Below are 115,343 nucleotides of genomic sequence, written 5' to 3' on the forward strand. Positions count from 1 at the left end.
GAATACAAAAAGTATTCAAGGCTTTTACTTTAGTTATCAGTTAGTTTTTCCTGGATATGCCTTCAGTGCTTCACCAAGGATATAAATTGCCTTTTTCAAATCATCACAATTGAGAACATAGGCCAGCCTAGCCTCATTAACCCCCAACTCAGGGTCGCTGTAGAAACCGTTGCCGGGAGCGAACATAACAGTTTCGTTATCAATAGCAAAATTTTCCAAAGTCCAGATAGCAAACTTTTCAGCATCGTCTACGGGCAGCTGCACCATAATATAAAAGGCTCCCTTCGGATCGGAAGCAACTACGCCAGGCAGCTCTTTAAGAGCGGCAACGATCGTATCGCGGCGTTTTTTGTACTCTTGATTCACTTCCTCCAGATAGCTGACGGGAGTAGTATATAAAGCGGCTGCGCCGACCTGTTCCAGAATCGGGCTGCACAGACGGCCCTGGCAGCATTTGATAATCTGCTTGGCAAGCTCTTTGTTTTTGCTGATTATGCAGCCGATACGGGCGCCGCAGGCACTGTAGCGTTTAGAAACCGAATCAATGATGATCAGGTTGTCGGCAAGCTCGGGCATTGTGCCAAAGCTTCGGTAAGCGCCGTCATAAACAAATTCACGGTATACCTCGTCAGCGATCAAAGCCAGGTCATATTTGCGGACGATTGCTGAAATCATATCCATTTCTTCCTGTGTATAAACAACACCGGTCGGATTACCGGGATTAGTCAGTAAAACAGCTTTTGTTCTGGGCGTGATCTGCGCTTCGATAGCAGCAGCGTCAGGCAGATGGTAACCGTCAGTCACATTTGTCTGTACAGCGTTGATTTTAGCGCCAAACTCTCTGGCAAAAGTAGTATAGTTAGCATAAAACGGCTCGAATACCATGATCTCGTCTCCTGGATCACATAAGGCCATGACAGCAAAAATCAAAGCTTCGCTGCCGCCGTTGGTAATAAAAATATCATCGGCAGCAAAATCCATACCTTTTTCGGCATAGTATTTGCGTATCGCTTCGATCAGAAAACCTTCGCCTTTGGAATTGCCATAAGCAATTACCTGCTCGTCATAAGTGCGGATGCTTTCCATAAACTGGTCAGGAGTTTTGATATCGGGCTGTCCGATATTCAGATGGTAGATTTTTTTACCCTTCGCTTTAGCTGCATCTGCATACGGCGACAGCTTTCTGATAGGTGAAGAAGTCAAACTTTGGATACGTGCTGAAAGTTTCATGTAAAATCCCCTCACTGCTGATAAATTTTGTCCGGGCGCCAGGACCCGGGGTTATTATGGCACTTGGCAGCATTTCTGCTGTCTTGCCAAGTGTTCATATTATATCATAATTAAATCGTTATTTTTAGCATCAGGATAAAAAAATGTAAAAATATTTTACAAAACGGCCTGAAATACAGCAAAAGTGTTTCAAAAAATACTTTTTGCTTCTCAAGCATAACGGCAGCATTTGATTAAAAAAGTGCGTTGAGTCATATAATTGTATGAAACCTTCATCTATGGTAAAATATACTGATAGAATATTGCAGATTGGGTGATTTTGTGCATTTAAAGTCATTTTCGACTTATGGATTCAAATCCTTTGCAGATAAAATTGAATTAAGCTTCGGTTCGGGCATTACGGCAATCGTTGGACCAAACGGCAGCGGCAAGAGCAACATTTCTGATGCGATCCGCTGGGTACTGGGCGAGCAAAGCGCCAAATATCTGCGCGGCAGCAAAATGGAAGATGTTATTTTTTCCGGCAGCGGCAAGCGCAGGCCTTTGGGTGTTGCCGAAGTGACGCTGGTTTTTGACAACAGCGACCATCGCCTCAGCCTTGATTTTGATGAAGTAAGCATTACCCGCCGCGTTTTTCGCAGCGGTGACAGCGAATACTCCATCAATAAAAAGAACTGCCGTTTAAAAGACATTCTTGACCTTTTGGCAGATACTGGTCTGGGACGTGGTTCTATGTCCATTATCGGTCAGAATAAGATCGATGAAATACTGAACAGCCGTCCTGAAGAACGCCGCGCTTTGTTTGAAGAAGCCGCTGGTATTGCCAAGTTCAGGATGCGTAAAAAAGAAGCTATGCGGCGTCTGGACGATACCGCTGCCAACCTGACCCGCATCAACGACATCAAAGCCGAAGTCGAAGGTCAGGTCGAGCCTCTGCGCCTTGCTGCAGAACAAACACGCAAATTCAATCTGCTGGATAAAGAACTGCGTGCCTGCAAACTGACCCAATTTGTGCACAAGATAGAAAATATTGAAAATATTCGGCAGAAGCTGAACACACAGGATGCCGAACTTGAAAATAAAGTACTGGAACGCGCTACTGCCGTCAGCACACAGGAAGCTGAATGCAGTGCCTTACAAATGGAGCTGGATAAGCTCAGTGAAGCCTATAACCGTATTCAGGACGATATCAAAGAAAAAGAAACAGCTCTGGAAAAACTGCGTGGTCAGGAAGCTGTGTTGGCAGAGCGTGTTCGGCAAAGCGAAAAATCAGGACTGCGTTTGGAAGAGCAGGGCAAAAAGCTGCAGGAACAGATCGCAGCTTTGGATACTCAGCTCAAAACGATGGTCGTGGATTATGACCGTTTAGAAGCGCAGCAGGCTGCCGCACAGCTTTTGGTAAGCAGGCTGACCAGAGAACAGGCAGAAAAAGAAACACGTATCAGCGAAGCTGAAGCGGCAATGGAAGATATGAAAACAGCTGCTTTCGATAATATGCGTACAATGGTCAATCTGCGGAATGAGATCCGTGGACTGGAGCAGGAGCAGGAACAGCGGATGCGTAAGCGTGACGCCCTTAAAAAGAGCATCGCCGAAGCAGAAACCGCAGGCGAAGAACTGCAGAGCCGTTACCGTAATATGAACGATGAGCAGAGCAATGTAGAAAACTCTTTGGAGCTTATTAAACGCGATGGCAGGGAAGTGAGTGCTAAAGCTGCCGAAGAGACCGAAGCGCTGAATAAAGTTCTGTCGCAGCATAAAGACTGTCAAAACAGGATCACAGCGCTGGAAAGCCGTTTGAACCTGCTGCAGAATATGCAGAAAAGCTATGAAGGCTTTGGCTATGGGATCAAAACAGTGCTGCAGTCGCAGGAACCCTGGCGCAGTGACGTTATCGGTGTTGCCGCCGAACTGATCGAAGTGCAGCCTGAATATGTAGTTGCAATAGAAACTGCATTAGGAGGAGCGGCGCAGAACCTTGTTATGGGCAGTTCGGAAGCCGCCAAAAAGGCCATCGCCTATCTTAAACAGCGTCAGGCCGGCCGGGCGACCTTCCTGCCGCTTGATACTATCAAATATCATGAACGCCGCAGTGAAGAAGAGGCACTGGCAAAACTGCCGGGTATTCGGGGATTTGCTGCCGATCTGATCGGCTATGATATAAAACTGGCGCCGATCTTTAAATTTTTGCTGGGTCGGGTGCTGGTAGCGGACAATATGGATGCCGCTTTGGCAGCTGCCAAAAAAAGCAGCTTTCGTACCCGAGTCGTTACTTTGGCGGGAGATGTCGTCAATGCCGGCGGTTCGCTGACCGGCGGCAGCAGGCAGCAGAAGGAAGCCGGCTTTCTGTCGCGCGGCAAAGAGATCGACGAACAGGAACAAAAGGCAGGTGTCTTGCGCCGTGAGCTGTTGGGATATCAGGAGCTGCTTGAAGAACACGAAGGTACCTTAAAAGTTTATAACAACAAACTGGTGGAATTGCGCCAGGACCTGCAGCAGAAGGAAATCCGCAAAGCTGAGCTGGGCGTAGCTCTGGAGCGTTTAAGCGCAGAGCAGCGTCAGGCTGCGGAACGGCTGGAGCTTCTGCTGGATGACCGTAATCAGGTTTCTCAGGAATATATGGCAGCTCGCCAGCAGCTTACCGACCTGCGCCCGCAGCTAACGGCTCTGGAAGCCGAAGACGCACAGGGCAAACAGCTGCTGGATGATCTGCAGAAACAAACGGCCGCAGACCACAGCGCGCTGGCATCTATCCGCAATCGTCTGCAGGATGCCAGGGTCGAACTGGAATCGAATGCCGCACGGACTACGATGATGGCCGAGCGGATGCAGCAGCTTGATGCCGATATGGGGCGTATGCAGCAGGAACTCGCTGCTAATGAAGACGAGCAAAAGCATTTGCTTGACGTGATAACGGCCAGCAAAACCAGCACTGAACAGCTGGCTGCCAGCAGTACCGCATTACTGGCCGAATTACAGACCGTTGTCGGCGGTAAAGATGAATTCGGGGCCAAACGTATTGCCATTACTGAAAAGCAGGCAGTGGCAGGCGAGAGGCTGGATTCTTTGAAAAAAGAACTGACTGTTGCTGAAACCAGGCGCAATCAGGCAGCGATGGAAATGGTACGTCAAAACAGCGACTATGACCATGCTCTGGAACAGCTGGCGACTGAATACCGTATTACTCTGGACGAAGCACGTGCCAGCGGTGATCTGCTGGATGAAAGCGATGCGGCTTTACGTCGGCGTGAACTGCGTCTGGAGCGTGAAATTGAAACCTTAGGCCCGGTAAATCCTGCGGCAATCGAACAATATGAAGCTGTCAGCGAGCGCTATGAATTTTTACAGCGTCAATACAGCGATCTTTCAGAGGCCAAAGCCAATCTGGAAGCAGTTATCAGCGAAATCAATTCCGGTATGGCCAAACGCTTCAAAGAGGCCTTCGGAAAAATAAACGAATATTTTTCCGACTGTTATGTGCGTTTATTCGGCGGCGGTACTGCTGCTTTAAAACTTACTGACCCTAATGATGTTTTAGGCAGCGGCATCGATATCGAAGTGCAGCCTCCCGGTAAAAAACTGCAGAGCCTCTTCCTGCTATCAGGCGGCGAGCGGGCCCTGACGGTTATCGCCCTGCTGTTCGCTCTGCTCAGCTATCAGCCTTCGCCCTTCTGTATCCTTGACGAAATAGATGCGGCGCTTGACGAAGCTAACGTTGACCGCTTTGCGAAATTCCTGGCAGCCTATGCCGAAAGCACGCAGTTTATTGTTATCACACACCGCAAAGGCACTATGGAAGCCGCGCATGTTCTGCACGGCGTTACCATGGAAGAATCCGGTGTTTCTAAATTACTATCTGTCAAATTGAGCGAAAAGGAGTGAGAACATGGGATTTTTAGAACGACTGAAAGACGGCCTCAGCAAGACCCGCCGCAACTTTACTGACCGCATCGAAGAACTTGTAGGTATGTCGGCTAAAGTCGATGAAGACTTTCTAGAAGAACTGGAAATGATCCTTCTAAGCGGTGATGTTGGTGTCAAAACCACAGAAAAGCTTATCGATGCTGTTCGTCAGGCTGCTAAAAAGAAAGAAATCGAGGGGACGGAGCAGGTTATGCCGTTCCTCAAAAAATATATTGCCGAAATGCTGCAGGACGAAGGACAGCGTACCCGTATCGGTGCCAAACCTACGGTTATTCTTGTCGTGGGCGTCAATGGTGTTGGTAAAACCACTACTATCGGCAAGCTGGCCAACTATTTTCATCTGTTCAAATACAAAGTCATGCTGGCTGCCGGCGATACCTTCCGTGCCGCCGCTGCCGAACAGCTGCAGATTTGGGGGGAGCGTGCCGGCTGCGAAGTTATCCGTCACGAAGAAGGCGCTGATCCGGCTGCCGTGGTTTTTGACGCTGTCAAAGCTGCTATTGCCCGCAATGTCGACGTACTTTTTATTGACACTGCCGGACGGCTGCATAATAAAACCAATCTGATGAACGAACTGGAGAAAGTACACCGCATCATCAAACGCGAGATACCAGAAGCTCCGCATGAAACCTTTCTCGTGCTGGATGCAACGACAGGGCAGAACGCTATCAATCAGGCCAAAGTCTTTATGGAAACCGCCAACGTCACCGGTGTTGTGCTGACCAAGCTCGACGGTACGGCTAAAGGCGGTGTCGTTATTGCTATCAAAGAAGAACTTGGCTTGCCTGTTAAGTGGATCGGTGTCGGCGAAGGCATTATGGATTTCCGGCCCTTTGAAGCCGATAAATTTGTCGACGCCTTGTTTGATGGTGACAAGTAAAAATGCTTGACAGCCTCTGCGATTTTCGATATAATACCAAAGTCGGATAAAATATGTAAAGATTTTGGTGATTGAAATGCAGGAAAACAGTTTGGAGCAAAGAGTACGGTTAGGACGTTTGTTCGATGCCTACGGCTGCCTGCTCACCGAAAAACAGCAAAAATGTCTGGAGCTGTATTTCTGCGACGACCTTTCGCTGGCTGAGATAGCCGATGAACTTGAAGTATCAAGACAAGCGATACATGACCTTATCAAACGGGTAGAGCATACTCTGGAACGCTATGAAAGCAAACTGGCGCTGCTGGCCCGCGATGATCACGATAAAAAGCTGCTGGAAGAAATGAGCCGGCTGCTGGCTGACCACCTTGCCCAAAGCGGTGGCTCGGCAGAACTTCAACAAGTACGCCGCATTTTAGACGAATTGAGCGGCGAAAGTAGGTAAAAATGGCTTTTGAAAATTTATCTGAAAGACTGCAAAATGCGATAAAAATGTTCCGCGGCAGCGGCAAAATAACAGAAGACGATCTTAAAGCACCTCTGCGCGAAGTGCGGATGGCTCTGCTTGAAGCCGACGTCAACTTTAAAGTCGTTAAAGATTTTGTCGCCAATATCAAAGAACGCGCGCTGGGCGAAACAGTTCAGCAAAGCCTGACTCCCGGTCAGCAGATCATCAAGATCGTCAACGACGAACTGACCCAGCTTTTGGGCGGCACCCAAAGCAAGCTCACCGTAGCGGACAAACCGCCTACAGTCATTATGCTGGTAGGTCTGCAGGGCGCTGGTAAAACTACTACCGCCGGTAAGCTTGGCAGCCTGCTGCGGAAAAAAGGCAAAAAGCCGTTGCTTGTAGCGGGCGACGTTTACCGTCCTGCGGCTATCAAACAATTACAGGTTCTGGGCGAACAGCTCTCACTGCCTGTCTTTGCTCTTGGCGATCAGGTATCTCCGGTCGAGATAGCGCGCAAGGCAATGGATAAAGCATTCTCACTGGCTTGCGACACGGTAATCATCGATACCGCGGGCCGCTTACATATCAACGAAGAACTGATGGACGAACTGCGTAATATCAAAGCTGCCGTCAATCCGCATGAAATATTGCTGGTTGTCGATGCGATGACAGGCCAGGACGCAGTCACTGTAGCCGAAAGCTTCAACGGCGAGCTGGGCATAGACGGACTTATCGTTACCAAGCTCGACGGCGACGCCAGAGGCGGTGCTGTATTGTCAGTAAAAGCAGTTACCGGACGCCCGGTCAAATTTGTCGGTATGGGTGAAAAGCTTGACGCTTTGGAACCTTTCCATCCCGACCGTATGGCATCCCGTATTCTGGGCATGGGTGATATGCTGTCTCTGATCGAAAAGATCCAGTCCACGACCGACCTTGCCAAAGCCCTGGAAATGGAAAAGAAACTGCGTAAAGACGAGTTCACGCTCGAGCAGTTCCTTGAACAGATGCAGCAGGTCAAAAAAATGGGCTCGTTGGAAACTATTTTGGGGCTTATCCCCGGTATGAGCGGCATCAGCCAAAAGCTGAAAGAAGCCAACGTTGACGAAAAAGAATTCGACCGCGTTGAAGCCATCATCCGTTCCATGACCCCGAAAGAACGCCGTCATCCCGATATCATCAACGGCAGCCGCCGTAAACGTATCGCAGCAGGCTGCGGTATGCGCGTGCAGGATGTCAACAAGCTTCTCAAAAACTTTGAAGAAAGCAAAAAGATGATGAAAAAGATGCAGGGTATGGCTAAGTTTGCTTCAAAAGGCGGTTTCAAAATGCCTTTTATGAACAAATAAATTTAAATCAACATCTGGTTTAAGGAGGTGAAATAGACATGGCAGTTAAAATCCGTTTAAAACGTATGGGCTCTAAAAAAGCTCCTTTTTACCGTATCGTTGTTGCTGACTCCCGCTCTCCGCGTGACGGCCGCATCATCGAAAGCATCGGTTTCTATGATTCCACTGTACAACCCGCTACCGTAAAGATCGACGAAGAGAAAGCTCTTTCCTGGATGGCTAAAGGTGCACAACCTACTGATACCGTTAAAAACCTTTTCAGCAAAGACGGCATCATGAAAAAATATGCTGAATCTAAAGCAAAATAAGAAATGAGGCGTGATTTGCATGAAAGAATTGGTAGAAGTCATGGCCAAGTCTCTAGTGAGTAATCCGTCTGCAGTAGTCGTGGAGGAGGAAACCACCGGAACATCAACGGTGCTTCGCCTCCATGTTGCTCCTGAAGATATGGGTAAAGTTATTGGAAAACAGGGCCGCATTGCTAAAGCAATCAGAACTGTCATGAAAGCTGTTGCAACCCGTGAGAATGTAAAAGTTGTCGTAGAGATTGTCTAAGACGTATAAGGATGGTAAACGATATGGATAAAATGTTTGTACGTGTTCCGGTTGCAATAAAAGCAAAAGTAACAGAAGATCTCAAGTTGAAAATTATTGGAGATGTCCAAAACACCATAAAAACGATTAATCTGGATATCGAGCACTTCGAATTCCAAGCCAAAAAAGCTCTTTCTCAGGCCGCCAGCGACCTGAGCGTACTTCCTTCACTGCGTGAGCAGATTGAAATGGAAAGAAACAAGATCAATGCCGCTAAAGCAGAAGCCGAAGATAAACTTAAACGCGCTGAAGCCTTGGAGATCGGTGCGGAGATCGGTCACGGTACACTTGAACGTACTGTCGAGATCACCATAGGCACTGATATCGACGCTCTGATGGGCGCCGAGATCCTCACTGAGGATGGCAAGATCATTGCTTTCCGCGAATGATATGGAAAAACAAGTAGTTATTGGCACTATTATCGCTCCGCACGGTGTGCGGGGCGATATTCGTATTCTGCCGCAGACAGATCATCCTGAACAATTTTTAGAGCTTTCCTCTTTGCTGCTCGAAGACGGCCGTTCGCTTCAGATCACCTCTGCCCGGTTCCATAAACGTATGGTACTGATGAAATGCAGGGGTGTGGAAACAATGAACGATGCCGAACTGCTGCGCGGCAAAAAGGTTTTAATCAACAGTGAAGATCTGCCTCAGCTTGGAGAAGGCGAATATTATGTAGCCGACCTGCTCGGACTGCCCGTATTCGATACGGCAGGAACACAGCTCGGCACATTGAAAGACGTGCTCAGCACCGGCAGCAACGACGTTTACGTTATTGCTGTACCGGAAGGCAAGGATATCCTCGTCCCGGCCCTCAAAAAGCACGTTAAGGAAATCAATATTACAGACCGTAAGATCGTGGTCGAATTACCTGAATGGACAGATGCACCGTGAGATTTCTCTTTATTACCTTATTTCCTGAACAAATTGAACAAGCGGCCGGTCACAGCATTATCAAACGCGCCGTCGATGCGGGACTTGTAGAAGTCAGCTGCATCAATCCGCGCGATTTTGCAACTGACAGGCACCGTACAGTGGACGATACGCCCTTTGGCGGCGGTGCCGGCATGGTTTTGAAGCCAGAGCCGATGGTAGCGGCTATCCGCATGGCCAAACAGCAGCTGCCTGCAGCGCGGGTTATTGCCATGTGCCCGGGCGGGCGCACATTAAAGCAGGATATCGTTGAAGAATATGTCCGCAGCGGCCAGGATCTAATTCTGGTCTGCGGTCATTATGAAGGCTTCGATGAACGGATCTTCAACTGGGTCGATGAAAAACTTTCCATTGGCGACTATGTACTTACCGGCGGCGAACTGCCGGCACTGATAGTTATGGACGCTGTAGCGCGCTTTATACCGGGCGTGCTTGGAAAAATGGCCAGTGCCGTTGAAGACTCTTTCAGTACGGGACTGCTGGAATATCCTCAGTACACCCGGCCGGTAGAATTTGAAGGACTGGAAGTACCGAAAGTGCTGCGTAACGGCAATCACGCTCTGATCAATCGCTGGCGCCGCAAAGAAGCCCTTAAAGCGACTTATCTGCACAGGCCTGATCTGCTTGCAGAGCTTGGCAAAGAGGATGTGTTGCTGCTTAACGAAATCAAACAGGAACTCGCAGGTGATAATAATGGCTAACCTTTATCTGGGGCTGGTGCATTATCCTATTTACAATAAAAATATGCAGGTCATTGCTACTGCCGTCACTAACTTCGATATCCACGATATTTCGCGTACCGCTCGCACCTATGATGTCAAAAAATATTTTTTGATCCATCCGCTGGAGGTACAGGCTGAAATCATCAAAAGGATAACTGACTATTGGCAGCATGGTTACGGCAAAACCTATAATCCTGACCGCAGCAACGCGCTGGAACGTGTAACCTATACGTCCAGCATTGAGTCGGCTATTGCCGCGGTTACTGAAATAGAGGGGCAGGCGCCGGTTACGATTACTACCGATGCCCGCACCTATCCTAATACAGTGACCTATGGCTTTGTACGAAAGTTGCTGTACAGCGGTGATAAACCTCTGCTGCTGCTTTTTGGCACCGGCTTTGGTATGGAACAGGAAACAATGAACAGTTTTGATTATGTACTTGAACCTGTTTATGGTCCCTGCGACTATAATCACCTGTGTGTGCGCTCTGCGGCTGCGATTATTTTAGACCGGCTGGCCGGTGAGGCCTGGTGGGAAAAATAACTGTCAAAATGCTCAAAAAATAATTGCAACTAATTGAACAGTATGATATAATGTCATTTGTGTAAAACGGACGGTCCGCTGTGGTGTGTTCGCACATGAACGTCTATGATTCGAGGAGGAAATTATGAATATTATTGAAGTATTGGAACAAGAACAGCTTCGTTCCGACATCCCTGACTTCCGTGCAGGCGACACCGTAAAAGTTTATGTAAAAGTAGTCGAAGGTACTCGTGAACGCGTACAGATGTACGAAGGTGTAGTAATTGCACGCAGCGGCGCCGGCGTTCGTGAAATGTTCACCGTTCGTCGTATTTCTTACGGCGTAGGCGTTGAAAGAACATTCCCGATCCACAGCCCACGTTTGGAGAAAATCGAAGTTTCCCGTCGTGGTATCGTTCGCAGAGCAAAACTCTACTATCTGCGCAGCCTTACCGGTAAAGCTGCTCGTATTCGCGAACGCAGATAATCGGTATCCAATTACAGATTGTAAATCAAAAGACCCTTTCAGTTCAGCTGAAAGGGTCTTTTTGTATTTTAATCAAGATAAATTCTACCATAATGGATAAAAACAGCATTACCATATAGGTAAGTAAAAATGCGCATCTTACTTAGTCGATATTGAAAAGGAGTGTTATTTATGCAGGTGATCGAAAAGAAATATTGCGGAGCATATAAAATAGGAGAATTTTATGAAGGCGCTGTCAAAACAAATAAAAAACCAATTCCTCTTACTGCGGCGATCTGTATCGTCAATGACAGAAAGAACAACGAACTTGTTTTAGGTAATTATCTGGTCTGCGAAGGCGGGGAAACAGAAAGCAGTTTATTTGATACAGAACAGTTCAGTGACAAATGCTTCTATATGGTTTCTGCCAGCCGCATCAAAAGCGGGGCTGCTGATGAACCCTTAAATGTAGGCTTGAAAGTCAAGCTGCATTTTAAAAGTGAAAATTATGCCGAGTTTCTGATCACTGAATTGAACGGCAAAAAATTGGAGTGTTAAGAAAGGGTGAGAGCAAATGAGTAAAGTTAATTTGGTTTTTACAGCTAATGGACAAGATCATGAGCATGCAGGTACTGTATATGAAAAGCAGCAGGCTGTGAAAGCAGTTGTCGATTTTGAGATAGAGCGTAAAGCAGCAGGATTTTACACAATCAGTGGCCGTATGTCTCACAGTATATACCATAATGACAGGCCTCATTATCGGCCAGCTCCGAACTGGTTGTCAGTAGGTTATTATGCCACGAATATGCTGCTGGAATTTAGTATTGATAGTGCTAAAGGCGACTGGCATGCTGTCGGGCCGACAACGACAGTTGGCACACATAGTGAGACAGCAGGAGTTCTGGTTGCAGGTACAGGCAGCGCCAGCAGCAGCGGTATGGTAAACTTTAACGCCAGCACAGCTTTTTCGGCAGCAGATGTACAGGTGATCAGTAAAAATGCCTGTTATGATGTCAAAAATAAAGCCGTGTGGGAAGTGCAGCTGCCGCATGTCGGATTTCTAAGTCCTGCTAGGCCTGTCAACCCCAGACCGGCATCTTACGGTGGCTTTGAGTTTGAATTTGAGGTAGGATTAAGGACAAGAAGCGATGCCGGAGCAGTAAATATTTTATGCAAACCGAGCGTTATCTGGCTTTATGATTATACCAGGGGCATAACCCACCATACTATCGAAGCCAATAATTGGGTAAAAGATGGTACAGGTGACGGACGTAGTGAGTTTGAAATAGATTTACCTCAAGAATCAAACATAGTTGCACAACAATGAATAGAAAATGATTCGTTGTATCAATAAAAAAACAGACATTCACGTTTCGTGAATGTCTGTTTTTTATTTGCCTGATCCTTAATGCGCCAAAAGCTGCCGCATTTTATCAAGTGCTTTTAGCCGGTGCTTAGTGACGTTGCGTACAGTGCAGCCCAGACGTCCTGCCACCTCGGCCGGCTTCAGGTCATCTAAAAACAGCAGCGTCAGTATTTTCCTCTGTTCTGCACTTAACTGCCGCAGCGCTTCCTGCAGTTCCAGTGAAAGTAAAAAACGTGCCAGCTCGTCCAGACGCTCATCTGCTGCACAGCCTGTCTCCAGCAGGGCGATTCCGGCTTCGCTGTCCGTATCTGTCTGGGCTTCGTTTTCCCAAATTCTGCCCTGCTTCTGCATCGCGTCAAAAACAGCAAAATGCACCTTACAGCGTGCCAGTCCGGGCCAGTTTTCAAAATCAGCGCCCTTATACTGCAAAACCAGCTCGATAAAGGCCAGAACGGCGATAGCTTCTGCGTCTTTTCCCAGCGACCTGTAAAACATCTCACGGCGGGCCTCGCTTTTTAAAAGCGGCTTAAAATCCGTGCATAACTGCAGCAGTGCTGCTTTATCACCAGCCTGGGCGGCGGTTATCAATGCTTTCAATCTCTCTGCCTGTTCAGGTAAATTTTTTATAACGATCAGTTCTCTCTATAATTTTATGATACCCGGCTATACTGTAAAACGTCGCGCGCAACAACAAACAGTCTAAACTTTTTCGACGAAAATTAACACCCTGTACAATCAGGTGTTAATTTTATGCCTTTACTGCTTAAAATAATGGCGGGAGGGATAGCATGCAAAAATATATAGGCCGGCAGCTGAAAACAGCGCGGCTAAATAAAAAGCTGACCCAGGAACAGATCGCTGAAGCAGTAGGTTTATCGGCCAAGCACTATGGCTGTATCGAACGCGGCGAGGTCAGCACCACTGTAGCCGTACTGACACGTTTGCAGCAGGTGCTGGAATTTGAAGTGTCCATAATGATCAAAAAATAGTCTGCTTTGGCAGGCTATTTTTTTTCGATGTTTTCGCCTGGCTGCGGGTGAAGTACGCACACGCACTTGCGCCGCAGCGCAAGTGCCGCGGAGCGTAATAACGCGGCGCAGAAAAAAATTTAAAAATAACCTTCTCGTGTCTTGTCGGGGGGGAGATCTGTGATAAAATAACTAAAGAATTATATAAAATAGTTAAAAAATACAATCTAAAACAAGTTAAATACGGTTTTTGTTTTAAAATATTTATTTTAAAACAGCCTCTTGAAGTCAGGTAAAAGCTTTGGTTCCTGCGGCGTCAGCCGAAGAAATATATTGTTCAACAAATTTTGAGGAGTTGATTTTAGTGTATTTAAAAACAAGTAATAAAAAACAGCTGGCAGCAGCAGTAACGCTGGCTGTAATGGGGACGGCGTGGGTGGCTGTGCCAGGACAGGTGTGGGCAGCCGATGGCGGCAGCCAGGATCATCCGAGACAATATTCCAGCTATACAGCTGATAGTGATCGTGCTATTGCGATTGCGAGAGAGCAAAAAACCGGTGAAGATATGTACGCCGCCCAATACCATGAGAATTTTGCTGATCTGGCCTTTCGTGCCAAGGACGATATGGGCGGTAAAACTATAACTCTTAAAAGTATGACTGTAGAAGGTATTATCGGTGCTGACGGCAAAGGCGCTGCGGCTGGATTGCCAGTTGAAGAAAGTACCGCAGGCAAAAATGGCGGTATCGGTTCTGCTGTAGGTATTTATTCTACTAATATCTTAAACGCCAATATTACCTTTGGTGATATTGCAATTAAAGCCATTGGCGGCAATACTTATTCCCAGGAAATCACTTCCGGCAAATATACCCATGAAGGTAAAGTGGGTGTCGATGGGGCAAGTGATAAAAACTTAAATGGCGGCGCCGGTGCTAATGGCGGCAACGGCGGACTTGCCATAGCTACCGGTGTTGACATTACAGGCAGCAATAATACTGTTACCGGCGGCGTTTTGACTGTGACTGCTACAGGCAGTGACGGCGGCCACGGCGGTTACGGCGGCGTAGGTGGTACTGCGGCAGCAATAACAACTGTTCCCGCTAAAGCAGGTGACGGCGCACAGGGCGTTAATGGAGCTGACAGTACTACTTCGGGCACAACTCCTAGTACTGCCGGAGCTAATGGCACTATAGGCGGTGCTGGCGGTGCTGGCCTGGCTGGTGCTGACGGTACTGCTGGCACTGTGGGAGCTGTTGGCCTTACAGGCGGCATTGGTGGTAACGGTAGTAATGGCGGCAGCGGTAGTAACGCTGAAGCGACAGGACTGAAAATTGCGGGCAGCGGCACGGCGACTACGATCAGCTTAGGCGGGCTTGTTGTTGAAGCTGCGGCTGGTAATGGCGGAGCTGGTGGTGCAGGTGGCGCCGGTGGTATCGGCGGCGTAGGCGGAACCGGTGGTATCGGCGGGAACGGTGGCGATGGCGGTGATGGCGGCGACGGTGCTCAGGGCGGTCAAGGTGCTCAGGGTGCTGGTGGCAGTAATGCCCATCATAGTACAGGTGTTGGCGATAATGATGTAGAAGGTACTGTCGGTGGTAACGGCGGTAACGGCGGCCAGGGTGGTGCGGCCGGAGCAGGCGGCAGTGGCGGTATCGGCGGTGTTGGTGGTATCGGCGGCGTTGGTGGAACTGGCGGAACTGGTGGCCACGGTGGTAATGGCGGTGTTGGCGGTAATGCAACTGCGCTGGGGTTTGCCGGGACTGGCAGTATTATCAATCTTGCTGTAGCAGGCAATGGCATTGCAGTTACTGCAACCGGTGGCGACGGCGCTAAAGCAGGTATCGGTGGCGCAGGTGGCATTGGCGGTGTTGGTGGCAACGGAGGCGTTGGCGGTGACGGCGGCGACTATGGCGACGCTGGTAAAGGTGGACATGGCGGCGCTGGTGGTGCTGGCGGCCAGGGCGGTATTTTATTAAATGGAACCATTGCTGTTCAGGGTTCGCAAGGTGTTCAGGGCGGTGAAGGTGCCGCTGCTGCTAACGGTACTGTAGGCACAGGCGGCAATGCAGGCCAGGGCGGCACCGGTGGTACTGGTGGCAACGCAGGTAATGCTGGTATAAGTCAAGTTGGCGGCAGTGCAACTTCCACAGCTTTGACCTTTACGCAATCGCAGGTCAATCTGCAAACGACTGCTATTAAAGCTACTGCTATAGCCGGTAAAGGCGTAGGCAGTTTCGAGAGCAGTAAAGCTTATGAGGCAGCAGGCGGCACAGCTAATGTAAATAACACCGGTACAGAGGGTAACGCAGGAACAACTGCTGTTGGACAAAATGGCGCTGTCAATGCAACTACTAACGGCGGTGAAGGCGGCAAAGGCATCACTCCTATCGGTACAGTGGCTCAAAGTAATAACGGTGCTAAAGCTGAAGCCTGGGGACTTGTTACCAGCGGCGGTTCTTTGAACGTGCTTTCTGATAGTGGACTGACTATCAGCGCAGATGCGCAAGAAGGTTCTGCTTATGTTACTGCCAAAGCAGTTGTGTCTGCAAATTCAGTTAATGTGTACCAAGTTCAAAATGATTTAAAAATCACTGCAACAGCAGTTGGCGATCGAGACAGAACAGAAACAGTTAGTGAAGTTGAATATACGTATTCGGGCTCCAGTACATCCACTCAAGCTACGGCTGTTGGGCTGGAACTGACAGGCGGCAGTATGGTGGCTGAAGTTGGAGGCACCGTGACTATAGAGGCAAGTACCGACTGGGCAGGTTCTAATACTGCTACAGGCATCAAAGCTGCTGAAGGTGCGGTTATTGCTGTTCATAGTGCCGGGGCTATGGATATCAGTGCCGAGGTAGTTGGTACTACTACTGAAGGAACTAAGCTCCTCAAAGGCGCCAATGGTATTTTGGCAAACGGCAGCACAATGTATTATGCTGCAGATAATGCTGATATCACTGTCAGCGGTGGTAAGCATGCAGATGACCATGCGGCAGACATTGAAGGTGGGGTAACTACTTTTGATGCCGGTACGGGAACCGTTACCTTTAACGGCACTGCTGACTTCACAAACGGCACTTTGAATCTGAAATCTGATACAGACGTACAGACGAAGGAGAATAGTCTTGGTTCTCTCGATATCAGCGGTACTGCCATGAACCTGACAGATAATCTGGCAGCCTTGACTGTAGAGGATAAGACTACTCTTGCTGGCAGTACGGTCTACTTCTATGACGAAAATAATCAGGCAGAGAAATACAATACTGCTGATTACCGTACTATCACTACTAATGATCTGGATGCTTCCGATACTAACGAGCTCTTTATGCGTACCAATGCCAACGGCGTTTACGGTCAGTCGGCAGGCAACGACAAAATTACTTCCAGTAATGCTGTAACCGGCAGCGGTACCTATAATATCACTGTTTTTGACCAGGGGATGCGCAACGGCTATAACAATGCTGCCGGCGCTGATACTAAGGGACATTTGGACCAAGATGTCGTACTGATCGAAAATGCAGATAAAGGCGGCACCTACAACATCAAAGAAATGAAATATGATAACGGCGTCTGGTCTTATGAATATGAGGGGAAAGCAGACATTGTCGATGATGGTCTGAACCTGACACAGGTCACTACCAGGGCTGCAACTCAATCCTCTGCCCAAATGGCGGCTCAGGATGCCAACAAGATCGCAGCCGGAGCGGCAGTGACTCTGTTCGGCGCTGATGAAACTTTGATGGAACGTCTGGGCGACGTCCGTAATTCTGCAGACGATAACGACAGCGTTTGGGCTAAATATGTCGGCGGCAAAATCAAAGTAGATGGACTGCAGGGAGATAACGATTATCAATATAACGGCTTTGCGGCAGGTTATGACCGTGAGATCGGCAGTAACTGGCGTATCGGCCTGGCAGGACAATATGCTAAAGGCGATACCAGCCTGACTAATGGCGACGGTGAAATCAAAACCGCGGCAGGCGCTTTATATGGCACATGGACTGGCGATAAAGGTCATCATGTAGACATCATTGCCAAAGTTGGTAAAGTTGACAGTGAAACCAGCGCTTACGGCGGCACTATTGCCCAAAAACTGGACGGTGATTTTGGCAGTACAGCTATAAGCTTTGCTGTTGAATACGGCTATCGTCAGGATTTGAATGACGGCTGGTTCGTTGAACCTATGGTGCGTGCAAGCTACGTACATCTGGGCGGCGATGATTATACCGTAACCACTCGCGACAATACTATGAGCGTTACTAACGACAGCATGAACAGCATTGTTCTGCGCGGCGGCTTCCTGCTGGGCAAAACCTTTGCGGCAGACAGCAGCGTTTATCTGAAAGCGGCAGTACTGCACGATTTCGACGGCGACATCAATACACATGTCAGCGCTGACGGCAGAAGCGCCAGCTACAGTGACAGCATCGGCGGTACCGCCATCGAATATGGTATCGGCGTCAACCACAAATTTAATAAGGATTCCAGTATGTATCTGGATGTAGAACGTATCAGCGGCGGCGACGTAACTAAAAACTGGGGCGTCAATGTCGGCTTCCGTTACAGCTTCTAAAATCAGGATGGCAGCTTGAAAAATCTATAAAGAATATCCCTCATCATCCAAGTGGGGGATTTCTTTATAGTATTTCGTGAAAAAGAGGAGATAGATGTATGCAGAAATGCCGGAAGAAAGTAAAAAGCTGTTTGAAGCAGGTCAACAGCAATAAAGCATTAGCTGGGAAAGTACTGCAATCGTTGTTTACAGCAGGAGTAGTGTACGTTTGCATATTCGGGGGGGACAACGCAGCCTGGGCATCTGATTATACCGGTACTGATACTTTAAGTACAGGAACTTGGGGCGCAACTTACGATAAAATCACGATTACCATGGATGATCCGGGAAAAAACTGCGCCGGCATTTATACTTATGGCAGAAATAATACGACAACGGCTACTGAACGGGTGACGGTTATGCTGTCGGATGCTGGGGACACTTATGGTTATAACGGTATTTTTGTGGACGGCGTATCAAAATTGGACGCTAAAAAGGGTATCGAGCTGACTATTAACGGACTTGGCACGAATAATCAGTCCGGCGAAGCGCAGGCCTGGCGCCATGGCCTGCGTGTCGAGACGCAGGGGAAAGTAGATTTAGGAACAGATATCGGCTCTGTGATTACGATAAACAGTAATGCTGCTGAAAGTTATGCCAATGGTGTTTTTGTTGATGGATCCAGCGCTGGTACTGGCAGTGAAGCCAGTATTAAAGGCGGAGATTTAACAGTCAATATCAATAAAGATAATGTAATGCAGCAGATGGATTATGCTGCCGGTGTTACTTTGTACAATGGTTCTAAAATGGAGCTGGCGGGTGACCTGGACATACATTTGGAAGCTGCCGGTGTCGATGGCATCAGAGCCAATAACTTAAATTATTCTGGTGATATCAATACTTTGCAGGTCAAAAACCTGGCTATCTATGGCAAAGCAGTGAATGGTTCCGGTTCAGGGATATACCTGATGGGTGAGCACGATTCAGCTAATGTCAGTGACAGTACTAAGATAGAAATATTGGGCGAATATAATGTTTATGGCATTAACATAGACAGCACCGGTGTTACGGGTAGTTTTGGCGATACTGAACTTACCCTTACCTCTAACACGGCAAACAACACTGACGTTCGTGGTGTGAGACAATGGGAATCTGCAACAGAGTATGGGGATTTAACGATTACAGCCAGGTCCGTAGGGGCTGACATTACCAGTATTGAATTAAATGGTAAGGGTACGATAAACATCCAGGGCGATTTAAAAATTGATGCTCAGGGCAACGGAAGGTATGTTGAAGGAATAGAAGCCAATTCTTTGGGCGAAGTGAAGGTTGCGGGCAAGGCGGACATCGCTGTAGGCGGTGAGAATGACGGCTCCGTTATGTACGGCGTTTATGCCCAGGAACACAGTAAAGTAGCTTTTGCCGATGATGCGAGGATTACAACGACCACCCATGCCGGGAACAGCAATACCAAGATGTATGGCATTTACAGCCGTACCGATGCGGAAGTTGCTTTTGCCAAAGGCTTGACTGTTAAAAACGGTAATCTTGGCGCGGCCATGATTGCTGAAGGCGGCAAGGTGGAAGTCAACATGGCCGGTGGTAATGACGTCAAGCTGGAAGGCACTGTTGGTTCCAGTGCGGTGTATAACAGTGCCCATGAGTTAACATACGGAACGGTAAAAATAAATTTTGATACGGCGCAGTCCTATTTTTCTGGCAGAAGCTATAAGACAGAGGGCAGTATCAATGATTTGCAATTTACCAATGGCTCTTATTGGGATATGAAGGGCAATTCTTCGCTCACCGACCTTACGGTAGGCAAAGGCTCAGTAGTCAATATGACTGCCGACAGCGGGCGTTACTGTAGCCTGCAGGTTGATAATCTGACTGCTGCAGACGGAACCTTTGTAATGAACGCAGGTGCTGTTGACGGTGGCGGCAGTTACAGCGACAAGCTGACTATTGATAAAAATTCTGCGGCCGGCACTAATGCTATTAAAATCGTTTCGACTGGCGGGTTGGAGGCTGCGGCAAGAAACCATGCGGTTTTGGTAAAGGGAGCAGCGGCTGATACCAAGTTTGCCGTTTCAGATTCTGTTTATGCTAATGGCTTGTACGAATTTGATATTACCCTGGCAGATAAGGAAAATGATGGCAAATATGATTGGGTAATCGGTTCGCTTGGTAAAACTAACGTCAACAGCGTGGATGTTATGTCCGGCAGTCATCGGGTTGCTTACGGCGCCTGGGTCGAAGGTAACGGTACGCTGCGCCAGCGTTTAGGCGAGCTGCAGAGCGGCGCCGATAACGGTGTTTGGGCAAGAATGTTCGGCGGTAAGCTGGGCGGCGATGAATTTACTAATAAATATAAAACTTATCAGTTTGGTTATGACGCTCAGGCTGGTGACTGGCTTGTGGGCGCTGCCTACGAATACAGCGACGGCAGCCTGAATTATACCAGCGGCAGCGGCAAGAACAAAATTGGAGCTGTAAGTTTGTATGGAACGTTGCAGGGCAAAGATAACAGCGCTTTAGACATTGTAGTTAAACGCGGCCGTATTTATGGTGATATGGATATCTATGGTAAATACAGCGATCAGGGCGATTATTCGACCGATGCGACTTCGATAGGTGTTGAGTATAGCAAACGTTTTGACGGCGGTAATAATGTTTATTTTGAGCCGCAGGCTCAGCTGACTTTTGGTCGTATCGACGGCTATGATTACATTAGTAATAAAGGTGTAAAAGTGGCTTATGACGATCTTAACAGCTTTATCGGTCGTTTAGGTATTGTGGCCGGTAAAGCCTTCAGCAGAGGTGATGTTTATGTCAAGGCTTCGGTTCTGCACGAGTTCAGCGGCAACAGCAGTGTCACCATGCTGGCTGCTAATGGTGAAAGTTACAGCGCAGACAAAGATTACGGCGATACCTGGCTCGAAGTAGGCATCGGAGGCAATATTACTTTAGGTAAAAACTTTGAGCTGTACGGTGATGTGGAACGCAGTTTTGGCGGTAACGTAACTAAAAACTGGGGAGCCAACGTAGGCTTCCGTTACAGCTTCTAAGGCAGTAAGTTGAGTAGTTGGCAGGCAGTATGGCAGCAGAAAAATAATTTGATGCTGACAATACTTCTTACAGCTGCTGAGAGCGGAGGAAGAATATGGAAAAAATAGATTACAGAAAAATGGGGATGGAAATCAAGATTCGCAGGCTGCGTGCTGATATCAGCCAGTCTGATTTGGCAAAACAGATAGGTGTATCGCAGTCGCATTTATGTAATGTGGAAAATGGCCGCCTGTCGCCAAGTTTACGTTTGCTTTTGAGTTTGCGTAAGCTGCTTGGCTGTACGATTGATGAACTGCTGATAGGAACAGACACTGAGTCTAAGGGGAATGGATAAAGGTTGGTTGATTTGAAGTACAGCTTTTAAAAGGAAGGCGTTTATTTCAGAAGCCTGTGCAGGATAAAACAAAACCCCGGCGCATTGCGCCGGGGTTTTTATGTTTGTCCAAATTGTCAAAGGGCAGTAATTATTTTTTGTCTACAAGTTTGAGCGGTACGCCTATTTTAGCTTCAACTTTTTCGCCTTTGGCTACTTTTACAGCAGCGTCCAGACCCTGCTGGCCCATCAGTTCGGGCTGTTGAGCGATAGTTGCGGCCATAGTGCCTGCTTCTACTGCTTTCAGGCCGTCTTGGGTGCCGTCAAAGCCAACGATAAAGATTTTTTTGTTAGCACTTTTGGCTGCTTCGATAGCGCCCAGTGCCATTTCGTCATTTTGAGCGAAAATAGCCTGGATATCAGGGTTGGCCTGCAGCATATTTTCAGCGACAGTCAGGCCTTTGCTGCGGTCAAAATCAGCAGATTGTTTGGCAACAACTGTAAGTTTTTGGTCGGCTACTTTATGGAAGCCTTCGCCGCGTTCGCGGGTCGCAGATGCGCCGGGGATGCCTTCGAGCTCGGCTACTTTTACTTTTTCACCAAGTTTTTGGATGATGTATTCGGCTGCCATTTCGCCGCCTTTGACGTTGTCAGAAGCGATGAAGGAGGCTACTGTGCCTTTATCGGCGCTGCGGTCGAGCGCCAGAACGGGGATGCTGGCTTTGTTGGCAGCTGCCACAGAAGTTGATACTGCTGCGGAGTCGACCGGGTTGATGAGCAGTACGTCTACTTTTTGCTGGATCAGGTCAGAAATATCATTGGCCTGTTTTGCGGGATCGTTTTGCGCATCGACGATTTTAACATTGACTCCGAGTTTTTTTGCTTCTTCTTCAACGCCTTTACGTACGGATACGAAGAAGGGGTTGTTGAGTGTGGAGATGGAGAAGCCGATGGTAGTTGTTTTTTTGCCGTCAGCGGGTTTTGCAGCTTTGTCACTGCTGCCGCAGCCGGAAGTGAGCACTGCCAGTACTGTGATGGCAGCTACTAAAAGAGTCCAGATTTTTTTCATTGGTGAGTGCCTCCTAAGCTTTTTTGCGGTCCATAAGTACCGCCAGTAAAATTACAATACCTTTGACAACTTGTTGATAGAAGCTGGATACGTCGAGAATATTGAGGCCGTTGTTGAGTGTGCCGATGATAAGCACGCCGACCAGTGTACCTGTGATATAACCTTTGCCGCCGGAAAGACTGGTTCCGCCTAAAACTACGGCGGCGATGGCGTCAAGTTCATAACCGGTGCCGGCAGTCGGCTGGGCCGAATTGAGACGTGAGGTGAGGACTGCGCCTGCCAGAGCGCAGAAGAAACCGGTGATTGCATAAACAAAGATTTTGACACGTTCTATTTTGATGCCGGCGATGAAGGAAACTTTTTCGTTGCCGCCGACTGCGTAGATTTTACGGCCCAAAGGAGTTTTCCTAAGGATGAACCAGGAAACGGCAAATGCCAGCAGCATGATGATTGCAGGTACTGGCAATCCCATGAAAAATCCCTGACCGAAGTCGTGGAACATAGTGTCGTCACTGAGACCGCTGATAGGGTTACCATTGGTATATACCAGTGTCAGACCGCGATAAATGGTCATGGTGGCGAGCGTAGCGATAAAGGGTGCTACTTTGCCGTAAGCAATGACTAAGCCGTTGACAGCGCCAAGGCCCATGCCTATGAAGCAGGCAGCAAGGATCGCCAGCATCGGATTCATGCCGCTGACGATCAGACTGCCCATCAGGGCGCTTGAAAGTGCCAGCAGGCTGCCGACAGACAGGTCGATGCCGCCTGTCAGGATGACAAAGGTCATACCGAAAGAAATAAGGGCGTTGATGGAAACCTGACGCAGCAGGTTTTTCAGGTTATTGGGATCGACAAAACTGTCGTTTAAGGCGGCTATGACGATAAAGGTTACGACAAGGGCAATAAAGGGGCCCATTTTACGGATACGTTCTTTAATATTCATTATTTACTGTCCTCCTGTGGCAAGGGTGATTATTTTTTCTTGTGTCGCTTCTTCGTGGTCCAGCTCTCCGGCGATCTTACCTTCGTGGATAACGAGGATGCGGTCGCTCATGCCGATAACTTCCGGCAGTTCGGAGGAGACCATGATGATGGCGACGCCCTGAGAGGTCAGTTCGTTCATTAGATCGTAGATGTCGCGCTTGGCGCCGACATCGATACCGCGTGTCGGTTCATCCATAATAATGATTGATGGATTCATACCGATCCATTTGGCAATGACAACCTTTTGCTGGTTGCCGCCTGATAGTGCGCCTGCTTCCAGGTCGATCGATGCGGTTTTGACACCCAGTTTTTTAGAAAGCGCTTCGGAGAAGGCTGTTTCGTTTTTGGCGTTGATCACGCTGCGTTTAGCAAAGGTATCGACACTGGGCAGCGCAATATTTCTGGAGATGGAGAAGTCGAGGATCAGGCCCTCACTTTTACGGTTTTCGGTGATGAAGCCGATGCCTGCTTTGATGGCGTCTTCCGGTTTTTTGATACAGACTTTTTTCCCATGCAGGTAAACTTCACCGTGCTTGCAGGAATCAACGCCGAACAGGGCCCGCATGATCTCGGTCCTGCCTGCTCCCATCAGCCCTGCTACGCCGAGGATCTCGCCTTTACGCAGTTTGAAGGAGATATTGTTGAACAGTCCTTCTTGACAGAAGTTTTTGACTTCCAGGACTATTTCGCCGGGTTCGTTTGTGCGTCCGGGGTAATATTCGGTAATAGAACGGCCGACCATGTCGCGGACTACCTGTTCCTTATTGGTTTCGCGGGTGGGTTTGCTGCTGATAGCGTAGCCGTCGCGCATTACGGTGATGGTATCGCAGTGGGCGAATACTTCTTCCATTCGATGCGAGATGTAGACGATGGCAACGCCTTTGTCTTTAAGCGCGTGCATTACGGCAAACAGTTTTTCTGTTTCACGTTCTGTCAGGGCGGCCGTAGGTTCATCCATGATGACGACTTTGGCATCAAGCATCAGGTTACGCATGATTTCTGTCATTTGCTGCTGACCAACGCTGCATTCGCCTGCTTCTGCGTCAAAAGGCAGTGTAATACCCATTTGACTGCATTTTTCTTCGGCCAGCCTGCGCATTTTTTTGAAGTCAAGCATTCCGAAACTGTTGGTTACGTTCTGCATCAAAAACAGATTTTCGAGAATAGAGAGATTGGGCCAGATATTAAGTTCCTGATGGATGAAAGCGATGCCGCATTTTTCGGCTTCGAGTGCGTTTTTGAAGCTTACTTCCTGTCCGTTAACGCAGATCGTGCCGCTGTCGGCTTTATGGATACCCGTAAGGATGTTCATAAGGGTGGATTTACCGGCGCCGTTTTCACCCATCAGAGCGTGGATCTCTCCTGATTTTAAGGTCAGGTCGACGCCTTTGAGTACTTCGTTGGAGCCGAAGGCTTTTGAAATACCCTTCATGGTGATTTCCATTAGTCGCAAAACTCCTTTGCTGTAAAATCGATTTTAGAAAATAACGCCTGCGTGCAGGATAATGTTGGCGTAGGGGGTGATCTCGCCGGTGCGAATCACTGCTTTAGCAGTTTTGGTAGCGGCTTTGAAGGCTTCGTGGTCGCTAAGGATCTGTTCCTTACCTTCAAAAAGCTCCTGCATTTTCTGCCATGTAGCAGGATTTTTACTTTCCATTTCGGAAGCGATATGTATTTTTTCGACTTCCATATATTTCAGCACTTCTGTAAGGACATCTAAAAAGGAAGGAGTACCTGGTTTCAGAGCCAGATCGATTTTGGGGACACCGGCCGGAACCGGAAGGCCGCAGTCGCCGATAACGATAGTGTCAGTATGGCCTAAGTCAGCCAGGACTTTGGCGATGTCGCTGTTGAGGATTCCTATTTTTTGCATTCTCCAAGCATCCTTTCTACATCTTTAAGATAGGGCATACCGCCTTGTGCGCCCAGCTTCTGAACGGAGAGGGCCGCTGCGGCGTTGGCAAACCGTATACTGTCGTCTAGGCTGCGTCCTTCGCATCTTGCGACGGCAAAAGCACTGTTGAAGGTATCTCCTGCGCCTGTGGTATCCTGGGCATTAACGACGAATGCGGGAACAGTGTGTACTTTGCCGTTTTTAGCATAAGCAACGCCTGCTTTGCCAAGTGTCATAAAGAAGCGTTCTTCCTGCATCAGCAGGATTTCTTCGCTGGTCTTACCGGGATAAAGGGCTTCGGCTTCGTGTTCATTGGGGGTCACATAGGTGGCTTTATCCAGCCATTCAGAAGGAACGGGCTGCACGGGAGCCGGATTTAAAAGTACGCTGATTCCTGCTGCTGCACATTTGCCGATGATGTAATCTATAGTGGGCAGCGGTATTTCGTGCTGGAGCATGACCAGGTCTGCGGCGGCAATGACGTTCCAGGCAGTATCGATATGTTTGGGCATGACCAGATCATTGGCGCCTTTGATGACGATAATACTGTTGTCGCCTTCGGCAAGGGTGATATGGGCAGTACCGCTGTTCTGTCCGGGCAGGACGCTGACATAACCGGTATCGACGTTGTTGGTTTTCAGGTTGTTGATGATCATGGTGCCGTAAGCATCGTCGCCTACGCAGCCTATCATGTGTACCTGGGCTCCTAAACGTGCGGCGGCAACGGCCTGATTAGCGCCTTTGCCTCCTGGTGAAACTATGAGCCTGCTGCCGATTATTGTTTCGCCGGCTGCAGGCCGTTTGCCTGCTTCTACTGTGAGGTCGATGGAACAGCTGCCGATAACAGCGATTTTGACCATGGTGATCTCTCCTTACATCTTGGAAACTTGTAATTTTGTTATAATAGTAACATTATAATATTCTACACAGGCGGGTTATATCCTGCCTATTTAATGATGATTTTGGAAAAGCTAATACTTATGTATTTTACCGCAAGCGACTGTTTTGGGCAAGAAAAAACACTATATTAATGTAAAATTTTTTCGACAATTTGCCTTTGGCGATTGACAAATCCACTAATGTTTGTTAACGTAGAAACGGTGTTGCGAACGTTGTGAGTACGTTTGCAAAAATAAAAGAGACCGCACCGATTCAGTTGATGCGTTGGAATAAGAGGGAGTATATATGAGTACTAAAAAATCAGGAACATCTTGGCAGGATACTATCAGCGACTGGCTGGTTTCGATCATTGTAGCCGTAGCGCTGGCTTTTTGTATCCGTACGTTTGTGGTAGAGCCTTATATGGTCGAGGGTACGTCGATGTATCCGACGCTGGAAAGCCACGAGCGCCTGATCGTCAGCAAGTATAAATATTTCTTTACCGAGCCGAAAAAGGGTGAGATCGTTGTTTTCCGTTATCCGAAGGATGAAAGCCGCGATTTTATCAAACGCGTTATCGCGACCGGCGGTGATACTATTGAGATGCGTGACGGTAAGGTTCTGGTCAACGGCAGTGTGATCGAAGAAAATTATATTTACAAGGATGATCCGAAGGGCCCGAATAAGTCTAATTACAGAAAATCTGTTGTGCCTCAGGGGCATATCTTCGTTTTAGGAGATAACCGTAATAATTCTGAAGACAGCCGTTTTGCCGATGTTGATTTTGTGCCGCTGAAGCTTGTAAAAGGCGAAGCAGTTGTTGCTTTCTGGCCTGTTGAAAGATGGCGTATGCTGCCTTGATAGGCGGTCGAGGAGATAATTATGGATTTTAAGATACAATGGTTTCCCGGTCATATGACGAAGGCGAAACGGATGATGGAACAGCAGTTAAAGCTGGTTGATGTTGTGGTTGAAATGCTGGATGCGCGGATCCCACGTTCCAGCAGCAATCCGATGCTGATCCAGATGCTGGGGGATAAACCCAAGGTCGTTGCTTTGAATAAGATCGATATGGCTGATCCGGAAAAGACTGAAAAATGGCTGCAGACTTTTAAAAACAGCGGTTTGCCTGTCTGTAAGGTAGATTGCAGCACCGGTAAGGGCGTAAAACAGATGGTGGCTGCGATCCAGCAGGTGGCCAAGCCTGTCACGGATAAGTGGCTGAGAAAAGGTGTACGCAATCGTTCGATCCGTGTTATGATCGTGGGTGTGCCGAATGTAGGTAAGTCTACTTTGATCAATCGTTTGGTCGGTAAAAATAAAGTTGTGGCAGCGGACAGACCTGGTGTGACTCGAGGTCAGCAATGGGTGACTATCGCCAAAGGTCTGGAGCTTTTGGATACCCCAGGTGTTTTGTGGCCGAAATTTGAAGATCCGGAAGTAGGCTTTTGTCTGGCAGTAACGGGAGCGATCAAAGAGGATGTTTATGACAGGGAAACAGCAGTAGAGCTGTTGCTTGAACGTTTGATGCATATCTATCCGGAGGATCTGCGTGTAAAGTACGCTATTGATTTTTCAGAAGCTGAGCCTGTGCGTGAGGTAATGGCTAAAATAGCCGTCGCGCGCGGCTGCCTGAAGGCCGGCGGTGTGCTTGACATTGATAAGGTTATCCAGCTGGTATTGCGTGATTTTCGTACAGGACGCTTAGGGCGTTTTACTTTAGATGAACCGAGTGAAAATAATTAAGGCCGCTGCAACGCGGCCTTTTTAATTAGGGGTGGGAATAATGAAGATCAGCGAGGTAAAGGAGATTTTGGCGGGAGAACCTGACCCGGATCAGGTGGCAGAACTTGCTGCCGATGAGCGCAGCGGTGTGCAGAAACTGGTTGCCGCTTATCATAAAAGGCAGGAAAAGCTGCGTTTAGAGCAGCAGCGTTTTACGGAGATGCTGGCCTATGAACGTAAATATTACGCTCAGGGGGCACAGTATATTGCCGGGATCGACGAAGCAGGACGGGGACCTTTGGCAGGGCCGTTGGTGATAGCGGCTGTTATTTTACCGCAGGAGGTATTTATCAGCGGACTTAATGATTCCAAGCAGCTTTCGGCAGTAAAGCGCGAGCAGCTTTATGACGAAGTACTTGCCAAAGCACTGTCTGTTTCTGTAAATGTAGTCAGTATCAGCAATATCGACGAGCTGAATATTTATCAGGCTACGAAGCAGGGAATGACTGAGGTTCTGGAACATCTTGCGATTAAGCCGCAGGTGGCGCTGGTAGATGCAATGCCGATCGTATCGGCCGGTATTGAAACAGTTTCCTTGATTCACGGTGACGCGCTGAGTGCTTCGATAGCTGCTGCTTCTATTATTGCCAAGGTCACTCGTGACCGGATGATGATAGAACTGGCTGAACAATATCCTCAGTATGGTTTTGCCGGTAACAAGGGTTATGGCAGCAGGGAGCATATGCAGGCAATTGCTGAGTTTGGAGCGACTAAGTGGCATCGCCGCAGTTATGAGCCCATTAAAAGTATGCATCTGCCTCCTGCTGAACATGAAGGTAACAGGCTGTTTTCGCCGGTGTCAGAGAAGTGACGGAAGCGCGGCAAAGGCTGGGGAAAAAAGGTGAGGACGCTGCCTGCACTTATTTAGAACGTAAAGGTTACGTTATCTGCCGTCGTAATTACCGCTGCCGTTATGGCGAGATCGATATTATTGCCGCTAAAGGCGGCGAGCTTAGTTTTGTAGAAGTAAAAACACGCCGCAACCTGAATTTTGGGCTGCCCCGTCTGGCGGTTACATACGCCAAGCAGCAGAAAATCAGGAGTGCGGCGCTTTTTTATTTGCAGCAGGAAAACAGGCATCAGCAAATGCTCAGTTTTGATGTGATCGAAATTTTAGTTGAGGGCAATGTGGCAAGATTACACCATTTACCGCACTGTTTTTAAAATAAGAGGAGGCGTTTTTATGTACGCTAAAGTTTATGGAGAAACAACCTGCGGTATCAATGGTGAACAGATCATTGTCGAAGTGGATATTTCTAACGGGCTGCCGAGCTTTGATATTGTGGGTTTGCCTGATACGTCAGTCAAAGAATCTCGGGAACGGGTACGGGCTGCACTGAAAAATTCGGGCCTGATCTTTCCGATGACCAGGATTACTGTAAATCTGGCTCCGGCTGATTTGAAAAAGGATGGTTCCGGTCTTGATCTTCCTATTGCTGTTGGTATTTTAGTCAGCAGCGGTGTTTTACAGCAGGAGCAGGTTGATGATACTATTTTTGTGGGCGAACTGGCACTGGATGGGACAATCAGGCAGATTGCAGGCGTATTGCCAATGATTCTGCATGCACGTGACATTGGCAGGAAAAACATTGTGATCCCTGCAGGCAACTGCGCTGAAGGACGGCTTGTTGACGGTATTGATGTGCTGATACCTGCATCGCTGCTTGAATTGGTAGAGCATCTGCGGGGTGAAAAGGTTCTGGATGTACTGGATAAGGAAGCTATCTGCGCGGCAGCAACCAGTGTCTATGATGTGGATTTTGCGGAAGTGCGCGGGCAGCAGGTAGTAAAAAGAGCACTGGAAATTGCAGCGGCAGGTGGACATAATATTTTGATGGTAGGATCTCCCGGCAGCGGTAAAACTATGCTGGCACGTCGGCTGCCAACTATTTTACCGCCGCTGACAGAGGCTGAGGCGCTGGAGGTAACAAAAATCTACAGTATTGCAGGTTTGCTGCAGCGGCAGGAACGGGTGATGCTGGAACGTCCATTTCGCAGTCCGCATCATACGATTTCTTCAAGCGCGCTTATAGGTGGCGGCAGTGTGCCGCGGCCTGGAGAAGTGACATTGAGCCATCATGGTGTTTTATTTTTAGATGAGTTTCCTGAATTTTCGCGTACTGCTTTGGAGGTGCTGCGTCAGCCGCTGGAAGATGGTTATGTGACGATCAGCCGCGTACAGGCATCGCTTACTTTTCCTGCTAATTTTATTATGTGCACAGCGCAGAACCCGTGTCCCTGTGGCTATCTGGGTGATAAAAAGCGGGAATGTTCGTGTAAGCAGTTTGAGATCGAGCGTTATCACCGTAAACTGTCGGGGCCTTTATTAGACCGTATTGATTTACAGGTGTATGTGCCGCGGCTGGAATACTCTGATCTGCAAAGCAGGGAAGCCGGTGAAAGATCGGCCGTGATTCGTGAAAGGGTGATCAAAGCGCGTCAGCTGCAGTTGCTGCGTTTACAGGGTACTAATTTGTACTGCAATGCGCAGATGGGGCGGCGTGAACTGAACAAGCACTGCCAGATGGAAGCTGCTGCAGAAAAGCTGCTGGCGAAGTTTTTTACGGCGTTGGGGCTCAGCGCCCGCAGCCACGATCGGATCATTAAAGTAGCGCGTACGATAGCCGATCTGGACGGCAGTGATATCATAACGGCCGCCCATCTGGCAGAGGCGGTACAGCTGCGGACAAGTTTAAATTCATAAAAAAACAAAAGATGTTTTTAGAAATAATGAGAAGCAGGCATGAGATAACTTTTATCTCATGCCTGCTTCTTTGAGCGTTTTTTATACTGCGGTACCGTTATACTGGAAGATGCTGAAGCTCCAGTCGTTATTATATGTTCCGGAGAAACTTTCAGTCTTTTGATTTTCTTTGTTTCTGGCAATAATGTTGTATTTTTTGTCGTTGGATAAATGGGGGAAGTTAGTTTGCGTAGCAGAAAGACATAAGATTTTACTGGAATCATCATACCGGCCAAGAGCGATTGGGGTGCAATTCATTCCGTCGAATTTACTTTGGGGATTAGCTGACATGTCTTCTACTACAGATAAAATTTGATAATCAATATACATTTTTATTCCTCTTTTCTTTTTTGATATCAAGTATATGTGCACACTTACTTTAACCATATGATACTTGATATTATTACTACTATGGTGGATTTTACAGAGAAGAGAAAAATTTAGCCTAACGGCTGATTATCGTAGATAAATTCAATGAGTTTTTGTTCGTCGCCGTAGATTTGCCGGCCGCGTTTGGTGACGATGCCGGAATTTATAAAAAGCGGCTTTTTAAGTGAAAGTGGAATGATATTGTCAGAGGCCGTAATGGCTTGACGCATTAGAAAAGAGGAGGCTATTTGGCTGGAAATGAGGTTTTTGACCGTATGAAGCTGCGATGAATGCAGAATTACCTTAGGCGCTGTTAAAGCCTGCTGAAAATTTTGATAGATGAGGCGATTGACGAAAAAACCACCGTTAAGCAGTACCAGAGGTTCGTTGGCAATATCTTTGGTATCGACATATTTTTTCTGCGCCAGCGGATGGTCAGGATAGGTGCAGAAGCAGGCTTCGCTTTTAAAAAGCTTACGGTAATGCAGATTGGGTGAAAAGCTGTCGTCATAATTGGTGACGGCTAAATCAAGTTCTTCATTTTCTATCATATGCAGTGAATCTATGCCGCCTGCTTCTACTACTTCCAGCTCTATTTCAGGGTACAGATTTTTGAAATCGCGGAAAAGAGTTGGCAGCAGCTGTACGCCGATTTGTAAAGGTACTGCCAGGCGGATGAGGTTTTTATTCTGTGCCATATCTTTGATATCGCGGTCAAGCTGCTGTAGGTTAGCCAAAATAGGAGTGATTTTACTTAACAGCAGGCTGCCGTCTTCTGTAAGCGAAAGTTTTTTGCCTTCGCGCCGAAAAAGGTTCAGCCCGCTTTCTTTTTCCAGATCGGCCATGGCGATGGAAACAGTTGGCTGAGAGATATGCAGACTGGCGGCAGCTTTAGTGATACTGCGCCATTTACAGACTTCATAAAAATAACGCATCTGTGTCAGTGTCATAGTTAGTACTCCTTATTGTAGCTTATAATTCGTTTTATTATAGCATTGTTTAATAGTTAAAAACTATATTTATATTTAAAATTTGTATTTTACTTTATTGTTATCGTAGCGGATAATGAAAGCAGAGAAATAGAATGCTAAATGTGGTGTGAAAATTTACGGAGGTGGGGCAGATGAATATTGACCAAAAGTATTTTCCGGAATTCAAACAGCAACTTATCGATGTAGGTGACGGTATTAAGATCAACACTTTAGTTGGCGGCAAGGGCAGTGAAGCTATTTTACTGCTGCACGGGCATCCAGAGACACATTTGATCTGGCGGTTTTTGACGCCGGGTCTAACCGGGCGTTATACGGTAGTTATTACAGATCTGCGTGGATATGGCGACAGCAGCAAGCCTGAAGGACTTCCGGATCATGCTAATTATTCCAAGCGGGCTATGGGAGACGATCAGTTTACAGTTATGAGCAAGCTGGGTTTTGAAAAATTCCATGGTGTCGGTCATGATCGCGGGGCAAGAGTACTGCACAGGATGGTGATGGATCATCCGGAACGGCTGCTGTCTTGTACGATGATGGATATTTTGCCGACTTATGATATGTACCGTGATACCAGTCAGGAGTTTGCGACTAAATATTGGCACTGGTTCTTTTATATTCAGGGCAAAGGGTTCCCTGAAAGAGTGCTGGCGGCAGATCCTGAGTATTTTGTTAATTATAATTTGAATTTGAAGATCGGGCCGGCCGCTAAAAGCAGGTTCCCTAAGGAGATTTTAGACGAATATGTACGCTGTCTGCGCGATCCGATGACTTTCCATGGTATTTGCGAAGATTACCGTGCCAGTGCTACTATAGATATGGAGATGGATAAAGCAGATCGTGAACAGATCATTCAGGTTCCTGTTTTGGCTTTGTGGGGTAAGGACGGTGTTGTCGGTAAGCTGTGGGATGTTATGAGCGGCTGGCAGGAAAGGGCGGCTAATGTAGAAGGGTTTGCTGTAAATGAGTGCGGGCATTTTGTACCGGAAGAACAGCCGGAGGTAGTTTTAGAGGCGATGCTGCAATTTTTAGCCAAATATCCGGCTTGAATTTGTTGCGGTGCTAATAAAAGAAAAGAAAGAAGTGTAGCTTATGCATGCTATTGAAAAATTATTGGCAGAAAAAGCTGGTAAACATCAGGTCGCAACAGGCGAGATAGTTAATTGCGACGTGGATATTGCAGGAATCAACGATTTATATTTGCAGACTGTACGTTCCTTTTATGAAATGGGCGGTGAAAAGGTTTTTGACGCTGATAAGATCGTGATGTTTTTTGATCATTATGCTCCCTGTGCTACGATAACACAGGCTGAAAATCATAAACAGTTCAGAAAGTTCTGTTTTGAACAGGGTATCGAAAAATTGATGGATATAGATCAGGGTGTCTGCCATCAGGTTTTGGCCGATAAAGGTTGGGTACATCCTGGAGAGATAGTAGTTGTCACTGATTCGCATACTACGACTCACGGAGCTTTTGGCGCTTTTGGGACCGGTGTTGGCGCTACTGATCTGGCGACGATTATGATTACTGGCAAGCTGTGGTTCATGGTACCGGAGATTTTCAGGATCAATCTGGTTGGTAAGCTGCAGCCGGGTGTTTTTGCCAAGGATATCATTCTGCATATCATAGGTGATCTGGGTGCAGATTACGGTGTTTATAAAGCGGTAGAATTTGCAGGACCTGTTGTAAATGGGTTGAGTATTTCCGAAAGAATGTGTATGTGTAATATGTCAACGGAGATGGGTTGTAAAACCAGCTATATTCAGCCTGATGCTGTCACTATGGAATATTTGCACAACTGTGTGGCAAGACCTTATAAAATTTATGAAACAGATACTGATTTTCAATATGCTGCGGAGCTTACGTATGACGTAAGTAAAATCAGGGCTCAGGTAGCGGCACCATCAAGTGTTGATAATGTTTTTGAATTGGACAAATATGCCGGCACTCCTGTTGACGAAGCTTATTTGGGTTCGTGTACTGGCGGTCGTCTGCAGGATCTGGCTGTAGCAGCACAGATCTTACAAGGCAGGCATATTCCTAAAACAACGAGGATGATAGTCGTGCCTGCTTCTAAAAAGGTAATGGAAGATGCAATGGAGCTTGGGTATATCCAAACTTTGATGCGGGCAGGAGCCACGATAACGGCTCCGGGCTGTGCCGCCTGTTTGGGAGTACACCAGGGGATGCTTGCAGGAGGAGAGGTTTGCATAAGTTCTACTAACCGTAATTTCCCCGGTAGAATGGGACATGTAGATGGCAGGATATTTCTGGCCTCTCCTGCTGCTGTGGCAGCTTCGGCATTAGAGGGGAAAATTACTGATCCGGCTGTATATTTGAAAACCGGCGACTGCGGGAATGGACGGTGATGGTAATGAAAACGAAAGTCAGGGGCAAAGCATTTGTTTTTGGGAAAAATATTGATACAGATCAGATTTATCCGGGTCGTTTTGTAGAATATACGGATGTAGAAGATATAAAAAAATATGCGATGTACGGCGCTGATGAGAGCTTTGTAAAAAACTTCGATCCGGGAGATATCATTGTGGCCGGGACTAATTTTGGCTGCGGTTCATCGCGTGAGCATGCGGCAATAACATTGAAAGCAGTTGGTGCTGGAGCTGTACTGGCAGAATCTTTTGGCAGGATATTTTTCCGTAATGCTATTAATTTAGGCGTACCTGTTATTACCTGCAGCGAGATCACGAAAATTATTGCAGAGGGTGATGAAGTAGAGGTTGATATTGAGGCTGGAATAATCAAAAACCTGACTACGGGAGCAACAGCTGCAGCTGTTCCGATGTCGCCTTATATTATGAACATTCTGCAGAGCGGCGGGATCAAACCTATGATCAAAGCGATGCAGGAGACTAAAAAAAGTAAGAACCGGTGACGGCGCTGTAAAATTACAATGTAAGGATTTTTTTGAATTATAATTTGCAATGTATACACACAACTTTGCTGAAAATATGGTACAATAATAACTACCGTGTTAGACATGGTAGTTATTATTTGTTTTATGGGAAAGGATGACAACAGTATGCGTATCGTATTAACTATCGTTGGCAAAGACAAGGTCGGCATTATTGCTAAAGTAAGTAATATTCTCGCTGAGCATGGCGTAAATATCCTCAATATCAATCAAAATATTATGGAGGGTTTCTTCAATATGGTTTTGATTGCTGATATGACGGGTGCTGCTGTAAAATTACAGGATCTTAAGGATATCTTTACTGCTTTAGGCAGAGATATCGGCGTTGAGATCAGAGTACAAAGCGAAGAAATATTTACGGCGATGCACCGTATCTAGGAGGCTGTCTATGTTCACGATTAAAGATATCTTGGAAACTAACCAGATGATCACGCAGAACAACCTGGATGTGCGTACGATCACTATGGGAATCAGTTTGCGCGACTGCGGTCATCCTGATATAAAAGTAACGGCACAGAAGGTATATGATAAGATCACCAGGAAAGCTGAAAAGCTTGTTCAGGTCGGCGAGGAACTGGAAATGGAGCTCGGTGTTCCAATCATTAATAAACGTATTTCTGTAACTCCTGTTTCGATGGTTGGTGAAAGCTGCGACAGCAATGATTATGTTCAGCTGGCTAAAGCGCTTGATGAGGCAGGCAAAGCAGTAGGCGTTAATTTTATCGGCGGTTTTTCTGCCTTGGTTGATAAAGGTTATACCAAAGGTGATAGAAATCTTATTTGTTCTATTCCCGAAGCTTTGGCAGTAACTGATATTGTCTGTTCCTCTGTCAGTGTCGGTTCTACTAAATGCGGGATTAATATGGATGCAGTTGCGGAAATGGGCCGTGTAATCAAAATGGCAGCAGAACGTACTGCAGACCGTGATGCTATTGGCTGTGCAAAATTGGTTGTTTTCTGTAATGCAGTGCCTGATAATCCTTTTATGGCCGGCGCTTTCCATGGTGTTACAGAGCCTGAAACTGTCATAAATGTAGGTGTCAGCGGACCCGGTGTGGTAAAACATGCGTTGGAGGCAGTGCGCGGACAGGACATTGGCGCTGTCGCAGAAACGATCAAGAAAACTGCGTTCAAAATTACTCGTGTCGGCCAGTTGGTTGCACAGGAAGCCGCCCGTCGTCTGGATACGCAGTTTGGTATTATTGATTTGTCGCTGGCTCCGACACCGGCAATCGGCGACAGCGTTGCTCATATTCTGGAAGAAATAGGCTTGGAGAGCTGTGGCTGTCCTGGTACTACTGCTACTTTAGCTATGCTTAATGACGCCGTTAAAAAGGGTGGATTGATGGCTTCAAGTTATGTCGGCGGTTTGAGCGGTGCCTTTATTCCTGTCAGTGAAGACGCGGGAATGATCGCGGCTGTTGAACGCGGCAGCCTGACTTTGGAGAAATTAGAGGCCATGACCTGTGTTTGTTCCGTAGGGCTTGATATGATAGCTATTCCAGGTGATGTGACTGCTGAAACTATTTCAGCAATCATTGCTGATGAAGCGGCAATTGGAATGATCAACAATAAAACTACTGCTGTACGTCTGATACCGGTTCCGGGTAAAACTGTCGGAGAACAGGTAGAATTTGGCGGTTTGCTGGGATATGCTCCCATCATTGCCGTGAGCAAATTTAAGGCCGATGCCTTTATTGCCCGCGGTGGTCGTATTCCTGCACCGGTAAGGAGTCTGACCAACTAATGCGTAAACAACAACGTGAGGCAATTTTAGCGCTGCTGGAAGAAACTTATATGGGTACGGAAACAGCGCTGAACTATTCGACGCCTTTTGAATTGTTAGTAGCGGTAATTATGTCAGCGCAATGTACGGACGAACGTGTCAATAAGATTACAGCACGTATTTTCCCGAAATATAATACTCCTGAAAAAATGGGCGCACTTTCTCAGGAACAGCTGGAAGAAGAGATTCGTGACTGTGGACTGTTCCGATCGAAGGCTAAAAATCTGCTGGCAACCTGTAAAATGCTGACGGAAGAATATAACAGCGTTATTCCTGACACTGTCGAGGAGCTGATGAAGCTGCCGGGTGTGGGTAAAAAAACGGCTAATGTTGTCGCCAGTATTGTTTATAAGGTTCCGGCGATTGCGGTTGATACCCATGTTTTCAGAGTTTCGCACCGGTTGGGTTTAGCTAAGGGCGATGATCCGCTGGCAGTGGAGAAAGAGCTGCAGAAAGCCATTCCGAAGAATAAGTGGAGCGATGCTCATCATTGGTTGATCTGGCATGGCCGTAAGATTTGCAAGGCAAGGAAACCTTTATGCAGTGAATGCGTATTGGTAGAATTGTGTCCATACAAGGAAAAGAATTTATAAAATAAAATTGCAGACAAGCCTGTAGTGCGACTGGCACACAGGCTTGTTGTGTTTAAGGAGCAGCCGTGCAGACAAAAGAAATGATTTTGCAAAAATATTTTGGTTACAGTGAGTTCAGAAGCGGGCAGTCAGAGCTGATAGAGCAAATTTTGAACGGACGTCCTGTTGTAGCTGTTATGCCGACCGGAGCTGGAAAAAGCTTATGTTATCAGTTACCGGCGTTGATGCTGGAGGGATTGACACTGGTTGTTTCACCGTTGATTTCCTTGATGAAGGATCAGGTACGCAGTTTAGCGGAACATGGTGTAGAAGCGGCTTATTTGAGCAGCGGGATGAGTAAGCAGGAGTACGGTGCCGCCGTTTATGCTGCCCGTAATAATAAATGTAAATTGCTGTACGTTTCACCTGAACGCCTGCAGAATGAGCAGTTTAAGGCTTTTGCAAGTGAGCTGCAAATAGCGTTGGTCGTTGTTGATGAAGCACACTGCGTAGTACGATGGGGTGAATCCTTCCGACCGGCTTATCTGGCAATAAAGCCGTTTTTAGACGGCCTGCCGAAGGCTCCTGTTGTTGCGGCTTTTACAGCTACTGCCACGCCGGTTGTAAGACGTGAGATAAGTAAATGTCTGGGATTAGAGCAGCCGTTAGAACTGGTGACCGGTTTTGACAGAAGCAATCTTACATTTATTGTGGAAAAACCAATGGTGAAAAGACGTTTTTTGCGTAGCTGGCTGCCGGAGCAAAACGGCTGCGGTATTATTTATTGTGCAACGCAGAAGCAGACGGAAGAAGTATGTAATGACCTCAATGCCTGGGGCTATCCCGCAGGACGTTATCATGCTGGTTTAACAATGGAAGAACGGCAGCGGAACCAGAACGCTTTCATTAAAAATGAATTGCAGGTGATGGTGGCGACTAATGCGTTTGGGATGGGTATAGATAAACCTGATGTAAGGTTTGTCTTGCATTATACTTTGCCGCTTGATGTAGAAGGCTATTATCAGGAAGCAGGAAGGGCTGGACGTGACGGCTTGCCGGCAAAATGCGTACTGCTTTTTGAACGGCGTGACATAATGCAGCAGCGGCAGCTGCTGGAATATAGCTGTGAGCAGAGAGAAAGCAGTGCGGAAGACAAAAAGCTGTGGCTGACAAATGCTTACCAAAGGCTGCGTGATATAGAAAGCTATTGTTTTACCAGAGGTTGCCTGCGTAAATATCTGCTGACATATTTTGGACAGGAAACAAATGACAGATGTGGGAATTGCAGTAATTGCAGCGGCAGTAATTGAAGGTGCTTTGTGACAAGGCAGTGAACTTATTCGTTAATGGGCAGGGAATATTTTTTGAATGCAGAATATATTAATTAAGAATTTAAGCAGGGAGGGACCGTTATGAAAATCACCTTTTTAGGTGCCACAAGAATGGTTACAGGCTCTTGTTATTTACTTGAAATAGGCAGTAAAAAAATGCTGTTGGACTGCGGTATGTTTCAAGGTTCTAAAATGATTACTGCTTTTAATGAAAAGGATTTTGTTTTTGCGCCTAATGCTATTGACACAGTTGTGCTGACCCATGCTCATATCGACCACAGCGGGTTGATACCAAAGCTGATAAAACAAGGATATAAGGGTCCTGTACATTGTACGAAAACTACTTTAGAGCTGTGCACGATTCTGTTGCCTGACAGTGCTCATATTCAGGAATCTGATGCAGAGTTTGCCAACCGGAAAGGTTTGCGTGCAGGTAAATCTGTAGTAGAACCTTTGTATACTGTTGATGATGCGTATAAAGCTTTGCAGCATTTTCATACGCACGAGTTTGGTGAAATGCTTGAGGTTCTTCCGGGGGTGCAGGTTAAATTTAAGGTTGCCGGGCATATTTTAGGTTCGGCGATTGTTGAAGTTTTTGTTAATGAAGATGGCAAAACAACTAAGCTCGTTTTTACCGGAGATATTGGACAGCCTAATCAGCCGATTATCGAGGATCCGGAAGAAATTTCCGGAGCAGACTTTATAATCACCGAATCTACTTATGGCAATCGTGTGCATAAAGCCTATGACAAAGAAGCGGAGCTGTCTGAGATCATTAATGACACTGTGGCTAAAGGTGGTAATGTAGTTATTCCTGCCTTTGCTGTAGGACGTACACAGGTACTTCTTTATTATTTCCAGAAGCTTCTGCAGGAAGGTCGTATCCCTCAGGTACCAATCATTATCGACAGTCCGATGGCGAGCAAAGCTACTGCTATCACGCTTACTAATCCTCAGGAATATGACGAAGAAGCGCGGGCTTTGTATGAAATGCACGGTAACAGGCTTTTAGCGATTCCAAATCTGCGTTTCACGGCAACTGCGCAGGAATCACGGATGATTAATGAGATGCCAGGGCCTAAAATTATCGTTTCTGCCAGTGGTATGGCAGACGCAGGACGTATACTGCATCATTTGAAGCATAATCTCTGGCAGGAAAACTGCTCTGTCATTATTGCCGGCTATCAGGCTGAGGGAACAATGGGACGTCGGTTGATAGAAGGTTCCAAGCAGGTTAAGATTATGGGTGAAGATATTAAGGTAAATGCCAAAATCTACAATATGAAAGGGTTTTCGGCACATGCGGACAAGGAACAGCTGCTTGAATGGTACGGTAAGATGAAACAGCCGCCGAAAGCATTTTTCGTTACACATGGTGAGTTTGATGCTGCCAGCAATTTCGCTGATGAGCTGCAGCGCCGTTTGGGTACAGCTGCTTATATCCCGCAATATGGGGATAGTGTCACGATAAATGGTACTGAATGGAATGTTACGACGTCGAATATCGTGACGACAGTTCCGGAAGTGGCGGCACTTAGAGAGTATTTGCGGCAGTTTGAGAGTTCTTATTTGCAGTATCGTACTAAAATTGAGCAGATCGTTGCTCGTGACGGTGATAAAGCAGCTGGTATACGCAAAAAGATGGAAAAAATCAGAAAATATGTGGATGACATGCTGTCATCGCTGTAGGGTTTTCAGTAAAGGAGTTTTTGAAAAATATGAATTATGTTAGTTTGTGTAGAAGATTGGCTGTTTGTACTGCTTTAGGTATAGCGTTATCCTTGCCGGTTGGAGCAGTTTGGAATACAATGCAGCCTCAGTTGGCTTATGCTGAAGAATACAGCAGCCTGCGTGGAAATATTATTGAAAATGCGTATCTTTTAGTTGGAACCCCTTTTAAAATGGGCGGCAGTTTTCCGTCAGAAGGATTTGATGGTTCCGGTTATGTGCAGTATGTTTTTGGTGAAAGTGGTATCGCGTTGCCGCGAACTGTTGATGAGCAATATGACGTAGGCAGGAGAATCGGAAAAGATGATCTGCTTCCGGGAGATCTGGTATTTTATAGCACTGATGGCCCAGGAGCGACCTTCTGCGGTATTTACAGCGGAGATGGTAAATTCATTTATGCCGGTACTAAAAATGGCGTAATTGAAGGTGAAGCGTTTGGTCCTTATTGGGATGAACGTTTTTATGGGGCCAGAAGGATCATTGATTGAGATGGTAGTTTTTATTTAGAATGATCAATAAAAAATACAGCCGCTTTTTGAAAGCGGCTGTATTTTTTTGTATTATGCCAAAGTAGTATAAAAACAATACATTTGTACAAGAAAAAACAGAAAGATAAAATAATTTTAAAAATATATTGACATAGTGTTAAGGTGTTGTTATACTTATTTCAATGTTTCGACAAATCATCAGGTTACAGGTTATGACTGGGAATGGACAGTGGAAGGCTTTCAGAAAGCCGGCGGTAGATGCGAGCCGGTAAGCGTGGAAATAAGTCCTCTCACCCAGGAACTCTTTTTCTGAGGGCGAATGTAGGGAAAAGCGCAGGGCTGCGTTAAAGGCCTCAGAGTATAATTTAGGGTGGTACCGCGTACTTAACGCCCCTATCGGCTATGCCGGTAGGGGCTTTTTTGTTGAATTTGTTGGGCAGCAAGGGAGGGGAATTTATGAACAAGCAGCGTAAAATGTTGCGTGAACGTCTGCTGAGGTCAGAGATTTTGGTTTTGCCGGGTGTTTATGATGCTTTGACGGCAAAAATTGCGGCAGAAGTAGGGTTTGATGCACTGGTTATGGGAGGTTATAGTATCGCTGCCTCCAGATTAGGGCAGCCGGATGTAGGTTACCTTTCGATGACTGAAATGGTGCAGGCTGTGAAATGTATTGTGGATGCCACAGAATTACCGGTATTTGCCGATGGTGATACTGGTTACGGAAATGCGTTAAGCGTACGGAGGACGATGCAGGAATATGAAAAAGCCGGAGCAGCTGCAGTGCTTTTTGAAGATCAGGTATGGCCTAAACGTTGTGGACATATGGTCGGTAAGCAGGTCATAGATGCATCTGAGCATGCGAAAAAACTGCGGGCGGCTGCTGATGCCAGAACTGACGAGGATTTTTTACTGATTGCCAGAACTGATGCGAGGGCTGTGAATGGACTGGAGGATGCTGTTGAACGCGGCAAATTGTATTTAGATAACGGAGCTGAAGCTTTGTTTATAGAAGCGCCGCAGGATATAAGAGAATTAGAAGCTGTTACGAAAGCTTTTCCAGATACCATACTGATAGCTAATATGATCGAAGGCGGCAGGACACCGAACCTGACTGCAAAAGATTTGGAAAATATAGGATTTAAAATAGTGTTCTGGCCCTGCAGTGCCTTATACGTCATTATGCAGGCTTTTAAAGAAGCAATGACAGTGCTGCATCAAACGGGGACGACTAAGGCCTATGAAGATAAAATGATGCATTTTACTGATTTTAACAGGTTCATCGGTCTTGATGATTATATGAAGCTGGAGAAACTCTATAAATAAAAAATTATGAGGTGAGAGTAATGAAAATGTCCCAAATGTTTAAAACTACTTTGGCTGCCGCTATGATTATGGCATTGGCAGTAACGGCCGGCTGCGGTGGGGGCGGAGATAAAAAATCTGCCGGCAGCGAAAAGGTGACTTTGAAACTGGCTCACAATTTGCCAACGGCACATCCGCTGGCCCAGGGAATGGAGGCTTTTAATAAAAAGCTTACTGAAAAATCCAACGGCACTATTACACTGAACATCTATCCTTCCGGACAGCTGTTCAACGATAAAAGTATGAATGACGCAATTATGTCTGGTGGCATTGATATGGGGCTTAATTCCACAGCAATGTGGTCAACTGTTATTCCGGCAATGGAAGTTTTTGACGTACCGTTTCTGTTCCCAAGTTATGAAAAAGTCGATCATGCCATCGATGGAGGCTTGGGTGATAAATTAGCAGGTGAATTGAAGAAGAAGGGTGTGCGTCCTGTGATCTGGGCTGATTATGGCTTTGTGCAGTTCGCTAACAGCAAAAAGGAAATTACTAAACCTGAGGATTTTGCAGGACTGAAGCTGCGTGGTTATGGTGAGCTGCCTTCAGAAACGATTAAAGCACTTGGTGCTTCTCCTGTAACTATGGGATCAGGTGAAGTTTATATGGCCATTCAGCGCGGTGTTGTTGATGGACAAACTTCTGGAACTACAGCTATGTATGACCGTAAAATGTTTGAAGTTACCAAATATCTGACTATTACTAATCATGCTTATCCTGAGTTTATTCTGGCGATGAATGAAAAATCTTTTCAAAAACTGACTCCGGAACAGCAAAAAATAGTAACCGACGCTGCAAATGAAGTGCGTGACGAACTGCGTAAAAATGCTAAAGCAGAGGATATGGCTGCTTTAGAGAAATTAAAAGAAAAAGGTATGCAGGTTTACGTTGTTCCTGAGGCTGAGCTGCCGGCATGGCAGTCTGCTACTAAACCAGTTTGGGATATTTTTGTTAAACATACTGGGGATCTTGGTAAGGAATTGATCGAAATATGCAGTAAACAATAGATAAATTCTTAATTGACCGCTGCCATAAGCGGCAGCGGTTTTTATTTTGGAAAAGAATGAGAGGAAAAAGACTTGAAAAGCGCGCTCGAGGTCTATGAAAAATTTTTGAACGCTATTACTAAAGCAGTTGGCGTCATTGCCGGCATTCTATTGCTGCTGCCGGCGTTGATGGTCTTTTATGAAGTTGTGATGCGAGGTTTGTTCAATGCGCCGACAGAATGGTCAATAGAACTTTCTGTATATTGTGTTTTAGTAGCAGGTTTTTTAGGGATGTCCGTTACTTATGCTGCTGGCAAGCACATCCATGTCGATATTGTTTTAAGCCATTTATCAGCACGTACCCGTTGTTATATCGAACTTTTTACAACTATTGTTGGTATTTTTTTCTGTGCCGTATTTGTAATGCAGTCTTTGGATATGGCATTGCTTTCATATGAGATGGATAATACTTCACCAAGTACTCTGCGAACTCCTATGTGGATTCCTCAGATGTCGCTGCCGATCGGTATGGGGCTGTTGCTACTACAGTTTGTACGTACCCTGCTTATAGATATTCAAAAAATCAGCAGCGGTGAATTCAGTAAGGAGGCGGAATAAGATGCTTGTTATTTTTACCGTTATCTTACTGGGACTTTTGGTTTTGGGACTGCCGGTAGCCTTCTCACTGGGAACGGCGGGACTTTTCGGTATGTTTGCTTTTATGGGCGGAGGATCTTCTTTGGCCCAGATACCGATTTTGGCTTACAAATCTTTGGATGATTTCGTGTTAACGGCTGTCCCGTTATATATTTTAATGAGCCAGATTCTTTTAACAGGCAAAGTAGGCAACGATTTATTTGAGCTGGGCAATAAATGGCTGCGTCATTTGCCTGGGGGGTTAGGTGTAGCTACAGTTTTTGCCTGTGCAATTTTTGCTGCGATTACAGGCTCGTCTGTTGCCTGCGCCGTTACTATTGGTGCTATTGCCATTCCTGAGATGCTGTCTCGTGGTTATGAAAGAACGTTAGTTCTAGGAGCTGTTGCAGCAGGTGGTACCTTAGGCATTCTGATCCCGCCATCGATACCAATGATTTTGTATGGCGCTATTACTGGTGAATCGGTAGGTCAGTTGTTTATGTCCGGCGTTGTACCGGGGGTTATTTTGACACTGCTGTTTATTGCTGTGGTTGTTTACAGCTCAAGAAAGCTGCCTTTGCAGGAAGCGGCCAGCTGGGAGGAACGTTTTCAGGCGCTAAGAAGTTCTTTTTGGGGACTGCTGCTGCCGGTGCTTGTCGTTGGCGGTATTTATACGGGAGCGTTTACTCCTACTGAAGCTGCTGCTATAGGTACGGTTTACAGTTTGTTTATTACTTTTGTTATTTACCGTACGCTTGGTCTGAAGGATATGACGGAAATTTTGCTGGATACAGTCAAAACGACTTCGATGATTTTCGCGATTATGATCGGCGCAACTTTATTTGGTTTCGTTTTAACTATTCTGCAGGTTCCGCAGGCTTTGACGAGCCTGGTTGCCGAAATGGAAACCAGCCGGTGGATAGTCTTTATCGCAATTAATATTCTGCTGTTGGTTTTGGGATGTATTTTGGAATCTATCTCCATTATTTTTATCACTTTGCCGATTTTGTATCCTATTATCATGAAATTGGGCTTCGATCCGATCTGGTTCAATGTTGTGATGTTGATCAATCTGGAGCTGGCTCTTATCACGCCGCCGGTTGGAATGAATCTGTTTGTTTTGCAGGGCATCAGCCCAGATAGTAAAATGACACAGATCATCAAAGGTGTTATTCCTTTTGGCATTATTATGGCGCTGGAAATTTTGCTGCTGTGTTTCTTCCCGGAGATAGCTACATGGCTCCCCGGTATAGTAAAATAGCGGTTTTTGTTGACATAGTAAGTTAAAAAGAATATAATTAATTAGTCATAGTGAAGGATGCTTATTGACAAGCATCCTTCATTAATTTTAGAGTAGTTTTATTTGACCGCAGGCTTTTGTTGTATATGGCATAGCTCGGTTTGGATTTACAGGCGGTATGCCGTCTGCTCAAAAGAGAGGAAGATAGGATTTATGTTAAGAAATGATTTACGCAATATTGCCATTATTGCCCACGTTGACCATGGCAAGACTACCCTCGTAGACGCAATGCTCAAACAAAGCGGTATTTTCCGTGCTAACGAGCATGTCGAAGAACGTGTAATGGATTCCAACGCTTTGGAACGTGAACGCGGTATTACTATTTTAGCTAAAAATACAGCTGTTATGCACAAAGATACTAAAATCAATATTCTTGATACCCCCGGCCATGCTGATTTCGGCGGTGAAGTTGAACGCGTGCTTACTATGGTCGATGGCGTATTATTGCTGGTTGATGCTTATGAAGGGCCTATGCCGCAGACTAAGTATGTTTTGCGCAAAGCGCTTGAACAGCATCTGAAACCAATTGTAGTTATCAATAAAATTGACCGTCCTGACCAACGTGTTGAAGAGGTTATTGATGAAGTTTTAGACCTTTTCATTGAGCTTGGTGCTGATGATGATCAACTGGAATTCCCGGTAGTATTGACTTCTGCCCGTAATGGTATTGCTAAATTAACTATGGAAGAAGAAAGCGACAATTTAGAAGCTTTGTTCAAAGTGATTTTGGAAAATATTCCCGCTCCGGATGTTGAAGTAGACGCACCTTTGCAAATGCTGGTCAATACCTTGGATTATGATGATTATGTAGGACGTATCGTTGTCGGTCGTGTGATCCGCGGTACTATCCATAACGGTGAAACTATTACTTTGATGGATGAAGAGGGCGAGCGTAAAGCGAAGATCGGCCGTCTGTATACCTATGAAGGCTTGAAACGTGCTGAGACGCAGGAAGTTGGAGCAGGCGACATCGTTGCTTTGATCGGTTTGGCAGATGCCAATATCGGCGATACTATCGCTGATGCAGAAAGTCCTGAAAAATTAAAAGGCATCAGTATTGATGAGCCTACGCTGTCGATGGTATTCTCTGTTAATAACAGTCCTTTTGCAGGTCGTGAAGGTGAATATGTTACCAGTCGTCATCTTCGTGACCGTTTGTTTAAAGAAATCAAAACTAATGTTTCGATGCGTTTAGAAGAAACCGAAAGTCCAGATGCATTTATTGTTTCCGGACGTGGTGAGCTGCATTTGTCTGTATTGATCGAAACTATGCGCCGTGAAGGTTATGAGCTGCAGGTCGGCAAACCTAAAGTAATCATGCATCATGATGAAACCGGTACTTTACAGGAGCCTATGGAAGCTTTAACAATTGACGTTCCGCAGGAATTTATGGGAGCTGTTATGGAAGGGCTGGGACTGCGTAAGGCTGAACTGACTAACATGACAGAGATGGCCGGCTACCTGCGTATGGAATTTGTGATCCCCGCCCGCGGACTTATTGGTTTCCGTAACCAGTTCCTGACAGATACTAAAGGTAACGGTGTTATGAATCATGTGTTCGCAGGTTATGCTGATTATAAAGGTGAGATCCCCGGACGTACAAGAGGCAGCCTGGTTGCTTTTGAAAACGGCGAAACTACATCCTACGGTATAGGCAACGCGCAGGAACGCGGGAATATGTTCATCATTCCTGGCGAACAGGTCTATGAAGGGCAGATCATTGGTGAAAACAGCCGTGATGATGATATGGATGTCAATCCCTGTAAAAAGAAACATGTCAGCAATATGCGTGCCAGCGGCAGCGATGATACTATTCGTCTGATTCCGCCTAAGACTTTCTCTTTAGAGCAGGCTTTGGAGCATATCAACGATGATGAACTGGTTGAAGTTACTCCGAAGAATATTCGGATGCGTAAAAAGATTCTTGATCGTGTTGAGCGTGGTCGTCAGCGTTCCCGTAACAAAGCATAATAATACAAAAATAAAAATTTTTCTAAAAAAAGAAGGATTTTGAGAATTTATGTAGAAGTAGGCAGTTAGCATATCTGACAACAAGGACGTTTGGAGGCGTAAAAGATGGATTTAAAAAATGCTGCACGTAAGCTTTGGCATAGCGATGTAGAAGAAGATCAAGTTTATAGCGGTCCGTACTTAGTTAAAGGCGGTCATATGGATATTTTGGTGCGCTCTCCGCGTCAATTCAGCGACGTACGCGAGTATGCTGATTCTTTAATGAGCGGTGCGACACTGATGGTATCTTTCGATGCTGTTGATTCTGCAATGAAAAACCGTATTTTTGACTATTTGAACGGTGTAAGTTACATTATTGGCGCAACTGTTTCTAAGGTCAGCGAAAATTTGCTGATGTACGCTCCAAATCATGTGGAAGTTGATAAGGAAGCTGTTAAAAAAAGTACTCGTTCTTGGTTAGGCAGATAGCACGCACTCATCTATAAAATATTAAAAGCTCATTCCTTTTTGGAATGAGCTTTTTTTACGTTAAGGCAGCTGCTGTTTATAATTTTCGCCAAGCTTTTTGATAAAACCGGCAAAGAGAATTGCTTCACCCTGCTCGTTATATTGCATCTGTCCGCGGCAGCGCACCCAAATCCATTTACCTTCTTTGTTTTGAGCACGATATTCAACATAGTGAATGTTGGCGCGTCCGTCTAAAATTTCCTGGTTGGATGCTAAAAAAGCGCTTTGATCATCTGGATGAACCTTGGCACCCCAGATGGCGGCAGCATTTTTGATGTATTCGCCAGGCAGAGCAAATTCTTCAACCATGGTTTTGGGATAATGGAAAACATCACTTTGGACGTCACAGACGTAGAGATAATCGTCGGTGCTGTTAACTAAAGCATCGTAGAGATATTCTGCCTGATAAGAAAAACTGTTTTTTTCAGACGGGTCAGACTGCTTTTGCAGGCCAGCGTCCTGCTGGCGTTTAAGTATATGGTAAGAACGTTTCTGCTCATACATTTTTTCATCGACACGGTTTAAAATATCAGTAAGAGAGTAATTGCTTGTAGACTGAACTTCTAAAAGCCCATAGGTGAAAGATGGTTCATAGGGCAGAGCATTTTTTTGTGCTGAATTTTTTAGTTCAATTAGGACTTTTTGCAGTATTTCCTTAACATTTTGCAGCGAATGTTCTGTAAAAACGACAATAAATTCATCGCCGCTGAGCCGGAAAAATATATCGCCGCTGCCCAGGTGTTTTTTTAAAGTCTGGCATATAGTGATAATAAGCTTATCGCCTTCACTGTGTCCATAATTGTCATTGACCTGTTTGAGTGAGTTTATATCAAACATACAGGTTATAAAACCATGGCAATTCTGATGAGCTGCTTTAATCAATTTTTCCAGAAGCTCTTTGCCTGCACGTCTGGTCAGTGTATTGGTCAGTTCATCAAAACAGGCATCATGGAAAGCTTTTTTGGAATCTGTTATATCTATAGATTGCTGCAGATGTACGATTGAGCCGTCAAACCAATTAATAAGGCTGTCATGGTTTTCGTAAATACGTCCGGTTTTAGAATTGACTTCTTCCCAGTGAATAGTCTTATTAGAAGACGGATCACGCAGTAATTTGGAAACAGGGCAGAAGTTACAGCGTTGGGACATATTCTGCTGCAATACCTGCCAGCATATTTTACCTTCAGGTGCTTTTAAGGCAAAACGGTCTTTCATCGTTTGGTTCATGAAGAGAATTTTATTAGTGTGGATATCAGTTACGTAGATGAGGTTATTCATGCCATTGATAATTGAAGTATAGACTTTCTGCTGTAATGCAGTTTGTTCAAAGGCATGCTTTTTTACAAAATATGCGCATAATATATTTACAACAGCAGTTAAACTGTCAGTGCTGAATTGCTGAAAATTGATTGCTTTTTCGTTTAATTCTAAAGCTGCAAAACCATAGAGATAATCGTCAAATCGCAGCGGATAAACTGTGGTTGGTCTTATATTATCGTTGTAACCGCATTCTGTTAATATGTGACTGAAATCTTTGCAGTTGATTTCACTCTTGAGCTTTAACTTTTTTGCGATAAGGTGAGCTTTATGGCTTAACAAAGACTGCTGTTGGGAAAGGGCTTCATTTGGATAGTGGAAAGCAGCCTGAAAATGTTTTTCGTTGCGCAGTTGAATCACAGAAATATGAGATAAATATTCTGTGAGGCCAAGTGTTTTTTCTAAACTGGCAAGAAGATCATAAAAAGTATTTTTAAAAGAATATAACTTATCATATGCCTGTAAGAATTGTTGAGATTGTTTTAAATTATCAGTGCTATAGTCAGCCATATGTATCATTCCTGTCTGTTAGGGTGTATTTATAATATTATAGCACTTTTAAGATATGAATGAAATATATAAACTAAAGCAAAAATAAAATAACAAAAGCTTTAATTAAGATGAGATAAAGCGTGTTTTGGAGAAAATAAAAAGCCTGCTCAAAAGAGCAGGCTTTAATCGCTGTAGAGATTAGTCCATAGCATTGACTTTTTTAGCAAGTCTTGATTTTTTGCGGTTTGCAGCATTCTTATGGATAATACCTTTACGAGAAGCTTTATCAATCAAACCGGTTGCAGTTGCAAAAGTTGCTTTTGCTTCTTCTGGAGAGCCGGTCTCGGTTACAGCAACTACTTTACGAGCTGCATTGCGGATAGCAGCCTTGATCGGAGCATTTTTTGCACGACGTTCTGCGTCGGTTTTTACACTACGAATGGAAGATTTAATGTTCGGCAACGAATTCACCTCCTACAATTAAATACGTTTACTAAAGTATTCTACCACGAAGGAGTTAATTCTGCAAGGGATTTCTGCAAATTATTCCACAAAAGACTTTATTTGATAATTTTGGTAGCGATACGCTCGGGTTTAATGTCGGCAAAAGAACGTTTTTCAAGCGGTTTGGCCGGATAACCCAAGGCCAAAGCTGAAACAGGCTTGAAGCCTTCCGGCAGTTCAAGGCTGGCTACAAATTGAGGACTTTGCGGAATACGATTTAAAAGAGCCCAAAGATAAACTGAACCAAGGCCGATATCAGTAGCAGCCAATTGCATATTTTCAAGAATACAGCCAACATCAGCTATGTAAACCATCTGGCCGTCATCTTTAGGCTTAGCTGAAATGACGATTAAAGTAGGGGCGCCGTAAAACGGATTGTATTTGGGGTTTCCGAAAGCTTGACCGCAGTATTCTGCAAAGTTTTCGAGAATTTTGGGATTTTGCACAACAGAAATATATAGTTCGTCATATGCTCCATGACCAACAGGAGAAGCCCAGCCGGCGGCTAAAACTGTTTGCAGCTGGGAATCGCTTATTTGTTCTGGTTTGTAGACTCTGGTAGAGCGGCGGGTTGCAATAGCGGTTAAGGTATCCATAATATAACTTCCTTTCTTGTAATAATTCTTTTATTATTACTTATATTGTAACAGGTTGATGCTTTGATTTGCTGTAAATTATTTGTGAAGTGACTAAAAATACCATTATATATACTTTCATAATCTTTAACATAAATATTTTTTGTTACAGCAGCTTTTATTTATAAGTGCTTTACTAATAAGAGTTAGTATTTGCTTAATTACCGGCAAAAATGATATAATATTTTGCAGTGAATTTACGGCGGATGTTCCGCTTTAGCAAGATTATATATGAAGGAGAATATGATGGACCAGAATAAGATCCGTAATTTTTCTATAATTGCCCATATCGATCACGGTAAATCTACTTTGGCAGACAGATTGATAGAATATACCGGTACTTTAACTAAACGCGAGATGGAAGCACAGATCCTCGATTCAATGGACCTTGAACGTGAACGCGGTATTACAATCAAAGCGCAGGCCGTGCGCAGCAGCTATAAGGCTAAGAATGGCGAAGAGTACATGCTTAATTTCATTGATACTCCAGGGCATGTTGATTTTACATATGAGGTATCGAGAGCTTTAGCTGCATGCGAAGGTGCTTTGCTTGTTATTGATGCTACGCAGGGGATTGAAGCTCAGACTTTGGCTAATGTCTATTTGGCTTTAGATAATGATTTGGAAATTATCCCGGTTATTAATAAAGTCGATCTTCCCAGTGCTGATCCTGACCGAGTCAAGCATGAGATAGAAGAGGTTATCGGGATCGATGCATCAGAGGCCGTTTTGACGAGTGCGAAGACAGGTTTGGGTATTGAAGATGTACTTGAAGCTATTGTTGCTAAAGTACCGGCACCTTCCGGTATAAGTGACAGCCCTTTAAAAGCTTTGGTATTTGATTCTAAATTTGATGCGTATAAGGGTGTCGTTTTATATGTGCGTGTTATTGACGGACGTATAAAACCTGGTATGAAAATTAAAATGATGGCTACCAATGCTGAATTTGAAGTAACAGAGGTTGGTGTTTTTAAACCTAATCTTGTTAATGTTGATTCATTGGAGGTTGGGCAGGTTGGATTTTTTGCTGCAGCAATCAAAAATGTTAAAGACGCACGTGTCGGGGATACAGTTACTGATGCCAATAATCCGGCAGCCGAAGCACTGCCTGGTTATCGTAAAGCTACGCCGATGGTTTTCTGTGGTCTGTATCCGGTAGAAAACTCAGATTATGATAATTTACGGGATGCGCTTGAAAAACTACAGCTCAACGATGCCTCACTGGTTTTTGAACCGGAAACATCAGTAGCGCTTGGATTTGGTTTTCGCTGTGGTTTTTTAGGTCTGCTGCATATGGATGTTATCAAGGAACGTCTGGAGCGTGAATATAATCTAACGCTGATTACAACGGCTCCAAACGTTATTTACCAGGTATTTCGCACCAATGGTGATGTGGAATTGGTTGATAATCCGTCTAATTTCCCTGATCCAACAGTGATCGACCATGTAGAAGAACCTTACGTTAACGCTACAATTATTGTACCTAAAGACTATGTTGGTGCAGTAATGGAGCTTTCTCAGGAAAAACGCGGTGAGTATGAAAATATGACCTATTTAGATGAAACACGTGTTATGATTCACTATGCACTTCCGCTTAGTGAGATAATTTATGATTATTTTGATCGGTTGAAGTCAGTAACCAGAGGTTATGCTTCTTTGGACTATGAGCTGGCCGGTTATCGTGCTTCCAGCTTGGTAAAGGTAGATATTTTGCTGAATGGAGAACCGGTGGATGCCCTGTCAGCTATAGTACACCGTGAAAAAGCTGTTTCCAGGGGACGTCAGCTGGTAGAAAAACTGCGCAGTCTTATTCCGCGTCAGATGTTTGAGATACCTGTACAGGCTGCCATAGGTAATAAAGTTATTGCCCGCGAAAATGTAAGAGCGATGCGCAAAGACGTATTGGCTAAGTGTTATGGCGGTGATATCAGCCGCAAGCGCAAATTGTTGGAAAAACAAAAAGAAGGTAAGAAACGCATGAAGCAGGTCGGCAGTGTAGAGCTGCCGCAAGAAGCTTTTATGGCGATTTTGAAGATGGATTAAAATGCAAAAATGGGAACAAATCCAGGGGGTATATATACATACCCCTTTTTGCTTGCAAAAATGTTTATATTGTGACTTTGCTTCATATGCAGGTGCTGACACAGAAACTATGGAAAAGTATGTTGATGCTGTCTGCAGTGAAATAATGATGCGCAGCAATGAAGTGACTATTGCAGATCAGGCCACGCTGTATTTTGGCGGCGGGACTCCCTCGTTGCTTTCGGAAAAGCTTTTGGCGAAACTGGTAGAAGCTTTGCAAAAAAATGGATGCTGGCTGCAGCCGGCAGAGGCAACGATTGAAGTTAATCCCGGTACTGCCGATTTGGATAAGCTGCGTTTTTTTAAAGATTTGGGATTTGATCGTATAAGCTTTGGTGTTCAAAGTCTTAACGATGCCGAACTTCGGGCTGTTGGCAGGATACATACGGCCAACGAGGCTTTAGACGCTATTACAATGGCAGAGAAGGCTGGTTTTACACGAGTCAGTGCTGACCTTATTTATGGCTTGCCGGAGCAGTCCCTTCAAACCCTGAAGACCAGTCTGCAGAATTTAACAGCGGCAGGGTTGCAGCATTTGTCGGTATATGGTTTGACGATTGAAAAAAATACGCCTTTGGCAGGTATGCTGGACAAAGGAAAAGTTGAGTTGCCGGACGAAGATTGTCAGCTGGCAATGTATGAATTGGTACAGGAGTATCTGGAAGCACAGGGACTGCATAGATATGAGATTTCAAATTATGCAGTGTCAGGTCAGGAGTCAAGGCATAACCTTGTTTACTGGCATTATCTGCCGTATTTGTCTTTTGGCAGTTCCGCCTGCAGCTTTAATGGCAGTCAACGTTTTACAGCAACAGATTCTGTAACTGATTATATTGAAAGTATTCAAAGTGGCAAAAGTTGTGGAGGCTTTGAAGATCTGACAAAAGAAATGCAGCTGTCAGAATATTTATTTATGGGTTTACGGACGACGGTAGGGATAGATTTAATAGAAACTGAACAACGTTTTGGCTGTGATGTAATGTTAGAATTTGGGGTTGAATTAGAAAAATTTATTAGAGGAAATTTAGTATTCTATGATATTGAGCATAGGCGGATGAGGCTGACGGAGCAAGGGATGCGCTTTAGCAATGAAATTTTTGAAATCTTTGTGAAGTAAGAAAAATTGGTTGACAACTGTTAAGGTCAGTGCTATTCTAATACCAAGATGTTAGCACTCTAATGAGATGAGTGCTAACAATCGAGTTGGAGGTGGGATCGTGTTAAACGAAAGAAAGAAAAAGATCCTGCAAATTATCATAGAAGACTACATTTCATCAGCTGAGCCGGTTGGTTCACGTACTATTGCCCGCAAGTATGACTTAGGGCTCAGCCCGGCAACGATCCGTAATGAGATGTCAGACCTTGAGCTTCTGGGTTATTTGGAACAGCCGCATACTTCAGCGGGACGTATTCCATCTGCTCAGGCTTATCGTTTTTATGTAGATGCCCTGATTGAACCGGGGACATTGACAGATAATGATATGGCATTAATAGATGGCTGGTATAATGAACGTCGTCGTAACATTGATGATATTTTCCAGTCGACAGCCAAGATCTTGTCACGTATGACACAGAATGTTTCCATGGTTTTGACTAACCAGCAGACGATTGCAAATTTCTGTTATTTAAAATTTTTGCCGCTTGACAGTCAGCATGCTATTTTATGTATCGTTGCCGATGATGGCAGTATAGATACGAATGTTGTTGATATTCCTTTAGGTATGTCTTCTGAAGAGATGGATTATCTGGCTGGTAAAATGAGCAAATTGCTGGAAGATCGCAATCTTAGCGATATTTCTGTGGAGATTTTGCAGAATGTCCATACAGATGTGGTCGAGGATAAACTCATTTTTTCATCATTACTGCAGGCTGTACGTAAAATGACAGGGCGCAGGCAGGAACAGAAGGTATTTTTAGGCGGAACAAAGCAACTGCTTAATCAACCGGAATTCCGTGATGTGGAAAGAGTCAGAAACCTGCTTGGTATATTAGAAGAAGAAAAGGTCCTGAAGGATCTTTTGCAGGGTGGTGAAGATTCAGGCCTTAAGGTAACGATAGGTTCTGAAAATAAATTTACCGGTATTCAGGATTGCAGTATGGTTCAGGCTACTTATCGTCTGAATGGTCAGATCGTAGGTACGATGGCAGTATTAGGTCCAACCCGTATGGAATACGGTAAGGTCATTTCTGTAATGGATTACCTGCATAAATATCTGAAAACAATTTTAGATAAGTAAAAAGACTATAAGGAGGAAGTGTTTTGCAAACAGAAGATTTGAAGGAAAGCTCAAAGCAAACAACTGCCGAAGAAACACCTCAGCAGGAAGCTCAAACGAATACAGCCGATGCTGCTAATGGAGTCGATGAGACTGCCGGGAAAAAGAGTGAGGGAGCTGCTGAAGAAAAAACTCCTGAACAGGATGAAAAGGATGTTAAGATCGAAGAACTGCAGAACCGTATTTTAAGGCTGCAGGCAGATTTTGATAATTTCCGCCGACGCAATACGTCCGAACGTGAACAGCTGGCAACTTTTGTTACCGCTGATGTTGTCGGAAAATTTTTAAAGGTGTTGGATAATTTTGAACGTGCTGAAGACGCCGCCAGAAAATCTGATGATGCCGCCGGAATTTATTCAGGTATTGAAATGATTAGGCGTCAGTTCGAGCAGACTTTTAAAGATTTGGGCGTAGAAGAAATAAAAGCACAGGGCGAAAAATTTGATCCTGAGATGCATGAGGCTGTGATGAGGGGGCAAAACCCCGATATGGATGATGACACTGTAGAGATGGTTCTGGAAAAGGGCTATAAATTACGTGATAAAGTTATCCGGCACAGCAAAGTTAAAGTTATCAGCAACGAATAGTTGCCATATAAATTAAAATTAACATATAAACCCGAGGAGGAATAAATCATGTCTAAAGTAATTGGTATTGACTTAGGTACTACTAACTCTGTAGTAGCAGTAATGGAAGGCGGCGAACCTACCGTTATCACTAATCAGGAAGGCAGCCGTTTAACTCCGTCCGTAGTTGGTTTTTCCAAAAACGGCGAACGTTTAGTTGGTCAGCTGGCAAAACGTCAGGCAGTATCCAACACTGATAGAACTATTAGTTCTATTAAACGTCATATGGGTACTGACTATAAAGTAGAAATCGACGATAAAAAATATTCTCCGGAAGAAATTTCCGCGATGATTCTGCAAAAGTTGAAAGAAGATGCTGAAAAATATTTAGGTGAAAAAGTAACTCAGGCAGTTATTACTGTTCCTGCTTACTTCTCTGACAGTCAACGTCAGGCAACTAAAGATGCCGGCCGTATCGCAGGCTTGGAAGTTCTCCGTATCATCAACGAGCCTACTGCTGCATCTTTGGCGTATGGTATTGATAAAAGCGACGACCATACCGTTATGGTTTATGACCTTGGCGGCGGTACTTTCGACGTATCTATCCTTGATGTAGGTGACGGTGTTTTCGAAGTAAAAGCTACTAACGGTGATACTCATTTAGGCGGCGATGATTTTGACCAGAAAATCGTTGACTGGATGGTTGCTGAATTTAAGAAAAATGAAGGCATTGATCTGAGTAATGACCGTATGGCTATGCAGCGTTTGCGTGAAGCCGCTGAAAAAGCAAAAATCGAATTATCCGGTGTTTTGACAACTAATATCAATCTGCCGTTTATTACTGCCGGTGCTGAAGGTCCGAAGCATTTGGATATGGATCTGACTCGTGCAAAATTTGACGAATTGACTGCTGATCTCGTTGAACGCACAATGGAGCCGACCCGCAAGGCTATGGCTGACGCCGGCCTGTCTGCTTCTGATATCAATAAAGTTATCTTGGTAGGCGGTTCTTCCCGTATTCCTGCTGTACAGGAAGCTTTGAAAAAATTTATCGGTAAAGAGCCTTACCGTGGTGTAAACCCTGACGAATGTGTTGCCGTTGGTGCTGCCATTCAGGCCGGCGTTTTGGCAGGTGAAGTAAAAGACGTGCTTTTACTTGACGTAACTCCGTTGTCTTTGGGTATAGAAACTTTGGGCGGTGTGTTCACAAAGATCATTGAACGTAATACTACCATCCCGACTTCCCGTAAGCAGGTCTTCTCTACTGCTGCTGATAATCAGCCTTCAGTTGATATCCATGTACTGCAGGGTGAACGTGAAATGGCTGCCGATAATAAAACTCTGGGACGTTTTGAGCTTTCCGGCATCCCGGCTGCTCCTCGTGGAGTACCGAAGATCGAAGTTGCTTTCGATATCGATGCTAATGGTATCGTAAATGTAAGCGCTAAGGATCTTGGTACCGGTAAAGAACAAAAAATCACTATTACGTCTTCAGGTACTTTGGAAAAAGACGAAATCGACCGTCTGGTAAAAGAAGCAGAGGCTAATGCTGAAGCTGATAAAAAACGTAAAGAAGGCGTTGAAGTACGTAATAATGCTGACTCCCTGTGCTATCAAGCCGAAAAGACCATTAAAGATATGGAAGGCAAAGGCTCTGAAGAATTGATTGGAAAAGTACAGGCAGCGCTTGATACTTTAAAAGAGACTCTGAAAGGCGAAGATATGGAAAAAATCAAAGCAGATACTGAAGCTTTGACCAAACCTCTTTATGAACTTTCCGCAGAGCTGTACAAACAAACTGAAGCTGCTAAAGGTGCTGAAGGTACTGAAACAGCCGAGGGCGCAAAAAAAGCTGATGACGATGTTGTTGACGCCGAAGTGGTTGACGAAGACAAAAAATAATCGGCTTAGGATGGTGTAAACTTTGAGTAAAAAAGATTATTATGACGTGCTAGGCGTGTCTAAAACCGCTACAGCAGATGAAATTAAAAAAGCATACCGCAAACTGGCACGTCAGTATCATCCTGATGTGAATAAAGATAATCCGGAAGCGGCTGAGAAATTTAAAGAAGCGTCCGAGGCTTACAGTGTACTCAGCGATGAGCAGAAACGTGCCCAATATGACCAGTTTGGACATGCTGCTTTTGAAAACGGCGGTGCCGGCGGTGCTGGTGGATTTGGGGGCTTTGAAGGTTTCGGCGGTTTTGGCGGCGGAGGCATGGAAGATATTTTTGATATGTTCTTCGGCGGGCAGGGCCGCGGCGCGCGTGGTTCTAATGCCGGTCCTCAGCGCGGTGCTGATTTACGCTTTGACCTGGAAATCACTTTTGAAGAAGCTGCGTTTGGTTTAGAACGTGAGATCAGTTTATATCGTGACGAACAATGTCCGCATTGTCATGGGAATGGTGCGGAACCTGGTTCTAAAGTTGAAACTTGCCCTGAATGTCACGGAAGTGGCGAGATCCGTTTTACTCAAAACACTATGTTCGGACAGATGACCAATGTACGGCCATGTCCTAAATGTCATGGTGAAGGCAAGATCATCAGCGAACCATGTAAGGAATGTCGCGGACAGGGCACTGTTAAAAAGAATAAGAAACTTAAAGTCAAGATCCCTGCAGGTGTTGACAACGGTTCCCGCCTGCGGGTAGCCGGAGAAGGCGAAGCAGGGGTTAAAGGCGGACCAAGCGGTGATTTGTATGTATATTTGTATGTTAAACCGCATAAGTTTTTTGAGCGCGATGGTACTACTGTTTACTGCGAAGTGCCGATCAATATTGTACAGGCAACTTTGGGTGATGAGATTAAGGTTCCTACGCTGGATGGACAGGTTGTGATGAAGGTTCCGGAAGGAACTCAGCCTGGAAAGGTACTGCGTTTGAAGGGCAAAGGCATTCCCAGTTTGCGTAACAGTACACGCGGCGACCAGTTAGTCAGGATCAAAGTTGTTGTGCCGCAGAAGCTGAATGAAAAACAGAAAGATGCTTTGCGTAAATTTGCCGAGATCAGTAAAGATAACATTAATCCTGAAGAAAAAGGCTTTTTGAATAAGATTAAAGATTTATTTAAATAATGACTTGTATAAACTGCGGTTTGAACACCGCAGTTTATTTTTTTATGCCAAAAAATATGATATAATGTGAGCACTTGGCATTGAAATATCTTCTCAAACTGGTAGAAAAACACTTTCATATGGTAAAATATTTTAGAATAAGCTTTGTGTTTAATATATATGATAGTTATTTAAGGAGTGAGCGCTTTGTCACAATGGATAGAGGTAAGCATACAAACTACACATGAGGCAGCTGATCTGGTTGCCGAAATTATGCGTGCTGCAGGTGCAAACAATGGTGTTGTTATTGAGGACCCGGTTTTGATAAACACTTTGCGTAATTCAGGCACTTGGGAATTATGCGATATTCCTGAGCAGGAAAACACAGAAGTGGTTACGATAACTGCTTATTATCCGGAGGATGAAGAGCTGCAGCCACGTCTTACACAGATTGATGAGGACTTAACAAATTTGGAAACGCGTATTGGTAAATGTCGCTTTGGTAATACGTGTTTTCGTACTGTTTCCGAGCAGGATTGGGCTAACGAATGGAAACAGTATTTCCATGTTACGCATATTGGCAGAACATTGGTGATTAAGCCTACCTGGGAAAAATATACATCTAAAGCTGGTGAACATATTATTGAAATCGATCCAGGGATGGCGTTTGGTACAGGAACACATCATACGACCTGTATGTGTATGGAACGTTTGGAAAAAGTTCTGCGTACTGATATGGAAGTATTTGATGTTGGTACTGGCTCTGGAATTCTGGCTATTGCTGCTGCTAAACTTGGTGCTAAAACAGTTAAAGCGGTGGATATTGATGCTACTGCGGTACGAGTAGCTATTGAAAATATTGCCGGCAATGAACTGACAGAAAAAATCAGTGTGCAACAGGGTGATTTGCTGCATGGTACAGAAGGTAAGGCTGATATTATCATTGCTAATATTATTGCCGATATTATTATTATGCTTCTGCAGGATATTCCCGGTAAGTTAAAATCCGGAGGAATATTCCTTGCCAGCGGTATTATTGAAGAACGGCAGAATGATGTATCAGCAGCTGCCTCCAAAGTCGGTTTGTGTGTCGAAGCTGTTGATGCCAAAGGCGGCTGGGTTGTTATGCAGATGCGTAAGGAGGACTGACGGTGCATAGATTTTTTATACCGCAGCCATACAGTGATACGATGACAATAATGGGTGTTGATGCCAGGCATATTTATACTGTACTGCGGATGCAATGCGGGTCCAGAGTACAGATTGTAAGTGATGATGGTGTCACGGCTCTTGCTGAAATTGCTGATGCTAATGAAAGTGTTGTGACAGTCAAATGTCTGGAGGTACTGGCGGAAAGTCATGAGCCTTCAGTGCGAATCGTACTGGCACAAGGGTTGGCTAAAGGTGAAAAAATGGATTTTATTATCCAGAAGGCTGTAGAACTGGGAGTCAGTGAGATTATACCAGTAGCTATGGAGCATTCGGTCGTACGCCTGGAAGGTGATAAAGCTGTTAAGAAAGCTGAGCGCTGGCAGAAAATTGCTGAAGCGGCTGCGAAACAGAGTAAGCGTGATATTATACCAATGGTGCAGCCAGTACAGACGATGGAACAGATGCTTGCTGATAATCCCTGTGACTGTAAACTGATAGCTTATGAATGTGAGGATAAGCTTGGTTTGAAGGCTGCGCTGCAAAAGGAGCAGGCTTTGAAGGAGCTGCTGCTGATCATAGGCCCGGAGGGCGGTATTTCCGAGACGGAATTACAGCAGGCCCGGACAGCTGGGGCATTGGTAGTAAGTTTAGGCAAGCGCATATTACGTGCAGAAACAGCTGCATTAGTAGCTGCGGCCGCAATATTTTATGAAACTGGTGATTTAGGAGGCTGATTGATGAAAAGAATAGCATTTTACACTTTAGGCTGTAAAGTCAATCAGGCCGATACTGCCAGCATGGAAGCGATATTTCGCAGTCATGGTTATACTGTAGTTGGTTTTAATTGCGAAGCTGATATTTATGTGATCAATACTTGTGTTGTTACCAATACGGGGCAGCGTAAATCGCGGCAGATGATCAATCGTGCTGTGCGCAGAAACCCAACTGCTTTCGTGGTTGTGACTGGCTGTTATCCACAGACGGCGGCAGAAGAAGTGAAGACAATTCCTGGTGTTGATCTTATTATCGGGAATCAGGATAGAGCAGATATCGTACGGTTGGTAGAAGAAGCTGCTGCTTTTCAGTCTGTTGATACAATAGACAGCGTGCGTAAGCTGAGTGCCAACACTGAGTTTGAAGAACTGAGTGCAGGTGATGTTAGTGATAAGACCAGAGCTTTTTTAAAAATACAGGAAGGCTGCAATCAATTCTGTACTTATTGTATTATTCCTTTTGCCCGCGGACCGTTGCGTTCGCGTAGTCTGACAAGTATCAGGGAAGAAGTTAAAAAGCTTGTAGCTTCTGGTTATAAAGAAATAGTGCTTATCGGTATTCACCTTGGCTGCTATGGTAAAGAACATGATGGAAAACTGACTTTATTTGATGCTGTTGAGGCAGCTTTAAGTGTAGAGGGTCTGCAGAGACTGCGGTTGGGGTCATTGGAATCAGTGGAGGTCGAAGCGAGGCTGCTTAATCTTATGGAAAAAGATAAACGGTTGTGCCGACAGCTGCATTTACCTTTGCAGGCAGGCTGTGATACAACTTTAGCCAGAATGCACAGGCCGTATGATACCCGACGTTTTACCGAACTTTTGGCCGATATCCGTAAACGTATTCCTGATATTGCCATTACTACTGATATTATTGCCGGATTCCCGGGTGAGACGGAAGAGGAGTTTGCATCTACACTGGTTTTTGCAGAAAACTGCGGGTTCAGTAAAATGCATATTTTCCCTTATTCCAAACGGAAGGGAACTCCGGCCGAAAAAATGCCCAATCAAATTCCTGAAACTGTTAAGCAAAGACGTTGTGCACAACTTGCTGAGCTTGATCATAAGCAGCAGCAGAAATTTTTAGAACGTTTTGTTGGCAGTGCTGTGGAGGTATTGTTTGAACAGACTGTTGAGGATGGCTATATAGAAGGTTTGACCAGTAATTATTTACGGGTCTATGTTCGGTCGGAAGCTGAACTATGTGGCAAGATAAGAAAAGTGAGATTATTGAAGGCTGAGACGAGTTTTTTAATCGGAGAATTGCTGAAGGAATAATAAAAAAGCTGCCGTTTAACGGCAGCTTTTCTTTTATTCAATGGTAATTAATTCATATTGATCATTACCCATGGAAAGTTCTTTCATGTAACTGAGCTGCCGCAGACCGCGACGTGATTCGATCCGTTCCTGGAGATCATGCTTAGCAGCATCTGGTAAAGCAAAAACAAGGTCGATAGAAGCCTGATCGACGGCAAGAATATCTGTAGAAGCAAGGATGCCGATATCAGGAGTTGTTGGCGGTGCCGCAGCAAGCCCGGCACAGTCGCAGTCAACAGACATATTGCGCAATACATTGATATAAATGATTTGTTTACCAAAAAAATCTGTTGTAGCCTTTGCTGATTCAGCCATATTTTCCATAAAACGCTCTTGGCTATATTCCCAGGGGTTGGATGGGTCAGAGGTATGCAGCATGGCTTTGCCGATCCTGCCATCTGCGTTGCCAATTGCTATATTTTTCATTGAACCGCCAAATCCTCCCATAGTGTGTCCTTTAAAATGCGTCAAAACGATCATGGAATCATAATTAAGCATATTTTTAGCGATCGACATTTCCTGAAAATGTTTGCCTCCTTTTACTGGCAGCATTACTGCTCCTTCCTCGTCCATAATGTCTACAGTACAAAAATCCCAGCCGTTAACTTTTAATGTTTCGCGGTGGCCGGCGGTGGTATAGCGGTCACCTTTATAGAAAGTGTTGGTTTCGACTAAATTACTGTCAGGTACATGCTGCTGCAAAGCCATCACTATTTCCCGTGGGAGTATATTGGGACCGTTCTTTTCTCCTGTATGGATTTTGATAGCTACTTTACCATGTATATCCTGGTTGATTTTATCATATAGTTTGATCAGACTTACAGGGCTGATATCCTTGCTGAAATAAACAAGAGCTTTATTATTTACTGCTGTTTTTTCATTACTTTTAACAGTTGGTTCAACAGGAGAAGAAACTGTATTGGCAGTAATTCCACAAGCGCTGAATAATAAAGTTGCGGCAGCGGTATAAAGTAATGTTGATAAAAATTTTTTCACTGTAAATTCTCCTTTCTTAGATAAATGATTAAAAATACTTTAAGTTCAGTATAATGGCTGGAGTTGACTATAAGTCAAGCGTTTTATTAAAGATTTTTTTACTTTGTTAGTTACAGTTTGAAAATAAATTGTGAACAGAGTAAATAGAAAAAGGACTTTTAAATTTTCTGACGAATATTATAAAAATTAGGATCACTAAGGGGGGAAAGAAATGAACGACTGTATCTTTTGCCGAATTATTGCCGGAGAGATCCCGTCTGAAAGAGTTTATGAAGATGACAAAATGATCGTAATCCGTGATGTGGCTCCTGCTGCTCCGGTACACGTTTTAATGATACCGAAAGCTCATACTGAAAATATTATTACTGCAGAACCGGAGCTGCTCCTGTATATGTTTGGGAAAGTTAAGGAACTGGCTGAGAAACTTGGTGTTAATGAAAAAGGGTTTCGCATCGTTGCCAATACCGGTGATGATGGAGGGCAGACCGTTAAGCATTTGCATATCCATCTTTTAGGTGGTAAAGCATTGGGGTGGCCGCCCTGCTGATACCTTGACAAAAGGCCTATCATAAGATATAATTTACTGGTAATATTGTGCGGTAATTGCGGTCTGACGATAGTCAGCAATAGTGCAAAAAACGCATGAAATGCATATATACACTTCCCTAAGTGTGTGGAGGGAGGGAGATCAGATGGCAGAAATTAAAGTTGGCAAAAACGAAACATTGGACAGTGCGCTGCGCAGATTTAAAAGAGCAACCCAAAAGGCCGGAATTCTTTCTGAAGTTAGAAAACGCGAACATTATGAAAAACCGAGCGTTCAACGTAAGAAAAAATCCGAAGCAGCCAGAAAACGTAAAACCAGATAATGGGGGCGTGCTGTATGTCTATTAAAGACCAATTGACAGAAGATATGAAACAGGCCATGAAGGACCGTGAAGCAGGTAAGCTGCGTTTATCGGTTATTCGTATGGTGCGTGCTAATATTAAAAATGTCGAAATCAATGAGAAGAAGGAACTGAATGATGATGAGGTTCTGGCTATCTTGCTGAAAGAGGTCAAGATGCGGCAGGATTCTTTGGTAGAATTCGAAAAAGCCGAACGCAGTGAATTAGCCGAGCAGGCTAAAGCAGAAATTGAGATTCTCAAAAAATATCTGCCTGAACCGCTTAGCGATGAAGAATTGCGTGTTATGGTTGCTGAAGCTATCTCCGAGACTGGTGCCGAAGGACCGAAAGCGATTGGTAAAGTAATGCCTGCTGTTATGGCGAAGGCTAAGGGCCGAGCCGACGGTAAACGTATCAATCAAATGGTACGCGAACTGCTTCAATAATGAATAATTAACTTAACAGGACCGAATATTCGGTCCTGTTATTTTTTATAGCCCTTATAACAGTTATCTAACTGTTATAAGGGCTATTTTTGTGCAAAAATGCAAAAAAATCAGATTATTTTTGTAGGTTTCTACATATTAGGCTCGTCTTTAGCTTTGTATACTGAAATCAAAGAACTAAATATGGAGGTGATTATCATAGCAAAGATTGTAGAAGCTGTGGAAGCTGTTAAGCTTGTCAGGTCAGGTGATGTTGTTATGATCGGAGGTTTTGGAAATGTCGGTAATCCAAAGAGGCTGATTGATTTACTGGCAGATACAGACATATATGATTTGACTGTTATTGCCAATGATCTTGGTACTCCTAATGTAGGCTTGGGAAGGTGGGTAAGGAATAGGATGCTGAAAAAAGCTATAGGTACCTATTTTACCTATAATACTGAAGCTGCGGAATTATATTTTGATGGAAAGTTAAATTTAGAGATGATGCCACAGGGCACATTTGCAGAAAGTATCCGTGCAGGAGGCTGCGGAATTGGCGGGTTTTATACAAAGGTTGGAGCTGGCACAGAGCTGACTGCGCATTGTGAAACAAAAGTTATTGACGGCGAAGCCTATGTTTTGGCGTATCCTTTGAAAGCAGACGTAGCCTTGTTACATGCCAGAAAAGCGGATGCTATGGGGAATTTAGTTTATGAAAAAACAGCAAGAAATTTTAATCCGCTTATGGCAACAGCAGCCGCTTTGACGATTGTGGAGGTTGATGAGATTGTAGAAACCGGTATGCTTTCGCCGGAAGAGATTGTAACACCTTATATTTATGTGGATGTTTTGGTACCGCAGAATCGGGGTGCAGTTAAATGAGAAACATGTCAGAAGCGGAAACAAAAGTAAGAATTGCTAAAAGAGTTGCGGAAATGCTGCCTGACGGTGGTTTTGTCAATTTAGGTGTAGGTATTCCCACAATGGCGGTTGATTATTTACCAGCAGATAAACATATTTACATTCAGACGGAAAATGGAATGCTGGGTGTTGGGCCTAAACAACTTAGCGGGGAGGCAATAATTCCTAATCTCATTAATGCCAGTCGTACACCGGTTACTGAAACGCCCGGATGCTGTTATTTTGATAGTGCTACATCTTTTGCAATGATCAGAAGTGGGCGTATGGATGCTACAGTTATCGGAGCCATACAGATCAATGAAGCGGGAGACCTGGCAAATTGGGCTTTGCCGGGCAAAGGTGTTTTAGGACCAGGGGGAGCAATGGATCTGGTCGTTGGAGTAAAAGAGGTGATCGTTGCGACATCTCATACGGCAAAAAATGGCAGGCATAAACTGGTAAAGGATTGTACTGTGCCGCTGACTGGGCGGAAAGTAGTTAATACTTTAGTCACAGAATATGCTGTATTTAAGTTTAAGGACGGAATGATGTTTTTACTGGAACATACTTCTGATGTTACATTGGAAGAAATTGCAGCAATGACATCTGCTCATTATGAGCTGGCTGAAAAAATTAGTATAAGGGAGGTATAGATATGCTGCAGCCGGTAGTCATAGATGGAATCAGGACGCCTATAGGAAAACTGAACGGAGCAATGAAGGACATACAGCCGGAGGAAATTGCTGCCTTTTTGTTGCAGAAAATATGTGAACGTAGTCATTTAGATATCAGACTTCTGGATGCAGTAATTTTAGGGCAGGCAAAGCAGAGCAGCGACCAGCCTAATATTGCAAGATTAGCTGCATTGATGACAAAATTTCCGCTTGAAGTACAGGCTTATACAGTACACAGACAATGTGGTTCTGGTATGCAGGCTGTCCAGAATGCGGCACAGGAGATTATGTGCGGCTATGCTGACTTCGTTTTAGCTGGTGGTATCGAAAGTATGAGTAATGCCCAATATTATCTCAGAGAGGCACGGAGGGGCTATGCAGTAGGTAACGGGATTTTGCTGGATCCTAATACCGAAAGTCAGCCACGGTCACAGCCTGCTGACCAGTATGGAGTCCTGACAATGGGTATGACTGCAGAGAATATTGCTGAAAAATATGTTATCAGCAGAACGGCACAAGATTATTTTGCCTGCGAAAGTCAGGAAAAAGCTCAGGCTGCAATAAAAAGCGGACGCTTTGATGATGAGATTGAACCTTTGCCAGTAAAAAAGAAAAAAGAGATTTTGATGTTTGCTGCTGATGAGCATCCACGTTTGTCAACGATAGAAAAACTTGCAGAATTGAAGCCTGCTTTTAAAAAGGACGGCAGCGTAACGGCAGGCAATGCATCAGGACGAAATGACGGTGGAGCCATGTTGCTGATTGCTGAAGAAAGTGCGGCTGCAAAGGCAGGGTTAAAGCCTATGGCTAAAATAATCAGCCAGGCTTCAATAGGTGTTTCGCCGGCATATATGGGAATGGGGCCTGTGCCTGCAACAAGGTTGGCGCTGAAAAGGGCAGGGCTAAGGATCGAAGATATTGGACTGATAGAAATCAATGAAGCATTTGCAGCACAATCATTAGCGGTCATACAGGAGCTGGAAATTGATCTGACCAGGGTCAATGTAAATGGCGGTGCAATTGCTCTGGGGCATCCGATTGGTTGTTCTGGAGCAAGGATTTTAGTAACTTTATTGCATGAAATGCAGAAAAGACAGGTCAGATATGGCTTGGCTACTTTATGTATTGCTGGAGGGCTAGGATCAGCTACGGTTTTAGAGCTGGTGTAAATGAAAAAGAAAATGGGAAAAGGAGGCGGATTTTTATGAAGACTGTAACAAAGTTCTGTCTGAAGATGGTGCAGAATTATCTTCCGGATGCTTTTATTTTGGCTATTCTCTTAACATTTGTTGTATTTTGCGGCGGAATGTTTTTAATGAACAAGAGTGCTCTGCAAATGATAGAATATTGGGGCAGAGGGTACTCATCGATGTTTGTTTTTGGGATGCAGATGGTTTTAGTTTTATTGACAGGTTATGTACTGGCATTGACACCTTTGGCTAAAAAGATTTTGAACAAGGTAACAGGTATTCCTAAAACTCCACAGCAGGCTCTTGGGTTGACTGCATTAGTATCTATTGCGTCTTGCTATATAAACTGGGGATTTGGGCTTGTTATAGGTGCAGTTCTTGCGAAAGAGGTAGGCAAAAAGGTTAAAGGCCTGCATTTTCCGCTGTTGGTAGCTGCGGCTTATGGCGGTGAGATTATTCGCGGGCCGTCTTCTTCGATTCCGCTTGTTTCAGCAACACCAGGCAATTTTATGGAGAAGCTCGGACTGCCACTGACACCGGTTGGTGATACGCTGTATTCTTCATGGAATCTGGTAATGACGGCTATCATCGTAATTATGCTGTTTATCGTGTATTTTAATATGAAACCTCCTGCTAATGAAATAGTGGAATACAGTGAAAAAGAACAAGAAAAACCAGAGATAAGAATTGCTAAAAAAGATATGACATTTGCCGAAAGATTGGAAAATGCTTATTGGCTCAACGCTTTGTTTGGTTTGTTCCCATTGATTTATCTGGGAGCTAATTTTTCTAAGATTGGTTTTGACCTGAATTTGAATTTGGTCATTTTGATTTTTTTAACATTGGGTTTATATCTGCACAGCAGTCCTAACGGCTTTTTAAAGGCTGTGGCACAGGGAATCGGTGCCAGCCGCGGTATTATTTTGCAATTTCCGCTTTATGCTGGTATGTCGGGGATGATGACTGCTTCTGGTCTGGTTGATATGATTTCCATGTGGTTTGTGGAAATTTCTACAGCACATACCTTCCCTCTTTATACATTTTTATCGGCAGGGCTGGTAAATATTTTCATTCCTTCCGGAGGCGGGCAATGGGCTATCCAGGGACCAATCATGATGAAGGCTGCTGAGGCATTGGGGGAGAACATTCCGCAGACAATTATGGCTTTTGCTTGGGGAGATGGCTGGACTAATCAGATTCAACCGTTTTGGGCATTGCCGCTTTTAGGAGTTGCGGGATTATCGGCGCGTGATATTATGGGATATTGCGTTATTTGGACAATTGTTTCCGGCGTTATCATCAGTGGAACTTTTGTAATACTTAGTTTTATGTGAATGATTAATGGAAGATTTGATAATCTTGAGGCTGCTTTTATAGTTGCCTCAAGATTTTTTTACCGGAATGAAAAATAAGGCGCTGGTTTAAAATCAAGAAGGTTTTACGATGGGTAAAGTTCAGCTTTTTAGTATAACAGTTTTTGAAATCTTTGGATTTGCTAAAAAAATAACTAAATAGTAAAATCGTAATCAGGATATTCTGGAGAAAAAGAAATATATGGCATTAGAAAAGAAGGTGAGATAATGTCCAAGAAAATGGTGACCTTAAATGAATTATTGGAAATCAAAGATTTTGCCGAACGTGTGACATTGGTTAATAAGCATGGGAACTTAAACAATCAGATAACACATGTAACAATTATGGAAGGGCCTGATTTGCACGAATGGGTAACAGGAGGTGAGTTTGTTTTAACTACCTGGTATGCCTTCAGTAAAAGTCCTGACCTGCAGGAAGATGGTTTTAAAAAGCTTGCTCCGCGAATATCAGCGATAGGTATCAAAACAGGTCGTTTTATCAATAAGATCCCGCTGAAAATACTGCAGTTGGCAGATCAGTACCGGCTGCCGGTATTTGAAGTGAAAACTGCAGTCAAGTTTAGAGAACTGGTGCAGATAATCACTTCTGAAATCCAGAATTATCAAACCAATATGTTGATTGAAGTAGAAAAAAACTATCAAAAACTTATTCATACTTCACTGAATTCAGATGATCTGGCTTCGCTGGTGAATGTTTTGGGAAATCAGCTTCACAAGAATTGTTTTTGCCTGAATCATGAAGGGAAGATACTTGCTTCCTGGAGCAGACGAGGTACTCGTAAACAGGATTTTCTTGATTGGACAGAAAAAATTAAAACTGGTTTTAATGAAAGAATATATACTGATGCGGGCTTTTTTATCAATGAGCTGCATATTTTCGAATGCTATGCCCGTAGTCAGCTTATAGGGAGGTTTATTATTGTTGCTGAGGGGCAGTTAACGGAAAAAGAACGGTTGATTGGGCAACAGGGAGCTTCTTTTTTAGCCATCAAGCTGTGGGACCATTATGAAACGCTGCAGAAAACAGTGGAACGTTTTTGGAAAGAAATAAAAAATGGTGAAATCAAAAGTGGAGAAGTTATTGCTGAAAAGCTTGCTAATCTGGGATTTGTGCAGCAAAAAGCATATAATTTGATTTTATTTTCTAAAGGAAGCCATAATATAAGCAATTATTTGATTGATAGATTTTTAATTGAAGAGGAAAAATTTTATATCTTGTTATGCAGCAGTAAAGAAGCTCTTACGAGCATTAATATATTCAAAAAATATAATAAGGAACAGAGTAAAATAGCTGCAGCTGTAATATCTCCTGAATTTACAGAACTGGAGCGAATTAAAGAGCATTATGAGATGTCGGTAAACGTTATCAGACTTTTATATAAATTGCATATTTCAGGAGTACATAAGGCTGAAGAATGGCTGCCGTTCAGTTTGCTGATGCACTGCCGCAATACTTCGGAGTATAATTTTATTAAGACGACGGTGCTTGATAAACTGCAGGAATATGACAGACGCTATCAATCGAGCCTTTTGGATACACTTTCAGCGGCTTTGCGGGAAAACAGTTTAGAGGATGCAGCTGAAAGACAGCATATACATATTAATACTCTACGTTATCGGTTGGGGAAAATCAAAGAAATAACACAAAAAAATTATTTTAAAATGACAGACCGTTATTTTTTGCTGCTGTGTATTATGATCCAGAGAATGGAACATGAGCAGTTATGAAAATATATGAAAATAACAGGGCCGAAATTTTGGCCCTGTTATTTTTGTATACTTTTAAAAATATTTATGACCGGAAGCAGGGATTTTGCATAAAATAGCGTATACTATATAAATATAGGAAAAATTAATGTAAGTTCGGAAGGGTGTGAGGACAATTTCTTTAAGTAACAGACAAAAACGTATTGCCGAGATCGTGCGCCAGGATGGGCCGATCACGGGCGAACATATTGCTGAACGTCTGAATGTAACTCGTGCGGCTTTACGATCAGATCTGGCGATTTTAGTTATGGGCGGTATTTTAGATGCGCGTCCTAAAGTTGGTTATTATTTTACCGGCAAGAATACGCTGGGAATGTTGATGGAAGAAATTTCCGGCATCCTTGTACGTGATCTGCAGTCTGTGCCTGTAGCAGTCAATCAGGATAAAAGCGCCTATGAAGCTGTTGTAACTATGTTCCTGGAGGATGTAGGGACAGTATTTGTTCTTGATGAGGCTGGCCTTTTGGTAGGGGTGGTATCGCGTAAAGACTTGCTTAAAGCTGCTATCAATAATGGCAGCGATCTGCGTGAAATTCCTGTTGTAATGGTGATGACACCACTGTCTAAACTTATTGTAGTCAAACAGGAAGATTCTGTAGCTTCGGCAGCACGTAAAATTATTGATAATGAGATTGATTGTCTGCCTGTTATTAGATGTGTGGGCGAGGATAAGCGCAGTTACGAAGTAGTGGGACGTATCACTAAAACGAATTTTACCCGTCTGTTAGTGGATCTGGCAGAGGGCAAAGGAGGCAATTATCATAGCTAAATTACCGATTATCTATGCAGTTTCTGATTCTATTGGTGAAACCGCTGAGTCTGTTGTAAAGGCTACTACCAGCCAATTTGTACAGGAAAAATTTGATGTGATCCGTGTTCCTTATGTTAAAGATAAGGCGCAGGTTGAAAAGGTTATTGAAGAGGCTAAGGAAAATAATGGTATTATCTGTTATACCGTAGTTTCACCTGAATTGCGTGAACATATTGCGCATAAAGCAATGGAGCATGATGTAGAGGTTGTTGATGTTTTAGGACCGATGCTTAAGGCTATTGAAAAAACTTCCGGACTGCTGCCTAAAAACCAGGCCGGATTGATCCATGCTTTAGATCATGAATACTTTAAACGTGTCGAAGCCGTAGAATTTGCTGTTAAATATGATGATGGCAAAAATCCTTTGGGACTGGCCAAAGCAGATGTTGTTATCATAGGTGTTTCAAGAACTTCTAAAACTCCGCTCAGCATGTACTTGGCACACAAACAAATAAAAGTTGCCAATGTACCGCTGGTACCGGAAATCATGCCTCCTGAAGAATTATTTAAAGTTCCTCCGCATAAAATCATTGGCCTGCTTATTGATCCGTTTAAACTTAATGAGATCCGCAGCGAACGTTTGAAAACTATGGGACTGACAGATGGTGCCGCTTATGCTGATGTTAAACGAATTAATGAAGAGCTTGAATATGCAAAAGGTATTATGCGTCGTCTGCATTGTACTATTATCAATGTATCTAACCGTGCGATCGAAGAAACAGCAGGTATGATCTTAGAGTATGTGCAGAAAAATAAAGACCGCCGCTAAATAAAAATAACCCTCGCCTAAGCGAGGGTTATTTAAACTGTAAAACTAATTTACAAAAACTTTTTCACGGACATTGTAAATGACTTCGCCATTTTTAGGTTCACCGTTGACGATTACATTACCGTTAAAAACAGCATTTTTTGTGCTCCAGTTAAAGCTGCCGGTATCGGCGCTGATGATCATATCACCTTGAGTAAAGTTCATATTACCTGCTACGTAGGCAGTTTTTTCTTTACCGTATACATCGACTGTATCACAATCGAAGGTGATATCTCCTTCGCGCAGGGTAATATTACCTTGTCCATGTACCTCAAGTTTATACATACTTACCTGTGCGGCATCGCCGGTGATGATTCTGTCACCAATTTCAACATGGACGTTGCCCTGCAGATCATAAACTCCTGTAAAAGGGTTAAAAGTTTGTTTATCACTGGTTACCTGCGGCTCTGCCAGACAAATTGCAGGAACTAAGAGCAACAGTAAAACAAAGATAAAAATTTTTTTCATTCAGTTCACCTCACATGAGTAATTATATTACTTAATGTGCCTGGTGACAATGCTTGAAAGTGAAATAAAGGTGAAGAATAATGTTATCAGTTAGAGAAATAAGCGAGAATATAGAACAGGAAACACTGGCACCCTGGGCGGCTAAAAGTTCGCAGGCAGTACGTGATAGTGAGGAGGCTGCCGATGATCTGCGCACGGCTTTCCAGCGTGATCGGGACCGGATCATCCACAGTACTCCTTTTCGTAAGTTAAAACATAAAACACAGGTATATTTATGTCCGGGTGATCATTACCGTACGCGTCTTACTCATAGCATGGAAGTGTCGCAGATTGCCAGGACTATTGCCAGAGCATTGAGATTAAACGAGGATCTTACAGAAGCTGCTGCTTTAGGGCATGATCTTGGGCACACTCCTTTTGGACATGCAGGGGAGCGGGCAATTAATTCTTATACTGGACATTTTAAACATAATGAACAGAGCCTTCGTGTCGTAGAATTGTATGGGCGGAAGGGGAAAGGGCTGAATCTGACCCGTGAAGTTCGTGATGCTATTGTGAACCATACAGGCAGTACGATGCCAAAGACGCTTGAAGGGCAAGTGGTGCGGCGTTGTGATCGTATCGCTTATCTGTGCCATGATTTCGATGATGGATGCAAAGTTGGCATCATCGGTCCTGAAAAATTGCCAGGTATCGTCGCTATGCGCTTAGGAACAGAACCAAGCCAGATATTGGATGTGCTTGTTCATAATATTGTGGAATTATCACTGAATCAGCCGCAAATTATTATTGATAAATATTATGAAGAAGCTGTTGAAGAATTTCGCAATTTTATGTTTGATTATATTTACTGTTCGCCCCAGCTGACGGTTGAACATAACAAGGCAGAACACGTTGTTAGGACTCTTATGGATTTATATATGGAGTCTCCGCAGCTGTTGCCAAGAGAATATGGGGAACTGGCAGATCGTTTCGGATTGAAGCAGACTGTAGTCGATTTTGTGGGTGGACTGACAGATGCAGGAGCTGTGCAGCTATTTAATAAACATTACATTCCCATAATATAAACTTGTCGTAATGCTAAAATTATCTACCGTTAAAAAGAGGATTTTTTTGTTAAATATTGAATATAATAAATCAGATGGTATTCGAGGTGACAGGAGCAATAATTATGAGTGGTATGTTTGATGATTTTAAAGAGCAGGTTCGCTCCCAAGCTAATATCGTCGAGATAATTTCTGAATATGTACCGCTAAAAAAGCGCGGCGGCAGTTTTTGGGGCTGCTGCCCTTTCCACGGAGAAAAAACACCGTCCTTTTCCGTAACGCCGGACAAGAACTTTTTTTATTGTTATGGCTGTCATGTTGGCGGTGATGTTTTTACCTTTGTGATGAAAATGGAAAATTGCACGTTCCCAGAGGCTTTAAAGCTTCTGGCAAATAAATTGGGTATTGCTGTTCCTGAAAAGGAAAAGACTAAAGCTGAACTGGAACGTGAGAAACAGGCAAAACAGGTTATTGCCGCTAATGAACTGGCGACACGTTTTTTTCAGGCCTGTTTGACGAAGACTGATTATGGAATTAAAGCACAGGAGTATCTCACAGGACGCGGCATTACACCTGAGATTATCGAGCGGTTTTCAATCGGGGTGGCACTGCCGAACTATAACGCATTGCTTTCAGCACTTGGAAAACGTGGATGTAGTGCTGGACTGTTGGTGCAGGCCGGGCTGGCGGTAAACTATGACCGTGGGCCGATGGATAAGTTCCGTGGCAGAGTGATGATACCTATTCAGGATCCACGTGGTCATGTAGTTGGTTTCGGCGGTCGTATTTTAGAGCAAAATTCTCAACAGATGGCAAAATACATGAATACTGGTGAAACAGAGTGGTTTAACAAAAGAACTCTTCTGTTCGGGATGAATGTGGCTTTAAAGGAAATAAAGAAACGCAGGCAGGCCGTGATTGTTGAAGGTTATATGGATGCAATCAGTTTACATGCTGCTGGTATCGATTGGGCTGTTGCTTCAATGGGGACGGCTTTTGCGCAGGAGCAGGCTAAACTTTTAGCTCGTGCCGCTGATGAAGTAGTTTTTTCGTATGACAGCGACGCAGCTGGACAACGGGCCACTGTAAGGGCAGTAAGCATTGCTAAAGAAGTCGGGCTTAAAGTCAGAGTGCTCATAGTGCCTGATGGGAAAGATCCTGATGAATTTGTGCGTAAGCACGGTAAAGATGCTTATCTACGGCTGATTGAAACAGCTGTTTCAGGTATAGAATTTCAGATGCAGTATGTCATTTCTCAAAATAATGTTTCAAATTTAGCAGGAAAAGTTGAAGCTGTGTCGAATATACTACCATTCCTACTAGAGTGCAAAAATGAAATTGAGGTTGCACAGCATATCAAAACGCTGGCCCAACGTTTGACAATTGACGAAGGGCTCATCATGAGTGAATATCGTAAGCTAAGCCGTAAGAATGATCGTGGGGAAGCCGTGTCTAAATGGCAGGTACAGCCCAACGTACTTTCAGCTGAAGATTTAGCAGAGCAGCTTTTGCTTTACGTTATTTTAAAAAATACCGATTTGGCGCTTGTTTACAGAGATAAAATTGATAGTGTCGGTTTTATGTCAAAATTTCGCGGAGAAATCTATGAAGGATTGCTGAAGCAGCTTGATGCCGGCAGTAAGAGTGCTGCTGATAAGCTTTTTACAGAACTGTCAAATGAAGCGGCCACGGAGCTGGCGCAGATTATGACAAAAGATCTTGCGGAAGAAAACGGTGAAAAACTAGTAGATGATTGCCTGCGGCAGATGCGCAGGGGCGCTTTGGAACGAAGCTATGAAGAGCACCGTCTGCGCGCCGACGAATATGAACGTTTGGGGGATGACCGCTTTTTGCAGGAACTTGCGGAAAGCCAGAAAATTAAAGATGAAATCAAAAAATTATATTAAAAAACAACAGCAGATATTAAGCAACGAAAGGAGGGAACACCATGGCTAATACTAAAATTTCTGCCGACCAGGTAGAGGAATTATTACTTAAAGGCAAATCTCACGGCGGTGTTCTCACTTATCGTGAAATTATGGATTCTATGCAAAACGTAGAAGATATGACTCCGGACGATATGGACAGTATGTATGAGTTGATTGCCCAAAAAGGCATCGACGTAGTCGACGAAAACAGCGATGATGATGTACTGCCGGTCAACGATGATGATACGGAAGAAATCAATGAAGCAGAGCTGGCTAATCTCAGTGTGCCTGAAGGGGTAAGCATTGATGATCCGGTCAGGATGTATCTTAAGGAGATCGGCCGTGTACCGCTTTTGATCGGCGAAGATGAAATCAAGCTTGCTAAACGTATGGATAAGGGAAAACAGGCCGAAAGGCTGATGAATTCGTCATTGCCTGCAGCTTTGGTTCCTGCTTACAGCGGTAAAGAAAAAACTGCTACTCTGATCAAAAAAATCAAGAAGCATTTGGAACAGGAACATAAAAGCTGTGAACTGCGCAATGTTGAAAAAGTGCTTGGAATTATTGCGAGGGCGGCTGCAGCGGGTACTCCCTGTACATTGTCTGAATATCAGGATCTTATTGTTGAGTTTACTAAAGATGAGCGTTTGCATTTACAACGTATGATGCAGGAACACAATGTGATGATCCCAGACTGTGATAAAATGGTAGTCGATCGTCAGACCAGTGATAAAGAAGTACATGCGCTGTTTGAAATCAAGACTTTACTTGACGAGATCAAGCGCCGCTTACCAGAAGAAAATGATGCTGCTGTTTTTGATAGCTATATGACGTTGGAAGAAGATTACGGAAAACTTTTGGAAGAAGTTTTTGAAGAAGGAGAAGCCGCAAAACGATGTTTATCGGAAGCTAATCTTCGTTTGGTTGTCAGCATTGCAAAACGTTATGTTGGCCGGGGAATGCTCTTTTTAGACCTTATTCAGGAAGGTAACCTTGGTCTTATCAAAGCAGTAGAAAAATTTGATTATAATAAAGGCTTTAAATTCAGTACTTATGCCACTTGGTGGATTCGTCAGGCTATTACACGCGCTATTGCTGACCAGGCCCGCACCATTCGTATACCTGTGCATATGGTTGAAACAATCAATAAACTGATTCGCGTATCACGTCAACTGCTGCAGGAACTTGGGCGGGAACCTATGCCGGAAGAGATTGCAAAGGAAATGGATACTACTGTTGATCGTGTTCGTGAGATTATGAAAATCGCACAGGAACCGGTATCATTGGAAACTCCTATCGGTGAAGAAGAAGATTCGCATTTGGGGGATTTTATTGAAGATCATGATGCACCGGCACCAGCTGATGCTGCTTCGTTCACTTTATTGCGTGAGCAGTTGGAAGAAGTCTTGGAAACACTGACTGTGCGTGAAAAGAAGGTTTTAGAACTGCGTTTTGGTTTGGAAGACGGGCGTTCACGTACCCTGGAAGAAGTAGGGCAGCATTTTGGTGTAACCAGAGAACGTATTCGTCAAATCGAGGCCAAAGCTTTACGTAAGCTGCGTCATCCAAGCCGCAGTAAACGGTTAAAAGACTTCTTGGAATAATCGGTTTAGCTTGACAACTCGACCAAATTTGTTTAGAATATTACTGTTGACCATTGAGACAACGCATGGTACTATGGGCCTATAGCTCAGTGGTAGAGCCACCGGCTCATAACCGGTTGGTCGCTGGTTCGAACCCAGCTGGGCCCACCAAATAAAAAGCAAGCCGCAACCTTTGGTTGCGGCTTTTTTGTGTATTTTTTAATATTTAACAGCTCTTGGATAGTATTACTGATTAATCAAGATGGGCTGCATTATGTTTGATAAAAGTTCCTTTGTCAAGTTCTTTAAAAGCCTCATTTAGCTCTTCGCGCGTATTCATCACAATTGGTCCACCCCAAGATACAGGTTCTTTTAAAGGCTTAGCAGAACAGAACATAAAACGTAATTGTTTATCTGATTCAGAACTGACAGATATTTCATCGCCCTCACTAAAGAGCACTGCAGTTTTTTCTGGAATATTGGTGCCGTCTATTATAGCATTGCCTTCAATCAAAAAGATAAAAACATTATCCTCAGTTTTAGTTGGCAGTGTGATTGACTTGCCTGCCTGTAGTTCTACATCATAGATAGTTGCCTTGATATGAGGTGGTTCAACACCTTTTATAGAGTCATATTCACCTGCAAGCACATGTATTATAGCATTATCTGTTTTTTTACTGCCTATCATATTTCCGGTAATGTCAAAATAGGTTGGATCAGTCATTTTTTCTTTTTGGGGCAGGTTCAGCCAAAGCTGTACGCCAAGCATATGTTTGCTGGCCTGGGGCATTTCCTGGTGCATGATACCACTGCCGGCAGTCATCCATTGGCTTTCGCCGCTGCTGATTGTTCCTTTATTGCCTAAACTATCCTGGTGTGTCATTTCGCCTTGAACAAGATAAGAAATAGTTTCAATACCTCTATGAGGATGGATTGGAAAACCCTTAATGTAGTCGGTAGGATTATGTGAGTCAAAAGAATCCAGCATTAAAAACGGGTCATAGTCCATTACTGTATCGTGGCCAAGTACACGGACCAGATGTACGCCTGCGCCATCAATTGTACGTTGTCCTGTAGTTAATTTTTTTATTTTTCTTGTAGTCATAAAAATCAGTCCTTTCTTGTAAAAAAATAGCTTCATAAGAATTCCAATGATTTTCTTGAAGTTTAATTTTACTTTCTGAATTAATCATATTAAAGAAATATGAATTAAGCAATGCTAAAAAACTTGAAAAAAAGTTTAAAATAATTGTTTTTAGAGGGAATGGCTTGTTTAGAAGCGTTATTACTCCTTATATCGAATCTAAAATGCTTTTTACTAATTGTTTCGATTATATTTTGGAAAATGTTGATAATAGTTACTTTTAGAAAATATTTTGAAAATAAAGTAAGAGGTTAACTTTATTGTCACACTTTTTTTAACGGATAGTGCTATAATTTACTACGTAAGACTGGAGGTTGATTATATGAGCAGTTTAAACAGGCAGTCTTTAGGTGAGGAAATAGCTAATGCCGTTTCACATGGCATCGGCGCACTGTTGGCTGTTCTTGGTACTGTTGTTTTGATCGTTTATGCATCCTATAACAGCAGTGTCAGCGGTATTGTCAGTGCGGCGATATATGGTTTTTGCCTGATTTTTCTTTATCTGATGTCTACAATATATCATGCTATAACAAACAGTACCGCGAAAAAGATTTTTCAGGTGCTTGATCATTGTTCGATTTTTCTTTTGATTTTAGGTAGTTATGTACCTATTTGTATTGTTTTATTACCGCCTGAGTTAGGTTGGAAGTTATTGGGGATAAATTTACTGCTGACAGTTGTAGGGATCACTCTCAATGCGATAAGTCTCAGCAGGTGGGAAAAACTGTCGTTGCTGATGTATGTGCTTATGGGATGGTCTGTTATTATTGCTTTGCCGTATTTGTGGAAAATGTTGCCTGCAGATGGTCTAATGTTGTTAGTAAGTGGTGGATTAGCTTATACAATAGGAATTTTTTTCTATGCTGATAAAAAACATAAATTTATGCATTCAGTATGGCATTTATTTGTGATGACTGGCAGTGTTTTGCATTATTTTTTTGTGCTGTATTTTATTTTGTAAATAATAAAATACAGCACTAATATCAGGAGATGGTATAATAAAATCAGCGGGGTATAATATATTGGGGTGAAGATAATGAAGCAGCAGGATTATACTATAATTTTTGTAATTTTTCTTTATATTTTCGTGTTACGGCGTTTAAATTTCAATATCTCTGACAGCGGGGATATAGTAACGCTTTTATTATGTTTCTTTCTGGTATTTCGTAGTGCCTTTAGAATTTATAGTGATAAAAATAATTCGGATGAGAATCAAAAGTAAAATAAAAAGAATACCATATGGTATTCTTTTTATTTTATAATACAGAGGAATTTAGGCAAGGGTTACAATGTACTGGTTGTTGTTTGCGCTATCTTGAATATAAACATTTCGATTATTTATTCTAGCTAACGTCAAATTGTCGCCTACAGTAGGCGACAGTGTTCCAACCACCACCGTAAATGTGCATGGAACTCCGTTATTACCAGTAGTGTAGGTACCGCTATAAGTGTTGCTATTAAAGGTTAAAGTGTCCATAACTATCATCTTCTTTCTGTTATTATTGTAGAATAGGGAGATTTTACGATGGTGGAAGTAATAGAGTTAATGATATATGAAATGTTTGAATTGCCAGATAGTTATTAAATAACTGAGCATATGTAATAAGAAAGCACTGTATAATTTTAAGAAGAAATGTCGGTTTAGGAATAACTAAAAAAATATCAATAAACCCCTGTCGTTTTAAAACGACAGGGGTTTATTGATATTTTTACTATATAAATTTTATTTTTGATCAGGGACTTTAAGTACAGCGCCTGTTGCTGCTGAAGAAACCAAGGCTGCATAGCGAGCTAAGTAACCGCTGGTTACTTTAGGAGGCGGGCATATCCACGCTTCACGACGTCTGGACAGTTCTTCGTTAGAAACTTTAACATTAAGTGTGCGGTTGGGAATATCGATTTCGATGATATCACCGTTTTGTATAAGTGCAATATTACCGCCTTCACGTGCTTCAGGGGAAATATGACCGATGCAGGCCCCGCGGGTTGCACCGGAAAAACGCCCATCCGTAAGGAGCGCCACATCTTTATCAAGTCCCATACCGGCCAGTACTGATGTGGGATTGAGCATTTCGCGCATACCTGGTCCGCCTTTGGGTCCCTCATAACGAATGACTACGACATCTCCTTTTTCTATTTGTTTACCGCAGATTGCCGCAATAGCTTCATCTTCTGAATCGTAGACTTTAGCAGGGCCAGAATGTACAAGCATTTCTTCGGCGACGGCACTTTCTTTGACTACGCTGCAGTCGGGGGCGATATTGCCTTTGAGTACAGCAATGCCGCCTGTTTTGCGATAAGGATTCTCAACGCTGTGAATAACATCAGGACGGGTGATAACAGCATCAATAAAATTTTCGCCCATAGTCTGACCTGTTACTGATTTTGCTTCCTTATGAATCAGGTTGAGTTTACTGAGTTCATGCATCACGGCATTGATTCCGCCAGCTTCATTAAGGTCAATGATATGATGGCTGCCACCAGGGCTAAGTTTAGTCAGATAAGGAGTTTTTTTGCTTATTTCATCAAATAATTCTAATGGTAATTCTAAGTCTGCTTCGTGGGCAATCGCGGGTAAATGTAAGGCAGTATTGGAAGAACCTCCGATTGCCATATCAACAGTTATGGCATTTTCGAAAGCGTCCATTGTCATAATATCACGCGGACACAGGTTTTGAGCAACAAGGTCCATGATTTTAGCACCTGCATGTTTGGCAAGAGCGATACGGGCACCCTGGTAAGCTGCTGGTATAGTACCGTTACCGGGTAAGCCCATACCAAGTACTTCAGTAAGGCAGTTCATAGTGTTAGCAGTGAACAGACCAGAACAGCTGCCGCAGCCTGGGCATGCGGCATGTTCGATGATGCTGAGTTCTGTTTTGTCGATTTTTCCTGCTTCAAAACGACCGGCGGCTTCAAAAACAGTGGAAACACTGATGTCGGTTCCGTTAAGACGTCCGGGAAGCATAGGCCCGCCGCTGACAACGATTGCGGGAATATTAAGACGTGCGGCTGCCATAAGCATACCCGGCACGATTTTATCACAGTTAGGAATGAGTACAAGACCGTCGAACGCGTGACCGTTAGCTACAGCTTCAATACTGTCGGCTACAAGTTCGCGGCTGGCGAGAGGATATTTCATACCGTTATGGCCCATGGCAATGCCATCGCAGATACCGATTGCAGGGAATTCGATCGGAGTTCCGCCAGCAGCTAAAATACCATGTTTAACAGCTTTGGCAATCTGGTCGAGGTGCATATGTCCGGGGATTATTTCGTTTTGGGCGTTAACTACGCCGATAAGCGGTTTTTTTAAGTCTTCTTCGGTGTAACCCATCGCATAAAATAAAGAGCGGTGAGCTGCTCTGGTTGAACCAAGCTTTACTTCTTCACTACGCATAATTTTAATAACCTCTTTCCCTTAAATGTCTCTTTTATCTGTCTGTCTATCCAAGTATAAGGATATTAAAAAAATTTTACGGTATTTTACGAAAAATGTCAATTTAACAGATAATTGTGTAAGCTATGATTTCACCGTTTTTTTACAGGATAAGGGACTTTTTAGGTAGCCAAGGAACAGAAGATTATTATATAATATAAAAGCAACAGGTTTACATAATAAAATTTAAGTTAAGAGGTGTGATATATGAAAACAAAGATCACTGAGCTTTTAGGAATCAAGTATCCTATCATTCAGGGTGGCATGGCCTGGACTTCAGATGCAAATCTGGCAGCTGCTGTTTCCAATGCCGGCGGCGCTGGTATTATTGCTACAGGTGGCCGCACTGTAGAGTGGACCCGCGATGAAATCCGAAAAGCCAAAGATTTGACCGCTAAACCTTTCGGCGTCAATATCATGCTGATGGCTCCTAATATTGCAGAGATTATTGATGTGGTTTGTGAAGAAAAAGTTGCCTTTGTAACTTTGGGCGCTGGCAATCCTGTTCCTCATATCGAAAAATTTCATGCTGCAGAAATTAAAGTTATTCCTGTAGTTCCAAGTGTCAAATTGGCAAAGCGTGTTGAAGAAGCAGGTGTTGATGCCATGGTCATCGAAGGTATGGAGGGTGGCGGGCATATAGGTCAGCAAACTACTATGGCTTTAATGACAAACGTACTGCCGCTAATCAAAAAAGTACCGGTTTTGGTAGCAGGTGGTATTTCAGATGGACGTGGAATTGCGGCAGCGCTTATGATGGGGGCTGACGGTGTACAGATGGGATCACGTTTTATTCTGACGGACGAATGTCCTACCCATCCTAAAGCTAAAGAAGCCATTATTAAGGCTACTGATACTGATTCTGCTGTAACTGGTTTTTCGCGCAATAATGCTGTGCGTTGCCTGAAAAATGAGTTTACCAAAGAATATTTAGAAAAAGAATGCAGCGGTGCGCCGCAGCAGGAATTAAACGATTTTGCTACGGGAACTAACCGTTTAGGTGCGGTGGAAGGCGATATTGTCCACGGAGCTGTTTTAGTAGGGCAAAGTCTGAACGTTTTAAACGACATTCTGCCTTGTGCTGAAGTGATGGAAAGATTGATAGCTGAAGCAAGAGATACTTTAGCTAATGCGAAAAATATTGTGCTGTAAGCATAGTGATTAATTGAAAACGCAGCCGGGGATGACTTCGGCTGCGTTTTATATATCTTAATGTTAAATAGTGGCATCGAAAATAGTTTGAATAAATAATGGCTCTATAGTATAATATTATGGTAAAAATATCTTGCGATTTGTAAGGTTTAAAGATTTAGGGGGAATATGACAATGTCCGGACATTCGAAATGGGCAAACATCAAACACAAAAAGGGTAAAGCTGACGCAGCACGCGGTCAGATTACTACCAAAATCGGCCGCGAGATTACGATTGCGGTAAGAATGGGTGGCCCTGACCCTACCGGCAATATGAAATTGAAATTGGCTTTATCAAAAGCTAAGGCCAATAATGTTCCTAAAGATAACATTCAGCGCGCTATCCAAAAAGGGCAGGGTGCTGCAGATGCTTCTAATTATGAGGAAATTACTTACGAAGGTTATGGTCCTGCTGGTGTTGCTGTAATGGTAAGCACTTTGACTGATAACCGTAACCGTACTGCTGCCGATGTTCGTCACGTATTTTCTAAATACGGTGGGAACATGGGCGAGACTGGTTGTGTAAATTGGATGTTCAAACGCAAAGGCGTTTTTAGTATCGACAGTGAAGCCGGCTATACGGAAGATGATTTGATGTTGATAGCGTTAGAGGCAGGTGCTGAAGATGTTAAAGCTGAGGAAGAAGGTTTTGAGATAGTTACCGAGCCTGAGGATTTTGATGCTGTTGAAAAAGCTCTTGCTGATAATAATATCGAAGTCATGATGTCTGAGATCGCAATGCTCCCTGACACAATGGCAGAACTGTCTGACGAAGACGTTGTTAAAGTCAGGAAAATGCTTGAGGCATTGGAGGACTTAGACGATGTGCAGGATGTTTATACAAACGCAGACCTGCCGGAAGAAGACGAAGAATAAATTGTGCGACAGGCAGGCTCACCAAGGCCTGCCTGCTTTCTATCATAATCAGGAGGGAGCACGAAGAGATGCTGGCAATTGGAATTGACCCTGGTACTGCTATCTGCGGCTTTGGCCTGGTGGAAATGGTAGGGAATAAACTGACTCCTATCCATTATGGAGCTGTGTTTACGGATAAGGATATGCTGCCTGAACTCAGGTTGAAAAAAATCTACGATGAACTGAGCGTCTTATTGGATGAATATCGTCCGGATGTGATGAGTGTGGAACAATTGTTTTTTAACCGCAATGTAACGACAGCAATAAGCGTTGGTCAGGCTCGCGGTGTGGCACTTTTGACAGCAGCTAACCGCGGTATCCAGATCACGGAATTTACACCGATGCAGATCAAGCAGGCTGTTGTAGGTTATGGCGGCGCTAACAAAGAGCAGGTGACTTTTATGGTGCAGAAGCTCTTGAATATTCGTACAAAACCTAAACCAGACGATGTCGCTGATGCTTTGGCAGTGGCGATTTGCGGATTGCATACGGCAGCGACAAGACGATGGCAGGAGTTGAAGTAAATGATTGGATCAATTAAAGGAAAGGTGGCCTATCTGGCAAATGAATATTGTTTGTTGGAAACTAACAGCGGTGTTGGCTACAGGGTCTTTATGCCTGCGGCTCATTTGGGACAACTTGCTGTAGGAATGGAAGCTAGAGTGCACACTTATATGGCTGTGCGCGAGGATGCTATTTTACTGTTTGGCTTTCTGAATCAGGAATACTATAATTTATTTTTACTTCTTCTTGGGGTCAGCGGTGTTGGTCCTAAGGTTGCATTAGGCATTTTGTCTGCCGTTAAGCCGGATGATTTTTATCTGGCAGTGCAAAGCCGTGACCTTAAGGTTTTAACAAAGTTGCCAGGGATTGGTAAAAAGACCGCTGAACGGTTACTTTTAGAATTAAAAGATAAAGTAGGCGGTATAGGCGGTGACAGCGACAGCGGTTTTGCCGATACTGCATTTGGCGGCGGTAGTGCTGCTGTGGATGAAGCTATTGAAGCATTGTGTGCTTTAGGATACTCTAATTCGGAAATCATGCCTGCTTTAAAACAGATTCCGAATTATGCAGAACTTAGCAGTGAGGTAATTATTAAGCAGGCTCTCAAATTGTTTGCCGGGAGGAAATAATGCAGCCGGAAGAAAGAATTATTACCGGACAGGAGCAGGACGCCGATGTATGGCAATACAGCCTGCGTCCTCGCCGCCTGGCCGAATATATCGGGCAGAATCAGGTAAAACAGAATATGGAAGTATTCATCAAGGCTGCTGCCGACAGGAAAGAAGCGCTAGATCATGTGCTTTTATTTGGGCCGCCTGGTCTGGGGAAAACCACATTAGCAAATATTATTGCCAATGAATTGAATGTTAATATTCGTGTTACGTCAGGCCCTGCTATTGAACGACAGGGTGATCTGGCAGCGATTTTGACTAATTTAGGTGATAATGACGTGCTTTTTATTGACGAGATTCACCGCTTATCCAAAACAGTGGAAGAAATCTTGTACTCAGCAATGGAAGATTATGCTTTGGATATCATTATCGGTAAAGGCCCGAGTGCGCGCAGCGTGCGGTTAGATTTGCCAAAATTTACGCTTATTGGTGCTACGACACGTTTAGGAGCCATTGCGGCTCCTTTACGTGATCGGTTTGGTGTACAGTGCCGGTTGGAATTTTATAAGCCTGATGAATTACAGTTTATTATTACACGTGCTGCTGAGATTTTAGGTGTTGAGATCGCTGCTGACGGAGCAGAGGAAATTGCACGTCGCAGTCGCGGAACTCCGCGTGTAGCGAATCGTTTGTTAAAGCGCGTGCGCGATTTTGCACAGGTGTCAGGTGCTGCGGTTATTACTGGACAAATGGCAGATGAAGCTTTAGCACGCTTAGAGGTTGATCGTTATGGCCTTGACCGCAATGATCGACGCATTCTTCAAACGATTGTTAAAACATTTTGCGGTGGACCTGTTGGTATTGAAACCATTGCGGCTGCAGTAAGTGAGGAAACAGATACTATTGAGGATGTAATTGAGCCATATCTTATGCAATTGGGGCTGCTTCAGCGTACACCGCGGGGGCGGATTGCCACACGTGAAACGTATCGTTATTTGGGAGTGCCTTTCCCGGAAAAGGGATGATGTGATGAAACTGCTATTGCACGCCTGCTGCGGACCTTGTGCATGCTATCCTGCAGAGAAGCTGTTGGTTGACGGCAAGGCTTTTGATATTTTGTATTTTAATCCAAATATCCATCCATATAAGGAATTTAAACGGCGATTAAATGCTTTACGAGAGTTATGCGAGAAAAAACGTTATAAGCTGATTGTAGATAAAAGCTACCCTCTGGAAACTTGTGTGCAAGGGATGCTGGATGAACCTGTAATACGCTGCGCTTACTGCTACAGAGTGCGGATGCGTTATGCAGCTCAGTATGCCAAAGAAAATGGTTATGATGCTTTCTCAACGACTTTATTAGTCAGTCCGTATCAGAAGCATGAACTGATCATACAAATGGCTGAAGAAGCTGGGAAGGAATTTGATATCCCGTTTTACTATGAGGATTTTCGCAAAGGTTATCAGCGTGGTGTTGATATAAGCCTAGAGCTGGAGTTATATCGTCAGCCATACTGTGGCTGCGTATTCAGTGAAAGGGACCGTTATGAGAAGAAGCCTAAGGTAAAGTTAGACTAGTTTTAGAGAAGGGGGCGTCCTCATGAAAAAACTGCTGCTGCTTGTCGCGTGGGTATTCTGTATCAATTGTGGCATAGTAATGGCTTCATCGCCTGATATTGCTGTTGCTGTCGTACATGGTCAGTTTGCAGCTGAGCTTAGCTGTGAGGATGAACTGATGGTAAGAGTACCGGATACCGGAGAGGAAATGGTTTTGAAACCGGATAGGTATTTTGTAAATGCTGAGGGTGGTACTGTCAATTTGGGTGCGCAGAAGTTTGGCGCCAAAACGTTACGTTTTGTGGTAAAAGAAAATGGCAAGCCCATTGAAGTAAATAAAAAAGCTTACCGTGGCAGCTTTGAGGTACGTATTTCCGCTGACGGAAAGACTTTAGATGTGGTCAATGTACTGCCGTTAGAGCAGTATTTATATAGTGTTGTGGGCGAAGAAATACCTGTGATTTTCCCTGATGAGGCAATTAAGGCCCAGGCTGTAGCAGCAAGGTCGCTGGCTTATAACAGGCTTGGAAACCGCAGTCGTTTAGGTTATGATCTGAAAGCCAGTGAAGAAGGGCAGGATTATTATGGACTGACAACAGAAAAGCAGGCTATTAATAAACTGGTCGATGTCACAGCGGGAATGGTAGTCACTTATAACGGGCAGCCAATTGAAGCTGTTTATCACCAAAGTGGTGGCGGGCAGACGGAAAACAGCCGCGATGTGTGGGGTAGATATGTACCTTATCTGCGCAGTGTGAAGGATTACGACTGGGATGCACCTATGTATAACTGGGAAAAAGCTTTGCCTGCAAGTGAGATCGAACGACGTTTATCGACGCGTGGATATGCTGTCGGCAAACTTGAAAGCATACGTTTATCACCGCTGGAAGGCAGTAGCAAAATGTTTGGAAATGATCGCACTGCCAGCGGACGGGTGCAGGAAATGCTATTCAGCGGCAGCGGCGGGACATTTCTTTTTACAGGACAGCAGGTGCAGGAAATATTAGGGCTCAACAGTACTTTTTTTGAAGTGGAAGTCAACCGTCCTGTACCAAATTCTATTGAGATTCCTATTGAAAATCCTTATGGAATAGAAATTGGCAGGAAGGAAGTCCCGATAAAAGTCAGCGAACGTAGTATTAGTTTTAAAGATATTTTAAAGGATCTGCATTTTGTCAGCGGTGAAAAAGGTGAGATGGTAACTTTTAAAGGCCGTGGGCAGGGGTCCGGACTGGGGCTTTCCCAGTGGGGAGCACGTGGGATGGCAAATAGTGCGCCGCCACGCAGCAGGGACTATTATAAAGAAATTTTAACTCATTATTATACAGATACCAGGGTTGAAAAAATTTACTGAAACCGGAGATTAAGATGCAGGTAAAAGATTTTACTTATGAATTGCCGCAGGAATTGATTGCGCAGTATCCGTTGGAACCGCGCGATCACTCAAGATTGCTTGTTTTAGATAAAAATACGGGAGCAATAGAACACAGATATTTTTATGATTTATGTGAATATTTGCGGCATGATGATTTACTGGTTTTTAATGATACACGTGTTATTCCGGCACGTCTGCATGGCGTGAAGGATACTGGTGCAAGAGTTGAGGTATTTTTGCTGACTCGTTTAAACAGTACGGATTGGGAAGTTTTGGTTAAACCTGGTCGCAAACTGCGCGTTGGGGCAAAAATAAAATTTAGTGATGAGTTGTCCTGTGATATTATTGCTGATACGGATTTTGGCGGAAGAATAGCGCGTTTTTATTATAATGGCGTATTCGAAGAGATTTTGGATCGTTTGGGTGAAACGCCGCTGCCTCCGTATATTACGGCACCACTGGAAGATAAGGAACGTTATCAAACAGTCTATTCAAGAGAGAATGGCAGTGCTGCAGCACCAACTGCCGGATTGCATTTTACCAAAGAACTTTTGCAAAAGATTAGGGATATTGGCTGCGAAGAGGTTTTTGTAACACTGCATGTTGGTCTTGGCACTTTTCGCCCTGTCAGTGTTGATGACATCAAAGATCATGTGATGCACAGAGAGTTTTACTCTGTTTCACCTGAAGCGGCTGAAGCTATTAATAAGGCTAAAGCTGAAGGTCGGCGTATCGTTGCTGTAGGAACTACTGCGGTACGTACTTTAGAAGCTGCGGGTGAAAGTGGTGTGATTAAAGCTGGCGGGAACTGGACAAATATCTTTATTTATCCTGGATATCGCTTTCGACTGGTAAATTCATTGATAACTAATTTTCATTTGCCGCAGAGCACGCTTTTGATGTTGGTATCAGCCCTGTCAACACGTGAGATTATGCTGTCGACTTATGCTGAAGCTGTACGCGAACATTATCGTTTCTTTTCTTTTGGTGATGCTATGTTTATTACTGATTTGAATAAATAATTTTTAGGAGAATTTATGCACGCAGTTACATATGAATTAATAAAAGAGTGCAGTCGGAGCGGCGCGCGATTAGGTAAATTACATACTCCGCACGGAACTTTTGATACGCCGATGTTTATGCCTGTTGGAACACAGGCGACCGTAAAAACATTAGCGCCAGAAGAATTATATGCTATGGGCAGTCAGGTTATTTTGTCTAACACTTATCATTTGTTTTTACGGCCTGGCCACGAATTGGTCAAGAAAGCCGGAGGTTTGCATAATTTTATGCGTTATGACCGGGGGATGCTGACAGACAGCGGTGGATTTCAGGTTTTCAGTTTGGGAGCCATGAGAAAAATCAAAGAAGAAGGTGTGACATTCAGGTCGCATATTGACGGTTCAAAAAAATTTCTGTCGCCAGAGATAGCCACAGAAGTACAGGAAGCATTAGGCGCCGATATCGCAATGGCTTTTGATGAATGCATTCCTTATCCGGCTGATTTTGATTATGCAAAAGAATCAACTCTGAGAACTACGCGTTGGGCCAAACGCTGTTTAGATATACATACCCGTGAAGACCAATCTATGTTTGGCATTGTTCAGGGTGGAATGTATCCGGAACTTCGAAAAATGAGTGCTGATCAGCTGACGGAAATGGATTTTGCTGGTTATGGAATCGGTGGACTGAGTGTTGGTGAACCTAAGCCGCTGATGTATGACATTTTAAACCAAACAACTGAGCATATGCCAAAGAATAAAGCCCGTTATCTAATGGGAGTTGGAACCCCAGACTGTATAGTAGAGGCAGTAAACCTGGGTGTCGATATGTTTGACTGTGTATTTCCAACAAGGGTAGCGCGTAACGGTACAGCAATGATCCCAGAAGGACGGCTGGTTGTACGGAATGCAGCATATGCTGAGGATTTTCGTCCTATTGATGAACGCTGCGGCTGTTATACTTGCCGTAATTTTTCACGGGCCTATATCAGGCATCTGTTTAAGGCAGAAGAGTTGTTTGCTCTGAGGCTGCTTACGATTCACAATCTACATTTTCTGCTTGATTTTACAAAGCAGATTCGTTCTGCTATTGCCAGTGATACTTTCCCTGAGCTGCGCGAAAGATTTTTAGAAAATTATCGAGGCTAAAACAGGATTTTTCGTTTTTATGGCGAATATAATCCCAGATAGGGGAGAATTATGAAGGAGGTGTTCCCATGCAAGGTGGAGATACTATGGCGATGATCAATGCGATCTGGCCGTTTATCTTAATGGGCGGTATCTTTTATTTTATGCTGTATCGTCCTCAGAAACAAGAACAACAAAAACGTCAGAGAATGCTTGATTCTTTGAAAAAAGGCGATAAAGTAGTGACTATTGGCGGTATGTTTGGTGTGATTACCGCTATCAGTGAAAAAAAGGTTACCTTAAAGCTGGCTGAAGACGTGGAAGTTGATTTTGCACGTTCCGCTATCAGTGCTTTTCAAGATCCCGTTAAGCAGGAAATGGCAGAAAAATAATGAAGAAACAACAATTGCGCAAGGAGTTAAAATCTTTGCGCAATCAGCTTTCTAGGGATCAGGTTGACCGCTGGAGCAAAAAAATCTGTGCAAATATTATGCTTTCGCCACAATATCGTCATGCTGACGTCATTTTTGGTTATCTGGCATTCGGAAACGAACCGAATATAGACATTGTTTTAGAGCAGGCTAGACTCGCTGGTAAAACGGTTTGTGTTCCGCAGATAATTTCAGAAACAGAGATTTGTGCGGTGCGGTTTGAAGGTTTTGGTCAGTTATCACTTGACCGTTACGGAATCCGCAGTGTTAGTGGTACAGATGTTGTGATAAATCCACATGAAATAGCTTTGGTATTGGTGCCTGGAGTTGGGTTTGCTAAAAATGGCAACCGAATAGGCATGGGTGCAGGTTATTATGACCGCTTCTTGGCACAGGTTGATAAAGCTGTGCTGATGGGTGTGACTTATAATGCCCTGTTATGCAGTAAAATACCAGTAGATTATTATGATAAACCGGTGCAGTATCTGGTTACTGAAACAAACGTTACTCTTTGTGAGTAGCTTGTTTATAAAAGTTTTGATGAACTTACTAAAGGGGGCAGCTAATTTTGAGATGGAATGAATTAGGCAAATTCTTGATTATCTCGTTGGCGATAATCGGGGGTTTCTGTGTTTATATTTCGCCTTTGTCAAATTCCATTAAACAGGGACTTGATCTGCAGGGTGGTACACATGTTGTGCTTCAGGCTGTTGATACACCTGAGTTAAAGGTTGATGATGATGCAGTTAATCGTTCAGTGAAAATTATTGAACGCCGTGTCAATGAACTTGGATTGACTGAACCGGTTATACAGCGTCAGGGTAAGGATCGTATTATTGTTGAGCTTCCTGGAGTTAAAGATCCTGATAAAGCGATTGCGATGCTCGGACGTACCGCACTTTTGGAATTTAAAGATGTCAGCGGGAAAACTGTTCTGACAGGTAAAGACTTAAAGGATGCTAAAGCGCAAATTTCTCAGGGCAACCAGTCTGTTGTCGGTTTGGAGTTCAGTGATGAAGGCGGCAAAAAGTTTGCTGATCTTACCGCACGTAACATAGGTAAACCGATTGCTATTGTGTTAGATGGTGAAGTGCTTACCAATCCTGTAGTACAGGAAGCTATAACTGGCGGCAGAGCTCAAATCTCAGGATCACGTACTATGGAAGAGGCTGAGCATTTGGCTATTTTACTGCGTAGTGGTTCTTTGCCTGTGAAAATTGAGGTTATGGAAAACCGGACTGTTGGACCTACATTAGGTCAGGATTCTAAAGAAAAAAGTATTAAAGCTTTTGGAATCGGTGTTATCGGTGTTTTTGTATTTATGATTCTGTTTTACCGTTTGTCAGGTATTGTAGCTTGTATTGCATTACTGCTTTATGTAATGATGCTGCTTTTAGTGATGCGGTATCTGAATGCGACGCTGACTCTGCCTGGTATAGCTGGTATCATCCTGTCTATTGGCATGGCAGTAGATGCTAATGTCTTGATTTTTGAACGATTTAAAGAAGAAATTCGCAATGGTAAAACTTTACGTTCAGCAATGGATGCAGGATTTAATCGTGCGTTTGTAACTATTTTTGACTCTAACGTAACGACTTTAATGGCTGCCGTTATTCTTTTCTATCTTGGTACTGGACCGATTAAAGGCTTTGCAGTAACATTGGCTATTGGTGTTATTTTGAGTATGTTCTCGGCTATTACTGTGACTAAATTTTTGCTGCGCTTTTTGATTTCAAGCAATTTCACTAAAAATCCCGCTTTCTTTGGCGTTTCTGCTCCGAAGGAGGTGAATAAATAATGTTTTCGATCGTAAAGAATTATAAAATTTTCTTTTCCATCACCATTATTTTTCTGTTGATCGGCTTTGGTTCTATTGTTACCCGTGGTTTCAATCTTGGAATTGATTTTACAGGCGGCAGTATTGTTGATTTGACTTTTGAAAATCCAGTCAATGTGGCACAGGTTCGGGATGTCCTGAAAGAACATGATATGGGCAATAGTATCATCCAACTGGAAAACAGTGATGGCAAAACTGAAGCCAACAGTGTATTGATTCGTACTGGTGTTGTGGAGGATACTGAATTAAGAGCTACGATGAATGATCTGCAAAGCAAGCTTGGCAATTATCAGATACAGCGTGTTGAGCAGGTTGGCGCTACAATCGGTTCAGAACTGGTACAGCAGGCGGCTATGGCAATAGTTCTTTCCTGGGTATTGATGATTGCTTATATTACCTTTAGGTTTGAGTTTAAATTTGCAATAGCGGCAATTATAGCACTTATTATTGATGTTTTGGTAGTATTGAGTTATTTCTCATTGTTCCAAATGGAAATGGATTCTTCGTTTGTTGCAGCACTGCTGACGGTAGTCGGTTATTCTGTTAACGGTACGATCGTTATTTTTGACCGTATTCGTGAAAATCTGAAAATACATCGACGCAGTGAAAGCCTGGGCGAGATGGTCGATAACAGCATTTGGCAGTGTATGACGAGGACAATTTATACTGTGGCAACATCATTGTTTGCTATAGTGTCAATCTTCCTTTTTGGCGGAGAGACTATACATAATTTTTCTTTCGCTATGCTGGTAGGTTTTGCCAGTGGTGCCTATACTTCGATTTTTCTGGCTGGTCCGATGTGGATGTTCTTGAAAAATAAGAAAATTGGCATTTGATGAGTAAATAAAATCCCCTGTGCAAAGCACAGGGGATTTTTCATTTATCTGTGAATAGTATTGTACTGATACAAAAATGAGATCTTTTTTCATAAAAATGCTTGATAGTACTCAGAAATAGATTTCGTTTTTTGAAGCGGCTATTTAAATAGAGCGAAATAACCGTTGATAAAAATTCCAAGAACGATCAGAGGCAAAATATAAGTGACATAAAACCGCATCCATTTAGGAAATTTAAGACCGTTGCCGGTATCAGCTTCTTTGATAAAATTGTTCCAGCCCCAGCCATAACGCTGTGTGCAAAATAGCAGATAAACGAGGCTGCCTAATGGCAGTAGATTGTTGCTGATAAAGAAATCTTCTAAATCAAGGATACAGCTTCCAGGACCTAACGGCTGGATATGGCTCCAGACATTGAAACCAAGTATACAGGGCATAGAAAGCATTGTTATCAGCACTATATTGATATAAATAGTTTTACTGCGGCTCCAGCCAGTAAGATCGCGGATGCAGGCAGTTATATTTTCAAAGACTGCAATAACAGTAGAATAAGAGGCAAATATCATGAAGAGGAAGAATAATGCTCCCCAAAATTGACCCCATGGCATTGCGTTAAAAACGTTAGGTAAAGTTACAAAAAGGAGGTTAGGTCCGCTGTCCGGATTAACACCAAAACTAAAGCAGGCTGGAAAAATGATCAAGCCTGAAATAAGTGCTACGGCTGTATCCAAAATAGTGATAAATACTGCCTCGCCTGTTAGAGAACGTTCTTTGGCAATATAGCTTCCGAAGATAGCCAGAGCACCTATACCAAGGCTGAGTGTAAAGAAAGCCTGTCCCATAGCGGCGAAAATAACTTCGGAAACACCTTTTTCAAAGACTTTATTGAAATCAGGATAGAGGTAATATTTAAGACCAGCTTCCGCTCCTGGTAAGAACATGGAGTTTGCAGCTAAGGCTAACATGAGGATGAGCAGGCATAACATCATTGTTTTTGTGATTTTTTCTACACCGGCCTGTAAACCTAAAAGACAAACACCAAAACAAACCAGGACTGTCAGGACCATATTGAAAGTCATAGTCAGCGGATCACCAAGCAGGCTACCAAAAAGAGCGCCTACACCATTAGCATCAAGCCCTGCGAAGTCACCAACAGCCATTTTATAAAAATAATACAGCATCCAACCAGCAACTGTTGTGTAGAACATCATCAGGATATAGTTGCCGGCAATAGCTCCGTATTTATAAAGGTGCCATTTAGTTCCTTTGGGTTCTAAAACATCAAATGAAAGTGCAGCGCTACGGCAGCTGGCACGGCCTACTGAAAATTCTGCTACCATGATAGGCAATCCTAGAATGAGCAGGAAAAATAGATAGATAAGTACGAAAGAGGCGCCTCCGTACATGCCTGTAATAAATGGAAAACGCCATACGTTACCAAGGCCGATAGCACAGCCTGCAGAAATAAGGATAAAGCCAAGTCGGGATGAGAAATTTTCACGTTCCATAGTAATAAAAGTCCTTTCACTCTGCATACACAGCATATGATAAAATAATAATTATAGTAAAAACAATTATACAAAAGAATCTGATTTTTGTAAATTGTTTGTGAACTTAGAATGAAATGAAAGTAAAAAGCATCTTGAATTTTCAAGATGCTTTTTTTGTAGAGGTAGTTCGTTTTCCTGTTAATAATAAACCTAACCAAGGAAGTTTACCTCCTAATTTAGTTATGATAATACTTGAGAGTACAGATAAAGTGACAAGAAGACAGTAGATCAAAAGAATTTTTTTGCTTGTCATAACAATTCCGCCAACGTGACAAAGCCTGCTGATGATATCCATCCAAAAGGGATGGATAAGATAAACAATAAGCGAGTTTACTGATAAGAGATGAATAAACTTTCTGATAGGATTCGAAAGACTTGTTTTGGCAAAGACTGCACAGAAAAAAATCAGAGAACCTATTGTGTAAAGGAACCCCTGCAGACTTAATTGCTGAAGAGTGTTTACCAGAATGATCAGACTGGAATTATGATAAAAATAATAATAGTAATAACTGCCCCCGATAAACAAGAGCGTAAAGATGTAGAAGACACTTACTTTTGTGAAATGTCTGATAATAAATTTTATAAAAGTATTATAATAAACTGCTGCCAGGCCGCCTGACATAAAAATAAATAAATAATGCAGAGGCAGGTAATTTAGACGATAGTTAAAAAGGTTTTGTAAAAATACTGGTAAGTCAGTACTTTTAAGATTGGGATGACAGGTCCAGTAGTTGAAGACGATCTGCAGTAAGAACAGCAGCATAAAACCAAGTTTAAGACTGCTGTTTTGGAAAAAAGAAAATAATTTATGCCATAATGGGAAAGTAAAATAAAACCATAGCAGTATGACCATAAAATATAAGTGGTAGCAGGCTAAACCATAAAAGAGCAGGAAAAGGATATTTGCTGGCTGCCAGTTTATACATCCTGGCATAACAGCAGAAAAGTAAAGCAGATAAAACAGTGACCAGATAACATAGGGAAGTCCGACACTTTGCAGCCGTTTTTTTAAAAAAGGCAGATAAGCTATAGTAGTTTCTGGTCGGTATTGGCAGAATAAACCATAACCGGAGATAAAAAAGAATGCGGGAACACTATAGCGTGAAAGTATTTCCAGCAGCATATATAAGAAACTATTGGGATAAGGTGCTTCTAGGACAAAAGAACCAACGTGGATACCGATGACTCCAAGCATACAGATACCGCGCAGGTCGTCAATTATTTGATTGCGTTCCGGCATAAGATACTCCTTTTGAAAGTAGATTTATTGATTTATATATTATACTCTAAGCCTGCAGGGATGGCAAAGGAAAGTATGAACAAATAAAAAAACAGACTCGTAAGAGTCTGTTTTTAGGAGGTTATAAAACAATGTTTAAGGATTAACTGTTGCGCGGTAAACCTGTTTGCCATCTTTAAATCCAACTATAACAGCACTTTTTACTGCATCGTGGGAAGCGTCTAAAGAGGTTTTGCCTGTTACTGCCTGAAAATCTTTGGTAGCAGCTAATGCTTCTGCTACTTTTGCTGATTCATAGACACCTGCGCGTTTGATGCTGTCGGCTAAAAGCATGGCTCCATCATAGCCAAGCACTGCGGGCGCGTCAGGTTTTTGCTTATAAGTTTTAGCATAAGTATCTACGAAAGCTTTGGAAGCTTCATTGGTAGAATCCGGGCTGTAATGGTTTGTGAAATAGGTATTGTTAAGAGATGATGCACCTGCTATTTCGACTAATTTAGGACTATCCCAGCCGTCACCGCCGATAATAGGAACAGTAATACCTAGTTCACGGGCTTGCTTGCATATTTTACCTACTTCTTCATAATAACCAGGTACATAAATTACTTCAGGCTTTGCCGCAGCTATTTTTGTCAAAACAGCTTTAAAGTCCGAATCTTTTTGCAGATATGATTCTTCAATGACAACTGTACCGCCTTTTTCTGTATAAGCTTTTTTGAAAAATTCAGCCAGACCTTTGGCATAGTCACTGCTGTTATCAATGTAAACAGCAGCTTTTTGGAGCTTCAGTTCATTTAAAATAAAATTAGCACCGACAGTACCCTGAAACGGATCGATGAAGCAAACTCTGAAGGTATTTGGTTTTACCTTACCTGTTTTTTCATCTAAGGTTACTTTTGGATTAGTGGCTCCAACTGCAAGAAAAGGAACCTTAGCGGCTTCACTTACGTTAGAGGCAGCTATGGCACTGGAACTGGCAAATAATCCCATAACAACGGGAGCTTTATCCTGATTGACCAGTTTACTCATTGCATTAGCAGCTTCTGCAGGTTCAGATTTATTATCGGCAACGACCAGTTCAATTTTTTTGCCAAGCAGACCACCGGTATCATTTAGCTGCTGTACGGCAAGTTTGATTCCATTTGTAATGGATGTTCCGTAAGTAGCGTTATTACCTGTCAGCTCAGCAACAACGCCTATTTTAATAGTGTCTGCTTTCTTGTCGCTGCCTGTACTGCAGCCGCTGACTAAAACTGACATGGTTATAAGGGCACCGCCTATGGCAAGAGCCAGTTTTTTCTTAGTAAATTTCATGATAAATCCCCCTCATAAATAAATTAATAATTACGAAGAACAACAAGGTATTGTACTGGAGAGAAAAAGTCGAATTAAAAGCTTTGACTTCTCGAAGCTGCAGTACTGGAAAACAGTACGATAAAAGTACCTTGATACTATTCGATGAGATAATTGTACTTTGCAAAAAAGCAAAAAGCAAGAAAAACTTGATAAAGCATAAAAAATGAAGAAAAGTGTAAACAAAGGTATAGTTTCCATATCAGAATAGTATAATGAATTACCAGATTTACGGCAGGATTTAAATATTTAACAGCGAATTAAGATTTATAAAACAATATATATTCAAAGATGAAAGCAATATTTTAACAAGGGTGTGGAAGGTATGCAGTTAACAACAGTACAACTTGTGAGTATAGTTATAACACTGGTTTTAACGATTTTGCCAGGTATATATGCCGGTCGTAAAATAAAATCTGCTGATGACTATGCCTTAGGTGGACGCAGTGCCGGGATTGGTATGGTCGCAGGCAGTATTATAGGAACTATTGTTGGCGGTGCTGCTACCATAGGCACAGCACAGTTAGGCTTTCAGCTGGGACTAACCGCTTGGTGGTTTACTTTAGGATCTGGCATTGGGTTTATCATCATGGGACTGTTTTATGCCCGTCCGCTGCGTAATAGCGGTCTGATGACGATTTCTGAGTTTTTAGTTGTAAACTTCGGGAAGAAAGCTGGTCCGATAGCGAGTTTATCGGCTACGGCAGGTATATTTTTCAGTATTGTTGCAAGCATGCTTACGTCAATACATTTAATAGTGGGCCTTTTTCATGTAAGCCTGGTGGCTGCTGCGTCAATAATAATTGTTATTGTTGCGGCACTGGTTTTTTTTGGCGGTATCAACAGTTCTGGAATGGCTGGTATTTTTAAAATATTACTGGTTTTTGCAACTGTTTTTGTAGGAGGCATTCTTTCTTATAATGATTTGGGAGGATTGACGGGAATTCGTGAAAGTTTTCCTGCGTTTCCATGGCTCAGTCTTTTTGGTAAGGGCATTGAAGACAGTCTTTTTAGTTTATTTTCTATGGTGATTGGGGTTATTTCTACACAGACCTATGTACAGGCTCTGTTTTCGGCCAAGGATAGTGCAACGGCAGCAGCAGGCTGTGTCACAGCTGCATTGATTGTTATTCCTGTCGGGTTACCGTCAGTGATGATAGGTATGTATATGCACGCGATGCATCCGGAGATTAACGCTATTGATGCACTGCCGTTTTATCTATGTATATATTTGCCTGAATGGCTGGGGGGCATTGGTATTGCAGCATTGCTGCTGTCTTCGCTTGGTTCTATTTCTGGTCTTGCATTAGGAATTGGGACGATGATTTCACGAGATATTTTTAATGATTTATTCGGTCTTCGCGATGTAAAAAGATTATTGTGGATTAGTAGATTTTCAGTGCTGGCAGTTACATTTGGCGCAGTAATATTCGTTTTTCATTATCTTGATTCACTGGTTTTGCATTGGAATTATTTGTCAATGGCATTGCGGGGGGCAGGAATATTTTTACCATTGACATTTATTGTGTTTTTTAAAGGCTTAGTGCAAAAAGAGGCTGGCTTTGCCGCAATGATTGCTGGTATAATGGTAGCCTGCCTTTGGCCGTTTATTTTCCCGGATTCGGCAAATGCCTTATTCCCAAGCTTGGCTTTTAATTTGTTGTTTTTAGTACCGGGAGTATTATGGAGTTTATATAAAAATAAAGATAGGAGAGTTTGATGTTCAGCATCACTTTGCCGCTATTGGCAGGTGATGCTTTTGCTTGAGTAGCAGTGCATCCTTAAAGCAACTGGTGTTTGCCTATATCTGTTGTGGTATAATATATGGTATAAAATTAATAAAAAAATCGATGCTTTTTCGGAAGGAGGACTGTTGTGAGCGTAAATTTTACACATCTGCATGTCCATACTCAATACAGCCTGCTTGACGGTGCCGCAAAAATAAGTGATCTGGTTGCTTATGCTAAAGAAATCGGAATGAAGAGCCTGGCGATAACAGATCATGGTGTAATGTATGGTGTCGTTGATTTTTATCAGGAGGCAATGAAGCAGGGAATCAAGCCTGTTATAGGCTGTGAAGTATATTTGACAAATGGATCACGATTTGAAAAAACTAACCGTGATGGGATGTACCATTTGATTTTACTGGCAGAGAATGACGAAGGTTATCACAATCTGATGAAGCTGGTTTCACTTGGACATTTAGAAGGGTTTTACTATAAACCTAGAATTGATAAAGATATTCTAAGACAATACAGTAAAGGTATTATCTGCATGAGCGCATGCATTGCCGGTGAGATTCCTGTGCAAATACTGCGAGGCAATTTAGAAGGAGCTGAAAACAGTTTAAAGGATTATCTGGACATTTTCGGGAAAGACAATTTTTTTCTGGAAATTCAGGATCATGACCTTGAAGAAGAACATACTGTTAATACTGAACTGAAACGCCTGGCAAAAAAATATGATCTTGGTTTAGTGGCTACTAATGATTCTCATTATGTGAAGCGCGAAGATGCAGATGCACAGGATGTATTGCTGTGTATTCAGACAACAAGTACTGTAGATGATCCTAAAAGAATGAAATTTCCTAATGATCAATTTTATTTAAAAAGTGAAGCTGAGATGCGCGAAAAGTTCGGTGATTGTCCTGAAGCTTTAGAAAATACAGCGAAGATAGCAGAGCGCTGCAACGTGGAATTGAGTTTTGGTCATTTATTGCTGCCGGAATTCCCTATTCCAAATGGATTATCGGCAGAGGAATATTTGCGTAAGCTGTGTTTAGATGGGATGCCGGGGAGGTATCCTGAGCCGACGCAGCAGGTTTTAGATAGGCTGGAATATGAATTAGGTATTATCAATAAAATGGGCTATGACTGTTACTTTCTGATTGTTTGGGATTTTATAAGTTACAGCCGCAGAAATGACATACCTGTAGGACCTGGCCGCGGAAGTGCGGCAGGCAGTATTGTCGCTTATCTTTTAGGGATTACTAATATTGATCCGCTGAAATATGATTTGCTGTTTGAACGTTTCTTAAATCCTGAACGTGTAAGTATGCCTGATATAGATACAGATTTCTGTTATGAAAAAAGGCAGCAGGTTCTGGATTACATTATTAATCGTTATGGACAGGAGAAGGTTGCCCAGATCATAACTTTTGGTACCTTACAGGCTCGCGCGGCGGTTCGTGATGTTGGCAGAGCGTTGGAAATGCCTTACAGCATGGTGGATAATGTAGCAAAACTTATTCCGCGTGATTTGGGTATTACATTAGAGAGAGCGCTGGAGGCCAGTAATGAGCTGAGAAGTTTATATGAAAACGATGCGAACATCAAACGCCTGATTGATCTTGCTCAAAGCGTGGAAGGCATGCCGCGTAATTCAGGTACTCATGCGGCGGGAGTTGTTATTGCCCCGGATGATTTGAAAAAGTATGTGCCGCTGCAGTTGTCGAATGAAAATTTTATTACAACTGAATATGATAAAGATAAGATTGAAAGTCTCGGACTTTTAAAGATGGATCTTTTAGGGCTGCGTACTTTGACAGTAATTGGTGATGCAATCAAGTTTATTTATGAAACTACTGGTGATAAACTTGATATTGATAAAATTCCTCTTGATGATGAAGCAACGTGCAGCATGCTGAGAAAGGGCGATACTCAAGGGGTATTTCAGCTTGAATCAGGCGGAATGACGAAACTGGTTATGGATTTGGGACCGGAAAGTTTTGAAGATCTTATTCCTTTAGTTGCATTGTATCGTCCTGGACCATTAGGAACGGGAATGGTAGAAGATTTTATTGCAGGACGTCATGGTGAAAAAACTGCAGAGATGCTGCATCCTTTATTGGAACCGGTTTTAAAAGATACTTTTGGCGTTATTCTTTATCAGGAACAGGTTATGCAGATCACTTCCGTTCTGGCAGGCTTCAGCCTCGGGCAGGCAGATATTCTGCGGCGGGCTATGGGCAAGAAAAAGGCTAAGGAACTGGATTCTATGCGTGAAGCCTTTATTGATGGAGCTCAACAAAAACATGGTATCAGCCCGCAGCTGAGCAGTGAAATTTTTGCTCTCCTACAGCATTTTGCCGGTTATGGGTTCAATAAATCGCACTCTGCCGCGTACGCATTAGTTGCTTATCAGACTGCTTATCTTAAAGCACACTGGCCTGCAGAATTTATGGCAGCTTTTTTGACCAGTGTCATCAGTGACAGCGAAAAGCTGAGCTGGTATATAAGTGTGTGCCGCAGTATGGGGCTGAAGATTTTACCGCCGGATGTTAATGAAAGTGGCCGAAGCTTTTCTGTAAATAAAGACAGGGTTATCCGTTTTGGTTTAGCAGGTGTGAAAAATGTAGGTGAAAATGCGATCGGCAGCATTTTACAGGCACGTAAAGAGGGACCTTTTAAATCTTTGATGGATTTCTGTAAACGGGTGGATAATAGAGCTGTTAATAAACGAATGTTGGAAAATTTAATAAAATGTGGCGCGATGGATTCCTTTGGTTATAAACGTTCCGAGTTGTTAGCCGTTGCAGAACAGGCTATGGACATGGGCAGTAATTATCAAAAAGATTATCAGAGCGGACAGATGGGGCTATTTGGTGATGACAGTTTTGCTGATGTTAATGAGCTAAGAATACCTGAATTGGAAGAAATCCCCAAACGCACGATTTTGCAATATGAGAAGGAACTGATCGGTTTTTATGTAACCGGTAATCCTTTAGACGCTTATGTCGGTTCCTTGTATTATTACACTCCATTGCGTAAAATATCAGATGCCAGTGAAGTGCTTGACGGTAAATATTTCAGTGTTGCCGGCATAATTTCGGATTGCCGGATAAGAAATACGCGTCAGGGTGACAGTATGGCGATTTTAACATTAGAAGATTTTAACGGAAAGATGGAGATTGTGGTTTTTCCAAAAGTTTACCGTGACGCTGCCAGGCTGCTTTATCAGGAGAATGCAATCAGCGTGGAAGGAAAACTCAGTATCGATGAACGTGAACGAAAAATTCAGGCGTTAAAGATTAAACCTCTGCAGGAAGTGCCTCCTGATTTACATATAAAGATCATGAAAAAGGATGAAAATGGTATTGTCCAAAAAGGCTTAAAACAGATTTTTGAAAGTTTTTCGGGCGATACACCTGTCTATCTGCATCTGATAGATTCAGGAAAGATGATCAAAGTGGAGCGCTGCTTTTGGGTGGATGGGAAGAATGCCGGTGTTTACCAGGCTTTAGATGATTTATTGGGAGAAAATTGGTATTTAAAGGGGTGAAACCTTGTTGAAAAACAGGGTTTTGCTTGCCACAGTCAAGTAAAGAATGTTACAATAATAAATATGTAGTTAAAACCTTTGGCATAAATATAGAGGAGGGCTCACATGAATATCGTAGTATGTATCAAACAAGTTCCTGATACGGCAGAGGTAAAAATTAATCCTGAAACCAACACACTTATTCGCGATGGTGTTGAAAATATTATGAATCCTTTTGACCGTCAGGCATTGGAAACTGCCTTGATCCTTAAGGACACCAGCGGAGCGAAGGTTACCGTCGTTTCGATGGGACCGCCGCAGGCGACGGATATTTTGAAAGAGGCCATTGCGATGGGCGCTGACGACGCTGTTTTAATCAGTGACAGGGCTTTGGCTGGTTCTGATACTCTGGCTACAAGTGTTGCTTTAGCAGCTGCTGTACGTAAGGTAGGAGAGTGCGATTTGGTTTTATGCGGTAAACAGGCAATTGATGGTGATACTGCTCAAGTTGGACCTGAAATGGCCGAACATCTTGGCATTCCACAGGTTACCGGGGCTTTAAAAGTAGCGTTGGGAGCAGATGGAAGACTGCTTGTTGAACGAGAGAATGAAAGCAGCTGCCAGACTTTGGCTGTTACATTGCCGGCTGTAGTTACTGTTACTAAATCTGAAAAAGAACCTCGTTTTGCCAGTATCAAAGGAAAAATGAAAGCAAGAAAAGCAGAGATTCCCGTAATGGGTGCGGCTGAGTTGGAGATTGATCCGAAAGTGATAGGGTTATCAGGTTCTCCGACTAAAGTTTTGAAAATCTTCACCCCGTCCGTACCACAGATCGAAAGCGAAATAATCAATGAAGAAGATACAGACAAAGCTGTTGATATGCTGATCGAAAAATTGGTACAAGCGAAAATTATTACTCATTGAGGTGAATGAAGATGGCTATTTGTGTAGATAGAGAAAAATGTATCGGCTGTGAATCCTGTATAGCAGTATGCCCGGTTGGCGCGCTCAATATGGTTGACGGTAAGGCTAATATCGATCAGGACACCTGTATCGCCTGTGGCGCCTGCATAGGGGAATGCCCTGTTGAGGCAATTGAACGTGAAGAGATTGTCCGTGAGGTAAAGAATAAAGAAGGTAAAGATTTATGGGTCAATGTTGAATTAGAAGACGGAGAGCCTGTTGGTGTTGTTTATGAATTGCTTGGTGTCGGCGCCGAATTGGCGGCTAAAGCAGATCAGAAATGCTGCGCTGTTTTGATTTGTAAAGAAGCTGGCAGCTTGCCGCAGAAACTATTTGCAGCCGGTGCTGATATTGTTTATGTTGTCAGCGGACCTGAGTATGCAGAGTATAATACTGATATTTATACTAATGCTTTTTGTGAATTGGTTGAAACCTATAAACCAAATGCTGTTTTATGCGGAGCTACTGTAGATGGCCGAGATCTTGCTCCTCGTATCGCCGCACGTTTAGGCACAGGTCTTTGTGCTGATTGTACGGCATTGGATATCAATGGAGAACTGGTAGAATGGACACGTCCTGCTTTGGGCGGTAATATTCTGGCTACGATAATCTGTGATGAGCATCGTCCGCAGATGGGCACTGTACGTCCTAAGGTCTTTAAGGCAAAGGATGTCGATGCATCTAGAAGCGGCGAAATTGTAAATTATACTGTAAAAAATGCTGTTACATCTAAGGTAGAGTTGGTTCGCAAAGAGATTTTGGGGGCCAGTGGCGCTATTAAAATAGAAGATGCGGAGATTATTTGTTCAGGCGGTCGTGGATTAGGCAGCTGTGATAATTTCAAAATGCTTGAAGAATTGGCTGCTTTATTTGAACATGGCAGTGTTGGGGGGTCTCGCGCTGTTGTCGATGAAGGTTGGGTAGATCATGCGCATCAGGTTGGTCAATCTGGAAAAACTGTAACGCCTAAAATTTATTTTGCGTTTGGTATTTCCGGTGCTATACAGCATTTAGCTGGTATGTCTGCTTCTGATATTGTTATTGCCATTAATAAAGATGCCAATGCACCAATTTTCAAGGTTGCTCAATATGGTATCGTAGGCGATGCACGTGAAATTTTGCCCAAGCTGATCGCTAAAATCAAAGCTGTTAAAGAGGCTTAAGCTTTAAACTTGGAGGAAAAACCTGTGTGGAAGGTAGTATACATTGCGCAGACCGCTGAAGCGGCTGCCAGGATCAAAGAAGTATTAGCCGCGAACGGTTTTTTGACGCAGACTAAAACTACGAATTCCAAGCACGGTGGCGTATATGAAATCAGTGTGCCGCTTTCCGAAGCTGAAGATGCGTATGAGGTCATTTGCGAAAACAAGTTTCAGTTGTAATTCTAAGGAGGCCGGGCAATGAAGAAAACAAAAATCATTTGCACCGTTGGTCCCAGTACTGATAATATCCCGCTTTTAGTTTCTATGCTGAAAGCGGGAATGGATATGGCCCGCTTTAATTTTTCACATGGAAGCCATTCTGAACATGCCCAAAGATTGGGGCTTGTCAGAGAGGCGGCTGAAAAAGTCAATAAACCGATCGCTATGATTGCCGATACCCGGGGGCCTGAGATGCGCCTGGGTATTTTTGAACATGATAAAATTACGTTGCAGGAGGGCGAATCTTTTTGTCTGACAACGAAGGAGCAGATCGGTAATGAACAGATTGCTTCAGTTAATTATTCAGGTTTACCTGATGAATTAAAAGTAGGCGATGCTATTTTATTGGCTGATGGATTACTTTCTTTAGAGGTAGAACGCATCAACGGAACTGAAATCTATACGAAAGTAGTGCATGGTGGACAGCTGGGCTCACGTAAAAGAGTCGCCTGTCCGGGTGTGGAATTAAAACTGCCTTTTTTGTCTGAGCAGGATATAAAAGATATTACTTTTGCAATAGAACATGATATGGATTATATTGCAGCGTCTTTTGTACAAAAGGCAGAGGATGTTCTTGCGATTCGTAAGGTTTTAGAAGCCGCAGGATCGGGGATGGGGATTATTTCCAAAATTGAGAATCAGGCAGGTTTTACGCATATTGATGAAATCATAGAAGTTTCTGATGGCGTGATGGTTGCGCGTGGTGATTTGGGAGTAGAGATTCCCGCTGAATATGTTCCTTTGGTGCAGAAAGAAATTATCAGGCGCTGTAATAAGGCTGGTAAGCCTGTGATTACAGCTACGCAGATGCTGGAAAGCATGGTCAACAGTTATCGTGCAACCCGTGCAGAGGCCAGTGACATCGCTAATGCTATTTTTGATGGAACTGATGTTATTATGCTGAGCGGTGAAACTGCTTCAGGTTCATATCCGCTGGAAGCAGTTCAGACGATGGCCAAGATAGCATTGCGAACAGAAGAGGCATTGGATTATGCCGCTATTTTTAAAGGAAAAGGGATTAGTGATAAAATACATTCTACTGAGGCTATAAGTCATGCTACAGTGCAGATTGCACAGGAACTGGATGCAGACGCTATTGTTACGGTTACTGAATCTGGTTTTACGGCTCGAATGATTGCTAAATACAGGCCTAAGTGTTATGTTGTAGGCGTTTCACGGATACCTGCAAGGGTAAGGGCGATGCAGTTTTACTGGGGAGTAAGGCCGCTTTTGGGGCCTTCTAGTGATAATACTGATGAAATGATTGAGATATCATTGAAATGTGCACGTGAACACGGTTATGTCAAAGACGGTGACTCGGTTGTCATTACAGCTGGAGTTCCTGTCGGTAAACCAGGTTCAACGAATTTGATTAAGGTGGTTAATGTGGGAAATAAATTAGTAAGCGGTGTTGGTATAGGTAAACGTTCGGTTACAGGTAAAATATGCACTGCTGTTACATTGACAGATTTTAAAGAAAAGTTTAAACCTGGTGATGTTTTAGTAGTTGGAGTATTGCCGGATGAAGCGGCAGCTTATGCGTCTAAAGCAGCTGCTATTATTGCAGAGGAGGGTGGACTGACATCTTCAGTAGCCATCATAGCAATTAATTGTAGTATTCCTGTAGTTGTTGGCGCTGAAAATGCGCTTAACCTGCTTAAAGACGATATGGAAGTAACTGTGGATACTGTAAGCGGTATCGTTTATGAAGGTGCTATCAATATTTAATAGAGGATAGAGGTAGAGATGGCTGAAGAATCAACCAGGATAGTTCATGGTCCTACGTTTAAAAATCTTTTAGATAATGTAACTAAGCTGGAAAAACAGACACAGAAAAAAGACCTGTCTTCAGATGAGAAAAGTGTTCTGGCACAGGATCTGCTCAGTTGTCTTCTGGATGCGTTAGATATGCAGTCTGAGGCGGTTATGTCGCAAAGCGTCAAGGAACAGATGTCATTGACGATTGAGCGAATAGTACGCCGTTTTAAGCTTTTGGCAGAACAAGGAATAGCCTGCGAAGCCTGTTTGGAGAAATTAAAGAATTCCTGCATCTATTTCATGCGTGCTAAACATGAAATTTTAGCAAAAGAGATAGTAGCTGTTTTTCAGCCTGTTTTAGTGACAAATTCGCATCTGCGTGCAGAAGGCATACGTAAATTGGGTATGCTTGGCTGCCTGGCAATGAAAGATGGACTGCCGGAGGTAACGATACAGTGTGCGAATATAGTGGTTATTGTAAGCAATGAATTAACAGAAACAGATGCTGATTTGGAACAGGAATTGCTGCAGATGCTGCAGGATATGGCAGTTATGGCTGCTAGAATGCGTGATGAAGCCAGATTTTCTGCTATTGTATCCAAAGCTGTTGTACGTTACAGTGCAGAGAGTACTGTCTATGCCGGTTCTAAAATGGTAGAATTTTTGCTGACGCTATTTTTTACGGCTTCGGACAGACGTTATGTTAATGCATTACCAATGTTGCGTTGGATGAGTTTGTTATTGACCAATAATAAATCATTAACTGCAGGAGAATTACAGTATTTTGTGCGTGAATGGACACAGCTGATTGCACAGATTGCCCGGAGAAAATGGGAAAATGAGACCAGGCAGTTAATGGACGGATTATTTGTTTTTCTGGTGCGTGAAAAAGATTTTGCCTTAACGCGTAGTACGCTGATGAATATTGCCTTACATTTTCAAATGTATGCAGGCTGGGATGGTTTTGCTAACGCGTTTAAATTATATGCTCCGTGGCAGAATTTTATGCTGGTTTTACTTGATCAGGCTGTTTCCAGCAGGCGCAGTCAGCAGCAACGGGAACAAATAGGCAGTTTGGTGCTGCGTACTCAGCGGGATTTGATAACTGCTGTGGCGAGACTGACTATGCAGGAAGAAATGACTGTATACGGAGAGTGGCTGCAGTTTGGTTTATTTGCTGCTAAAAGTGAAAAAAATAAGATCAGAGTACGCAGACTGGTACAGTTAACAGTGGGCTATTGGGCTTCTCAGCAGCCGCGTACAAGCAGAGAACAGCTTAAACATTTACTATATGTCTTTGAACCAGATTTGGTAAAGGGAAAATATCTGGAGCTGTTGGAGAAAGTAAGATAGCTTAAATATCTGAATTGGTAAAAATAATAGTTAATAAAAAAGACGTTTTTCCTTGGAAAGACGTCTTTTTTATTTTCTCGTTCACTATTTTTTCACAAATATCATTAGAATGAGAGGGAGTATAGTGCAAGAATAAAGAATACCTGAAAATAATGGAGGTGTAACAATGCAGTTGTACCGCTGGCGAGCACGCAGTATGGCAGGAAAACTTTACCAGGGAAGTTATTTAGCTGACAGTAAACAGGAAGTAGCAGCATTTTTACACGAAAATTATGATTATATTACTGGGATAGAAGAAGTACAAAGTTTCACTGTTAAAATAAGCCGTTTGTTTAATAGTGGTAAAGTTAATGACAAAGAACGCAGCCGTTTTTTTCAGCAATTGGCAGCCATGATTGGCAGCGGTATTCCGTTGTGCAGAGCATTGGAACTTTTAAAAACACGCTGCCCGGTTTCTTTAACAAATGTCTGCTGTTTATTGATTGCTGATTTACAAGCTGGAAAAGCGTTGTCTGCTGCGATGAAAAAACACGTACATATTTTTAGACCTGTTACTGTGTCAGTAATTGAGGCAGGAGAACAAGGGGGCATCTTACAGGAGATGTTGTCTGAACTGGCTGTTTATTTTGGGCAGAAGGAAGAAATAAACAGATTTTTAAAGAATATCTGCTTATATCCATGTTTGGTATTATCATTAGCTATAGTAACTGGTTGCTTATTTGTAGTTAAATTACTACCATTGTTTGCCGACTTATATCAGTCTTTTGACCTTGTTCCAACGTTGCCTTTACAGGTAATGATGTTTGTACGTGAAATTGCTGTTAAATATTGGCAGGCAGCAGCGTCTTTAAGTTTATTTATTTTATATTATTTATGGCAGCGAAGGTATAGTCTGCTGAAATGGTGCTTCTGCCTGCCTCTTATCGCAGGTTATCGACAGACGTTTTTGGAAATACGATTTTGCAAAATACTGTCGTTGCTTCTTAATAGTGGAATTTCGTTGCCGGTGTCGATAAAAACTGCTGCTGCTGGAAGTGCGGATAAAAAAATGACTGCAAAAGCAATGCTTTTTTCAGAAGCGATCGTTCGCGGCAGCGATATTACCAAGGCAGCAGCATTAGCTTCTCCGCTTTTTAGTTCACTGACCATAGAATTTTTAATCGTCGGAGAAAGTTCAGGGGCTTTAGCAACGATGCTTAAGGAAGCAGCATTATTACTGGAGCAGGATTTTACCGCAAGTTTAAAAAATTTTAAAGTTTTATTGGAACCTGTACTTTTAATTATTATATCGTTAGTGATTGGTGCTATGATTTTTACAGTAGCGTCACCTTTACTGACTTTTTTAACGGAAATACCTGAATACGAATGATGGAAGTGTTATGATGAATTTTTATAAAAATTTATGTGGAAGAAAAGGTTTCACTTTGATTGAACTGGTGGCTGTAACGGCTATGTTGGGTGTGTTGGCTGGAATGCTTCTGCCGTCTATTGATTCAGCTAATAAAAAAGCTAAAAATGCCAAACTGAAAAATGATCTTTTAACAGTGGACAGTGCGATTCAGTTATATAAAATGGAAAAGGGTAAATGCCCAGAAAAATTAGAAGATTTGGTGAGTGAATACATTGCCAGAAATAAAGGTTTTCAAGATGCTACTAATACTGTTTTTTCTTATGCCATTGCTGATAATGGACTGAATTACATCCTTAAAGGTAATGATGCCGAAGGAAAAGAAGTTGTTTCAGATGGCAGTAAGCAGTCGTAATAATTCTGGATTTACACTTGTTGAAATACTGCTTTATATCAGCTTTTATGGCTTAGTTATGGCATTATTGATTCCTTGTGCAGAGGGTATTATTAAAGTAGACAACCGTTTGGAGATGGAAGGGTTTTGTCAGCGACTGGCGGCGGAAGTAACTGCGTTGCAGCAGGCAGCTCTTTGGGGAGCGGGCTTACAGAATAAGTTGACTGTTGATTTAGACCAACAGTGTTATTATGTTTATCGCGAAGGTAAAATTGTAAAAAAAGTAAGGCTTCAGGAAATCGGGCAGGGAAGTCTGTATTTTTACAGTCCTAATACTTCAATAATACGCTTTTCTGCAGAAGGTGCACCGCAGGTTTATTTTTCGGTTTTAATAAAAAATAGACGGCAGCCACAGCTGGTAAAAAAGTTTGAAGTACAGCCTGTAACTGGAAGGGTCGTTGTAAGTGAAATTAAATAAGCAGGGATTTATGTTGATTGAGGTGATGCTGGTTTTACTGCTTGTCAGTATTACCTGCTGTTCATTATTGACAGGTTATAAGGCTTGCGTTTTAGCAATGCAGCAATATAATCGGCTGGAACTGGCATTTGAATTGTTGGAAGTAAGGAACGTGGAGGCGGCAGATGCTTTAGCGGCAGAGCAGGGGCTGTTTATTGAACGTAAGGAATTTATTGATAACTTGCAAATTAAACAGGAAATAATTACAGTCAGAGAATGCAGAAATCAAAAGGTGCTTGTTAATAAGGTGCGTTATGCATTGTCGGAATAAAGGATTTTTATTAGTCGAATTAAATTTGGCTTTAATATTTATTATAACGACGAGCCTGATGTTTGCAGGCGGGGTGCGACAGCTGCTGCAGGGCTGGCAGCGTATACAGTCTGACATTATGCTGCGGCGGGCTGCAAATTACAGTTTCTCATTACCTGAGAGAGAATTGTTTTTACATGCAGCAACAGTAACAATCAGTAATACAGGGTATAAAGGCAGCAGTAAAATAATTTGTCAGGATGTTTTTGGCAGTCGTCAGATAACATTTTATCTGAGTGGTAATATTTTATATCGTCAAACTAAAAGTAATTCTTTGAAAGGCGTTAATGTTTTGTCTTTAGCATCTGTAAAGATCGAAGAGTTTCGGGCAGAACGTTTGAATTACAGAGAATTGATGCTGACCATAAAAATCCAGGATACTAAAAGCGGAAGAAGGATAACCAGCAGTAAGGTACTGCTTTTAGGTAATGGAGTCATTGAAGGATGAAAATAAACAGATATAGCAGAGGCAGTGTAAGCATTGTTGTATTGTTGGCATGTGTTGTGTTGAGCGGAGCTGTTCAGGCATTATATTATTCGTTGCGCGAAGAAATTGCGGCTGAAAGCAAAATTGTTTTACATAATCAGCTGCAGGCTGCAACTGGTGATGTTATGAGTTGTGTGCTGAGAAAAGAGCAGAGTAGTAATCTGACAGAAAGCTTTAGGCTTGAAGAGCAAATGTTATATCCTGGTCAAAAAGTAATGCAGACAGAAGTTGTTTTAGAAAGAGCTGAAAGTCTGCCAGGGCGTAAAGTGAGTGTTATTTCAATAGCAGATGATATGCAAATAAGATTGGCAGAGGTTTGTTTACAGCCGCCGTTAGGACGCGGACAGGAGTTTTACGAAAATACTTTAACTGCTGGTCGTAAGATAAATGGTGATTTCAATAAGTATAATGATTTAATCTGTGTTGGTGAAGCAGGTGATATTTTAGAGACATTGGACATAGGCGCTTATAAAAAATGGAGCCACTATAGTTTTTTGACCGATGACGAATATCGCCAGTTGGGGTTTGGTAAGGGAATTTATTATAGTGATGATTTATATGGGGCAAGGTTACCTTGTATAGTGGAAGCATTAAAGGGGGATGCTTTCCTGATTTCCGAAAAGAATATTACTATAGAAAACAATTTACATTTGTTGGGAAGAGTAACGATAGTAGTTGGTGATAATCTGATTATTGGTGATAATGTGCAAATGGAGCGGGCGTTACTGATAGTGAAAAATAATTTAAGGATTGGTACTAATTGCAGAATAAAAGGGATTGTAGCAGCTGGAGGTGAAATAACTATTGGTGTTAATTTTTCACTGCAGCGTCGTGAGGATGTTTTGGAACCTTATTTTGCAGCGATGTATTTAGAATGAATATAAAAATAACCTTGCCTATGGCAAGGTTATTTTTATATTTAATTATATCTAAATTATTTTAATTCAATACTTTCACCTGGTGCTACAATTAAAACTTTAGATTTCGTGCTTTTTTCGACAGCTTCTTTAAATTTAACTGGATCCTGAGCAATCAAAGGCCATGTATTATAATGGATTGGAATTACATATTCAGCTTGTAAGAATTCGGCTGCAATAGCTGCGTCTTTTGGTCCCATTGTGAAATTATCACCAATGGGGAGAACTGCATAATTAAAGGCATCCAATCGTTGTAAAAGCTGCATATCGCCAAATAAAGCGGTATCGCCGGCAAAATAAAGTTTAGTACCATAGAAATCGACAATAAAACCGCAGGCATGTCCACCAGGAATGCCGCTGCCATGGAATGCTAAAGTAAGGCGCACTTTACCAAAAGGAAATTCGTGCGTCCCACCCAAATGCATAGCATGGTTTTCCACGCCGGCTTCACTAACAACTCCGCAAACCTCAGCCGTGGAAATAATTGTTGCATTGCACGCTTTAGCAAGCTCTATTGCACTGCCAAGATGGTCGAAATGGCCATGAGAAACAAAAATATATTCAACTTTAAGATCATTGATATCCTGGGTGCTGCCATCGAGATAAGGATCAAAAATAATAGTATGTCCTTCATGTGTCATAGTGAAACAAGCATGATTGATGAACTTAAAAGTAGTGGGCATAATTTATCAACTCCTTAAAAAATTCTTTATTTATATTATAACATAGAAGATGCGTATTTTTTGTGAAGAAGCTGAATAAAACTTTACAGTATCAGTAGAAATGGGGTAAAATTTAACTATCAATATATAATAAGCAGGAGAAGTGACGTGAACTTAAAAAAACAACAATTAATAGCTATTTCTTTGGCTTTTTGCTGTGCTGCGGTGATGCCGCTTCAGGCAGAAGCGAGGAAGAAAGAGAATAAAACCAATGAAACTCAGCCTGTAGTATCATCTGTACCGCAACCACGCAGTCAGAAGCAGGTATTGATACAGAATACCCCGACCGAATCGCGGCGTATTACAACGCCTAATCAATCTAAGGTACAGGTGCGTACTATTGCGGCAGCGCCGCAGTTGACTGCGAAAGAAGCTAAAAAGGCGGCTAAAGAGAAAGAAAAAGAAGCGAAAAAGAAGTCTAAAGAAAAAAATAAAACTAAGCAGCAAAAAAACGAGACTCCAATAATCAACAGAAATAATGATAAAGCAGGCAGTTCTGCCACCGCTCAAGGAACTTTGCCTAAGACGGTTGTAAGTCCTGCCTTGCCGGTCGGTTATCAGGAAATTGGTATTTTTGGAGAAGCGGTCGCCAGTAAATCTCAGGCTGTGGCTTTGCTAAAACAAAATAATCCGGATTTAAAATTGACCTGCAGTGCAGAAGAAATTGTTGATTTATACTGGCAGGAAGCCAGTCGCGAAGGAGTGCGCCAAGATCTTGCTTTTGCCCAGGCTCTTGTAGAAACAGGTTTTTTCCGTTTTGGCGGCGATGTGAAGCCGGAACAGAATAATTTCTGTGGACTTGGTACTACAGGCGGCGGTGTAAAAGGGGCACATTTTAAGACTCCTGAAATTGGTGTACGTGCACATATTCAGCATTTATTAGCCTATACTACGCAGAAGCATCCTTCGACGAAGATCGTTGATCCGCGTTATGATTTGGCTCATGCTATCAGATTAGAGCGTGGATTGTGTGATACCTGGTATAAGTTGAACGGTACCTGGGCCATGAGCCCTAATTATAGTGAAAAAATTATGGGAGTATGGCAGAGAATGCTGGGAATAGAAGCTGTAGAAACAAAATCTGAAAAATATAAAAATGAGCATGATAAAAAAGATAACAAGGTGAAAGAGGAAGTAAATACGACAGAAGATCAGCATAAAATGCGTGAACTTGTTGATGAACTGTTGAAGAAAAATAAATAATGTAAGTGCACAGTCAGGTGACTGTGCATTTTGCGTTTCTAAAATTTGAAGAGGTGAACATTTTATGCATATCGTTTTAGTAGAACCAGAAATTCCGGGTAATACGGGAAATATTGCACGTTTATGTGCAGCGACAGGTTGTCATTTGCATTTAGTGCGGCCGTTAGGATTTTCGGTCGGAGATAAATATTTAAAACGTGCTGGATTGGATTATTGGGACCTGGTAGATGTGCACTACTATGACAGCGTTTATGAAGTGCTGGAAAAGTATAAGGATAATGCTAAGTTTTTGCTGACAACAAAAGCACATAAGCGGTATACTGAAGTATGCTACGAAAAGGATAGCCTGTTGATTTTTGGTAAGGAAACGGCAGGATTACCTGAGAAACTGCGTATGGAATACGAAGACTGCTGTGTGCGTATCCCGATGATTGCTGAAGCAAGATCGCTTAACTTATCAAATTCAGTTGCTATCGTTGCTTATGAAGCTTTGCGGCAGCAGGATGATTTTGCCGGCTTGACAGTTTAATTATTTTGGAGGTGGGCTATGTTTGTTTTAAAAGAGTTTGAATTTGATGCGGCTCATTATTTACCAGAATATAATGGTAAATGCGAAAGACTGCATGGGCATACTTATAAATTAGTCGTGAAAGTAGAGGGAACTCCTGATAAGGAAGGCATGGTAATCGACTTTATCCGTCTTAAGAATATTGTCAAGGAAGAGGTTTTAAGTAAATTGGATCATGCCTGTCTTAATGATATTTTAAAGCAGCCTTCAGCAGAAAATATTTCTGTTTGGGTGTGGCAACGTTTACAAAAAATGCTGCAGGGACCCAACTATAAGCTTTATGAAGTCGAGGTCTGGGAAACTAAAACCAGCGGCTGTATTTACCGAGGTGATCTATAATGAAGGATGTACAGGGTGAATTAGATCGTCGTAATATACCGTTGAAGCATGTTGGTATCAAAGATCTGCGCTGGCCGATAGCATTGAAAGATAAAGAAAAGGGAACGCAGAACACGGTTGCTACAGTAAGTCTGGCGGTTGATCTTCCTCATGATCTGCGCGGAACGCATATGAGTCGTTTTGTAGAGTGCCTGCAAACGCTAGGACCAGTGACATTAGGTTCTTTAGAAAATATTCTTGACCATTTGAAGGACCGGCTGCAGGCAGAAAAGGCTTTTCTGCAATTAAATTTTCCATATTTTATTTATAAAACGGCTCCTGTCAGCGGGCAGAGAGCACCGCTGGATATCGATTGTGTTTATACGGCTGAAAAGGATGAGCAGTTTTCATTGCGCATTTCTGCGAAGATTCCTATTCAAACCTTGTGCCCATGCTCGAAAGAGATCAGCGCTTATGGCGCTCATAACCAAAGAGCTTTGGCTAAATTGGAAATTAGATCTGCTGAAATGGTTTGGCTGGAAGAACTGGCTGCTATTGCTGATGCAGGAGCAAGCGCGCCTGTTTACGGTCTTTTGAAACGTCCTGATGAAAAGTTTGTAACTGAGCAGGCCTATGATAATCCGCGTTTTGTTGAAGACGCGGTCCGCGAAATTGCTTTGCGTCTGGAAGCCGATAAACGCATAATATGGTATAAAGCAACTGTGGAAAGCATTGAAAGTATCCATAATCATAACGCTTTTGCTTGTGTCGAAAAGGGTTGGAAGGACGTGGAGATATGATTCTGAAGCTGGAACCGCAAACATTGGCCAATGAATTCAGTCAATTGGGTATTCATCCTGCCAGTGAAGCGATTTTTTTGCATAAAAGTGAAATTGTTCCCTTAAAAATTTTGGATATCCGTACTCCTGCTGCCAATATTATCAAACAGGAAATGCTGGCTTGTGGTGGAGATTGTGCAATTCCAGCCGGCTGTGTAGTTTGTGCTGAAGAACGGGTAGATGTAA

Annotated in this window: 112 protein-coding genes and 1 tRNA gene (2 of these 113 only partly in view); 93 read left to right on the top strand and 20 right to left on the bottom strand. The window is 43.4% G+C overall.

The features are described from left to right. Window positions 1–2, top strand: a 2-nt sliver of a protein-coding gene (locus tag PFJ30894_RS06240) for a DNA-deoxyinosine glycosylase (RefSeq protein WP_125669322.1). The gene continues 514 nt to the left of window position 1, outside the view; only 2 of the gene's 516 nt are visible here; the start codon falls outside the window, past its left edge; the stop codon is cut by the window's left edge — 2 of its three bases fall inside, at window positions 1–2. Between the two features lie 34 nt (window positions 3–36). Here PFJ30894_RS06240 and PFJ30894_RS06245 read toward each other — a convergent pair whose 3' ends face one another. Beyond that, on the bottom strand, window positions 37–1,230 hold the full coding sequence (locus PFJ30894_RS06245) for a pyridoxal phosphate-dependent aminotransferase (RefSeq protein ID WP_021717242.1): 1,194 nt from the start codon (window positions 1,228–1,230) through the stop codon (window positions 37–39). Between the two features lie 321 nt (window positions 1,231–1,551). On the opposite strand from PFJ30894_RS06245, the gene smc reads away from it, so the two are divergent. From smc to PFJ30894_RS06310, 13 genes are all read left to right on the top strand, one after another. Beyond that, complete coding sequence (gene smc / locus PFJ30894_RS06250; protein WP_167457037.1) at window positions 1,552–5,112, top strand: chromosome segregation protein SMC; 3,561 nt, start codon at window positions 1,552–1,554, stop codon at window positions 5,110–5,112. A 4-nt stretch (window positions 5,113–5,116) separates the two neighbouring features. Further along, window positions 5,117–6,034 carry a signal recognition particle-docking protein FtsY gene (ftsY, locus tag PFJ30894_RS06255; RefSeq protein WP_021717244.1) on the top strand — a complete coding sequence of 306 codons (918 nt, stop codon included), beginning with the start codon at window positions 5,117–5,119 and terminating at the stop codon, window positions 6,032–6,034. Window positions 6,035–6,110: 76 nt separating this feature from the next. After that, window positions 6,111–6,476, top strand: coding sequence for a YlxM family DNA-binding protein (gene ylxM, locus PFJ30894_RS06260; protein WP_044491564.1), 366 nt, complete (start codon window positions 6,111–6,113; stop codon window positions 6,474–6,476). Between the two features lie 2 nt (window positions 6,477–6,478). Continuing rightward, on the top strand, window positions 6,479–7,828 hold the full coding sequence (gene ffh, locus PFJ30894_RS06265; RefSeq protein ID WP_125669324.1) for a signal recognition particle protein: 1,350 nt from the start codon (window positions 6,479–6,481) through the stop codon (window positions 7,826–7,828). A 38-nt stretch (window positions 7,829–7,866) separates the two neighbouring features. Further along, window positions 7,867–8,136, top strand: coding sequence for a 30S ribosomal protein S16 (gene rpsP, locus PFJ30894_RS06270; protein ID WP_021717247.1), 270 nt, complete (start codon window positions 7,867–7,869; stop codon window positions 8,134–8,136). A 19-nt stretch (window positions 8,137–8,155) separates the two neighbouring features. Beyond that, window positions 8,156–8,383 carry a KH domain-containing protein gene (locus PFJ30894_RS06275; protein WP_021717248.1) on the top strand — a complete coding sequence of 76 codons (228 nt, stop codon included), beginning with the start codon at window positions 8,156–8,158 and terminating at the stop codon, window positions 8,381–8,383. A 23-nt stretch (window positions 8,384–8,406) separates the two neighbouring features. Then, window positions 8,407–8,811 (top strand): YlqD family protein, encoded by a 405-nt coding sequence (locus PFJ30894_RS06280; protein WP_021717249.1) that lies wholly within the window; start codon window positions 8,407–8,409, stop codon window positions 8,809–8,811. Continuing rightward, entirely contained in the window at window positions 8,795–9,316 is a 522-nt protein-coding gene (gene rimM / locus PFJ30894_RS06285; RefSeq protein WP_231997867.1) for a ribosome maturation factor RimM, read from the top strand. The genes PFJ30894_RS06280 and rimM overlap by 17 nt, the downstream gene beginning before the upstream one ends. Beyond that, window positions 9,313–10,056, top strand: coding sequence for a tRNA (guanosine(37)-N1)-methyltransferase TrmD (gene trmD / locus PFJ30894_RS06290; protein ID WP_125669945.1), 744 nt, complete (start codon window positions 9,313–9,315; stop codon window positions 10,054–10,056). The genes rimM and trmD overlap by 4 nt, the downstream gene beginning before the upstream one ends. Continuing rightward, on the top strand, window positions 10,049–10,621 hold the full coding sequence (locus tag PFJ30894_RS06295; protein WP_125669325.1) for an RNA methyltransferase: 573 nt from the start codon (window positions 10,049–10,051) through the stop codon (window positions 10,619–10,621). The genes trmD and PFJ30894_RS06295 overlap by 8 nt, the downstream gene beginning before the upstream one ends. Before the next feature lie 124 nt (window positions 10,622–10,745). Continuing rightward, on the top strand, window positions 10,746–11,087 hold the full coding sequence (gene rplS, locus PFJ30894_RS06300) for a 50S ribosomal protein L19 (protein WP_021717253.1): 342 nt from the start codon (window positions 10,746–10,748) through the stop codon (window positions 11,085–11,087). Window positions 11,088–11,258: 171 nt separating this feature from the next. After that, window positions 11,259–11,624 (top strand): hypothetical protein, encoded by a 366-nt coding sequence (locus tag PFJ30894_RS06305; RefSeq protein ID WP_125669326.1) that lies wholly within the window; start codon window positions 11,259–11,261, stop codon window positions 11,622–11,624. Between the two features lie 16 nt (window positions 11,625–11,640). Beyond that, entirely contained in the window at window positions 11,641–12,393 is a 753-nt protein-coding gene (locus PFJ30894_RS06310; protein ID WP_125669327.1) for a hypothetical protein, read from the top strand. Between the two features lie 78 nt (window positions 12,394–12,471). Here PFJ30894_RS06310 and PFJ30894_RS06315 read toward each other — a convergent pair whose 3' ends face one another. Then, complete coding sequence (locus tag PFJ30894_RS06315; RefSeq protein WP_167457038.1) at window positions 12,472–13,029, bottom strand: RNA polymerase sigma factor; 558 nt, start codon at window positions 13,027–13,029, stop codon at window positions 12,472–12,474. A 191-nt stretch (window positions 13,030–13,220) separates the two neighbouring features. Between PFJ30894_RS06315 and PFJ30894_RS06320 the strand changes: the two genes are divergently transcribed. The 4 genes from PFJ30894_RS06320 (at window position 13,221) to PFJ30894_RS06340 (ending at window position 21,355) form a co-directional block, all read left to right on the top strand. Next, window positions 13,221–13,421: a helix-turn-helix domain-containing protein gene (locus PFJ30894_RS06320; RefSeq protein ID WP_021717255.1), complete on the top strand. Its 201-nt coding sequence runs from the start codon at window positions 13,221–13,223 to the stop codon at window positions 13,419–13,421. 343 nt (window positions 13,422–13,764) lie between these two features. Then, a complete protein-coding gene (locus PFJ30894_RS12035) occupies window positions 13,765–17,973 on the top strand; it encodes an autotransporter outer membrane beta-barrel domain-containing protein (protein ID WP_167457039.1) in 4,209 nt (1,402 codons plus the stop codon). A 98-nt stretch (window positions 17,974–18,071) separates the two neighbouring features. Beyond that, on the top strand, window positions 18,072–21,020 hold the full coding sequence (locus PFJ30894_RS06335; RefSeq protein ID WP_125669329.1) for an autotransporter outer membrane beta-barrel domain-containing protein: 2,949 nt from the start codon (window positions 18,072–18,074) through the stop codon (window positions 21,018–21,020). 95 nt (window positions 21,021–21,115) lie between these two features. Continuing rightward, window positions 21,116–21,355 (top strand): helix-turn-helix domain-containing protein, encoded by a 240-nt coding sequence (locus PFJ30894_RS06340; protein ID WP_113077179.1) that lies wholly within the window; start codon window positions 21,116–21,118, stop codon window positions 21,353–21,355. Window positions 21,356–21,485: 130 nt separating this feature from the next. Here PFJ30894_RS06340 and rbsB read toward each other — a convergent pair whose 3' ends face one another. Genes rbsB through rbsK form a run of 5 tightly spaced genes read right to left on the bottom strand, consistent with a single transcriptional unit; the run spans window position 21,486 to window position 26,141 of the window. Further along, window positions 21,486–22,403 carry a ribose ABC transporter substrate-binding protein RbsB gene (rbsB, locus tag PFJ30894_RS06345; protein WP_113077178.1) on the bottom strand — a complete coding sequence of 306 codons (918 nt, stop codon included), beginning with the start codon at window positions 22,401–22,403 and terminating at the stop codon, window positions 21,486–21,488. A gap of 13 nt (window positions 22,404–22,416) precedes the next feature. Then, window positions 22,417–23,346: an ABC transporter permease subunit gene (locus PFJ30894_RS06350; protein WP_021717551.1), complete on the bottom strand. Its 930-nt coding sequence runs from the start codon at window positions 23,344–23,346 to the stop codon at window positions 22,417–22,419. A 3-nt stretch (window positions 23,347–23,349) separates the two neighbouring features. Beyond that, window positions 23,350–24,831 (bottom strand): sugar ABC transporter ATP-binding protein, encoded by a 1,482-nt coding sequence (locus PFJ30894_RS06355; RefSeq protein WP_125669330.1) that lies wholly within the window; start codon window positions 24,829–24,831, stop codon window positions 23,350–23,352. 33 nt (window positions 24,832–24,864) lie between these two features. Beyond that, a complete protein-coding gene (rbsD, locus tag PFJ30894_RS06360; protein WP_021717553.1) occupies window positions 24,865–25,260 on the bottom strand; it encodes a D-ribose pyranase in 396 nt (131 codons plus the stop codon). Then, the gene (rbsK, locus tag PFJ30894_RS06365) at window positions 25,248–26,141 is read right to left on the bottom strand and encodes a ribokinase (RefSeq protein WP_125669331.1); all 894 of its coding nucleotides are present in this window, start codon (window positions 26,139–26,141) and stop codon (window positions 25,248–25,250) included. The genes rbsD and rbsK overlap by 13 nt, the downstream gene beginning before the upstream one ends. Window positions 26,142–26,466: 325 nt before the next feature. On the opposite strand from rbsK, the gene lepB reads away from it, so the two are divergent. The 5 genes from lepB to PFJ30894_RS06390 are packed head-to-tail and all read left to right on the top strand — an operon-like array spanning window position 26,467 to window position 30,649. Next, window positions 26,467–27,021 carry a signal peptidase I gene (lepB, locus tag PFJ30894_RS06370; protein WP_021717555.1) on the top strand — a complete coding sequence of 185 codons (555 nt, stop codon included), beginning with the start codon at window positions 26,467–26,469 and terminating at the stop codon, window positions 27,019–27,021. Between the two features lie 21 nt (window positions 27,022–27,042). Next, complete coding sequence (gene ylqF / locus PFJ30894_RS06375; protein WP_125669332.1) at window positions 27,043–27,906, top strand: ribosome biogenesis GTPase YlqF; 864 nt, start codon at window positions 27,043–27,045, stop codon at window positions 27,904–27,906. Between the two features lie 40 nt (window positions 27,907–27,946). Beyond that, window positions 27,947–28,756 carry a ribonuclease HII gene (locus PFJ30894_RS06380; RefSeq protein WP_125669333.1) on the top strand — a complete coding sequence of 270 codons (810 nt, stop codon included), beginning with the start codon at window positions 27,947–27,949 and terminating at the stop codon, window positions 28,754–28,756. Then, window positions 28,753–29,109, top strand: coding sequence for a YraN family protein (locus PFJ30894_RS06385; RefSeq protein ID WP_125669334.1), 357 nt, complete (start codon window positions 28,753–28,755; stop codon window positions 29,107–29,109). Before PFJ30894_RS06380 ends, PFJ30894_RS06385 begins: the two co-directional genes overlap by 4 nt. A gap of 19 nt (window positions 29,110–29,128) precedes the next feature. Further along, the gene (locus tag PFJ30894_RS06390) at window positions 29,129–30,649 is read left to right on the top strand and encodes a YifB family Mg chelatase-like AAA ATPase (RefSeq protein WP_125669335.1); all 1,521 of its coding nucleotides are present in this window, start codon (window positions 29,129–29,131) and stop codon (window positions 30,647–30,649) included. Between the two features lie 81 nt (window positions 30,650–30,730). Here PFJ30894_RS06390 and PFJ30894_RS06395 read toward each other — a convergent pair whose 3' ends face one another. Beyond that, the gene (locus PFJ30894_RS06395; RefSeq protein ID WP_021717560.1) at window positions 30,731–31,018 is read right to left on the bottom strand and encodes a hypothetical protein; all 288 of its coding nucleotides are present in this window, start codon (window positions 31,016–31,018) and stop codon (window positions 30,731–30,733) included. Between the two features lie 110 nt (window positions 31,019–31,128). Beyond that, window positions 31,129–32,007: a LysR family transcriptional regulator gene (locus tag PFJ30894_RS06400; RefSeq protein WP_125669336.1), complete on the bottom strand. Its 879-nt coding sequence runs from the start codon at window positions 32,005–32,007 to the stop codon at window positions 31,129–31,131. 173 nt (window positions 32,008–32,180) lie between these two features. On the opposite strand from PFJ30894_RS06400, the gene PFJ30894_RS06405 reads away from it, so the two are divergent. From PFJ30894_RS06405 to sepF, 15 genes are all read left to right on the top strand, one after another. Next, window positions 32,181–33,095 carry an alpha/beta fold hydrolase gene (locus PFJ30894_RS06405; RefSeq protein WP_021717562.1) on the top strand — a complete coding sequence of 305 codons (915 nt, stop codon included), beginning with the start codon at window positions 32,181–32,183 and terminating at the stop codon, window positions 33,093–33,095. A 43-nt stretch (window positions 33,096–33,138) separates the two neighbouring features. Beyond that, entirely contained in the window at window positions 33,139–34,416 is a 1,278-nt protein-coding gene (locus tag PFJ30894_RS06410) for a 3-isopropylmalate dehydratase large subunit (RefSeq protein WP_125669337.1), read from the top strand. A 5-nt stretch (window positions 34,417–34,421) separates the two neighbouring features. Continuing rightward, a complete protein-coding gene (locus PFJ30894_RS06415) occupies window positions 34,422–34,940 on the top strand; it encodes a 3-isopropylmalate dehydratase small subunit (protein WP_044491651.1) in 519 nt (172 codons plus the stop codon). Window positions 34,941–35,087: 147 nt separating this feature from the next. Then, window positions 35,088–35,357, top strand: a complete 270-nt coding sequence (locus PFJ30894_RS06420; RefSeq protein ID WP_021717565.1) for an ACT domain-containing protein — start codon at window positions 35,088–35,090, stop codon at window positions 35,355–35,357. Between the two features lie 10 nt (window positions 35,358–35,367). Continuing rightward, window positions 35,368–36,726 (top strand): PFL family protein, encoded by a 1,359-nt coding sequence (locus PFJ30894_RS06425; protein WP_125669338.1) that lies wholly within the window; start codon window positions 35,368–35,370, stop codon window positions 36,724–36,726. Next, window positions 36,726–37,358 (top strand): endonuclease III, encoded by a 633-nt coding sequence (gene nth, locus PFJ30894_RS06430; RefSeq protein WP_113077168.1) that lies wholly within the window; start codon window positions 36,726–36,728, stop codon window positions 37,356–37,358. Before PFJ30894_RS06425 ends, nth begins: the two co-directional genes overlap by 1 nt. Window positions 37,359–37,423: 65 nt before the next feature. Then, window positions 37,424–38,647 carry a RecQ family ATP-dependent DNA helicase gene (locus PFJ30894_RS06435; RefSeq protein ID WP_021717568.1) on the top strand — a complete coding sequence of 408 codons (1,224 nt, stop codon included), beginning with the start codon at window positions 37,424–37,426 and terminating at the stop codon, window positions 38,645–38,647. A 102-nt stretch (window positions 38,648–38,749) separates the two neighbouring features. Then, a complete protein-coding gene (locus PFJ30894_RS06440) occupies window positions 38,750–40,357 on the top strand; it encodes an MBL fold metallo-hydrolase RNA specificity domain-containing protein (RefSeq protein ID WP_125669339.1) in 1,608 nt (535 codons plus the stop codon). Between the two features lie 29 nt (window positions 40,358–40,386). Then, window positions 40,387–40,884: a C40 family peptidase gene (locus tag PFJ30894_RS06445; RefSeq protein WP_021717570.1), complete on the top strand. Its 498-nt coding sequence runs from the start codon at window positions 40,387–40,389 to the stop codon at window positions 40,882–40,884. A 456-nt stretch (window positions 40,885–41,340) separates the two neighbouring features. Next, entirely contained in the window at window positions 41,341–42,207 is an 867-nt protein-coding gene (locus tag PFJ30894_RS06450) for an isocitrate lyase/PEP mutase family protein (RefSeq protein ID WP_125669340.1), read from the top strand. A 20-nt stretch (window positions 42,208–42,227) separates the two neighbouring features. Continuing rightward, entirely contained in the window at window positions 42,228–43,253 is a 1,026-nt protein-coding gene (locus PFJ30894_RS06455) for a TRAP transporter substrate-binding protein (RefSeq protein ID WP_021717572.1), read from the top strand. A gap of 72 nt (window positions 43,254–43,325) precedes the next feature. Next, window positions 43,326–43,850, top strand: coding sequence for a TRAP transporter small permease subunit (locus PFJ30894_RS06460; protein WP_021717573.1), 525 nt, complete (start codon window positions 43,326–43,328; stop codon window positions 43,848–43,850). Between the two features lies 1 nt (window position 43,851). After that, a complete protein-coding gene (locus PFJ30894_RS06465) occupies window positions 43,852–45,129 on the top strand; it encodes a TRAP transporter large permease (RefSeq protein WP_125669341.1) in 1,278 nt (425 codons plus the stop codon). Window positions 45,130–45,321: 192 nt separating this feature from the next. Then, window positions 45,322–47,139, top strand: a complete 1,818-nt coding sequence (gene typA / locus PFJ30894_RS06470) for a translational GTPase TypA (RefSeq protein WP_021717575.1) — start codon at window positions 45,322–45,324, stop codon at window positions 47,137–47,139. Window positions 47,140–47,244: 105 nt separating this feature from the next. After that, a complete protein-coding gene (gene sepF / locus PFJ30894_RS06475; protein WP_021717576.1) occupies window positions 47,245–47,607 on the top strand; it encodes a cell division protein SepF in 363 nt (120 codons plus the stop codon). A gap of 60 nt (window positions 47,608–47,667) precedes the next feature. Here the strand turns inward: sepF and PFJ30894_RS06480 are convergent, their stop codons facing one another. From PFJ30894_RS06480 to PFJ30894_RS06490, 3 genes are all read right to left on the bottom strand, one after another. Beyond that, entirely contained in the window at window positions 47,668–49,473 is a 1,806-nt protein-coding gene (locus PFJ30894_RS06480; protein ID WP_167457040.1) for a diguanylate cyclase domain-containing protein, read from the bottom strand. A 180-nt stretch (window positions 49,474–49,653) separates the two neighbouring features. Next, window positions 49,654–49,917 (bottom strand): 30S ribosomal protein S20, encoded by a 264-nt coding sequence (gene rpsT / locus PFJ30894_RS06485; RefSeq protein ID WP_021717578.1) that lies wholly within the window; start codon window positions 49,915–49,917, stop codon window positions 49,654–49,656. 98 nt (window positions 49,918–50,015) lie between these two features. After that, window positions 50,016–50,555: a nitroreductase family protein gene (locus PFJ30894_RS06490; protein ID WP_021717579.1), complete on the bottom strand. Its 540-nt coding sequence runs from the start codon at window positions 50,553–50,555 to the stop codon at window positions 50,016–50,018. Window positions 50,556–50,840: 285 nt separating this feature from the next. Here PFJ30894_RS06490 and lepA point away from each other — a divergent pair, with 285 nt between their 5' ends. The 9 genes from lepA (at window position 50,841) to mtaB (ending at window position 61,770) form a co-directional block, all read left to right on the top strand. Further along, a complete protein-coding gene (lepA, locus tag PFJ30894_RS06495; RefSeq protein ID WP_021717580.1) occupies window positions 50,841–52,637 on the top strand; it encodes a translation elongation factor 4 in 1,797 nt (598 codons plus the stop codon). A gap of 1 nt (window position 52,638) precedes the next feature. Beyond that, the gene (gene hemW, locus PFJ30894_RS06500; RefSeq protein ID WP_021717581.1) at window positions 52,639–53,793 is read left to right on the top strand and encodes a radical SAM family heme chaperone HemW; all 1,155 of its coding nucleotides are present in this window, start codon (window positions 52,639–52,641) and stop codon (window positions 53,791–53,793) included. Between the two features lie 100 nt (window positions 53,794–53,893). Beyond that, complete coding sequence (gene hrcA, locus PFJ30894_RS06505; RefSeq protein WP_046430085.1) at window positions 53,894–54,913, top strand: heat-inducible transcriptional repressor HrcA; 1,020 nt, start codon at window positions 53,894–53,896, stop codon at window positions 54,911–54,913. Window positions 54,914–54,936: 23 nt separating this feature from the next. After that, window positions 54,937–55,539 (top strand): nucleotide exchange factor GrpE, encoded by a 603-nt coding sequence (gene grpE / locus PFJ30894_RS06510; RefSeq protein WP_021717583.1) that lies wholly within the window; start codon window positions 54,937–54,939, stop codon window positions 55,537–55,539. 48 nt (window positions 55,540–55,587) lie between these two features. Continuing rightward, window positions 55,588–57,420, top strand: a complete 1,833-nt coding sequence (gene dnaK / locus PFJ30894_RS06515) for a molecular chaperone DnaK (RefSeq protein ID WP_021717584.1) — start codon at window positions 55,588–55,590, stop codon at window positions 57,418–57,420. Window positions 57,421–57,442: 22 nt separating this feature from the next. Beyond that, the gene (dnaJ, locus tag PFJ30894_RS06520; RefSeq protein ID WP_125669343.1) at window positions 57,443–58,591 is read left to right on the top strand and encodes a molecular chaperone DnaJ; all 1,149 of its coding nucleotides are present in this window, start codon (window positions 57,443–57,445) and stop codon (window positions 58,589–58,591) included. 186 nt (window positions 58,592–58,777) lie between these two features. Beyond that, the gene (gene prmA, locus PFJ30894_RS06525) at window positions 58,778–59,719 is read left to right on the top strand and encodes a 50S ribosomal protein L11 methyltransferase (protein ID WP_125669344.1); all 942 of its coding nucleotides are present in this window, start codon (window positions 58,778–58,780) and stop codon (window positions 59,717–59,719) included. A 2-nt stretch (window positions 59,720–59,721) separates the two neighbouring features. After that, complete coding sequence (locus PFJ30894_RS06530) at window positions 59,722–60,456, top strand: 16S rRNA (uracil(1498)-N(3))-methyltransferase (protein WP_125669345.1); 735 nt, start codon at window positions 59,722–59,724, stop codon at window positions 60,454–60,456. A 3-nt stretch (window positions 60,457–60,459) separates the two neighbouring features. Next, window positions 60,460–61,770, top strand: a complete 1,311-nt coding sequence (gene mtaB, locus PFJ30894_RS06535; RefSeq protein ID WP_021717588.1) for a tRNA (N(6)-L-threonylcarbamoyladenosine(37)-C(2))-methylthiotransferase MtaB — start codon at window positions 60,460–60,462, stop codon at window positions 61,768–61,770. 33 nt (window positions 61,771–61,803) lie between these two features. On the opposite strand, the gene PFJ30894_RS06540 is transcribed toward mtaB, so the two are convergent. Then, on the bottom strand, window positions 61,804–62,805 hold the full coding sequence (locus tag PFJ30894_RS06540; protein ID WP_231997870.1) for a DUF362 domain-containing protein: 1,002 nt from the start codon (window positions 62,803–62,805) through the stop codon (window positions 61,804–61,806). A 211-nt stretch (window positions 62,806–63,016) separates the two neighbouring features. Between PFJ30894_RS06540 and PFJ30894_RS06545 the strand changes: the two genes are divergently transcribed. The 10 genes from PFJ30894_RS06545 to PFJ30894_RS06590 all read left to right on the top strand — a co-directional run bounded on the left by PFJ30894_RS06545 (window position 63,017) and on the right by PFJ30894_RS06590 (window position 71,604). Next, on the top strand, window positions 63,017–63,352 hold the full coding sequence (locus tag PFJ30894_RS06545) for a histidine triad nucleotide-binding protein (protein ID WP_021717590.1): 336 nt from the start codon (window positions 63,017–63,019) through the stop codon (window positions 63,350–63,352). A gap of 145 nt (window positions 63,353–63,497) precedes the next feature. Continuing rightward, window positions 63,498–63,674, top strand: coding sequence for a 30S ribosomal protein S21 (rpsU, locus tag PFJ30894_RS06550; RefSeq protein WP_021717591.1), 177 nt, complete (start codon window positions 63,498–63,500; stop codon window positions 63,672–63,674). Between the two features lie 14 nt (window positions 63,675–63,688). Further along, complete coding sequence (locus tag PFJ30894_RS06555; RefSeq protein ID WP_021717592.1) at window positions 63,689–64,138, top strand: GatB/YqeY domain-containing protein; 450 nt, start codon at window positions 63,689–63,691, stop codon at window positions 64,136–64,138. Between the two features lie 99 nt (window positions 64,139–64,237). Continuing rightward, a complete protein-coding gene (locus PFJ30894_RS06560; protein ID WP_197714916.1) occupies window positions 64,238–65,002 on the top strand; it encodes a CoA transferase subunit A in 765 nt (254 codons plus the stop codon). Then, window positions 64,999–65,673: a 3-oxoacid CoA-transferase subunit B gene (locus PFJ30894_RS06565; RefSeq protein WP_197714917.1), complete on the top strand. Its 675-nt coding sequence runs from the start codon at window positions 64,999–65,001 to the stop codon at window positions 65,671–65,673. The genes PFJ30894_RS06560 and PFJ30894_RS06565 overlap by 4 nt, the downstream gene beginning before the upstream one ends. A 2-nt stretch (window positions 65,674–65,675) precedes the next feature. Next, a complete protein-coding gene (locus PFJ30894_RS06570; RefSeq protein WP_125669347.1) occupies window positions 65,676–66,863 on the top strand; it encodes a thiolase family protein in 1,188 nt (395 codons plus the stop codon). Between the two features lie 35 nt (window positions 66,864–66,898). Next, complete coding sequence (locus tag PFJ30894_RS06575; RefSeq protein ID WP_125669348.1) at window positions 66,899–68,218, top strand: short-chain fatty acid transporter; 1,320 nt, start codon at window positions 66,899–66,901, stop codon at window positions 68,216–68,218. 246 nt (window positions 68,219–68,464) lie between these two features. Next, window positions 68,465–69,985 (top strand): PucR family transcriptional regulator, encoded by a 1,521-nt coding sequence (locus tag PFJ30894_RS06580; protein ID WP_125669349.1) that lies wholly within the window; start codon window positions 68,465–68,467, stop codon window positions 69,983–69,985. A 145-nt stretch (window positions 69,986–70,130) separates the two neighbouring features. After that, entirely contained in the window at window positions 70,131–70,793 is a 663-nt protein-coding gene (locus PFJ30894_RS06585) for a helix-turn-helix transcriptional regulator (RefSeq protein ID WP_021717598.1), read from the top strand. After that, on the top strand, window positions 70,786–71,604 hold the full coding sequence (locus PFJ30894_RS06590; protein WP_167457084.1) for a pyruvate, water dikinase regulatory protein: 819 nt from the start codon (window positions 70,786–70,788) through the stop codon (window positions 71,602–71,604). The genes PFJ30894_RS06585 and PFJ30894_RS06590 overlap by 8 nt, the downstream gene beginning before the upstream one ends. Window positions 71,605–71,649: 45 nt before the next feature. On the opposite strand, the gene PFJ30894_RS06595 is transcribed toward PFJ30894_RS06590, so the two are convergent. After that, on the bottom strand, window positions 71,650–72,111 hold the full coding sequence (locus PFJ30894_RS06595; RefSeq protein WP_021717600.1) for a hypothetical protein: 462 nt from the start codon (window positions 72,109–72,111) through the stop codon (window positions 71,650–71,652). 80 nt (window positions 72,112–72,191) lie between these two features. Between PFJ30894_RS06595 and PFJ30894_RS06600 the strand changes: the two genes are divergently transcribed. From PFJ30894_RS06600 to PFJ30894_RS06615, 4 genes are all read left to right on the top strand, one after another. Then, entirely contained in the window at window positions 72,192–73,178 is a 987-nt protein-coding gene (locus PFJ30894_RS06600; RefSeq protein WP_021717601.1) for a deoxyguanosinetriphosphate triphosphohydrolase, read from the top strand. 104 nt (window positions 73,179–73,282) lie between these two features. Next, window positions 73,283–75,064 (top strand): DNA primase, encoded by a 1,782-nt coding sequence (gene dnaG, locus PFJ30894_RS06605; protein ID WP_197714918.1) that lies wholly within the window; start codon window positions 73,283–73,285, stop codon window positions 75,062–75,064. Between the two features lie 41 nt (window positions 75,065–75,105). After that, on the top strand, window positions 75,106–76,689 hold the full coding sequence (gene rpoD / locus PFJ30894_RS12175; protein WP_021717603.1) for an RNA polymerase sigma factor RpoD: 1,584 nt from the start codon (window positions 75,106–75,108) through the stop codon (window positions 76,687–76,689). A gap of 75 nt (window positions 76,690–76,764) precedes the next feature. Then, a tRNA-Ile gene (locus tag PFJ30894_RS06615) sits at window positions 76,765–76,839 on the top strand. 82 nt (window positions 76,840–76,921) lie between these two features. On the opposite strand, the gene PFJ30894_RS06620 is transcribed toward PFJ30894_RS06615, so the two are convergent. Next, window positions 76,922–77,773, bottom strand: a complete 852-nt coding sequence (locus PFJ30894_RS06620) for a pirin family protein (RefSeq protein ID WP_113077366.1) — start codon at window positions 77,771–77,773, stop codon at window positions 76,922–76,924. A 361-nt stretch (window positions 77,774–78,134) separates the two neighbouring features. Here PFJ30894_RS06620 and trhA point away from each other — a divergent pair, with 361 nt between their 5' ends. Next, window positions 78,135–78,773, top strand: a complete 639-nt coding sequence (gene trhA, locus PFJ30894_RS06625) for a PAQR family membrane homeostasis protein TrhA (RefSeq protein ID WP_021717605.1) — start codon at window positions 78,135–78,137, stop codon at window positions 78,771–78,773. A gap of 762 nt (window positions 78,774–79,535) precedes the next feature. Here the strand turns inward: trhA and ilvD are convergent. Beyond that, window positions 79,536–81,212, bottom strand: a complete 1,677-nt coding sequence (gene ilvD / locus PFJ30894_RS06630; RefSeq protein WP_113077154.1) for a dihydroxy-acid dehydratase — start codon at window positions 81,210–81,212, stop codon at window positions 79,536–79,538. A gap of 246 nt (window positions 81,213–81,458) precedes the next feature. Here ilvD and PFJ30894_RS06635 point away from each other — a divergent pair, with 246 nt between their 5' ends. The 13 genes from PFJ30894_RS06635 to secF all read left to right on the top strand — a co-directional run bounded on the left by PFJ30894_RS06635 (window position 81,459) and on the right by secF (window position 92,637). Beyond that, window positions 81,459–82,403: a nitronate monooxygenase gene (locus tag PFJ30894_RS06635; protein WP_021717607.1), complete on the top strand. Its 945-nt coding sequence runs from the start codon at window positions 81,459–81,461 to the stop codon at window positions 82,401–82,403. Window positions 82,404–82,577: 174 nt separating this feature from the next. After that, window positions 82,578–83,318 (top strand): YebC/PmpR family DNA-binding transcriptional regulator, encoded by a 741-nt coding sequence (locus PFJ30894_RS06640; protein WP_021717608.1) that lies wholly within the window; start codon window positions 82,578–82,580, stop codon window positions 83,316–83,318. Window positions 83,319–83,386: 68 nt separating this feature from the next. After that, a complete protein-coding gene (ruvC, locus tag PFJ30894_RS06645) occupies window positions 83,387–83,881 on the top strand; it encodes a crossover junction endodeoxyribonuclease RuvC (RefSeq protein WP_113077153.1) in 495 nt (164 codons plus the stop codon). Further along, window positions 83,882–84,490, top strand: a complete 609-nt coding sequence (gene ruvA, locus PFJ30894_RS06650; RefSeq protein WP_113077152.1) for a Holliday junction branch migration protein RuvA — start codon at window positions 83,882–83,884, stop codon at window positions 84,488–84,490. Further along, on the top strand, window positions 84,490–85,497 hold the full coding sequence (ruvB, locus tag PFJ30894_RS06655; protein ID WP_021717611.1) for a Holliday junction branch migration DNA helicase RuvB: 1,008 nt from the start codon (window positions 84,490–84,492) through the stop codon (window positions 85,495–85,497). The genes ruvA and ruvB overlap by 1 nt, the downstream gene beginning before the upstream one ends. A gap of 4 nt (window positions 85,498–85,501) precedes the next feature. Next, the gene (locus PFJ30894_RS06660; RefSeq protein ID WP_113077151.1) at window positions 85,502–86,050 is read left to right on the top strand and encodes an epoxyqueuosine reductase QueH; all 549 of its coding nucleotides are present in this window, start codon (window positions 85,502–85,504) and stop codon (window positions 86,048–86,050) included. A 22-nt stretch (window positions 86,051–86,072) separates the two neighbouring features. Further along, the gene (locus PFJ30894_RS06665; protein WP_046430066.1) at window positions 86,073–87,383 is read left to right on the top strand and encodes a SpoIID/LytB domain-containing protein; all 1,311 of its coding nucleotides are present in this window, start codon (window positions 86,073–86,075) and stop codon (window positions 87,381–87,383) included. A 14-nt stretch (window positions 87,384–87,397) separates the two neighbouring features. Beyond that, window positions 87,398–88,426 (top strand): tRNA preQ1(34) S-adenosylmethionine ribosyltransferase-isomerase QueA, encoded by a 1,029-nt coding sequence (gene queA, locus PFJ30894_RS06670; RefSeq protein WP_113077150.1) that lies wholly within the window; start codon window positions 87,398–87,400, stop codon window positions 88,424–88,426. Window positions 88,427–88,441: 15 nt separating this feature from the next. Further along, window positions 88,442–89,554 (top strand): tRNA guanosine(34) transglycosylase Tgt, encoded by a 1,113-nt coding sequence (tgt, locus tag PFJ30894_RS06675; RefSeq protein ID WP_021717615.1) that lies wholly within the window; start codon window positions 88,442–88,444, stop codon window positions 89,552–89,554. Window positions 89,555–89,622: 68 nt separating this feature from the next. Continuing rightward, window positions 89,623–89,925 carry a preprotein translocase subunit YajC gene (gene yajC, locus PFJ30894_RS06680; RefSeq protein WP_021717616.1) on the top strand — a complete coding sequence of 101 codons (303 nt, stop codon included), beginning with the start codon at window positions 89,623–89,625 and terminating at the stop codon, window positions 89,923–89,925. Next, window positions 89,925–90,485, top strand: a complete 561-nt coding sequence (locus tag PFJ30894_RS06685; protein WP_113077149.1) for a 5-formyltetrahydrofolate cyclo-ligase — start codon at window positions 89,925–89,927, stop codon at window positions 90,483–90,485. The genes yajC and PFJ30894_RS06685 overlap by 1 nt, the downstream gene beginning before the upstream one ends. A gap of 47 nt (window positions 90,486–90,532) precedes the next feature. Continuing rightward, window positions 90,533–91,762: a protein translocase subunit SecD gene (gene secD, locus PFJ30894_RS06690; RefSeq protein WP_046430063.1), complete on the top strand. Its 1,230-nt coding sequence runs from the start codon at window positions 90,533–90,535 to the stop codon at window positions 91,760–91,762. Then, entirely contained in the window at window positions 91,762–92,637 is an 876-nt protein-coding gene (gene secF, locus PFJ30894_RS06695; RefSeq protein WP_021717619.1) for a protein translocase subunit SecF, read from the top strand. The genes secD and secF overlap by 1 nt, the downstream gene beginning before the upstream one ends. A 140-nt stretch (window positions 92,638–92,777) precedes the next feature. Here the strand turns inward: secF and PFJ30894_RS06700 are convergent, their stop codons facing one another. The 3 genes from PFJ30894_RS06700 to PFJ30894_RS06710 all read right to left on the bottom strand — a co-directional run bounded on the left by PFJ30894_RS06700 (window position 92,778) and on the right by PFJ30894_RS06710 (window position 96,741). Beyond that, the gene (locus tag PFJ30894_RS06700; protein WP_113077147.1) at window positions 92,778–94,145 is read right to left on the bottom strand and encodes a sodium-dependent transporter; all 1,368 of its coding nucleotides are present in this window, start codon (window positions 94,143–94,145) and stop codon (window positions 92,778–92,780) included. A gap of 142 nt (window positions 94,146–94,287) precedes the next feature. Then, window positions 94,288–95,427 carry an acyltransferase gene (locus PFJ30894_RS06705; RefSeq protein ID WP_113077146.1) on the bottom strand — a complete coding sequence of 380 codons (1,140 nt, stop codon included), beginning with the start codon at window positions 95,425–95,427 and terminating at the stop codon, window positions 94,288–94,290. Between the two features lie 135 nt (window positions 95,428–95,562). After that, complete coding sequence (locus tag PFJ30894_RS06710; protein WP_113077145.1) at window positions 95,563–96,741, bottom strand: ABC transporter substrate-binding protein; 1,179 nt, start codon at window positions 96,739–96,741, stop codon at window positions 95,563–95,565. A 364-nt stretch (window positions 96,742–97,105) separates the two neighbouring features. On the opposite strand from PFJ30894_RS06710, the gene PFJ30894_RS06715 reads away from it, so the two are divergent. The 13 genes from PFJ30894_RS06715 to PFJ30894_RS06775 all read left to right on the top strand — a co-directional run bounded on the left by PFJ30894_RS06715 (window position 97,106) and on the right by PFJ30894_RS06775 (window position 111,468). Next, window positions 97,106–98,500, top strand: coding sequence for a sodium:solute symporter family protein (locus PFJ30894_RS06715; protein ID WP_113077144.1), 1,395 nt, complete (start codon window positions 97,106–97,108; stop codon window positions 98,498–98,500). A 155-nt stretch (window positions 98,501–98,655) separates the two neighbouring features. Further along, window positions 98,656–102,060: a DNA polymerase III subunit alpha gene (locus PFJ30894_RS06720; protein ID WP_113077143.1), complete on the top strand. Its 3,405-nt coding sequence runs from the start codon at window positions 98,656–98,658 to the stop codon at window positions 102,058–102,060. A gap of 105 nt (window positions 102,061–102,165) precedes the next feature. Beyond that, window positions 102,166–102,963: an electron transfer flavoprotein subunit beta/FixA family protein gene (locus PFJ30894_RS06725; RefSeq protein WP_021717625.1), complete on the top strand. Its 798-nt coding sequence runs from the start codon at window positions 102,166–102,168 to the stop codon at window positions 102,961–102,963. 11 nt (window positions 102,964–102,974) lie between these two features. Beyond that, a complete protein-coding gene (locus tag PFJ30894_RS06730) occupies window positions 102,975–104,165 on the top strand; it encodes an electron transfer flavoprotein subunit alpha (protein ID WP_021717626.1) in 1,191 nt (396 codons plus the stop codon). Window positions 104,166–104,189: 24 nt separating this feature from the next. Then, window positions 104,190–104,384 carry a hypothetical protein gene (locus PFJ30894_RS06735; protein ID WP_021717627.1) on the top strand — a complete coding sequence of 65 codons (195 nt, stop codon included), beginning with the start codon at window positions 104,190–104,192 and terminating at the stop codon, window positions 104,382–104,384. An 18-nt stretch (window positions 104,385–104,402) separates the two neighbouring features. After that, window positions 104,403–106,151 carry a pyruvate kinase gene (pyk, locus tag PFJ30894_RS06740; protein WP_113077142.1) on the top strand — a complete coding sequence of 583 codons (1,749 nt, stop codon included), beginning with the start codon at window positions 104,403–104,405 and terminating at the stop codon, window positions 106,149–106,151. 18 nt (window positions 106,152–106,169) lie between these two features. After that, complete coding sequence (locus PFJ30894_RS06745) at window positions 106,170–107,534, top strand: hypothetical protein (RefSeq protein WP_113077141.1); 1,365 nt, start codon at window positions 106,170–106,172, stop codon at window positions 107,532–107,534. 166 nt (window positions 107,535–107,700) lie between these two features. Further along, a complete protein-coding gene (locus PFJ30894_RS06750) occupies window positions 107,701–108,903 on the top strand; it encodes a type II secretion system F family protein (protein ID WP_021717630.1) in 1,203 nt (400 codons plus the stop codon). Window positions 108,904–108,913: 10 nt separating this feature from the next. Continuing rightward, entirely contained in the window at window positions 108,914–109,297 is a 384-nt protein-coding gene (locus PFJ30894_RS06755; RefSeq protein ID WP_021717631.1) for a type II secretion system protein, read from the top strand. Further along, window positions 109,278–109,754 (top strand): type II secretion system protein, encoded by a 477-nt coding sequence (locus tag PFJ30894_RS06760; protein WP_044491642.1) that lies wholly within the window; start codon window positions 109,278–109,280, stop codon window positions 109,752–109,754. The genes PFJ30894_RS06755 and PFJ30894_RS06760 overlap by 20 nt, the downstream gene beginning before the upstream one ends. A 10-nt stretch (window positions 109,755–109,764) precedes the next feature. Continuing rightward, window positions 109,765–110,064, top strand: coding sequence for a hypothetical protein (locus tag PFJ30894_RS06765; RefSeq protein ID WP_021717633.1), 300 nt, complete (start codon window positions 109,765–109,767; stop codon window positions 110,062–110,064). Between the two features lie 58 nt (window positions 110,065–110,122). After that, window positions 110,123–110,551, top strand: coding sequence for a hypothetical protein (locus PFJ30894_RS06770; RefSeq protein ID WP_145985238.1), 429 nt, complete (start codon window positions 110,123–110,125; stop codon window positions 110,549–110,551). Next, window positions 110,548–111,468, top strand: a complete 921-nt coding sequence (locus PFJ30894_RS06775; RefSeq protein WP_125669352.1) for an LbetaH domain-containing protein — start codon at window positions 110,548–110,550, stop codon at window positions 111,466–111,468. The genes PFJ30894_RS06770 and PFJ30894_RS06775 overlap by 4 nt, the downstream gene beginning before the upstream one ends. A 56-nt stretch (window positions 111,469–111,524) precedes the next feature. Here the strand turns inward: PFJ30894_RS06775 and PFJ30894_RS06780 are convergent, their stop codons facing one another. Continuing rightward, entirely contained in the window at window positions 111,525–112,190 is a 666-nt protein-coding gene (locus PFJ30894_RS06780) for a metal-dependent hydrolase (RefSeq protein ID WP_021717636.1), read from the bottom strand. 147 nt (window positions 112,191–112,337) lie between these two features. On the opposite strand from PFJ30894_RS06780, the gene PFJ30894_RS06785 reads away from it, so the two are divergent. From PFJ30894_RS06785 to folP, 5 genes are all read left to right on the top strand, one after another. Beyond that, complete coding sequence (locus PFJ30894_RS06785) at window positions 112,338–113,432, top strand: glucosaminidase domain-containing protein (RefSeq protein ID WP_197714919.1); 1,095 nt, start codon at window positions 112,338–112,340, stop codon at window positions 113,430–113,432. Between the two features lie 64 nt (window positions 113,433–113,496). Next, entirely contained in the window at window positions 113,497–113,961 is a 465-nt protein-coding gene (trmL, locus tag PFJ30894_RS06790; protein ID WP_125669354.1) for a tRNA (uridine(34)/cytosine(34)/5-carboxymethylaminomethyluridine(34)-2'-O)-methyltransferase TrmL, read from the top strand. Between the two features lie 18 nt (window positions 113,962–113,979). After that, window positions 113,980–114,339, top strand: coding sequence for a 6-carboxytetrahydropterin synthase QueD (queD, locus tag PFJ30894_RS06795; RefSeq protein WP_021717639.1), 360 nt, complete (start codon window positions 113,980–113,982; stop codon window positions 114,337–114,339). Then, window positions 114,339–115,118 carry a GTP cyclohydrolase FolE2 gene (gene folE2, locus PFJ30894_RS06800; protein WP_125669356.1) on the top strand — a complete coding sequence of 260 codons (780 nt, stop codon included), beginning with the start codon at window positions 114,339–114,341 and terminating at the stop codon, window positions 115,116–115,118. Before queD ends, folE2 begins: the two co-directional genes overlap by 1 nt. Next, window positions 115,115–115,343: the 5' end (the start) of a dihydropteroate synthase gene (gene folP / locus PFJ30894_RS06805; protein WP_125669358.1), read on the top strand. It continues 965 nt past the right edge of the window; 229 of the gene's 1,194 nt are visible here — the first part of the coding sequence; the start codon lies at window positions 115,115–115,117; its stop codon lies off the right edge, out of view. The genes folE2 and folP overlap by 4 nt, the downstream gene beginning before the upstream one ends.

This window comes from Phascolarctobacterium faecium (genome assembly GCF_003945365.1).
Taxonomy (GTDB): Bacteria; Bacillota; Negativicutes; order Acidaminococcales; family Acidaminococcaceae; genus Phascolarctobacterium; species Phascolarctobacterium faecium.

Coding starts and splice junctions, on each gene's coding strand:
- lepA (WP_021717580.1), top strand. CDS start 50,841: ATGGACCAGAATAAGATCCGTAATTTTTCTATAATTGCCCATATCGAT.
- PFJ30894_RS06760 (WP_044491642.1), top strand. CDS start 109,278: ATGGCAGTAAGCAGTCGTAATAATTCTGGATTTACACTTGTTGAAATA.
- PFJ30894_RS06570 (WP_125669347.1), top strand. CDS start 65,676: ATGCTGCAGCCGGTAGTCATAGATGGAATCAGGACGCCTATAGGAAAA.
- rbsD (WP_021717553.1), bottom strand. CDS start 25,260: ATGCAAAAAATAGGAATCCTCAACAGCGACATCGCCAAAGTCCTGGCT.
- hemW (WP_021717581.1), top strand. CDS start 52,639: ATGCAAAAATGGGAACAAATCCAGGGGGTATATATACATACCCCTTTT.
- tgt (WP_021717615.1), top strand. CDS start 88,442: ATGCACGCAGTTACATATGAATTAATAAAAGAGTGCAGTCGGAGCGGC.
- nth (WP_113077168.1), top strand. CDS start 36,726: ATGCGTAAACAACAACGTGAGGCAATTTTAGCGCTGCTGGAAGAAACT.
- rpoD (WP_021717603.1), top strand. CDS start 75,106: ATGGCTAATACTAAAATTTCTGCCGACCAGGTAGAGGAATTATTACTT.
- trhA (WP_021717605.1), top strand. CDS start 78,135: ATGAGCAGTTTAAACAGGCAGTCTTTAGGTGAGGAAATAGCTAATGCC.
- PFJ30894_RS06705 (WP_113077146.1), bottom strand. CDS start 95,427: ATGCCGGAACGCAATCAAATAATTGACGACCTGCGCGGTATCTGTATG.
- PFJ30894_RS06600 (WP_021717601.1), top strand. CDS start 72,192: ATGTTATCAGTTAGAGAAATAAGCGAGAATATAGAACAGGAAACACTG.
- PFJ30894_RS06765 (WP_021717633.1), top strand. CDS start 109,765: ATGTTGATTGAGGTGATGCTGGTTTTACTGCTTGTCAGTATTACCTGC.
- PFJ30894_RS06465 (WP_125669341.1), top strand. CDS start 43,852: ATGCTTGTTATTTTTACCGTTATCTTACTGGGACTTTTGGTTTTGGGA.
- PFJ30894_RS06635 (WP_021717607.1), top strand. CDS start 81,459: ATGAAAACAAAGATCACTGAGCTTTTAGGAATCAAGTATCCTATCATT.
- PFJ30894_RS06545 (WP_021717590.1), top strand. CDS start 63,017: ATGAACGACTGTATCTTTTGCCGAATTATTGCCGGAGAGATCCCGTCT.
- PFJ30894_RS06410 (WP_125669337.1), top strand. CDS start 33,139: ATGCATGCTATTGAAAAATTATTGGCAGAAAAAGCTGGTAAACATCAG.
- folE2 (WP_125669356.1), top strand. CDS start 114,339: ATGAAGGATGTACAGGGTGAATTAGATCGTCGTAATATACCGTTGAAG.
- yajC (WP_021717616.1), top strand. CDS start 89,623: ATGCAAGGTGGAGATACTATGGCGATGATCAATGCGATCTGGCCGTTT.
- rbsK (WP_125669331.1), bottom strand. CDS start 26,141: ATGGTCAAAATCGCTGTTATCGGCAGCTGTTCCATCGACCTCACAGTA.
- PFJ30894_RS06665 (WP_046430066.1), top strand. CDS start 86,073: ATGAAAAAACTGCTGCTGCTTGTCGCGTGGGTATTCTGTATCAATTGT.
- PFJ30894_RS06310 (WP_125669327.1), top strand. CDS start 11,641: ATGAGTAAAGTTAATTTGGTTTTTACAGCTAATGGACAAGATCATGAG.
- PFJ30894_RS06640 (WP_021717608.1), top strand. CDS start 82,578: ATGTCCGGACATTCGAAATGGGCAAACATCAAACACAAAAAGGGTAAA.
- PFJ30894_RS06420 (WP_021717565.1), top strand. CDS start 35,088: ATGCGTATCGTATTAACTATCGTTGGCAAAGACAAGGTCGGCATTATT.
- sepF (WP_021717576.1), top strand. CDS start 47,245: ATGGATTTAAAAAATGCTGCACGTAAGCTTTGGCATAGCGATGTAGAA.
- PFJ30894_RS06455 (WP_021717572.1), top strand. CDS start 42,228: ATGAAAATGTCCCAAATGTTTAAAACTACTTTGGCTGCCGCTATGATT.
- PFJ30894_RS06440 (WP_125669339.1), top strand. CDS start 38,750: ATGAAAATCACCTTTTTAGGTGCCACAAGAATGGTTACAGGCTCTTGT.
- secF (WP_021717619.1), top strand. CDS start 91,762: ATGTTTTCGATCGTAAAGAATTATAAAATTTTCTTTTCCATCACCATT.
- PFJ30894_RS06775 (WP_125669352.1), top strand. CDS start 110,548: ATGAAAATAAACAGATATAGCAGAGGCAGTGTAAGCATTGTTGTATTG.
- PFJ30894_RS06400 (WP_125669336.1), bottom strand. CDS start 32,007: ATGACACTGACACAGATGCGTTATTTTTATGAAGTCTGTAAATGGCGC.
- ffh (WP_125669324.1), top strand. CDS start 6,479: ATGGCTTTTGAAAATTTATCTGAAAGACTGCAAAATGCGATAAAAATG.
- PFJ30894_RS06380 (WP_125669333.1), top strand. CDS start 27,947: ATGAAGATCAGCGAGGTAAAGGAGATTTTGGCGGGAGAACCTGACCCG.
- PFJ30894_RS06280 (WP_021717249.1), top strand. CDS start 8,407: ATGGATAAAATGTTTGTACGTGTTCCGGTTGCAATAAAAGCAAAAGTA.
- ilvD (WP_113077154.1), bottom strand. CDS start 81,212: ATGCGTAGTGAAGAAGTAAAGCTTGGTTCAACCAGAGCAGCTCACCGC.
- PFJ30894_RS06425 (WP_125669338.1), top strand. CDS start 35,368: ATGTTCACGATTAAAGATATCTTGGAAACTAACCAGATGATCACGCAG.
- PFJ30894_RS06445 (WP_021717570.1), top strand. CDS start 40,387: ATGAATTATGTTAGTTTGTGTAGAAGATTGGCTGTTTGTACTGCTTTA.
- PFJ30894_RS06780 (WP_021717636.1), bottom strand. CDS start 112,190: ATGCCCACTACTTTTAAGTTCATCAATCATGCTTGTTTCACTATGACA.
- PFJ30894_RS06700 (WP_113077147.1), bottom strand. CDS start 94,145: ATGGAACGTGAAAATTTCTCATCCCGACTTGGCTTTATCCTTATTTCT.
- ruvA (WP_113077152.1), top strand. CDS start 83,882: ATGATTGGATCAATTAAAGGAAAGGTGGCCTATCTGGCAAATGAATAT.
- queD (WP_021717639.1), top strand. CDS start 113,980: ATGTTTGTTTTAAAAGAGTTTGAATTTGATGCGGCTCATTATTTACCA.
- PFJ30894_RS06750 (WP_021717630.1), top strand. CDS start 107,701: ATGCAGTTGTACCGCTGGCGAGCACGCAGTATGGCAGGAAAACTTTAC.
- PFJ30894_RS06405 (WP_021717562.1), top strand. CDS start 32,181: ATGAATATTGACCAAAAGTATTTTCCGGAATTCAAACAGCAACTTATC.
- PFJ30894_RS06730 (WP_021717626.1), top strand. CDS start 102,975: ATGGCTATTTGTGTAGATAGAGAAAAATGTATCGGCTGTGAATCCTGT.
- pyk (WP_113077142.1), top strand. CDS start 104,403: ATGAAGAAAACAAAAATCATTTGCACCGTTGGTCCCAGTACTGATAAT.
- typA (WP_021717575.1), top strand. CDS start 45,322: ATGTTAAGAAATGATTTACGCAATATTGCCATTATTGCCCACGTTGAC.
- PFJ30894_RS06490 (WP_021717579.1), bottom strand. CDS start 50,555: ATGGATACCTTAACCGCTATTGCAACCCGCCGCTCTACCAGAGTCTAC.
- PFJ30894_RS06275 (WP_021717248.1), top strand. CDS start 8,156: ATGAAAGAATTGGTAGAAGTCATGGCCAAGTCTCTAGTGAGTAATCCG.
- PFJ30894_RS06575 (WP_125669348.1), top strand. CDS start 66,899: ATGAAGACTGTAACAAAGTTCTGTCTGAAGATGGTGCAGAATTATCTT.
- PFJ30894_RS06715 (WP_113077144.1), top strand. CDS start 97,106: ATGCAGTTAACAACAGTACAACTTGTGAGTATAGTTATAACACTGGTT.
- PFJ30894_RS06415 (WP_044491651.1), top strand. CDS start 34,422: ATGAAAACGAAAGTCAGGGGCAAAGCATTTGTTTTTGGGAAAAATATT.
- trmL (WP_125669354.1), top strand. CDS start 113,497: ATGCATATCGTTTTAGTAGAACCAGAAATTCCGGGTAATACGGGAAAT.
- ylxM (WP_044491564.1), top strand. CDS start 6,111: ATGCAGGAAAACAGTTTGGAGCAAAGAGTACGGTTAGGACGTTTGTTC.
- PFJ30894_RS06770 (WP_145985238.1), top strand. CDS start 110,123: ATGTTTGCAGGCGGGGTGCGACAGCTGCTGCAGGGCTGGCAGCGTATA.
- PFJ30894_RS06390 (WP_125669335.1), top strand. CDS start 29,129: ATGTACGCTAAAGTTTATGGAGAAACAACCTGCGGTATCAATGGTGAA.
- PFJ30894_RS06395 (WP_021717560.1), bottom strand. CDS start 31,018: ATGTATATTGATTATCAAATTTTATCTGTAGTAGAAGACATGTCAGCT.
- PFJ30894_RS06560 (WP_197714916.1), top strand. CDS start 64,238: ATGCAAAAAAATCAGATTATTTTTGTAGGTTTCTACATATTAGGCTCG.
- PFJ30894_RS06305 (WP_125669326.1), top strand. CDS start 11,259: ATGCAGGTGATCGAAAAGAAATATTGCGGAGCATATAAAATAGGAGAA.
- rbsB (WP_113077178.1), bottom strand. CDS start 22,403: ATGAAAAAAATCTGGACTCTTTTAGTAGCTGCCATCACAGTACTGGCA.
- PFJ30894_RS06595 (WP_021717600.1), bottom strand. CDS start 72,111: ATGAAAAAAATTTTTATCTTTGTTTTACTGTTGCTCTTAGTTCCTGCA.
- PFJ30894_RS06350 (WP_021717551.1), bottom strand. CDS start 23,346: ATGAATATTAAAGAACGTATCCGTAAAATGGGCCCCTTTATTGCCCTT.
- ftsY (WP_021717244.1), top strand. CDS start 5,117: ATGGGATTTTTAGAACGACTGAAAGACGGCCTCAGCAAGACCCGCCGC.
- PFJ30894_RS06660 (WP_113077151.1), top strand. CDS start 85,502: ATGAAACTGCTATTGCACGCCTGCTGCGGACCTTGTGCATGCTATCCT.
- PFJ30894_RS06710 (WP_113077145.1), bottom strand. CDS start 96,741: ATGAAATTTACTAAGAAAAAACTGGCTCTTGCCATAGGCGGTGCCCTT.
- lepB (WP_021717555.1), top strand. CDS start 26,467: ATGAGTACTAAAAAATCAGGAACATCTTGGCAGGATACTATCAGCGAC.
- queA (WP_113077150.1), top strand. CDS start 87,398: ATGCAGGTAAAAGATTTTACTTATGAATTGCCGCAGGAATTGATTGCG.
- PFJ30894_RS06245 (WP_021717242.1), bottom strand. CDS start 1,230: ATGAAACTTTCAGCACGTATCCAAAGTTTGACTTCTTCACCTATCAGA.
- PFJ30894_RS06295 (WP_125669325.1), top strand. CDS start 10,049: ATGGCTAACCTTTATCTGGGGCTGGTGCATTATCCTATTTACAATAAA.
- ylqF (WP_125669332.1), top strand. CDS start 27,043: ATGGATTTTAAGATACAATGGTTTCCCGGTCATATGACGAAGGCGAAA.
- ruvB (WP_021717611.1), top strand. CDS start 84,490: ATGCAGCCGGAAGAAAGAATTATTACCGGACAGGAGCAGGACGCCGAT.
- PFJ30894_RS06355 (WP_125669330.1), bottom strand. CDS start 24,831: ATGGAAATCACCATGAAGGGTATTTCAAAAGCCTTCGGCTCCAACGAA.
- PFJ30894_RS06725 (WP_021717625.1), top strand. CDS start 102,166: ATGAATATCGTAGTATGTATCAAACAAGTTCCTGATACGGCAGAGGTA.
- PFJ30894_RS06320 (WP_021717255.1), top strand. CDS start 13,221: ATGCAAAAATATATAGGCCGGCAGCTGAAAACAGCGCGGCTAAATAAA.
- PFJ30894_RS06685 (WP_113077149.1), top strand. CDS start 89,925: ATGAAGAAACAACAATTGCGCAAGGAGTTAAAATCTTTGCGCAATCAG.
- PFJ30894_RS06450 (WP_125669340.1), top strand. CDS start 41,341: ATGAACAAGCAGCGTAAAATGTTGCGTGAACGTCTGCTGAGGTCAGAG.
- dnaK (WP_021717584.1), top strand. CDS start 55,588: ATGTCTAAAGTAATTGGTATTGACTTAGGTACTACTAACTCTGTAGTA.
- mtaB (WP_021717588.1), top strand. CDS start 60,460: ATGAAAAGAATAGCATTTTACACTTTAGGCTGTAAAGTCAATCAGGCC.
- PFJ30894_RS06745 (WP_113077141.1), top strand. CDS start 106,170: ATGGCTGAAGAATCAACCAGGATAGTTCATGGTCCTACGTTTAAAAAT.
- rpsU (WP_021717591.1), top strand. CDS start 63,498: ATGGCAGAAATTAAAGTTGGCAAAAACGAAACATTGGACAGTGCGCTG.
- PFJ30894_RS06755 (WP_021717631.1), top strand. CDS start 108,914: ATGATGAATTTTTATAAAAATTTATGTGGAAGAAAAGGTTTCACTTTG.
- ruvC (WP_113077153.1), top strand. CDS start 83,387: ATGCTGGCAATTGGAATTGACCCTGGTACTGCTATCTGCGGCTTTGGC.
- PFJ30894_RS06565 (WP_197714917.1), top strand. CDS start 64,999: ATGAGAAACATGTCAGAAGCGGAAACAAAAGTAAGAATTGCTAAAAGA.
- PFJ30894_RS06340 (WP_113077179.1), top strand. CDS start 21,116: ATGGAAAAAATAGATTACAGAAAAATGGGGATGGAAATCAAGATTCGC.
- PFJ30894_RS06480 (WP_167457040.1), bottom strand. CDS start 49,473: ATGGCTGACTATAGCACTGATAATTTAAAACAATCTCAACAATTCTTA.
- dnaG (WP_197714918.1), top strand. CDS start 73,283: ATGAGTGGTATGTTTGATGATTTTAAAGAGCAGGTTCGCTCCCAAGCT.
- PFJ30894_RS06620 (WP_113077366.1), bottom strand. CDS start 77,773: ATGACTACAAGAAAAATAAAAAAATTAACTACAGGACAACGTACAATT.
- PFJ30894_RS06555 (WP_021717592.1), top strand. CDS start 63,689: ATGTCTATTAAAGACCAATTGACAGAAGATATGAAACAGGCCATGAAG.
- PFJ30894_RS06335 (WP_125669329.1), top strand. CDS start 18,072: ATGCAGAAATGCCGGAAGAAAGTAAAAAGCTGTTTGAAGCAGGTCAAC.
- rpsP (WP_021717247.1), top strand. CDS start 7,867: ATGGCAGTTAAAATCCGTTTAAAACGTATGGGCTCTAAAAAAGCTCCT.
- PFJ30894_RS06580 (WP_125669349.1), top strand. CDS start 68,465: ATGTCCAAGAAAATGGTGACCTTAAATGAATTATTGGAAATCAAAGAT.
- rplS (WP_021717253.1), top strand. CDS start 10,746: ATGAATATTATTGAAGTATTGGAACAAGAACAGCTTCGTTCCGACATC.